99 protein-coding genes, 1 tRNA gene, 2 pseudogenes and 2 riboswitches (1 of these 104 cut by a window edge) are annotated in these 114,049 nt (G+C 66.0%); of the genes and pseudogenes, 51 read left to right on the forward strand and 51 right to left on the reverse strand.

Going from position 1 to position 114,049, the window contains the following annotated elements; all coding sequences use genetic code 11:
* Window positions 1-304 precede the first annotated feature (304 nt).
* The 3 genes from AC6CH3_RS10710 (at window position 305) to AC6CH3_RS10720 (ending at window position 4,899) form a co-directional block, all read left to right on the forward strand.
* Window positions 305-592 (forward strand): HU family DNA-binding protein, encoded by a 288-nt coding sequence (locus AC6CH3_RS10710; protein WP_056625601.1) that lies wholly within the window; start codon window positions 305-307, stop codon window positions 590-592.
* 126 nt (window positions 593-718) lie between these two features.
* Window positions 719-2,893, forward strand: a complete 2,175-nt coding sequence (locus tag AC6CH3_RS10715) for a bifunctional copper resistance protein CopD/cytochrome c oxidase assembly protein (protein WP_498132424.1) — start codon at window positions 719-721, stop codon at window positions 2,891-2,893.
* On the forward strand, window positions 2,893-4,899 hold the full coding sequence (locus AC6CH3_RS10720; RefSeq protein ID WP_498132425.1) for an NHL domain-containing thioredoxin family protein: 2,007 nt from the start codon (window positions 2,893-2,895) through the stop codon (window positions 4,897-4,899). Before AC6CH3_RS10715 ends, AC6CH3_RS10720 begins: the two co-directional genes overlap by 1 nt.
* 254 nt (window positions 4,900-5,153) lie before the next feature.
* On the opposite strand, the gene AC6CH3_RS10725 is transcribed toward AC6CH3_RS10720, so the two are convergent.
* The gene (locus AC6CH3_RS10725) at window positions 5,154-6,146 is read right to left on the reverse strand and encodes a hypothetical protein (RefSeq protein ID WP_498132426.1); all 993 of its coding nucleotides are present in this window, start codon (window positions 6,144-6,146) and stop codon (window positions 5,154-5,156) included.
* Window positions 6,147-6,273: 127 nt separating this feature from the next.
* Entirely contained in the window at window positions 6,274-7,965 is a 1,692-nt protein-coding gene (locus AC6CH3_RS10730) for a helicase HerA-like domain-containing protein (RefSeq protein ID WP_498132427.1), read from the reverse strand.
* A gap of 184 nt (window positions 7,966-8,149) precedes the next feature.
* Between AC6CH3_RS10730 and AC6CH3_RS10735 the strand changes: the two genes are divergently transcribed.
* Window positions 8,150-9,139: an LLM class flavin-dependent oxidoreductase gene (locus AC6CH3_RS10735; RefSeq protein WP_498132428.1), complete on the forward strand. Its 990-nt coding sequence runs from the start codon at window positions 8,150-8,152 to the stop codon at window positions 9,137-9,139.
* Between the two features lie 146 nt (window positions 9,140-9,285).
* Window positions 9,286-11,946 carry a trehalase-like domain-containing protein gene (locus AC6CH3_RS10740; RefSeq protein ID WP_498132429.1) on the forward strand — a complete coding sequence of 887 codons (2,661 nt, stop codon included), beginning with the start codon at window positions 9,286-9,288 and terminating at the stop codon, window positions 11,944-11,946.
* A 43-nt stretch (window positions 11,947-11,989) separates the two neighbouring features.
* Here the strand turns inward: AC6CH3_RS10740 and AC6CH3_RS10745 are convergent, their stop codons facing one another.
* The 4 genes from AC6CH3_RS10745 to AC6CH3_RS10760 form a co-directional block, all read right to left on the reverse strand.
* Window positions 11,990-13,120: an FAD-dependent oxidoreductase gene (locus AC6CH3_RS10745; RefSeq protein WP_498132430.1), complete on the reverse strand. Its 1,131-nt coding sequence runs from the start codon at window positions 13,118-13,120 to the stop codon at window positions 11,990-11,992.
* 49 nt (window positions 13,121-13,169) lie between these two features.
* Entirely contained in the window at window positions 13,170-14,096 is a 927-nt protein-coding gene (locus AC6CH3_RS10750; RefSeq protein ID WP_498132431.1) for an AEC family transporter, read from the reverse strand.
* Window positions 14,097-14,218: 122 nt separating this feature from the next.
* The gene (gene panD / locus AC6CH3_RS10755) at window positions 14,219-14,647 is read right to left on the reverse strand and encodes an aspartate 1-decarboxylase (RefSeq protein WP_498132432.1); all 429 of its coding nucleotides are present in this window, start codon (window positions 14,645-14,647) and stop codon (window positions 14,219-14,221) included.
* A gap of 52 nt (window positions 14,648-14,699) precedes the next feature.
* On the reverse strand, window positions 14,700-15,632 hold the full coding sequence (locus AC6CH3_RS10760; RefSeq protein ID WP_498132433.1) for a LysR family transcriptional regulator: 933 nt from the start codon (window positions 15,630-15,632) through the stop codon (window positions 14,700-14,702).
* 138 nt (window positions 15,633-15,770) lie between these two features.
* Here AC6CH3_RS10760 and AC6CH3_RS10765 point away from each other — a divergent pair, with 138 nt between their 5' ends.
* Both AC6CH3_RS10765 and AC6CH3_RS10770 read left to right on the forward strand, forming a co-directional pair.
* Window positions 15,771-17,231, forward strand: a complete 1,461-nt coding sequence (locus AC6CH3_RS10765) for an amino acid permease (RefSeq protein ID WP_498132434.1) — start codon at window positions 15,771-15,773, stop codon at window positions 17,229-17,231.
* Between the two features lie 275 nt (window positions 17,232-17,506).
* A complete protein-coding gene (locus AC6CH3_RS10770; RefSeq protein WP_498132435.1) occupies window positions 17,507-21,055 on the forward strand; it encodes a proline dehydrogenase family protein in 3,549 nt (1,182 codons plus the stop codon).
* A gap of 170 nt (window positions 21,056-21,225) precedes the next feature.
* Here AC6CH3_RS10770 and AC6CH3_RS10775 read toward each other — a convergent pair whose 3' ends face one another.
* The 3 genes from AC6CH3_RS10775 to AC6CH3_RS10785 all read right to left on the reverse strand — a co-directional run bounded on the left by AC6CH3_RS10775 (window position 21,226) and on the right by AC6CH3_RS10785 (window position 22,060).
* The gene (locus AC6CH3_RS10775) at window positions 21,226-21,480 is read right to left on the reverse strand and encodes a hypothetical protein (protein WP_400580185.1); all 255 of its coding nucleotides are present in this window, start codon (window positions 21,478-21,480) and stop codon (window positions 21,226-21,228) included.
* 248 nt (window positions 21,481-21,728) lie between these two features.
* The gene (locus tag AC6CH3_RS10780; protein ID WP_494035750.1) at window positions 21,729-21,875 is read right to left on the reverse strand and encodes a hypothetical protein; all 147 of its coding nucleotides are present in this window, start codon (window positions 21,873-21,875) and stop codon (window positions 21,729-21,731) included.
* Window positions 21,876-21,986: 111 nt separating this feature from the next.
* Window positions 21,987-22,060 (reverse strand) — tRNA-Gly (locus AC6CH3_RS10785).
* A 90-nt stretch (window positions 22,061-22,150) separates the two neighbouring features.
* Here AC6CH3_RS10785 and dcd point away from each other — a divergent pair.
* The gene (gene dcd / locus AC6CH3_RS10790) at window positions 22,151-22,726 is read left to right on the forward strand and encodes a dCTP deaminase (protein WP_205652723.1); all 576 of its coding nucleotides are present in this window, start codon (window positions 22,151-22,153) and stop codon (window positions 22,724-22,726) included.
* A gap of 9 nt (window positions 22,727-22,735) precedes the next feature.
* Here the strand turns inward: dcd and AC6CH3_RS10795 are convergent, their stop codons facing one another.
* The 3 genes from AC6CH3_RS10795 to AC6CH3_RS10805 form a co-directional block, all read right to left on the reverse strand.
* A complete protein-coding gene (locus AC6CH3_RS10795) occupies window positions 22,736-23,920 on the reverse strand; it encodes a cation:proton antiporter (protein ID WP_498132436.1) in 1,185 nt (394 codons plus the stop codon).
* A 5-nt stretch (window positions 23,921-23,925) separates the two neighbouring features.
* A complete protein-coding gene (locus AC6CH3_RS10800; RefSeq protein WP_494035752.1) occupies window positions 23,926-24,408 on the reverse strand; it encodes a cation:proton antiporter regulatory subunit in 483 nt (160 codons plus the stop codon).
* Window positions 24,409-24,487: 79 nt separating this feature from the next.
* Entirely contained in the window at window positions 24,488-25,903 is a 1,416-nt protein-coding gene (locus AC6CH3_RS10805; protein ID WP_498132437.1) for an MFS transporter, read from the reverse strand.
* Between the two features lie 191 nt (window positions 25,904-26,094).
* On the opposite strand from AC6CH3_RS10805, the gene AC6CH3_RS10810 reads away from it, so the two are divergent.
* The 8 genes from AC6CH3_RS10810 to AC6CH3_RS10845 all read left to right on the forward strand — a co-directional run bounded on the left by AC6CH3_RS10810 (window position 26,095) and on the right by AC6CH3_RS10845 (window position 36,243).
* Window positions 26,095-29,154, forward strand: a complete 3,060-nt coding sequence (locus AC6CH3_RS10810) for a Na+/H+ antiporter subunit A (protein WP_498132438.1) — start codon at window positions 26,095-26,097, stop codon at window positions 29,152-29,154.
* The gene (locus tag AC6CH3_RS10815; protein ID WP_498132439.1) at window positions 29,151-29,726 is read left to right on the forward strand and encodes a Na(+)/H(+) antiporter subunit C; all 576 of its coding nucleotides are present in this window, start codon (window positions 29,151-29,153) and stop codon (window positions 29,724-29,726) included. The genes AC6CH3_RS10810 and AC6CH3_RS10815 overlap by 4 nt, the downstream gene beginning before the upstream one ends.
* Window positions 29,723-31,405, forward strand: coding sequence for a Na+/H+ antiporter subunit D (locus AC6CH3_RS10820; protein ID WP_498132440.1), 1,683 nt, complete (start codon window positions 29,723-29,725; stop codon window positions 31,403-31,405). Before AC6CH3_RS10815 ends, AC6CH3_RS10820 begins: the two co-directional genes overlap by 4 nt.
* Entirely contained in the window at window positions 31,402-31,947 is a 546-nt protein-coding gene (locus tag AC6CH3_RS10825) for a Na+/H+ antiporter subunit E (RefSeq protein ID WP_498132441.1), read from the forward strand. The genes AC6CH3_RS10820 and AC6CH3_RS10825 overlap by 4 nt, the downstream gene beginning before the upstream one ends.
* The gene (locus AC6CH3_RS10830; protein ID WP_498132442.1) at window positions 31,944-32,222 is read left to right on the forward strand and encodes an MrpF/PhaF family protein; all 279 of its coding nucleotides are present in this window, start codon (window positions 31,944-31,946) and stop codon (window positions 32,220-32,222) included. Before AC6CH3_RS10825 ends, AC6CH3_RS10830 begins: the two co-directional genes overlap by 4 nt.
* Window positions 32,212-32,613, forward strand: coding sequence for a monovalent cation/H(+) antiporter subunit G (gene mnhG, locus AC6CH3_RS10835; protein WP_498132443.1), 402 nt, complete (start codon window positions 32,212-32,214; stop codon window positions 32,611-32,613). The genes AC6CH3_RS10830 and mnhG overlap by 11 nt, the downstream gene beginning before the upstream one ends.
* Before the next feature lie 156 nt (window positions 32,614-32,769).
* Complete coding sequence (locus tag AC6CH3_RS10840; RefSeq protein ID WP_498132555.1) at window positions 32,770-33,435, forward strand: DNA alkylation repair protein; 666 nt, start codon at window positions 32,770-32,772, stop codon at window positions 33,433-33,435.
* Window positions 33,436-33,444: 9 nt separating this feature from the next.
* Window positions 33,445-36,243, forward strand: a complete 2,799-nt coding sequence (locus AC6CH3_RS10845) for a PEP/pyruvate-binding domain-containing protein (protein ID WP_498132444.1) — start codon at window positions 33,445-33,447, stop codon at window positions 36,241-36,243.
* 57 nt (window positions 36,244-36,300) lie between these two features.
* On the opposite strand, the gene AC6CH3_RS10850 is transcribed toward AC6CH3_RS10845, so the two are convergent.
* Window positions 36,301-36,549 (reverse strand): hypothetical protein, encoded by a 249-nt coding sequence (locus AC6CH3_RS10850; protein WP_498132445.1) that lies wholly within the window; start codon window positions 36,547-36,549, stop codon window positions 36,301-36,303.
* Window positions 36,546-37,112, reverse strand: coding sequence for an NAD(P)H-binding protein (locus AC6CH3_RS10855; protein WP_498132446.1), 567 nt, complete (start codon window positions 37,110-37,112; stop codon window positions 36,546-36,548). The genes AC6CH3_RS10850 and AC6CH3_RS10855 overlap by 4 nt, the downstream gene beginning before the upstream one ends.
* Before the next feature lie 82 nt (window positions 37,113-37,194).
* Between AC6CH3_RS10855 and AC6CH3_RS10860 the strand changes: the two genes are divergently transcribed.
* Together AC6CH3_RS10860 and AC6CH3_RS10865 are read left to right on the forward strand one after the other, a co-directional pair.
* Complete coding sequence (locus AC6CH3_RS10860) at window positions 37,195-37,608, forward strand: winged helix-turn-helix transcriptional regulator (protein WP_498132447.1); 414 nt, start codon at window positions 37,195-37,197, stop codon at window positions 37,606-37,608.
* Between the two features lie 142 nt (window positions 37,609-37,750).
* Window positions 37,751-38,569 carry a universal stress protein gene (locus AC6CH3_RS10865; protein ID WP_498132448.1) on the forward strand — a complete coding sequence of 273 codons (819 nt, stop codon included), beginning with the start codon at window positions 37,751-37,753 and terminating at the stop codon, window positions 38,567-38,569.
* Between the two features lie 14 nt (window positions 38,570-38,583).
* Here the strand turns inward: AC6CH3_RS10865 and AC6CH3_RS10870 are convergent, their stop codons facing one another.
* The 4 genes from AC6CH3_RS10870 to AC6CH3_RS10885 form a co-directional block, all read right to left on the reverse strand.
* The gene (locus AC6CH3_RS10870; RefSeq protein ID WP_498132449.1) at window positions 38,584-39,807 is read right to left on the reverse strand and encodes a TerC family protein; all 1,224 of its coding nucleotides are present in this window, start codon (window positions 39,805-39,807) and stop codon (window positions 38,584-38,586) included.
* A 179-nt stretch (window positions 39,808-39,986) separates the two neighbouring features.
* A complete protein-coding gene (locus AC6CH3_RS10875) occupies window positions 39,987-40,151 on the reverse strand; it encodes a hypothetical protein (protein WP_400580173.1) in 165 nt (54 codons plus the stop codon).
* Between the two features lie 125 nt (window positions 40,152-40,276).
* Window positions 40,277-40,540 carry a DUF4235 domain-containing protein gene (locus AC6CH3_RS10880; protein ID WP_498132450.1) on the reverse strand — a complete coding sequence of 88 codons (264 nt, stop codon included), beginning with the start codon at window positions 40,538-40,540 and terminating at the stop codon, window positions 40,277-40,279.
* Between the two features lie 36 nt (window positions 40,541-40,576).
* Entirely contained in the window at window positions 40,577-41,128 is a 552-nt protein-coding gene (locus AC6CH3_RS10885; RefSeq protein WP_498132451.1) for a heme-degrading domain-containing protein, read from the reverse strand.
* A gap of 138 nt (window positions 41,129-41,266) precedes the next feature.
* Window positions 41,267-41,408: riboswitch (TPP riboswitch) on the forward strand.
* Between the two features lie 71 nt (window positions 41,409-41,479).
* Between AC6CH3_RS10885 and AC6CH3_RS10890 the strand changes: the two genes are divergently transcribed.
* Genes AC6CH3_RS10890 through AC6CH3_RS10900 form a run of 3 tightly spaced genes read left to right on the forward strand, consistent with a single transcriptional unit; the run spans window position 41,480 to window position 44,519 of the window.
* The gene (locus AC6CH3_RS10890) at window positions 41,480-42,100 is read left to right on the forward strand and encodes an ECF transporter S component (protein WP_498132452.1); all 621 of its coding nucleotides are present in this window, start codon (window positions 41,480-41,482) and stop codon (window positions 42,098-42,100) included.
* Complete coding sequence (locus AC6CH3_RS10895; protein ID WP_498132453.1) at window positions 42,100-43,719, forward strand: ABC transporter ATP-binding protein; 1,620 nt, start codon at window positions 42,100-42,102, stop codon at window positions 43,717-43,719. Before AC6CH3_RS10890 ends, AC6CH3_RS10895 begins: the two co-directional genes overlap by 1 nt.
* The gene (locus AC6CH3_RS10900; protein WP_498132454.1) at window positions 43,716-44,519 is read left to right on the forward strand and encodes an energy-coupling factor transporter transmembrane component T family protein; all 804 of its coding nucleotides are present in this window, start codon (window positions 43,716-43,718) and stop codon (window positions 44,517-44,519) included. Before AC6CH3_RS10895 ends, AC6CH3_RS10900 begins: the two co-directional genes overlap by 4 nt.
* Window positions 44,520-44,556: 37 nt before the next feature.
* On the opposite strand, the gene AC6CH3_RS10905 is transcribed toward AC6CH3_RS10900, so the two are convergent.
* Window positions 44,557-45,318 carry a glycoside hydrolase family 25 domain-containing protein gene (locus AC6CH3_RS10905; RefSeq protein WP_498132556.1) on the reverse strand — a complete coding sequence of 254 codons (762 nt, stop codon included), beginning with the start codon at window positions 45,316-45,318 and terminating at the stop codon, window positions 44,557-44,559.
* Between the two features lie 496 nt (window positions 45,319-45,814).
* Between AC6CH3_RS10905 and AC6CH3_RS10910 the strand changes: the two genes are divergently transcribed.
* From AC6CH3_RS10910 to AC6CH3_RS10930, 5 genes are all read left to right on the forward strand, one after another.
* The gene (locus tag AC6CH3_RS10910) at window positions 45,815-47,338 is read left to right on the forward strand and encodes a UDP-N-acetylglucosamine 1-carboxyvinyltransferase (protein ID WP_498132455.1); all 1,524 of its coding nucleotides are present in this window, start codon (window positions 45,815-45,817) and stop codon (window positions 47,336-47,338) included.
* A gap of 127 nt (window positions 47,339-47,465) precedes the next feature.
* Window positions 47,466-48,701, forward strand: a complete 1,236-nt coding sequence (locus tag AC6CH3_RS10915; protein WP_498132456.1) for a glutamate--cysteine ligase 2 — start codon at window positions 47,466-47,468, stop codon at window positions 48,699-48,701.
* Between the two features lie 136 nt (window positions 48,702-48,837).
* The gene (locus AC6CH3_RS10920) at window positions 48,838-49,491 is read left to right on the forward strand and encodes an aspartate/glutamate racemase family protein (protein ID WP_498132457.1); all 654 of its coding nucleotides are present in this window, start codon (window positions 48,838-48,840) and stop codon (window positions 49,489-49,491) included.
* A 54-nt stretch (window positions 49,492-49,545) separates the two neighbouring features.
* A complete protein-coding gene (locus AC6CH3_RS10925; protein ID WP_498132458.1) occupies window positions 49,546-49,848 on the forward strand; it encodes a DUF1905 domain-containing protein in 303 nt (100 codons plus the stop codon).
* 178 nt (window positions 49,849-50,026) lie between these two features.
* Window positions 50,027-52,228, forward strand: a complete 2,202-nt coding sequence (locus tag AC6CH3_RS10930; protein WP_498132459.1) for a PKD domain-containing protein — start codon at window positions 50,027-50,029, stop codon at window positions 52,226-52,228.
* Between the two features lie 66 nt (window positions 52,229-52,294).
* Here AC6CH3_RS10930 and AC6CH3_RS10935 read toward each other — a convergent pair whose 3' ends face one another.
* From AC6CH3_RS10935 to AC6CH3_RS10945, 3 genes are read right to left on the reverse strand one after another with little or no spacing between them, the layout of a single operon-like run.
* Window positions 52,295-53,503 (reverse strand): O-succinylhomoserine sulfhydrylase, encoded by a 1,209-nt coding sequence (locus AC6CH3_RS10935; protein ID WP_498132460.1) that lies wholly within the window; start codon window positions 53,501-53,503, stop codon window positions 52,295-52,297.
* Complete coding sequence (locus AC6CH3_RS10940) at window positions 53,504-53,914, reverse strand: rhodanese-like domain-containing protein (RefSeq protein WP_498132461.1); 411 nt, start codon at window positions 53,912-53,914, stop codon at window positions 53,504-53,506.
* Complete coding sequence (locus tag AC6CH3_RS10945) at window positions 53,911-54,219, reverse strand: DUF1737 domain-containing protein (protein ID WP_494035777.1); 309 nt, start codon at window positions 54,217-54,219, stop codon at window positions 53,911-53,913. The genes AC6CH3_RS10940 and AC6CH3_RS10945 overlap by 4 nt, the downstream gene beginning before the upstream one ends.
* A gap of 13 nt (window positions 54,220-54,232) precedes the next feature.
* Window positions 54,233-54,346: riboswitch (SAM riboswitch) on the reverse strand.
* Between the two features lie 187 nt (window positions 54,347-54,533).
* On the opposite strand from AC6CH3_RS10945, the gene AC6CH3_RS10950 reads away from it, so the two are divergent.
* The 3 genes from AC6CH3_RS10950 to AC6CH3_RS10960 are packed head-to-tail and all read left to right on the forward strand — an operon-like array spanning window position 54,534 to window position 58,538.
* On the forward strand, window positions 54,534-55,829 hold the full coding sequence (locus tag AC6CH3_RS10950) for an NtaA/DmoA family FMN-dependent monooxygenase (RefSeq protein ID WP_498132557.1): 1,296 nt from the start codon (window positions 54,534-54,536) through the stop codon (window positions 55,827-55,829).
* Between the two features lie 4 nt (window positions 55,830-55,833).
* Window positions 55,834-57,486 (forward strand): aromatic amino acid ammonia-lyase, encoded by a 1,653-nt coding sequence (locus AC6CH3_RS10955; protein ID WP_498132462.1) that lies wholly within the window; start codon window positions 55,834-55,836, stop codon window positions 57,484-57,486.
* Complete coding sequence (locus tag AC6CH3_RS10960; RefSeq protein WP_498132463.1) at window positions 57,483-58,538, forward strand: PLP-dependent cysteine synthase family protein; 1,056 nt, start codon at window positions 57,483-57,485, stop codon at window positions 58,536-58,538. Before AC6CH3_RS10955 ends, AC6CH3_RS10960 begins: the two co-directional genes overlap by 4 nt.
* A 33-nt stretch (window positions 58,539-58,571) precedes the next feature.
* Here the strand turns inward: AC6CH3_RS10960 and AC6CH3_RS10965 are convergent, their stop codons facing one another.
* The 4 genes from AC6CH3_RS10965 to AC6CH3_RS10980 form a co-directional block, all read right to left on the reverse strand.
* A complete protein-coding gene (locus tag AC6CH3_RS10965; RefSeq protein ID WP_498132464.1) occupies window positions 58,572-59,669 on the reverse strand; it encodes an EAL domain-containing protein in 1,098 nt (365 codons plus the stop codon).
* 144 nt (window positions 59,670-59,813) lie between these two features.
* Window positions 59,814-61,325, reverse strand: coding sequence for an FAD-dependent oxidoreductase (locus tag AC6CH3_RS10970; protein WP_498132465.1), 1,512 nt, complete (start codon window positions 61,323-61,325; stop codon window positions 59,814-59,816).
* A 41-nt stretch (window positions 61,326-61,366) separates the two neighbouring features.
* Window positions 61,367-61,489, reverse strand: coding sequence for a hypothetical protein (locus AC6CH3_RS10975; RefSeq protein ID WP_400580152.1), 123 nt, complete (start codon window positions 61,487-61,489; stop codon window positions 61,367-61,369).
* A 160-nt stretch (window positions 61,490-61,649) separates the two neighbouring features.
* Window positions 61,650-62,582 (reverse strand): aminodeoxychorismate lyase, encoded by a 933-nt coding sequence (locus tag AC6CH3_RS10980; protein WP_498132466.1) that lies wholly within the window; start codon window positions 62,580-62,582, stop codon window positions 61,650-61,652.
* A 95-nt stretch (window positions 62,583-62,677) separates the two neighbouring features.
* Here AC6CH3_RS10980 and cls point away from each other — a divergent pair, with 95 nt between their 5' ends.
* A complete protein-coding gene (gene cls, locus AC6CH3_RS10985; protein WP_498132467.1) occupies window positions 62,678-64,165 on the forward strand; it encodes a cardiolipin synthase in 1,488 nt (495 codons plus the stop codon).
* A gap of 74 nt (window positions 64,166-64,239) precedes the next feature.
* Here the strand turns inward: cls and AC6CH3_RS10990 are convergent, their stop codons facing one another.
* The 7 genes and pseudogenes from AC6CH3_RS10990 to AC6CH3_RS11020 all read right to left on the reverse strand — a co-directional run bounded on the left by AC6CH3_RS10990 (window position 64,240) and on the right by AC6CH3_RS11020 (window position 71,495).
* Window positions 64,240-66,372 carry a chorismate-binding protein gene (locus tag AC6CH3_RS10990; RefSeq protein WP_498132468.1) on the reverse strand — a complete coding sequence of 711 codons (2,133 nt, stop codon included), beginning with the start codon at window positions 66,370-66,372 and terminating at the stop codon, window positions 64,240-64,242.
* Window positions 66,369-66,944, reverse strand: coding sequence for a low molecular weight protein-tyrosine-phosphatase (locus AC6CH3_RS10995; protein ID WP_498132469.1), 576 nt, complete (start codon window positions 66,942-66,944; stop codon window positions 66,369-66,371). Before AC6CH3_RS10995 ends, AC6CH3_RS10990 begins: the two co-directional genes overlap by 4 nt.
* A gap of 92 nt (window positions 66,945-67,036) precedes the next feature.
* Entirely contained in the window at window positions 67,037-67,660 is a 624-nt protein-coding gene (locus AC6CH3_RS11000) for a LysE family transporter (RefSeq protein ID WP_498132470.1), read from the reverse strand.
* A gap of 148 nt (window positions 67,661-67,808) precedes the next feature.
* Entirely contained in the window at window positions 67,809-68,624 is an 816-nt protein-coding gene (locus AC6CH3_RS11005) for a class I SAM-dependent methyltransferase (RefSeq protein WP_498132471.1), read from the reverse strand.
* A 62-nt stretch (window positions 68,625-68,686) separates the two neighbouring features.
* A pseudogene (locus tag AC6CH3_RS11010) lies at window positions 68,687-68,942 on the reverse strand (winged helix DNA-binding protein); the annotation flags it as partial.
* A 13-nt stretch (window positions 68,943-68,955) separates the two neighbouring features.
* Entirely contained in the window at window positions 68,956-70,509 is a 1,554-nt protein-coding gene (locus AC6CH3_RS11015; RefSeq protein WP_498132472.1) for an NUDIX hydrolase, read from the reverse strand.
* 23 nt (window positions 70,510-70,532) lie between these two features.
* Window positions 70,533-71,495, reverse strand: a complete 963-nt coding sequence (locus AC6CH3_RS11020) for an NAD-dependent epimerase/dehydratase family protein (protein ID WP_498132473.1) — start codon at window positions 71,493-71,495, stop codon at window positions 70,533-70,535.
* A 129-nt stretch (window positions 71,496-71,624) separates the two neighbouring features.
* Here AC6CH3_RS11020 and AC6CH3_RS11025 point away from each other — a divergent pair, with 129 nt between their 5' ends.
* From AC6CH3_RS11025 to AC6CH3_RS11050, 6 genes are all read left to right on the forward strand, one after another.
* Window positions 71,625-72,395, forward strand: a complete 771-nt coding sequence (locus AC6CH3_RS11025; RefSeq protein WP_498132474.1) for a TetR/AcrR family transcriptional regulator — start codon at window positions 71,625-71,627, stop codon at window positions 72,393-72,395.
* 55 nt (window positions 72,396-72,450) lie between these two features.
* Window positions 72,451-72,738 carry a hypothetical protein gene (locus AC6CH3_RS11030; protein ID WP_498132475.1) on the forward strand — a complete coding sequence of 96 codons (288 nt, stop codon included), beginning with the start codon at window positions 72,451-72,453 and terminating at the stop codon, window positions 72,736-72,738.
* A gap of 318 nt (window positions 72,739-73,056) precedes the next feature.
* The gene (dnaK, locus tag AC6CH3_RS11035; protein ID WP_498132476.1) at window positions 73,057-74,931 is read left to right on the forward strand and encodes a molecular chaperone DnaK; all 1,875 of its coding nucleotides are present in this window, start codon (window positions 73,057-73,059) and stop codon (window positions 74,929-74,931) included.
* A 2-nt stretch (window positions 74,932-74,933) separates the two neighbouring features.
* A complete protein-coding gene (locus AC6CH3_RS11040; RefSeq protein WP_498132477.1) occupies window positions 74,934-75,605 on the forward strand; it encodes a nucleotide exchange factor GrpE in 672 nt (223 codons plus the stop codon).
* Window positions 75,606-75,700: 95 nt separating this feature from the next.
* A complete protein-coding gene (locus AC6CH3_RS11045; protein ID WP_498132478.1) occupies window positions 75,701-76,684 on the forward strand; it encodes a DnaJ C-terminal domain-containing protein in 984 nt (327 codons plus the stop codon).
* A 15-nt stretch (window positions 76,685-76,699) separates the two neighbouring features.
* The gene (locus tag AC6CH3_RS11050; protein ID WP_400580142.1) at window positions 76,700-77,122 is read left to right on the forward strand and encodes a heat shock protein transcriptional repressor HspR; all 423 of its coding nucleotides are present in this window, start codon (window positions 76,700-76,702) and stop codon (window positions 77,120-77,122) included.
* A 63-nt stretch (window positions 77,123-77,185) separates the two neighbouring features.
* Here AC6CH3_RS11050 and AC6CH3_RS11055 read toward each other — a convergent pair whose 3' ends face one another.
* The 10 genes from AC6CH3_RS11055 to AC6CH3_RS11100 all read right to left on the reverse strand — a co-directional run bounded on the left by AC6CH3_RS11055 (window position 77,186) and on the right by AC6CH3_RS11100 (window position 88,953).
* Complete coding sequence (locus AC6CH3_RS11055; RefSeq protein WP_498132479.1) at window positions 77,186-78,772, reverse strand: glycoside hydrolase family 32 protein; 1,587 nt, start codon at window positions 78,770-78,772, stop codon at window positions 77,186-77,188.
* Window positions 78,773-78,841: 69 nt separating this feature from the next.
* The gene (locus AC6CH3_RS11060) at window positions 78,842-79,882 is read right to left on the reverse strand and encodes a LacI family DNA-binding transcriptional regulator (protein ID WP_498132480.1); all 1,041 of its coding nucleotides are present in this window, start codon (window positions 79,880-79,882) and stop codon (window positions 78,842-78,844) included.
* Window positions 79,883-80,009: 127 nt separating this feature from the next.
* A complete protein-coding gene (locus AC6CH3_RS11065) occupies window positions 80,010-81,398 on the reverse strand; it encodes a right-handed parallel beta-helix repeat-containing protein (RefSeq protein ID WP_498132481.1) in 1,389 nt (462 codons plus the stop codon).
* Between the two features lie 27 nt (window positions 81,399-81,425).
* Window positions 81,426-82,454 (reverse strand): carbohydrate ABC transporter permease, encoded by a 1,029-nt coding sequence (locus AC6CH3_RS11070; protein WP_498132482.1) that lies wholly within the window; start codon window positions 82,452-82,454, stop codon window positions 81,426-81,428.
* Window positions 82,454-83,341 carry a carbohydrate ABC transporter permease gene (locus AC6CH3_RS11075; RefSeq protein WP_498132483.1) on the reverse strand — a complete coding sequence of 296 codons (888 nt, stop codon included), beginning with the start codon at window positions 83,339-83,341 and terminating at the stop codon, window positions 82,454-82,456. Before AC6CH3_RS11075 ends, AC6CH3_RS11070 begins: the two co-directional genes overlap by 1 nt.
* A 64-nt stretch (window positions 83,342-83,405) precedes the next feature.
* Window positions 83,406-84,686 carry an ABC transporter substrate-binding protein gene (locus AC6CH3_RS11080; RefSeq protein WP_498132484.1) on the reverse strand — a complete coding sequence of 427 codons (1,281 nt, stop codon included), beginning with the start codon at window positions 84,684-84,686 and terminating at the stop codon, window positions 83,406-83,408.
* A gap of 275 nt (window positions 84,687-84,961) precedes the next feature.
* A complete protein-coding gene (locus AC6CH3_RS11085) occupies window positions 84,962-85,924 on the reverse strand; it encodes a D-2-hydroxyacid dehydrogenase family protein (RefSeq protein ID WP_498132485.1) in 963 nt (320 codons plus the stop codon).
* 149 nt (window positions 85,925-86,073) lie between these two features.
* Window positions 86,074-87,216 (reverse strand): amidohydrolase family protein, encoded by a 1,143-nt coding sequence (locus AC6CH3_RS11090; RefSeq protein WP_498132486.1) that lies wholly within the window; start codon window positions 87,214-87,216, stop codon window positions 86,074-86,076.
* On the reverse strand, window positions 87,216-88,580 hold the full coding sequence (locus AC6CH3_RS11095) for a type I glutamate--ammonia ligase (RefSeq protein WP_498132487.1): 1,365 nt from the start codon (window positions 88,578-88,580) through the stop codon (window positions 87,216-87,218). Before AC6CH3_RS11095 ends, AC6CH3_RS11090 begins: the two co-directional genes overlap by 1 nt.
* A gap of 112 nt (window positions 88,581-88,692) precedes the next feature.
* Complete coding sequence (locus AC6CH3_RS11100) at window positions 88,693-88,953, reverse strand: GlsB/YeaQ/YmgE family stress response membrane protein (RefSeq protein ID WP_498132488.1); 261 nt, start codon at window positions 88,951-88,953, stop codon at window positions 88,693-88,695.
* Window positions 88,954-89,190: 237 nt separating this feature from the next.
* Here AC6CH3_RS11100 and AC6CH3_RS11105 point away from each other — a divergent pair, with 237 nt between their 5' ends.
* The 4 genes and pseudogenes from AC6CH3_RS11105 (at window position 89,191) to AC6CH3_RS11120 (ending at window position 92,541) form a co-directional block, all read left to right on the forward strand.
* Entirely contained in the window at window positions 89,191-90,024 is an 834-nt protein-coding gene (locus tag AC6CH3_RS11105) for a PRC and DUF2382 domain-containing protein (protein WP_498132489.1), read from the forward strand.
* Between the two features lie 183 nt (window positions 90,025-90,207).
* The gene (locus AC6CH3_RS11110; protein WP_498132490.1) at window positions 90,208-91,158 is read left to right on the forward strand and encodes a manganese catalase family protein; all 951 of its coding nucleotides are present in this window, start codon (window positions 90,208-90,210) and stop codon (window positions 91,156-91,158) included.
* A 133-nt stretch (window positions 91,159-91,291) separates the two neighbouring features.
* Window positions 91,292-91,876 (forward strand): annotated as a pseudogene (locus AC6CH3_RS11115) (sensor histidine kinase); the annotation flags it as partial.
* The gene (locus AC6CH3_RS11120; protein ID WP_498132491.1) at window positions 91,873-92,541 is read left to right on the forward strand and encodes a response regulator; all 669 of its coding nucleotides are present in this window, start codon (window positions 91,873-91,875) and stop codon (window positions 92,539-92,541) included. The pseudogene AC6CH3_RS11115 and the gene AC6CH3_RS11120, both read left to right, overlap by 4 nt.
* Before the next feature lie 6 nt (window positions 92,542-92,547).
* Here the strand turns inward: AC6CH3_RS11120 and AC6CH3_RS11125 are convergent, their stop codons facing one another.
* The gene (locus tag AC6CH3_RS11125; RefSeq protein WP_498132492.1) at window positions 92,548-93,135 is read right to left on the reverse strand and encodes an adenylate kinase; all 588 of its coding nucleotides are present in this window, start codon (window positions 93,133-93,135) and stop codon (window positions 92,548-92,550) included.
* A gap of 371 nt (window positions 93,136-93,506) precedes the next feature.
* On the opposite strand from AC6CH3_RS11125, the gene AC6CH3_RS11130 reads away from it, so the two are divergent.
* Window positions 93,507-93,935 (forward strand): hypothetical protein, encoded by a 429-nt coding sequence (locus tag AC6CH3_RS11130; RefSeq protein WP_498132493.1) that lies wholly within the window; start codon window positions 93,507-93,509, stop codon window positions 93,933-93,935.
* Here the strand turns inward: AC6CH3_RS11130 and AC6CH3_RS11135 are convergent.
* Window positions 93,925-97,317, reverse strand: a complete 3,393-nt coding sequence (locus AC6CH3_RS11135) for a DEAD/DEAH box helicase (protein WP_498132494.1) — start codon at window positions 97,315-97,317, stop codon at window positions 93,925-93,927. The two genes, AC6CH3_RS11130 and AC6CH3_RS11135, sit on opposite strands and share 11 nt — an antisense overlap.
* A 175-nt stretch (window positions 97,318-97,492) precedes the next feature.
* Here AC6CH3_RS11135 and AC6CH3_RS11140 point away from each other — a divergent pair, with 175 nt between their 5' ends.
* A complete protein-coding gene (locus AC6CH3_RS11140; RefSeq protein ID WP_498132495.1) occupies window positions 97,493-98,359 on the forward strand; it encodes a DMP19 family protein in 867 nt (288 codons plus the stop codon).
* Between the two features lie 109 nt (window positions 98,360-98,468).
* On the opposite strand, the gene treS is transcribed toward AC6CH3_RS11140, so the two are convergent.
* Entirely contained in the window at window positions 98,469-100,598 is a 2,130-nt protein-coding gene (gene treS, locus AC6CH3_RS11145; RefSeq protein ID WP_498132558.1) for a maltose alpha-D-glucosyltransferase, read from the reverse strand.
* Between the two features lie 419 nt (window positions 100,599-101,017).
* Here treS and AC6CH3_RS11150 point away from each other — a divergent pair, with 419 nt between their 5' ends.
* The 5 genes from AC6CH3_RS11150 (at window position 101,018) to AC6CH3_RS11170 (ending at window position 106,951) form a co-directional block, all read left to right on the forward strand.
* Window positions 101,018-102,040, forward strand: coding sequence for a LacI family DNA-binding transcriptional regulator (locus tag AC6CH3_RS11150; protein ID WP_498132496.1), 1,023 nt, complete (start codon window positions 101,018-101,020; stop codon window positions 102,038-102,040).
* Between the two features lie 139 nt (window positions 102,041-102,179).
* A complete protein-coding gene (locus tag AC6CH3_RS11155; RefSeq protein WP_498132497.1) occupies window positions 102,180-103,475 on the forward strand; it encodes a sugar ABC transporter substrate-binding protein in 1,296 nt (431 codons plus the stop codon).
* An 84-nt stretch (window positions 103,476-103,559) separates the two neighbouring features.
* Window positions 103,560-104,522: a carbohydrate ABC transporter permease gene (locus AC6CH3_RS11160; protein WP_498132498.1), complete on the forward strand. Its 963-nt coding sequence runs from the start codon at window positions 103,560-103,562 to the stop codon at window positions 104,520-104,522.
* A gap of 1 nt (window position 104,523) precedes the next feature.
* The gene (locus AC6CH3_RS11165; protein WP_498132499.1) at window positions 104,524-105,402 is read left to right on the forward strand and encodes a carbohydrate ABC transporter permease; all 879 of its coding nucleotides are present in this window, start codon (window positions 104,524-104,526) and stop codon (window positions 105,400-105,402) included.
* A gap of 34 nt (window positions 105,403-105,436) precedes the next feature.
* A complete protein-coding gene (locus tag AC6CH3_RS11170) occupies window positions 105,437-106,951 on the forward strand; it encodes a glycoside hydrolase family 32 protein (protein ID WP_498132500.1) in 1,515 nt (504 codons plus the stop codon).
* A 111-nt stretch (window positions 106,952-107,062) separates the two neighbouring features.
* On the opposite strand, the gene AC6CH3_RS11175 is transcribed toward AC6CH3_RS11170, so the two are convergent.
* Together AC6CH3_RS11175 and AC6CH3_RS11180 are read right to left on the reverse strand one after the other, a co-directional pair.
* Window positions 107,063-107,233 (reverse strand): hypothetical protein, encoded by a 171-nt coding sequence (locus AC6CH3_RS11175; RefSeq protein WP_498132501.1) that lies wholly within the window; start codon window positions 107,231-107,233, stop codon window positions 107,063-107,065.
* A gap of 32 nt (window positions 107,234-107,265) precedes the next feature.
* Window positions 107,266-107,778 carry a COG4315 family predicted lipoprotein gene (locus AC6CH3_RS11180; protein ID WP_498132502.1) on the reverse strand — a complete coding sequence of 171 codons (513 nt, stop codon included), beginning with the start codon at window positions 107,776-107,778 and terminating at the stop codon, window positions 107,266-107,268.
* Window positions 107,779-107,962: 184 nt separating this feature from the next.
* On the opposite strand from AC6CH3_RS11180, the gene AC6CH3_RS11185 reads away from it, so the two are divergent.
* From AC6CH3_RS11185 to AC6CH3_RS11195, 3 genes are read left to right on the forward strand one after another with little or no spacing between them, the layout of a single operon-like run.
* Complete coding sequence (locus tag AC6CH3_RS11185) at window positions 107,963-108,463, forward strand: sigma-70 family RNA polymerase sigma factor (RefSeq protein ID WP_498132503.1); 501 nt, start codon at window positions 107,963-107,965, stop codon at window positions 108,461-108,463.
* Entirely contained in the window at window positions 108,460-109,134 is a 675-nt protein-coding gene (locus tag AC6CH3_RS11190; protein WP_498132504.1) for an anti-sigma factor, read from the forward strand. The genes AC6CH3_RS11185 and AC6CH3_RS11190 overlap by 4 nt, the downstream gene beginning before the upstream one ends.
* 59 nt (window positions 109,135-109,193) lie before the next feature.
* Complete coding sequence (locus AC6CH3_RS11195; RefSeq protein WP_498132505.1) at window positions 109,194-111,038, forward strand: hypothetical protein; 1,845 nt, start codon at window positions 109,194-109,196, stop codon at window positions 111,036-111,038.
* Here the strand turns inward: AC6CH3_RS11195 and AC6CH3_RS11200 are convergent.
* The 3 genes from AC6CH3_RS11200 to AC6CH3_RS11210 all read right to left on the reverse strand — a co-directional run bounded on the left by AC6CH3_RS11200 (window position 111,035) and on the right by AC6CH3_RS11210 (window position 113,491).
* On the reverse strand, window positions 111,035-111,862 hold the full coding sequence (locus AC6CH3_RS11200) for a DUF1206 domain-containing protein (protein ID WP_498132559.1): 828 nt from the start codon (window positions 111,860-111,862) through the stop codon (window positions 111,035-111,037). The genes AC6CH3_RS11195 and AC6CH3_RS11200 overlap by 4 nt on opposite strands.
* 196 nt (window positions 111,863-112,058) lie before the next feature.
* Window positions 112,059-113,006, reverse strand: a complete 948-nt coding sequence (gene trmB / locus AC6CH3_RS11205; protein ID WP_498132506.1) for a tRNA (guanosine(46)-N7)-methyltransferase TrmB — start codon at window positions 113,004-113,006, stop codon at window positions 112,059-112,061.
* An 83-nt stretch (window positions 113,007-113,089) separates the two neighbouring features.
* On the reverse strand, window positions 113,090-113,491 hold the full coding sequence (locus AC6CH3_RS11210; protein WP_498132507.1) for a hypothetical protein: 402 nt from the start codon (window positions 113,489-113,491) through the stop codon (window positions 113,090-113,092).
* A gap of 216 nt (window positions 113,492-113,707) precedes the next feature.
* Here AC6CH3_RS11210 and AC6CH3_RS11215 point away from each other — a divergent pair, with 216 nt between their 5' ends.
* Window positions 113,708-114,049, forward strand: partial view of an MFS transporter gene (locus AC6CH3_RS11215; RefSeq protein ID WP_498132560.1) — the 5' end (the start) only. It continues 930 nt past the right edge of the window; 342 of the gene's 1,272 nt are visible here — the first part of the coding sequence; the start codon lies at window positions 113,708-113,710; its stop codon lies beyond the right edge, outside the window.

Genomic DNA, 114,049 nt, shown 5'->3' on the forward strand with positions numbered 1-114,049 from the left:
GCCGAGCGGGTGGGGCCAGACACCAACGCCCCTCATCACCCGCTGTCCGGAACCAGACGCCCCTCACCCAGGTGCCGCCGTCGTCCTTTTCTACCGTTATTGGCCTGCGGTGACCCGGAGGCCCGTCCGCTGAAGGCGGAATCCAGTGTCAAAGCCGCCGAATTCCGGTGATTTAGGTCAAAAAGTCGCGGAAACACGGGGAATTTGTCCCCCTCAGCGGTGCAAGCTGGTAAGTTTTCGAACAGTGGCTTGCACGCACGCCGTGTGCAGGCTCCAGAGATCCAAAGCGTCCAGGAGGACATAAATGGCTAAGAACCGTAGTGAACTTGTTGCAGAAGTAGCAGGCAAGGCAGGCACCAGCCAGGCAGCCGTCAACTCCGTGCTCGATGCACTGTTCGAGGTTTTCGAATCTTCCGTCGCCTCCGGCGAGAAGATCACCATCCCGGGCTGGCTCGCAGTTGAGCGCACCGACCGTGCAGCCCGCACTGGCCGCAACCCGCAGACCGGCGAGACCATCCAGATTGCAGCCGGCCACAGCGTCAAGCTGACCGCTGGTTCCAAGCTGAAGGCCGCTGTTTCCAACAAGAAGTAGTCTTTGCACACAGCTCAGCGGGGCGGCAACCATCCGGTTGCCGCCCCGCTTGCGTTTAACCTTCGGCGTGCCCGGATTCACTCCTGCCGATTCGCCGCGCAGGCGGCGTTAGCGGACAATGGATAGGTGCCCTCAGCCGGAGAATCCCGTACCACACAGTCTGCCCCCAAACCGGGCAGCGGGTTGAACCAGGCCAGCGCCGGGCTCGGCATCACACATGCCTGGCAGCTGGCAGGTCTCGCTGCGCTGTTTCTTGGGCTCGTTGCAGCCTTGCTCTTCACGGGCGCGGCCATGGCCCCTGAGGTCTCCGATCCAGGCGCACTGGTGCGCTGGGGCCTTCCCGCCAGCAAGGCGATCCATAACGTCTCGCTGGCAACAGTGATCGGCGGGCTCATCTTCGCCGCAGGCATTCTGCCCCGGACTGTGGACCGCCGCCGCGCCAAGGACGATGACGCCCCTGAGCACCCGGCCTTCTCCCGGGCCTTGGCCATCGCGGCCGCAGCCGGCGTGGCTTGGACGCTGTCGTCCATCGCCGTCCTGGTGCTCACCTATGCTGATGTGGCGGGCCAGGGTGTCTCTGGCGACGCGGAGTTCACCAGGGCACTCGTTTTCTTCATGACCGACATTCCCACCGGACGCGCCTGGCTGACGGTGACCATCATCGCGGCCGTAGTCACCACCGCCCTGTTCGGTGTCCGGTCATTGACTGGCCTGGCACTGACCCTGCTGCTGGCGCTGATCGGGCTGACGCCCACGGCCCTCATCGGCCACTCCGCAAGTTCGAACGACCACGAGGGAGCCATCAGCTCACTTGGACTCCACCTGGTGGGTGTCAGCGTCTGGGTGGGCGGCATCATCGTGCTTGCCCTGCTCTCCGGCCTTGTCTCCGGTACTCGCAGCTCCGCGGGTGGCGCGGTGGTGTCCCGCCCGGGTGGAACCTCGGACATCACCGAACCCACGCTGCGGCGGTTCTCCTCGCTTGCGGGATTCGCCTTTCTGCTGGTCTTTGCCTCCGGCGTGGTCAACTCCACCGTCCGGGTTGCCAGCTGGGCCGATCTGTTCGGCTCCCCCTACGGCCAGCTGATCGTGGCGAAGACCGCCGCCACCGTCGTTCTCGGCGGCATCGGGTTCATGCACCGGCAATGGGTAATACCGCAGCTGAACCGCAAGGGTGCGGGCGTGTCCTCGCGCCGCGTGCTCTGGCAGCTGATTCTCATTGAACTCCTCATCATGGGGGCCACCTCGGGAATCGCCGTGGCACTCGGCCGCTCCGCGCCCCCGGAACCCACCACCTATGCCCCTGACGCCTCGCCGGCATTTATCCTGTCCGGCTACGAACTGCCCCCGGAACTGACTCCGGAACGCTGGCTCACCGAGTGGCGGGTGGACTGGATCTGGGTAGCGGTCGCCGTATTCGGGCTCGCCTCCTACTTCCTGGGCGTGGCCAAGGTCCGCGCCCGCGGGGACAAATGGCCGATCTTCCGCTCCGTGAACTGGGTGGTCGGCCTGCTGGTGCTGACGTACATCACCTCAGGGGCACCGGCGGTCTACGGGCGCGTGCTGTTCTCTGCGCACATGGTGGACCACATGGCCCTCACCATGGTGGCACCGCTCTTCCTGGTCCTCGGTGCACCCGTCACGCTCGCCCTGCGGGCCCTCCCCGCCAGGACCGACGGCTCCCGCGGCCTCCGCGAGTGGCTCCTCGTCTTCGTCCACTCGAAGTTCTCGCAGCTCGTGACGCACCCGCTCTTCGCCGCGGCCAACTTCGCCGGCTCGATCGTGCTGTTCTACTACTCCGACGCGTTTGGCTTCGCAATGCGCGAGCATGTGGGCCACGAGCTGATGATCCTGCACTTCGCACTGACCGGGTACATCTTCGTGCTCAGCATGATCGGCACCGATCCGCTGCCGCGGCGCGCACCGTACCCGCTGCGACTCGTGCTTCTGCTGGCCACCATGGGCTTCCATGCCTTCTTCGGCGTCGCCATCATGGGCGGCACCGGGCTGCTCGCGGCGGATTACTTTGGCAACCTTGGCCGGGAGTGGGGACCATCAGCCATTGTGGACCAGCAACTGGGCGGGGCCGTGGCATGGGGCATCGGCGAAGTGCCCACGCTGCTGGTGGCGATCGGCGTCGCCGTCATGTGGTCCAGGTCCGACGCGAGGGAGACGCGCCGCACCGACCGGGCGGCGGACAGGAATAACGACGCCGATCTCACCGCTTACAACGATATGTTTGCCAAATTGGCGGAACGCGATGCCAAGCTGGCTGAACGCAACTCAAAGCTGGAAGGACGCTGATGAGCGAAACCGTACGCACCCACCACCGGGTCCGCGCCTCCGAACTGGTGGGCCGCAACTGGCTCAACACCGGCGGCAAGACCCTGGACCTGGAGGCCCTGCGCGGCAAGATCGTCCTCCTGGATTTCTGGACCTTCTGCTGCATCAACTGCCTTCACGTCCTCGAAGAGCTCCGCCCGCTTGAGGAAAAATACTCCGACGTCCTGGTGACGGTGGGCGTCCACTCCCCGAAGTTCGAGCATGAGGCCGATCCCGTGGCCCTCGCCGCAGCCGTGGAGCGCTACGAGATCCACCACCCGGTCCTTGACGACCCCGAGCTGGACACCTGGAAGGCCTACACGGCCCGCGCCTGGCCCACGCTGGTGGTCATCGACCCCGAGGGCTACATCGTGGCCCACCTCTCCGGCGAAGGCCACGCCGACGGCCTCGGCGTGCTGATCCCCGAGCTCATCGCCAAGCACGAAGCCCGGGGGACACTCCACCGCGGCAGCGGCCCCTACGTCGCGCCGGAGCCCACGTCGGGCACCCTCCGCTTCCCGGGGAAGGCCCTGTTCCTCCCCGCCGGTCGGGGCTCGGCTCCCGGAAAGCCCGACGACGGCGCCGCCGGCCGGGGTGCCGGCACATGGCTGGTCACGGATACGGGCCACCACCGGGTCGTGGAGCTCGACGCCGACTTCCACACGGTACTCGGCACGTTTGGCACCGGCGCGAAGGGGTACGCCGACGGCGCGGGGAATGCACTGGACTCCCGTGAGCCGGTCGCGGAATTCAACGAACCCCAGGGCCTTGTCCTGCTGCCGGAAGACGTGGCAGCGAAGACGGGCTACGACGTCGTGATTGCCGACTCCGTCAACCACCGCCTCAGGGGGCTGTCCCTCGCCGACGGAACCGTCACCACGCTCGCCGGCAACGGTGTGCAGCGCCTGCTGGAGACCGGTCCCGCCCGCGTGGACGAGGACGCCGCCGGCTTCACCGGACGCCTCAGCGACCACCCGCTCGAGGTCTCCCTCAGCTCACCGTGGGACGTTGTCTGGTCTTCCAAGCTCAACGCCGTGGTGATTGCCATGGCCGGCGTGCACCAGATCTTCAGCTTTGAACCGCTGACCGGGGAAGTGTCCATCATCGCCGGCAACGGCCTTGAAGGACTCCTCGACGGACCCGCCCACGAAGCCTGGTTCGCCCAGCCGTCCGGCCTTGCCGAGGACGCGGACGGCAACATCTGGGTGGCCGACTCAGAGACCTCTGCCCTCCGGAAGCTGGTCATTGGCGACGACGGGACGGTCACTGTTGAATCCGCCGTAGGCAAGGGACTCTTCGACTTCGGGTTCCGCGACGGCGAAGCTGCCGAGGCGCGCATGCAGCACCCGCTCGGCGTCACTGTGCTCCCGGACGGTTCCGTCGCCATTGCCGACACCTACAACGGTGCCGTGCGCCGTTACGACCCCGCGACCAAGACTGTTTCGACCCTCGCCCGCGGGCTCCTGGAACCCTCCGACGTCATCGTCGACCACACCCGGGTGGCAGGCAAGGAACCGCTCCTGGTGGTGGTCGAGGCCAACAAGCATCAGCTGGTCTACGTGCCCATCCCCAAGGAAGCCCAGCAGGTGGACGAAGGCGCGGTCCAGACGCACCGGCCCAAGAGCCCCGTGGCACCGGGCCTGCTGGACCTGACAGTCCGCTTCGAGGCGCCCACCGGCCAGAAGCTCGATGACCGCTGGGGCGACCCCACGCAGCTGAAGATTTCGTCCACCCCTCCGGAGCTGCTCGTGGCGGGCGGCGGCACGTCCGTGGGCCTGCTCCGCACCCTGGAGCTGGCCTCCGACGTACCCGAGGGCGTGCTGCACATTACGGCGCGCGCCGCGGCCTGCGACGGGCCCGAGACTGAGGACGGCGAGATCCCGGACCATGCCGCATGCCACCTGTACCAACAGGACTGGGGCATCCCGGTGGTGCTGCAGGCCGACGGCGACGCAGAACTCGTGCTGGACCTCCGCGGCATGGACTGATCCTGCCGCCTTGTGCTGAACCGGCCCGGTTTTCGACCCTCATGGGTTGAGGACCGGGCCGGTTCTGTTCCTGGCGGGTTCAAAAGTGGGCCAGTGCGTCAGCGGCCCGGCTCTGGCAACTGCGTCCGCCGGCCCAGCCCCATTACTGGCACAGCAACGGGAGGAATGCGGTCCGGTGCGTCAGCCGCCTCAAAGCTGGGCCAGTTGGGCGGCCGGGCTGGAGAGCCGTGCTGGACAGCGTCCTGGAAGGCCGCCTAGAAGCTGAGGAGCGGCGTGACCTTGATGGTGTCGCCGTCGATGTCCAGGCGCGTCGTGAAGCTGAAATCGTGCTCCACGTCCAGGGGCGAGACGCCGCCTGTGAAGAGGTCGACCTGCTCGGCGGTGATCCTGGCCTTGCCGTCCAGGGGCGCAACCACCCACTTGCCCTCGAACGGCTCAATGCTGATCCTCGGGTACTCGGTGATGCTCCACTTGATGGTTCCGTCCACCACCCTGTTGGCAGTGGCATGGTAGAACGGGCAGTCGGGCTGCAGGCGCTGTTGTTTGATGGCGTCTGCGGCACAGCTGTCCAGGAATTCCTTGACCCTGGACGCCACGGCCTGGTTCAGGTCGTCCGTCGCCTGGGTCAGGAGATTCAGCGGCGCGGCGGGGACCTCCCGTGCAGAGACGGTCGCCCGGGTGGGCTTCGCCGAGAAGAACTCCCCGTTCAAGGAGGCCTCGAACTCGCCCGGGTAGAACACGGCGAAGCTGCCGCGGCCGCCGGGCGTGTTTACCGGCACCCCGTTAAGTGTGGCCTCGTTGGAGTTCACCACAGTGACGTCAATCGTGGGCAGGGCGGCGGGAACGAAGGCCCACTTGTTGAAGAAGAGCCACTCCGTCCCGGTGCTTTCCAGCAGGAATTCAGTGTGCAGGCGGCTGCCGTCGATCGTGTACTCCATGGGCACCATCACGCGCTTGCCGCCGCGGGCTACCGCATCGCCGATCTTGACATTCGCGATGCGTGACGCGGAGGTCTGCAGCGCTGAACCGTCGAGCATGGCCGGGTCTGCGTCCGGTACCGAGGCACGGAGGAGGCCCAGTGCCCGCTCGCCCTCACCCTCCTGGAGGGCGTCCAGGTATTCCCGGACGGGCTGCTGCGGGCCGGCTACGGAGCTGTTCACGAGATTGACCGAAACAATGGCTCCGGCCACGGCAAGCATGAGGCCCAGCAGCCACCCGGCCGCCATTTTCACCAACGCTTGACTCATCTGCACGCCCCTTACGTTACCTGCTAGTTATGCGAACTCAGGAGTTGCAGGTTCCGAGCATGACGTACACAGGAAAGGAGAGCGTCCGACGGCGGGGCGTCACCGATGGCGGTGACGCCCCTTGGCACTAGCGGCGGCGCCGGGACGAGGTGCCGAAAACGCCGCGTAACAGTTCGCGGCCCAGCTGGGTTCCCATCGACCGGACCATGCTTTTCAGACCGCTGCCAAGGGCTCCGCCGAGTGCCCCGGTGATGTCCTCCATCATGCCGCCGGCCGGCTGCGCGGAGCGTGGCGCGGGCGCACGTTCGGGTTCCGGGGCGGGCCGGCTGCTCGGCCGTCCAAGGATTTCTTCCTCGATGCGGCGGGCCTCTGCATCCACGGTGTCCGGATTTATGCTGCCGGGGACGAACACCTCGCTGGCCGGAGTCGGAGGCTGGCCCGGTGCAGCGGGCCCCGTCGGAGCAGCGGCCTGGCCGGACAGTTTTTCGTACGCTGACACGCTGTCCACGGCTGTTCCGTACTTGGCCAGCAGCGCCGAGCCTGCCACCGTGCTTTTGACCAGCTCGCTTGTGCTGGGACCCATGACTGACTCCGGGGCCCGCAGGCGGGTTAGCGCAACGGGCGTAGGCGCCCCCTTCTCGTTCATCACCGTGACAACTGCCTCACCGATGCCAGCGGACGTCAGGGTCTCCTCCAGGTCGTAGTCGCTGACAGGGAAGGTCGAGACCGTGGCCTTGAGTGCTTTGGCGTCCTCCGGTGTGAAGGCCCGGAGCGCGTGCTGGACGCGGTTGGCCAATTGGCCGAGCACATCGGCAGGAACGTCCTTCGGCGTCTGCGTCACGAAGAAGATGCCCACACCCTTGGAGCGGATCAGCCGAACCGTGGTGGTAATGGCCTGGAGGAACGCCTTGGAGGCGTCATTGAACAGCAGGTGGGCCTCGTCGAGGAAGAACACCAGCTTCGGTTTGTCGAGATCGCCCGCCTCGGGCAGGTCTTCGAACAGGTCCGCCAGCAGCCACATCAGGAAGGTGGAGAACACCATGGGCTTGGTCTGCAGGGTGGGAAGTTCGAGGCAGGTGATGACCCCGCGGCCGTCGGGGGCAGTCCGGAGGAGCTCGGCGGTGTCGAACTCGGGCTCGCCAAAGAAGCGCTCCATCCCCTGTGCCTCCAACGCCACGAGCTCCCGGAGGATGACTCCGGCCGTCGCCTTCGACAGGCCGCCGAGTTCCTGCAGGGCGTCCTTGCCCTCGTCGGAGGTGAGGTGCTGGATGACAGCCCTGAGGTCCTTCAGGTCGATCAGCTCGAGGTTGTTCTTGTCAGCGAAGTGGAAGACCAACTGGAGGCTGGACTCCTGGGTGTCGTTGAGCTCCATGACGCGCGACAGCAGCAGGGGCCCGAACGACGTGATGGTGGCGCGGACCGGGACGCCGTTGCCGTCGCCGCCGAGGGCCAGGAACTCCACCGGGAACGCCTTGCCCGCCCACTGCTGCCCAATGCTCTCGGTCCGCGCCGCGAGCTTTTCGCTCCCCGTGGCGGCCGTGGCGAGGCCCGACAGGTCGCCCTTGATGTCCGCGAGGAAAACGGGCACACCCGCGGCGGAGAGCTGCTCGGCCATCATGTGGAGCGTGACTGTCTTGCCCGTGCCGGTGGCGCCGGCTACCAGCCCGTGCCGGTTCATCATGGCCAGGGGCAACCTGACCGGCGCGTCTTTGTGGACGTCGCCGTCGACGATGGCGGCCCCCAGCTCGATGGTGGCGCCCTCAAGCGCATAGCCCTTTTGGATCGTGGCGACTTTATCTGCTGTTGATTTGTTGGCCATGCGGCTAGCTTAGTGGCGGATCAATACCCGGCGGCCAGTGGCTGCCTGCAAAACTGTGGACAGCATCACCCGGCCTGTCAGAAATAACCCTCACGCCGCCGTCGTTGTCGAAGGTGTGCCGCGCAACCAACCGCAACCACCCCAGCCGGCCGCCCGTGCTCCGCAACGAAAGGCCGGCTTCCCTGTGACTGTTCCCCTCTCCATCCTTGACCTTGCAACCATCGGCAAGGGCCAGACGGCGGCGGAGAGCTTCGCCGGGAGCGTGGCCATGGCCCAAAGCGCGGAGGAGCTTGGTTACCGGCGGGTCTGGTACGCGGAGCACCACAACATGTCTTCGATTGCGTCCTCGGCCACGAGCGTCCTGATCGCCCATGTGGCTGCCCATACCGAAGGCATCCGGCTGGGAGCGGGCGGCGTGATGCTGCCCAACCATTCGCCGCTCACCATCGCCGAGCAGTTCGGAACGCTGGAAACCCTGCACCCGGGGCGCATCGACCTGGGACTCGGCCGCGCACCGGGCAGCGACCAAAACACCATGCGGGCACTCCGCCGCGATGCCTCGTCGGCGGAGACCTTCCCGCAGGACGTGCTGGAGCTGCAGGGCTACCTGACCGGACCCACACGCATCCAGGGCGTGGAGGCGACGCCGGGCAAGGGAACCAACGTGCCCCTGTTCATCCTGGGATCGTCCCTGTTCGGTGCCCGGCTCGCCGCCCAGCTGGGGCTGCCCTACGCCTTTGCCTCGCATTTTGCGCCGAACGCGCTCCAGGACGCGGTGGCCGTCTACCGCCGGGAATTCAGGCCCTCCGAGCAGCTGGAGGCGCCGCATGTCATTGCCGGTGCCAACGTCATTGCCGCCGACTCGGCGCCTGAAGCCCAGGAGATGCTCCGGGCCACCCTGCGCGCCCGCGTCTCGCTGTTCTTCGGCGGCGGGAGGGAGTTTACCGATGACGAAGCGGACATGATCCTGGACTCTCCGCAGGGCCAGCACGTCTCGCAGATGATGAAATATTCGGCCGTCGGAACGCCGGACGTCGTGCTGGAGTACTTGGACGGCTTCGCCAGGCACGCCGACGCCGATGAACTCATCGTCGCGCACCAGGCGACGGGCACGTCCGCGCGGCTGCGCTCGGTGGAACTGCTGGCGGAGGCTGCGGGGCTGGTCCGCGCCTAGGCAGCTGCCGGTTGCTGTGGGCGCCACGGCAGAAGACGCCGCCGAAGTTACACGATCGCAATGACCGGGATATTCAGGGGAAATGGCCGCGCCTGACACTGAGAGGATCAACGTCCATTTGGGGATGATCCTAAGGAATTCCGAGCATGCCAACTCCGCTCAATCAAACGGTGGCCGATTCCGCACTGTTGACCAAATCCCTGCCGCTGGGCCTGCTGAGGGCGTTCGTCCAGTCGGATGCCGCCGATGACGGGTTGACGCCCCAGCTGCTCGGCGAACTGAAGATCCTGGCACGCACGCCGGGGCTGCTGGTGGCCTGCAACTATGGCGGAACGCTCTGCGCGGCGGAGGGCATTTCCACCGAGACCCTGCCCCTGGGCGGTGCTGCGATTGCACTCCGCGCCTTGGCCGCCCTGCCCAACACGCATGCGGCCGTCATTTCCGGCCGGTCGCTGCGGGACCTGGCAGCGGTGTCACGGCTGCCCGCGGAAGTGCACCTCGTCGGGTCCCACGGTGCAGAGTTCGACATGGGGTTCGCCCACGGCCTGTCCCTTGCCACCGAATCTGTCCTGCAGCAGGCCAACCAGGCCCTCCTCGAATCCATTGGCGCGTACAAGGGCATCACCATCGAGCGGAAGCCGGTGGCGGTCTCGGTGCACACCCGGCCGGCGGCCCCGGAAATCGTAGCCGAGGCGGCGCAGAAGGCCGAGGAAGTGGCCAAGGCCCTGGGCCTGTTCTTCATCGTGGACGGTTCGGTGCTGGACCTGTCGGTGGTGGAGCCCTCCAAAGCCGATGCGCTTGAACACCTGCGGTCCAGGCTCGGCGTGAGCGCGGCGCTGTACGCCGGTGACGCAGTGAGCGATGAATTCGCGATGGCCACGCTCCGCGGCCCCGACATGGGGCTGTGGGTAGGAGAGCTGCCGAGCCTGGCCAAGCACCGGCTGCGGGATCCGGAATCGTTTGCACGGGTCCTGGCGATCCTCTTTGAGCTGCGGCGTGCCTGGCTGTTCGGTGAAGACGCGGTTGGCCTGGAGCGCCACTCCATGATCGGCAACGGCTCGTCAACGGCACTGCTCACGCCCGACGCCAAGATCTGCTGGATGAGCCACCCCCTGCCTGACTCGGGCTCGCTGTTTGCCCACCTCCTGGGCGGTGACGCCGCGGGGCACTTCTCGGTGGAACCGGTCAAGGCCTCGCAGGTGCTGGGCCAGCGCTATGTGGACAGCACGATGATCGTGGAGACCCGGTGGGCGGACGTGACTGTGACCGATTACCTTGAACCGGCCCCCGAGGGGATCACGAGCCTGGTCCGGGTGCTGTCCGGAACGGGAGCGGCCCGGATCGTCTTCGCGCCCCGGCCGGACTACGCCAACGCCCCGTTCAGCATGGAGGCGCGCGGTGGTGAGCTGCACGTCGCCGGCACGTCCGATCCCATCATCCTGCTGGCCCCCGGCGTCAGCTTCTCCATCACCTCGGACGGCCGGCACGCCACGGCCACGGCCGAGGTCAACCTGCGGCAGGGCCCGGTGATCCTCAACCTTCGCTGCGGCGACACCGAGGCCCAACGCCCCCCGGACGGGACGGACGAAGCCGCGACGGACGAAGCGGCGGCGGACGAAGCCGCCCGCCGCTCCGCCGTCGCGCACCATTCCCGCCGCTGGGTGCAGGATCTGACCCTGCCGTCCGTCAAACCGTCCTTGGTGCGCCGTTCGGCCCTCGTGCTGCGGGCGCTCGTCCATGGGCCCACCGGTGCCGTGCTCGCGGCGCCCACCACGTCGCTGCCGGAGGGAATCGGCGGAACCCGCAACTGGGACTACCGCTACTGCTGGCTGCGGGACGGCTCCATGACGGTGAACGCACTCGTGGACCTGGGCTCGACGGAGGAGGCCGACGGCTTCCTCCGCTGGCTGGGCAGGATCCTGGCCAATGCTCCCGGGCCGGAATGGCTGCACCCGCTCTACTCGGTCACCGGTGCACCGCTGTCGACGGAAGCGATTATTGAAAGCCTGCCGGGTTATGCGGGGTCGCGGCCCGTCCGGATCGGCAATGCCGCGGACCACCAGGTCCAGCTGGATGTGTTCGGGCCCATCGCGGAGCTGATCCACGGGCTGAGCGATGCCCGTGGTGCACTGGAGGACCCGCACTGGGAGCTGATGGTGCAGATGGCCCATGCGGTGCTGGCACGGTGGCACGAGCCGGACCACGGGATCTGGGAGGCCCGGCGGGCCCCGCGGCATCACGTCTACACGAAGGTGATGTGCTGGGTGACGCTGGACCGGGCCTTGCGCACGGCCGCCCGCCACGGCCGGGAGCCCGAACCCAGCTGGGCCGGCACCGCCGCCACCATCCGGGATGAGGTGCTCCGCGAGGGATGGGACGGTGCCGCCGCCTCCTACACCGTTGCCTATGACAGCCCGGACCTGGATGCCGCAGTCCTGCACATCGGGCTGTCGGGCCTCCTGGACGTCACCGACCAGCGGTTCCTGGACACCGTGACGGCCGTGGAACGCGAGCTTCGCGTGGGCCCCACCGTTTTCCGCTACAGGTACGACGACGGCCTGCCGGGCCTGGAGGGCGGCTTCCACATCTGCACCACCTGGCTCATCGAGGCGTACGTGGCAGTGGGCCGCATTTCCGAGGCGTGGGACCTGTTCGACCAGTTGGTGAACCTGTTCGGGCCCACGGGGCTGCTGCCGGAGGAATACGACCCCGGCACGGAAACGCACCTGGGCAACCACCCGCAGGCCTATTCGCACCTCGGCTTCATCCGCTGCGCCCGACTCCTGGACCGGCACCAGCGGAGCTAGCTGTACTGCCCAGGGAAGCGCCGTTCCAGCCGGCTGGTTCGCCCTAGCTGAGGCCTGGCCGTGACGCTGAGAAGATTGCGGGAGCGGGGCCGGCGCCGGTGGCGAGGTCTGCCAGCATCCTGCCGACCACCGGCGTGAATTTGAAGCCGTGGCCGGCAAATCCCGCCCCGATCACCACGGGCCCCAGCCGGTCAAGGATGAAGTTGTGGTCCGCAGCGGTGGTGTAGGTGCAGCTGATGTCGGTCATGGAGTCGGCATCCACGCCGGGCAGCCACTGCCTCGCGTAGCGTTGCAGCGCGGCCCGCTGCACCGGTTCGGGCTGGAACGATCTGCGGTCCGGATCCACCACCGGCCCCACTCCGTGCCAGCCGGCCTTGATTCCCTCGCCCGGGGTGTGCATCCCGTACACAGGGGAGTACCAGCCCGCGTAGTCCGGGCCGGTCCCCGGGAAATGGTTGAACCCGGGCCAGGCTGCGCCGTCGTCCGCCATGCCGAAATGCGCGGGCTGCTCCTGCGTGACAGTCAGCCGCGGCGTTCCCGGCATGCCCCCGAGCAGTTTCGAGGTCCAGCCGCCGGCGGTGACCACCGCCTGGCGCGCGGTGAGCACCTCGGCGGCGCCGCCGTCGTCCACGGTGACGCGGACGCCGTCGTCGAGAACCTGCAGGTCCACCACCTTCACATGGTGCCGCACCTCCGCGCCGTGCCGGACCGCCAGCCGCTGGAGGACCGGCAGCGCCAGTTCGGGATTGAGCTGTCCGCCGTCCGGCATGAACAGCACCTGCTGGTCGAAACGGATGCCGCGCCAGCGCTCGCCGGCTTCCGCCGCCGGCAGGAACTTGGCCCGCAGGCCGGCATGGTTCAGCGCGGCGTGCATCGCGCCGAGTGCCGGGTCAGGGCCGTGGTTTACGACGCCGGTGCGCGCCAGCAGCTGCTCGCCGCTCTCCTCCTCGAGCCCGCGCCAGAGGCGGAGCGTTTCCGCCAGCATGGCAACGTAATCCGGCTCGGAATAGGCAAGGCTGAGGTTCCGGGTGGCGCCGTGCGATGCGCCGATGCTGTGCCCGGGCCCAAACTGCTCCAGCAGGGTCACGTCCCGGCCCCGCCGCGCCAACGCCCATGCCGCGGCGGATCCCATGGCGCCGCCGCCAATGACCACAGTGTCCAAACCAGTGTTCACGATTCCTCCAAAGTCGGGCCGTTGTCTGTCACCGTCATCAGCTGCACCGTCATGTCAGCAGCACCGCCACGCCGATCATGGCCGGCACCGCCACGACAGTGGTGATCAGCACCGTGTCCTTGGCGACAGTGAGGCCGGTCCGGTACCGGCTGGCTGCCACGAAAACGTTCTGGGCCGTCGGCAGGGCGGACGTGACCACGGCCGCGAAGAGAGCGTGGCCTTCCATGCCGAGCGCGAAGCGCGCAAAGAGGTAGGCGATACCCGGGTGGACGATGAGCTTGAACGCGCTCGCAACGAGGGCATCCACCCTGCGCGCTGTGGCGGCCTGCAGCGGCCGGGAACCGTTCAGGCTCATGCCGAAGGCCATCAGCATGGCGGGAATGGCGGCGCCGCCGATCAGGTGAATGGGCTGCAGGATCAAGGGCGGGACCTGCCAGCCGGTTCCAGCAACCACGAGCCCAAGCGCAGAACCCACGATCATTGGGTTCTTCAGGATCATCAGGACGAACCGGAGCGGAGTGGTGCGGTGCGCGCTGGTGGTCGAATCCAGCGCCATGAGGAGCAGCGGAGTATAGAACGCGAGCTGGAAGATCAGCAGGGGAGCCACATAGCTGGCGTCGCCCAGGACGTAGACGGCGATCGGAATGCCCAGGTTTGCTGAGTTGGCCAGGGACGCGCTCATCGATGACACCAGGGATTCGGACGTGCTGCGCTTGAGCAGGAACCTGACGATGACGAAGAAAATGGCGGCGGTGGCCAGTGCTCCCACCGCGGCAACCAGCAGCGGGGCGGCAAAAACTTCCTGGAGCCGGGCCTTGCTCAGGGTCTCGAAGAGCAGCGCCGGGCTGGCCACGAAAAAGGTCAGGCCGCTGAGGACCTGGCGGGCGTTATCGCCCAGGATGCCCCGCCGGCCAACGAACATTCCCACCAGGATGATGGACCAGACGACGAAAAAGCCCGCAAGTACGCCTAGCATTCGGCTGTCGCTGCAGGCTCGGATGTACTGGGGGAGGCGTCCACAATCCCAGCCTAATCAGATTTATTCTGAGAGGGATTGGCTTGTGGCAGGGATCTCGTTATCCCGTCAAGTCCGCAGCCTCAGCTGAGGGAGGCGTTGTTCAGCGCGAAGGGCGGGCGCAGGAGCCCGGGGGTGAGGCCTTCGGCGGGATCGTTGCCCAGCTGGATGATCTTGTTGTTCTTGTCGACGTGGACCACTTTGGGATCGTAGGCCCGGGCTTCCTCGGTGGTCATCTCGGCGTACGTGATCAGGATGACGACGTCGTTCTCCTGAACCAGGTGCGCGGCCGGGCCGTTGATGCCGATCACGCCTGAACCGCGTTCCCCGGCGATGGTGTACGTCTCAAGGCGGGCGCCGTTGGTGACGTCCACAATGGCAACGAGCTCGCCGGGAAGAATGTCGGCAGCGTCCAGCAGGTCCAGGTCCACGGTGACGGAACCCACGTAGTGCAGGTCTGCGTGCGTGACGGTGGCGCGGTGGATTTTGGACTTAAACATTGTGCGATTCATAACCTGAACAGTCTAACGCCGGGGTCAACGTTTGGCTGTGAGCCAGGGAACACTATGCCGGGCCCTCCATCTCGTGGTCTTTCGAGGCTGCGATGGAAGCGGCAGTGGTTGCCAGGATCTCGCGGGCCGCCAGAATGGCTGGGCGCTGGGCGCTGGAGCGGCGAACGGAGGTGAACACGGTCCTGCGCGGTTTCTCGGGCAGTTCAATCAGCTCGGCAGTGGTGCCCCGCCCGGTCCATACAAGATCCGGCATGAGGCCCACGGCATTGCCCGACTCGATCAGCCTGATCTGGGCCTGCAGGTCAGCGGTTTCGAAACGGACGTCGGGTTCGAACCCGGCACTCCTGCACGCCTGTTCAGCCCAGTGGCGGGAAGCGGCGCCGCGGGGCTCCATGACCCATGCCAACTCCGCCGTATCCGCAAGGGACGTGATTGGCGGCCGGTCCCCTGAGCCGGGCGGAACGGCCAGCCGGATGGCATCGGTGGTCAGTTTGATCCGGTCCAGCTCCGGATAGCGCGGAGCGGCATGGCCCGGGTACTGCTCGGCGATGACAATGTCGAAGTCCCTGGCCCAGGTCTCGTGGAGCGCCGTTTCGGGTTCCCGCTGGGTCATTTCGATCCTGACCTCGGGGTACGTTCCGGCCATGAGCGTCAGGGTGTCCGGCATGAGGGCCAGCGCCGCCGACTGGAAGACCGCGATCCGGACGGTCCCCGAGACGGTGGTGAGGGAGGCCGCGAGGTCGGCTTCCGCCTGTTCCAGCGTCTCGAGCAGCTGGGCGGTATGGGCCACGAGAACTTCCGCCTGAGGCGTGAGCTGCACTTTCCGTCCGGTTTTCCTCAGCAGCTCCACACCCGCCTCCTTCTCAAGAAGGGCCAGCTGCTGGGAGACTGATGAAGGACTGTACTGCAGGGCTGCGGCCACCTCTGCGAGGGTGCCCCGAATCTTCAGCTCGCGGAGCAGTCTCAGACGGCGAACATCGAGCATAGACTGTTCCTTCGTAAGATCTAATGAATATTGGTCAGTATTAGTCACTTTATCTAATGCAACGTTGATTGCATACTGATCAGAGTTACCCCCATCACAGGGCGGATGATGGGGCCGCACCTACGCAGGAGTCCCCGAATGACAACCAAAGACCCGACCCAGTCCATCCTTCGGCGAAAGCCCATAGATGACATCGAAATCGAGAACAAGCACAGCGGCCTCTTCAAGTCCCTCGGACTGTGGCAGCTCACGGCCATCGGAGTCGGTGGCATTATCGGCGTCGGCATCTTTTCGCTGGCGGGGCTCGTGGCCCATGGCAGTGAGGGCACGCCGGGCGTCGGCCCCGCGGTTCTGTTTTCCTTCCTGATCGCCGGCCTGGCCTCAGCTGCCGCGGCCCTTTCCTACGCCGAGTTTGCGGGCATGATCCCCCGCGCCGGTTCCGCGTACACCTACGGCTACGTTGCCCTCGGCGAAGTGATCGGCTGGTTCATCGGCTGGGACCTGCTGCTCGAATACATTGCCATCGTGGCGGTGGTGGCCATTGGCATCTCCGGCTACTTCGATGCGTTCCTGTCCGGCATCGGCATCGACATGCCCGTCTGGATGACCTCCACGCCGGATGAAGGCAAGGGCGGCATCGTCAACATCCCCGCCATCCTGGTCTGCCTGCTGGTCACCTGGATCCTGTCGCGCGGAACCAAGGCGTTTGGCCGGTTCGAGCTCGTGGCCGTCGCCATCAAGGTGGTCCTCATCCTCTTCATCATCGGACTGGGCGTCTTCTACATCAATGCAGAGAACTTCAACCCGTTCATGCCCAGCGGCATAGGCCCGGTCTTTGCCGGCGCTGCCACGGTCTTCTTTGCCGTGTTCGGCTACGACGCCATGAGTACCGCTGCGGAGGAAGCCACGGACGGCAAGAAGCACATGCCCAAGGCGATCATCCTGTCCCTGATCATCGCGATGCTCCTGTACGTCGCGGCCACCCTTGTCCTCACCGGCATGCAGAACTACCAGGACATTGATCCGGCTGCAGGGTTCGCATCGGCGTTCGCCGGAGTCGGCCTGCCCGTCATCGCCACCATCATCTCCGTCTTTGCCGTGCTGTCCATCCTCACCGTCATGCTGACGTTCCTCCTGGGCGTGACCCGCGTGTGGTTCTCCATGAGCCGCGACGGCCTGCTTCCGGGCTGGTTCTCCAAGACGGACAGCCACGGCACGCCCCAGCGCGTCACCTGGATCGCCGGTGTCGCGTCTGCACTGCTGGCAGGAGTCTTCCCGATCAAGGCCGTGGCAGACCTCACCAACATCGGTATTCTCGCCGCCTTCGTCGTGGTCTGCTTTGCGGTCATTGTGTTCCGCTATAAGAAGCCCGACGCGCCGCGCGAGTTCCGCCTGCCGCTGATGCCCCTGGTCCCGGCCTTCGGCGTCCTGGCCTCGGCCTTCCTCATGTTCCAGCTTCACTGGGAAACGTGGATGCGCTTTGGCGTCTGGCTTCTCATCGGCCTTGTCATCTACTTCGCCTACGGCCGCAGGCACTCGCTGATGAACCCGAACAGCCCGAGGCATGAGGAAGCCGTGGAGATGCACTCGCCCGTGTAGTAGTTCAACGCTCTGCGGCCAATCCCGCAACTCTCCCTCACTTTGGAGCCGCCCCCGCGAACCCTTCCTCACCCCTGGTGAGGGAGGGTTCGTTGTTTGGCGGCGAAAGGTGAGGGAACGTCCCGGTTTCCGGGGAATTTGAGGCGAGAGTGCCGCCCAAAAACGATTGGCTTTTCTAACCTGTATCGCTCAGGAAAGATCGCTTTATCTTACGTGAATTGAAGCCCATACTGATCAATAAGAGCTACTACCCACGGAAAGAACGAGAACTAGCCATGACCCACATCGCAACGGATCACCGTGTTTCTGCAGGCAAGGACGCCGCCGAGACCGGCGCCGTCGCTACCCGCCCGGCGGGTTCCCCCGTCGCCGAAGCGGCGGCCCTGTCAGATGCAGCCATCGCGCTGGTGCGCCGGTGGCTGACCGAAGCCGCCAACATCCCCGCGGACGCTTCAGCCGAACAGCTCGCCGGTGTCCTTAAGGACCCGAACGGCCTGGACTTCACGGTTGGCTTCGTGGACGGCGTGGTCCGTCCCGAGGACCTCAAGGTCGCCGCCCGGAACCTTGCGGCGCTGGCACCAAAGGTTCCTGCCTTCCTGCCCTGGCACATGCGCAGCGCCGTCCGCCTCGGCGGCACCATGGCGCCGGTCCTGCCGAACGTCGTCATCCCGATCGCCCGCCGCGTCCTGCGTGAAATGGTGGGCCACCTGATCGTCGATGCCACGGACGCCAAGCTGGGACCCGCCATCGCGAAAATCCGCAAGGACGGCGTCAAGCTGAACGTCAACCTCCTCGGTGAGGCAGTCCTGGGCGAACACGAGGCATCCCGCCGGCTCGAGGGCACCCACACCCTGCTGGCCCGCCCGGACGTGGACTACGTGTCCATCAAGGTCTCCTCCACCGTTGCCCCGCACTCTCCCTGGGCCTTCGACGAGGCCGTGGAGCACGTCGTCGAGCGGCTCACCCCGCTGTTCGCCCGCGCCGCCTCCTTCGCCGGCGCCGGGCAGAAGGCCAAGTTCATCAACCTGGACATGGAGGAATACAAGGACCTGAACATGACCATCGCGGTCTTCACCAGGATCCTGGACAAGCCCGAGTTCAAGAACCTCGAGGCCGGCATCGTGCTGCAGGCCTACCTCCCGGACGCACTGTCCGCCATGATCCGCCTCCAGGACTGGGCAGCCGCCCGGCGCGCCGACGGCGGCGCCGCCATCAAGGTCCGCGTGGTCAAGGGCGCCAACCTGCCCATGGAACAGGTCGAATCCTCGCTCCACGACTGGCCGCTGGCCACCTGTGGCAGCAAGCAGGAATCGGACACCAACTACAAGCGCGTCATCAACTACTCGCTGCACCCGGACCGCATCAGGAACATCCGGATCGGCGTGGCAGGCCACAACCTCTTCGACATCGCCTTCGCGTGGCTGCTTGCCAAGCAGCGCGGCGTTGAGTCCGGCATTGAATTCGAAATGCTGCTCGGCATGGCCCAGGGCCAGGCCGAAGCCGTGAAGAAGGACGTCGGTTCCCTGCTGCTCTACACACCGGTGGTGCACCCGGCCGAGTTCGACGTCGCCATCGCCTACCTCATCCGCCGCCTCGAAGAGGGCGCCAGCCAGGAAAACTTCATGTCCGCCGTGTTTGAGCTGGGGGGGAACTCCCCAACAAGCACTGCACTGTTCGAGCGCGAGAAGCAGCGCTTCCTCTCCTCCCTGGAAAAGCTCGACGACGAGGTGCCGCCGCCCAGCCGCCGGCAGAACCGCAACCTCCCGGCCGTGCCCAGGCCGCACGACCACTTCGAGAACACGCCGGACACCGATCCTGCCCTTCCCGCCAACCGCGACTGGGGCCGGGCCATCCTGGACCGCGTGCCGTCCTCGACGCTGGGCAACGCTGCGGTCGAGGCCGCGACCATCACGGACGCGGACACCCTCAACACGGTCATCGCGACCGCCGTCGACAAGGGCAAGGCCTGGGGTGCGCTGACCGGCGCCGAACGCGCAGAGATTCTGCACCGGGCCGGCGACGTCCTTGAAGCCCACCGCGCCGACCTGCTGGAGGTCATGGCCAGTGAAACGGGCAAGACCCTCGACCAGGGCGACCCGGAAGTCAGCGAGGCCGTTGACTTCGCGCACTACTACGCTGAATCAGCCCGCAAGCTGGACGACGTCGACGGCGCCACCTTCGTCCCGGCGAAGCTCACCTTGGTGACTCCGCCGTGGAACTTCCCGGTGGCCATTCCCGCCGGTTCAGTACTTGCGGCACTTGCCGCCGGATCCGCCGTCGTGGTCAAGCCCGCCAAGCAGGCCCGCCGCAGCGGCGCCGTCATGATCGAGGCGCTGTGGGAGGCCGGAATTCCCCGCGACGTGCTGACAATGGTGCAGCTGGGCGAGCGTGAGCTCGGCCGGCAGCTGATCTCCCACCCGGCCGTGGACCGCGTGATCCTCACCGGCGGCTACGAAACCGCGGAACTGTTCCGCTCCTTCCGCAAGGACCTGCCGCTGCTGGCAGAGACCAGCGGCAAGAACGCCATCATCGTCACCCCGAGCGCGGACCTCGACCTCGCAGCCAAGGATGTTGCCTACTCGGCCTTCGGCCATGCAGGACAGAAGTGCTCCGCAGCCTCACTGGTGATCCTGGTGGGCTCGGTTGCCAAGTCCAAGCGCTTCCGCAACCAGCTGATCGATGCCGTGACTTCCCTGAACGTCGGCTACCCGGAAGACCCCACGAGCCAGATGGGCCCCATCATCGAGCCCGCCAACGGAAAGCTCCTCAACGCCCTCACGACCCTGGGTGACGGCGAGAACTGGGCCGTGGAACCCCGCAAGCTGGACAACACCGGCCGGTTGTGGAGCCCGGGCGTCCGCTACGGCGTCAAGCGCGGGTCCTACTTCCACCTGACCGAGTTCTTCGGCCCGGTGCTGGGCGTCATGACGGCCGAAACCCTGGAAGACGCCATCGCCATCCAGAACGAAGTGGACTATGGCCTCACTGCGGGCCTGCACTCGCTCGACGCCGAAGAGCTCGGCCTGTGGCTCGACACCATCCAGGCCGGCAACCTCTACGTGAACCGCGGAATCACCGGGGCCATCGTGCAGCGCCAGCCCTTCGGCGGCTGGAAGAAGTCGGCCGTCGGCGCCGGCACCAAGGCCGGCGGACCCAACTACCTGGTCGGCCTCGGTGAGTGGACCAGCAAGGAAAGCTCGCAGGGTGCCACTGCGCGTATCACCCACCCCGGTGTCGGCCGTCTCGTCAACGCGATGCAGGGCGAGCTCGACGCGGCAGAGATCGAGGCGCTGGAGCGTGCACTCGGCTCCGACGCCGTCGCCTGGGCTGACGAATTTGGTACGGCGAAGGATGTCTCCGGCCTGAGCGCCGAGCGCAACATCTTCCGGTACCGCAACCTTCCGGTCACCGTCCGCCTCTCCGACGGCGAGACCCTACGCGCGCTCGTCCGCACAGTAGCCGCCGGCGTCCTGGCCGGTTCGCAGCTGACGGTCTCCACCGCCGTCGCCCTCCCGGCACAGCTCCGCGCGGTGCTGACCGGACTGGACATCCCGGTGACGGTGGAGGACGACGCCGCGTGGCTGGCTTCCGCCGGCCGGCTTGCCTCCGCCGGCAAACTGTCGGGCGCGCGCATCCGCCTGATCGGCGGGTCTGCTGCTGAGTTGGCTGAGGCAATCGGCGGCCGTCCGGATGTAGCCGTCTACCCGCACGAGGTGACCGAAGCCGGCCGCGTTGAGCTGCTGCCCTTCCTGCACGAGCAGGCCGTCAGCATCACGGCGCACCGGTTCGGCACGCCGAACCACCTGTCGGATTCGCTGATCTAGCAATATGCCTGCCGCGGCTTTGGATCCGCGGCAGGCACGGCATGCCACAAAGAACGGGCGGCCACGAAAGAACTGGCGGGCACCATCGGTGCCCGCCAGTTTTGCGATGTTGGTGATGAGACCCTGCGTGGTGGTGAGACCTGCTGGTTTCTCTAGTTAAAGCCCCGGGGCTAGCCCAGGTACCAGCCCGGCGGTGCCCAGGACGAGGGAACGCTGTGGGCGGAAAATTCCTCGCACCTTGTGCAGGTGTAGGCTGCTTCGCCCAGCGTCCTGACGGTGCCGTCCTGGCGGTATCTGGGTGGAACAAAAGACTCAAGGTAGATGAATTCGTCTGTTCCGCATTTGTCGCAGTTCGGCTTGGCGACGTACTCGGTGTCCACTGTCATGGAGTGGTGGGGGAAATGGCGATTTGCGGCTGTGGTCACGGCGTGCCTATCCCGAATATTGCCTGCCTCGTTGCAGGATATTCGTATCGAATGACTGTCATCAGCCGCTGCATGACCTCCAACAGTCACAGCATAGGCGAGCTGCGAACGGTTATCAATGATTTTTTGCCTGTATCCCGGTGCAGGCAGGGTACAAACCCTGCCTCTTCAGGGTCCGTCCCATGATGGCCTGGGTCAACGGGTCGATGAACTCGGCGTTAACCCGGGGGATACGGTCGGTGAACGCGTTACTTCTTTTTTGCCGGCGTCGGCTTCGCGGTGGCCTTGTCCAGCGAGCTGGGCGGCGCAGCGGCGGCCCTCTTATCAGCGCGCTTTTCCTTGATGGATTTGCCGGATTTCTTGGATGCTGCTTGACGGGGGGACTTGTCAGCCATGTTTGCTCCTGTAGCGGAACCGAAGAGGTTCCTGACTTCTGACCATACAGGTAGTGACCTAATGCGGTCTTGCGGCGGGGGCGAAGACAGGGGCGGGCGTACCCTAGCGAATGGAGCGGCTGACGGGAATCGAACCCGCGTATCGAGCTTGGGAAGCTAGCGCTCTACCATTGAGCTACAGCCGCGTGCACCGGATTGCGCCGGGGCAAAACTAGCTTAGCGCAGTTGGCGGGCCAGTCCGCCCACCGACGCGGGTTGATGCTATTTTGGGAGGTGTGCTGATCTCTGACCGCGACATTCGTGCCGAAATTGATTCCGAGCGGATCGTCCTGGACCCGTACGACTCCGCGATGGTGCAGCCCTCCTCGGTTGATGTCCGGATCGACCGTTTTTTCCGGTTGTTCGACAACCACAAGTACGCGCATATCGACCCCGCCGAGGAACAGCCCGAACTGACCCGCCTCGTGGAAGTGGAGGAGGGCGAGCCGTTCATCCTGCACCCGGGAGAGTTCGTCTTGGGCTCCACTTACGAGACTGTCAGCCTCCCGGACGATATCGCGGCCCGTCTTGAAGGCAAGTCCTCCCTGGGCAGGCTCGGCCTGCTGACGCACTCCACCGCGGGCTTCATCGACCCCGGTTTTTCCGGCCACGTGACGCTGGAGCTGTCCAACATGGCCACGCTGCCCATCAAGCTTTGGCCGGGCATGAAGATCGGCCAGCTCTGCTTCTTCCGGCTGACATCTGCCGCGGAATACCCCTACGGATCCGGCGAGTACGGCAACCGCTACCAGGGCCAGCGCGGACCCACCGCGAGCCGCAGCCACTTGAACTTTCACCGCACGGACATTTAGCGGGGTCTGTCAGGCCCGCACTGCTTCGGGGGTTGCCGGGCGGGAAAATTTCGCGAGCACAGGTTCCACGTAGCGGGCAGCGAGCGGGCCCAGGATCGCCATGATCAGGACATAGGCCGTAGCGAGCGCGGCCAGTTCGGTGGAGACTGCTCCTGAGGCCACGGCCAGCCCGGCGATGACGATCGAGAATTCGCCGCGGGCAATGAGGGCAGCTCCTGCGCGGAAGCGGCCGCGCCGAGCAATGCCTGCCCGCCAACCCGCCCACACCCCGGTGATGATCTTCGTGGCGGCGGTGACCACGGCCAGGACGAGCGCCCAGCCCAGCACCGGAGGGATGGACGTCGGGTCAGTGTTCAGGCCGAAGGCGACGAAGAAGATGGCGGCGAACAGGTCACGCAAGGGCTCAAGGATCCGGGTTGCGCTGTCTGCCGTGGCCCCGGAAATGGCAATGCCGAGCAAGAAGGCACCAACCGCGGCCGACACCTGCAGCGCCGACGCCAAACCTGCGACGAGGAGTGCTGCACCGAGCAGGTTGAGCAGGAAGACCTCGGAATTTTCGCTGTGCACCGCCTGGGAGACGCGATGGCCGTGCCGCAGCGCCACCGCCAGGACGATTGTGACGGCGGCCAGCGAAATGCCAACGGTCAGCATGCCTTCGAGGAAGCTGATCCCTGCGAGTGTCGCCGTAAGGATGGGCAGGTACACGGCCATCGCCAGATCCTCGAACACCAGGATGGAGAGAACCACCGGCGTTTCCCTGTTGCCGATGCGGCCAAGGTCGGTGATGACCTTGGCCGCAATGCCGGAGGAGGAGATATAGGTGACCCCGCCCATCACCATGGCTCCCACGGGGCCCCATCCCAGTATCACGGCGAGAGCCGCGCCGGGCAGGAAATTCAGGACAAGGTCCAACACGCCGCCTTGCCAGGAGCGGCGCATGCCATGGACCAGCTCCGATGCGGAATATTCCAGCCCGAGCATCAAGAGCAGCAGGATCACACCGATCTCGCCGGAGAGATGAGCGAAACTTTGGATGCCTTCGAGCTTCATCATGCCGCCGGCGCCGAAGAACAGTCCTCCCACCAGGTACAACGGGATGGGCGACATGCCGATTCGCCCGGCGAGCCGGGCCAGCAGGCCTAAGCAGAACACGACGGCCCCCAGTTCGATGAGGGTCAGTGCCAGCTCGTCCATCGCGGTCAGCCGTTGCGCAGAATATCGGCCGCTGTATCAAGGCCTTCCTGTGTGCCGACTGCGACCAGCAGATCGCCAGAGTGAAGGACGACGTCGGGCCCCGGCGAGGGGACCACCTCACCTTCACGCATGATCGCCACAATCGAGACGCCGCACCGGGTGCGGATGCACGCCTTGCCCATGGGCTGGTTTTGGAACGGCGAGTCCGCAGTGATCGAGAACTGCCTCGTGACGATCCCCGGCACCTCTTTGTGCGCCTCCGTCAGCTTCATGGCCAGATGCTGGCCGCCGAGCAGGTTGCCGAGGGTGGCGGCTTCATCGCCGGTCAGTGGAATGGAGGCCTGGCAGGTGTCGGGATCGTCCCACGTGGAGACGAACAGTTCCGTCTGACCCTCGCGCAGCTCCACCACTCCGATCCGCCGCCCGGAGGCCGTCATGAAGTCCTTGCGCCTGCCGAGGCCGGGGAGGTCCGTCTCTTCCACGTTCATACCATCAGCCTAATCCGCCAGCGGCCAGTTTGGGCGTCGTCGGCGCGGCGAAACGGGTGCTTTAGTGCGTCCCTTCGCGCTACGTGGTCGGGACGACGGCGATCCTGGCTTCGCTCGGCGGTTTGACGGGCAGGAGGACCAGCAGCCCTGCAAGGAGCACCACCATGATGCCCAAAATGCCCCAGCGTTGTGCTTCCCCTTCCGCCACGAGGGGCGTGGCCACGGCGATGCAGAGCGTAAACAGCGTGGGGGCCAGGAAGCTGACGGCCCGGCCGGTGGTTGCGTACAGGCCGAAGAGCTCGCCGGACTCGCCCTGCGGAGCCAGCCGGGCCAGGTACGCGCGGGAGGACGCCTGGGCCGGCCCCACGAACAGACAGAGGAACAGCCCGAACACCCAGAACGTGGCGCTCCCTGCCCAGGCCGTGCCGAAGAAGACGTAATTGCCGTTGCCCAGCACCAGGATCACGGTCCCGGCGACCAGCAGCCCCACCAGGGACCCGAGGATCACGGCCTTGGGGCCCACCCTGTCGTCCAGGAATCCGCCGATGATCGCCCCCACGGCCGCCACGATGTTGCTGAAGATGGCAAAGAAGATCACCTCCGACAGTTCGAAGCCGAAGGTGCCGGCCGCGATGATCCCGCCGAACGTGAACACCGCGGCGAGCCCGTCGCGGAAGATGGCGCTGGCCAGCAGGAAGAAGATGGTGTGCGGGCTGGTCCGGTAGATCGCCTTGATCCGGCGCACCAGCAGCCCGTAGGACGCAACGATGCTGTTCGTGGTTCCGCGTTCAGCAGCCCGCTTGGGCCGGGGCAGCTCAGGCACAGCGAACATCACCGGCAGCGCGAAGATGAAGAACCACAGGGCGGAGAACACAGCCACGAGCCGGATGTTGAGGCTGTCCTGCGTGGAGGCGCCGAACCACTCGAAGCGGGGCTGGACGAAGAGCTGGAGAACGATCAGCAACGCCACGATTCCGCCGAGGTATCCCATTCCCCAGCCGAAACCGCTGACCTTGCCGATGTTCCCGGGCGTGGAAATCTGCGCCAGCATGGCGTTGTAATTGACACCGGCGAACTCGAAGAAGATGTTGGCCAGCGCAATCAGCGAAACCCCAAGCAGCAGGAACTCAGGGCGGGGGAACACGAAAAAGCACAGCGCGGTCAGCACCGCGACGAGCGCCGTGTTGACTCCCAGCCACAGCTTCCGCCGTCCGCCGGTGTCGGAGCGCTGGCCGGTGACCGGCGCCAGCAGCGCAATCGCCGCCCCCGCGATGGCCAGCGCCCCGCCGAGCACGGCCGAGGCCTGGTCTTCGCTGCCGAACGCTCGAGACGTCAGATAGACAGTGAAAACGAACGTGGTCATGACGGCGTTGAACGCCGCCGACCCCCAGTCCCACGCCGCCCATGCGAGCACGCGGCCCTTGTTGGGGACCGTGGTGCCGGCTTCAAGGTCGGACGACGGCTGCATTGCCTCGGGAGCGGCGGCGGAGTTCATAACGCCGATGCTATCCGCCCATGGCGAACATGGAACGGATGTGCCCCCGGAGAACCGCGGAATCTTACGCCATTGGCGTCCCGGAGGGAAAAAGTGTCAGTGCCCCCTTGATAAACTGTCCGGGCCGAACCCGACGATTGACCGCCTGCTCCAACTTTGATAATCGAATTCCTGACTTTGCGGAGATAACAGTGATCACAGTCCTTGCCGTGCACTTTGCGGTTGCTGCTGTGGCGCCCCTCATTTTCAGGAAATTCGGCCGGAGTTCCTTTTACGCACTGGCGGCGGTGCCCGCGGGTTCTTTCGTCTGGCTGCTGCTGCAGCACGGCGCCGTCTATGCGACGGCGGGCCCACACGGCAGCGGAGGCCACGCCAGCGAGGTCACCCCCTGGATCCCCGACCTTGGTATCGAATTCGCCTTCCGCCTGGACGCCCTTGCGTGGGTCATGTCCCTGCTGGTGCTCGGTGTGGGCGCCCTGGTGCTGCTGTATTGCGCCCGTTACTTCAAGGACAAGGACCAGTACCTGGGCGGCTTCGGCGCCCAGCTTCTCGCCTTCGCCGGTGCGATGTTCGGCCTGGTCACGGCGGATGACCTGCTGCTGCTGTTCATCTTCTGGGAACTCACCACAGTCCTGTCCTACCTCCTCATCGGCTATGCCCGCACCCGCCTTGCGGCACGGCGCTCGGCCCTGCAGGCGCTCATGGTCACCACGGCCGGCGGACTGGCGATGCTCGTTGGCCTGATCATGCTCGGCTCCGCCGCCGAAACGTACCGCATCTCGGCCATCCTGCAGCAGGCACCGGACCTGGTCGCCGGGCAGGCAGCGGGAGCCGTGGGCGCCGCCGTCGTCCTGATTCTCATCGGTGCGGTGACCAAATCCGCCCTGGTCCCGTTCCACTTCTGGCTGCCCGGCGCCATGGCGGCACCCACCCCCGTGAGTGCGTACCTGCATGCGGCGGCAATGGTGAAGGCCGGCGTGTATATCGTGGCGCGCCTGGCACCGGGATTCACGGAGACGGATTACTGGCTGCCGCTGGTTCTGGGTCTGGGCCTCGCCACCATGCTGGTCGGTGGCTACCGGGCCCTGCGGCAGACCGACATCAAGCTCATTCTGGCCTACGGCACGGTCAGCCAGCTCGGCTTCCTCACCATGGTGGTGGGCCTGGGCAGGCCTGATGCTGCGCTCGCGGGCCTCGCCATGCTGCTGGCCCACGGCCTGTTCAAGGCAACACTCTTCCTCGTGGTGGGCATCATCGACCACCAGGCCGGCACCCGCGATATCGGCAAGCTGTCGGGCGTCTTCCAGTCCTCCCGCGCACTGGCAATCGTGGCCGGCATCGGTGCCGCTTCCATGGCCGGGGTCCCGCTGCTCGGCGGCTTCGTGGCCAAGGAGTCGGTGCTTGAAGCATTCGTCCATTTCGCGGGCGAGCCGGGCCACGCGCCGTGGGGCGCGGTGGTCCTGGCCGGTGTGGTGCTCGGATCGGTGCTGACCTTCGCCTACAGCGCCCGGTTTTTCTGGGGCGCCTTCGCGGTGAAGCCAGGTGTGGACCGCACCCCGTTCAAAGCGATTAAGCCGTCCTTCCTCGCGGCCCCGGCGGTCCTGAGCGTCCTCACCATCGTCTACGGCCTGTGGCCGGCGCCCGTTGACGGGTGGATCCAGCCGTACGCCGCCCTGTTCACGGAAGCAGCCTCCGACGCCGGCACGGAGATAGGTGCAGCCGGCCACCTTGCGCTGTGGCACGGGCTGACCCCCGCGCTCGGCCTGACCGCCCTCACCTTTATCCTCGGCCTGGCCATATTCTTCGCCCGCGGGGCGGTGGGGCGCGCCCAGGGCCTGGTCCCGGACTGGATCGACGCCGACCGCGGCTATCGGCTGACCATCGGCGCCCTCGATGACGTCGCCGTCTGGCTGACGGGCCGCACGCAGCGCGGTTCGCTGTACTTCTACCTGGCCGTCATCCTGACCGCGGCCTTCGTGCTTCCCCTGGCTGCACTGGTCTCCGCGCGGAAACCGCTGCCGGAGGGGCTGTATTTCATCGATCCGAATTCACCGCTGCAGATCGTCGCGGGCGCAGGCATCGTGATCGGGGCGCTGGCGGCCGTCCGCGCCAACAAGCGCTTCCTGGCCGTGCTCATGGTGTCGGTGACCGGCTACGGCATTGCCCTGATGTTCGCCCTGCAAGGAGCGCCGGATCTCGCCCTCACCCAGATGCTGGTGGAAACCATCATCCTGGTGGCGTTCGTGCTGGCCATGCGGAGCCTGCCGGCCGAACTCCGGGACCGCACAGGCGGCAAGTACCGGGTGGTCCGCGTGATCATCGGGCTGGCGTTCGGAGCCACCATGGTCTTCGCGGCGATCCACGCCATGGGCGCACGGGTGGCCACCCCTGTTTCCCTGGAATTTCCCAAGCTGGCGTACGAGGGCGGCGGCGGGCTGAACATCGTCAACGTCACGCTCGTGGACATCCGCGCCTGGGACACGTTCGGTGAGATCTCGGTGCTCGCCCTCGCAGCGACAGGAGTGGCCAGCCTGATTTTCCTCCGCGGCCGCGGCGACGGCATCCGTGCGTCGTCCACTGTGGAGGAGGGCACCGTGGGCCGGCGCCGCGGGGTGGACAAGTTCTCGCGTGACGGCGCCGCCCTGGCGCTGACCCGCAAGTTCGCCGCCTCCACGCGGGACGCCTGGCTGGTGGCTGGCCGGACGCTGGCTCCGGAGCGGCGTTCCATCATTTTCGAAGTGGTCACGCGGCTCATGTTCCACTCGATGATCATTTTCTCGCTCTACCTGCTGCTGGCCGGGCATAACCTGCCCGGCGGCGGATTCGCGGGAGGGCTCATGGCCGGCATGGCCCTCACGCTGCGCTATCTGGCCGGCGGCCGCTACGAGCTTCGTGAAGCCACGCCCGTCAGTGCCGGAACGCTGCTGGGCCTCGGACTCGCGACGGCCGCGGCATCCGGTGTCGCCCCGCTCCTGCTGGGCGGCCAGGTGTTCCAGAGCGCCATCATCGAGTTGTGGCTGCCGGTCTTTGGGGACATCAAATTTGTCACGTCCACCATCTTCGACACCGGCGTGTACATCGTGGTGGTCGGGCTGGTGCTGGATGTGCTGCGCAGCCTGGGGGCCGAGATCGACGAACACTTCGAGGAAGAACCCGCGGCCATCCGGCGCGAACGGGCGGAAGCGGTCCACCCCGCCGCCGAGCGGGAGTCCGCTCCCGTCCCCGCGGACACGGGGAGGGGAGAGGCATGAGCGTCAACCTCACCCTGCTGACCGTCATGGGGGCCCTCTATGCGTGCGGCATCTACCTCATTCTCGAGCGCAGTCTCACACGCGTTCTTCTGGGGCTGATGCTCCTGGCGAACGCCACCAACCTGCTGATCCTTGCCACCGGCGGGTATGCCGGCCTGGCCCCGTTCTTCAGCAAGGACACGGAACCCGGCACCTACAACGACCCCCTGCCCCAGGCGCTGATCCTGACGTCCATCGTGATCTCCTTCGCCGTCACCGCCTTTATGCTGGGCATCATTTACCGGACCTGGGTGCTGGCGCGCCAGGATGAGATCCAGGACGACGTCGAGGACCGCCGCGTGGCGGCGACCCCCAGCTTCGATGCCGAGGACGACGCCGTCATCCCGGTGGAAACGTCGGAGTTTCCGCTCACCATGCTCGGCGCCGATGGCGGGGGAGTGTCGGACTCACCCATGCCGGATGCCGCAACCATCCCGGCGGGTGGCCGCGCCATCTCCGGGGAGGCCGCCGCGCACGAAGAGAAACCAGGTTCCGCCACCATCGACAACAACCCGGAAGGAGACGGAAAGTGAGCCTGACAAGCCTGGCCCCGCTCGCCGTCGTTCTTCCCATCCTGGGCGCGGCGCTGACGTTCGTGCTGATCCGGCATTCGCGTGCGCAGCGGGTGGTGAGCATCGCGCTGCTGGCGCTCACCCTGCTGCTCGAGTGCCTGCTGCTGGCCTCGGTCTGGAACGGGGGAACCGAGGCGGTGAACATCGGCGGATGGCTGCCGCCGTGGGGAATCGTCCTGGTGGTAGATCAGTTCTCGTCCCTGATGCTGGTGGTGTCGTCCGCGGTGAGCCTCGCCGTCCTCGTGTACGCCACCGGCCAGGGCATGGCCGACGGCGACGAGGACGCGCCCCTGTCGATCTTCCACCCCACGTACCTGATCCTCGTGGCCGGCGTATCCAACGCGTTCCTGTCGGGCGATCTGTTCAATCTCTATGTCGGATTCGAGATCCTGCTGACGGCCAGCTACGTGCTGATGACCCTGGGCGGAACCGGCCCGCGCATACGTGCCGGTGTCACCTACGTGGTGGTTTCGGTGGTGTCCTCCGTGCTGTTCCTCATCGCCATTGCCATGATCTACGGGGCCACCGGCACCATCAACATGGCGGACCTGGCCATCAAGCTCGCAGAGCTGGACCAGGGAACCAAGACGCTCCTGCACGTCATGCTGCTGGTGGCCTTCGGCATCAAGGCCGCCGTGTTCCCGCTGTCGTTCTGGCTGCCTGACTCCTACCCGACGGCACCGGCCCCCGTAACGGCCGTGTTCGCAGGCCTGCTGACCAAGGTGGGCGTGTATGCGATGGTGCGGACCGAAACTCTGTTGTTCCCGGGCGACACCCTGAACACTCCACTGATGATCGCCGCGTTGCTGACCATGGTGGTGGGGATCCTCGGCGCCATCGCCCAGAGCGACATCAAGCGTCTCCTGTCGTTCACCCTCGTCAGCCACATCGGTTACATGGTGTTCGGGCTGGCCATGTCCTCCGTGGCCGGCCTCGCCGCCGCCGTGTTCTACGTGGCACACCACATCACCATCCAGACCAGCCTCTTCCTCGTGACGGGGCTGATCGAGCGCCGCGGCGGAAGCTCGTCGGTTGACCGCCTCGCCGGGCTCGCGAAGCTGTCCCCGATTCTTGCACTGCTGTTCTTCGTTCCCGCCATGAACCTCGCAGGCATCCCGCCGTTTTCCGGTTTCCTTGGCAAGCTCGGCCTCATGCAGGCGGGCATCCAGCTTGGAACACCCCTGGCGTACACTCTGGTCATCGGCGGTGTCGTGACGAGCCTCCTGACGCTGCTGGCCGTCGCACGAGTATGGAACCGTGCGTTCTGGCGGAAGCCCGAAGACGCCGAACATCCCGATCCCGTGCTGCTTGCCGACGCCAAGGATTCGCCTGCGGGCCTGCGGACGGGAAAACGCGGCCTGATCCTTCTGCCTCGCACCATGGTGGGCTCCACCATGGGACTGGTGGTGCTCGGCGTGGCGCTCACGATCTTCGCCGGCCCGCTGTTCCAGGTGGCCGGCCAGTCCGCCGACGCCATGCTGGACAGGTCGGCGTATATCCAGGCGGTGCTGGGTCAGCAGGCGCCGCTGCCGAACCTTGCGCTCAACGGCGGCACGTCCCCCAGCGGCAGCACCCTGAACGGCAGCACCCCCAACGGCGACAGCCTGAGCGGCAGCACCCTGAGCGGCGGTGGGAAATGAGCCGGCGGCGGGTCTCCCTGCGGCAGGAACTGCCGCTGCTTGTATGGCTCGTCATCGTCTGGGGCGCCCTGTGGCAGGATTTCAGCCCGGGCAATTTGCTGTTTGGCGCCCTGCTCGCCGTCGCGGTGGCGCGGCTGTTCTACCTGCCGCCGGTGGAGCTGAGCGGACGCTTCAGCGTTCTCCGCGCCATTCCGTTCGCCGTGGCGTTCCTTGGCAGGGTGGTGGCCGCGAGCTTCCAGGTCTTCTATCTTGCAGTAGCGCAGGGTCCCAACGTGACCAACGCCGTCGTCGCCGTTCCGCTCCGGAGCCACTCGGACCTGATGGTGACCGCCACAGGCCACGTGATCTCCCTGGTCCCGGGATCGCTCGTGGTGGAAGTGGACAGGTCAACCTCCACGCTCTACATCCACGGACTGAATGTCCGGAACGCCGAGGACGTGCGGAAGCTCCGCAAGGGCGTGCGGGACACGGAAGCGGGCCTGATCCGCGTCATGGGAACTAAAGAGGAACTTGCAGCACTGAACCTGGAGGCCGGCACGTGATGGAACTCGTCCTTACCGTCACCGCTGTGGTGCTGTCGCTCGCCGCCGCGGGCGCGATCGTGCGGATCGCCCGTGGCCCGTCCCTGCTGGACCGGGTGCTGGCGGCCGACGTGCTGCTTGCCATCCTGGGTGCGGCGCTGTGCGTCGACATGGCCGTCAACCGGCACCTGAACAACCTGATGCTGCTCGTTGCCGTGTCGGTCATCGGGTTTATCGGTTCGGTGACCGTGGCGCGCTTCGTCGCCGACCGGCGGGAGCAGCTCAATGAATCCTGATGCCAGCGCCGTGAATACCGTCATCGATGTGGTGTCCACCGTCTTCATGATCGTGGGGGCGTTCATGTCCCTGGCCGCTGCGATTGGCCTGCTGCGGTTCCCGGATCTGATGAGCCGCATGCACGCCGCCACCAAGCCGCAGGTGCTTGGCCTGTTCCTGCTGCTGGCCGCCGTGGGACTGCAGCTGCGCACATGGTGGGTGTGGCCGGTACTGCTGGTGGCCTGGATCTTCCAGCTGCTTACCGTGCCGGTGTCCGCGCACATGGTGGGCCGGGCCGGCTACCGAACCAAGCACCTCCACAAGGAACTGCTGAGCACGGATGAACTTGAGGCCGTGGTGCTGAAGGCCGCCGAGGCGGCCAGGGAACAGGATTCCGACGGCGGCCGCTGACTGATTGCGCTGACCGGGTGCAGGCCGGGTTGGGCAGGCCGCGCCACATTTATGCGACCGCAGCCCGGCTCGGCGTCGTAGGCTGGTCCCACATGCGACGGACAGGAGGCTGAGGTGGCCCAGACCACGGTGACCGGGGCGACGGTTCTTGAGGTGATGACCGAACTGGCCGGGCTCGAGGACCCGAGGATCCGCGAGGTGAACGCCAGGCACAGCGACGACCACGGCGTGAACCTCAGCAAGCTGCGCGCGTTGGCCAAGCGGCTGAAGATCCAGCAGGAGCTTGCACGCGAGCTGTGGGAGACCGGCGACGCCGCGGCGCGACTGTTGGCCATTCTCATCTGCCGTCCCAAGGCGTTCGAGCGCGGTGAGCTGGACGCCATGTTGCGCCAGACGGGCACACCCAAGGTGCAGGACTGGCTCGTGAACTACGTGGTGAAGAAGACCCCGCACTCCGAAGAGCTGCGCCTGGCCTGGTTCGCCGATCCGGATCCGGTGGTCGCCAGTGCCGGATGGGCGCTGACCACCGAACGCGTGGCGAAAAAGCCAGAGGGGCTCGACCTCCCAGGGCTGCTCGACATCATCGAGGCGGAGATGACAGACGCCCCGGATCGCCTGCAGTGGGCGATGAACCACTGCCTGGCGCAGATCGGGATTGGGCACGCCAGGCATCGTGCCCGCGCCATGGACATCGGTGAGCGCCTGGAGGTCCTCAAGGATTACCCGACACCCCCAGGCTGCACCTCTCCGTTCGCGCCCATCTGGATCACCGAGATGGTGAACCGGCAGCACGGCATCGGTGAGCTGGCGGACACTTCATAGGAGCACACAATGGGCCACCCAAGCCAGGATTCCGCACCCCACAATTCCGCACCCCACAATTCCCAGGACAGGCTCGTGGTGGCGTTGCCCGATCTCGGGTTGCAGGCGCCCGCTCTCGTGGGCGGGAAGGCACTGAATCTCGGCAGGATGGCTGCTGCCGGGCTTCCGGTGCCCTCCGGATTCTGCCTGACCACCTCCGCGTACCGCTCTGCTGTGCCCGCGGAACTGGAGGTCCTCGCTGCCGGTCTTGCCGACCTCGGCCCCGGGGATGCCGAGCATCTGTACAGGCTTGCCGGGGAGGCCAGGGAACTCGTGAACGCAGCGCCGGTGCCGCCGGAGGTGGATGCCGCCGTGCGCACCGCTTACGCCGCTATGGGCATGGCGGGGCGGAAGCAGGGGACGAGCGGCGAACCGGCAGTTGCCGTGCGGTCCTCCGCCACAGCCGAGGACCTGCCGTTCACCAGCTTCGCCGGACAGTATGACACCTTCGTGGGCGTCACCGGGGCCGACGGGGTACTGGAAGCGATCCGCCGCTGTTGGGCCTCGCTCTGGACCGACCGGGCTGTGGTGTACCGGGCAGCTAACGGGATCAGCCACCGCGAGGTGAGGCTCGCCGTCGTCGTTCAGCATTTTGTGGAGGCCGCGACGGCGGGCGTCCTGTTCACCGCCAATCCTGTGACCGGAACCCGCGGCGAGACGGTGATAGACGGCCACCATGGAGCCGGACAGGACGTGGTCTCCGGTGCGGTCAATCCCGCTCATTTCGTGATCCAAACGGCCACCGGCCGGCTGGTGGACAGTACCCACCCGGACGGCATCCGGCACGACGGCGGTGCGCACCGGCCGGTTCTGAACGCCCAGCAGCTCCGCGAACTCACGGCGCTCGGCGCGGCCGCCCAGCGCGTCCTGGGGGCGCCCCAGGACGTCGAGTGGGTCATTGATCGCGGCGGGACGGCCTGGCTGACCCAGTCACGCCCCATCACCACGCTGTATCCGCGGCCCGTGCCGCTGCCGGTAGGCCTTTCCTCCACCGGATTTGACCTTGGATCTGAGGACTTCGCGGATACGGAAGCGCCGGCCGAAGAGGACACCCGCGTCTACCTGTGCGCCAGTCTCCTGCAGGGCCTGACCCGGCCCATCACGCCCATGGGGCTCACCGCGCTGAACCTGATGCGGGGCGACAGGGGGCCGTGGCAGCAGTACGCCACCCCCGGCCGGCGGCTCTACGTGGACCTGACCCCGGCCTTCCACAGCAACGGCGGCAGGCGCTCCTTGCTCAAGATGCTTCCCCTGGCGGATGGGAGATCCGCTTCCCTGCTCGCGGCCCTGATGGAGGATCCCCGCTTCGCCGTGAAGTTGTCCGCTGTCCGGAAGGAGAAGCCTAAGGGAAACCGCAACTCCCCGCCAAAGGACCAACGGAAGCGAAATGCCCGCGACGTGCAGAACCTGGCCACAATGGCCAAGATGCTGCCCTCGATGGTCCGGGCCGTGGTGCGGCCCGACGCCGAGTTGCGCCGGGCGCATGCCTACGGCAGACGGCTCCGGGCCGACCTGGCAAGAAACCAAGGCGCACTGACGAGCGAAAAGCGGCTCGATCATGTCGAAGGCATCATGCGCGGGACTGTCGAGGAGCTGATCGGCGCAACCCTGCCCGCCCCCGCCGTCGGCTACCTGCTGCTGGGCGCCGCCCGCCGGCTGCTTCGCGGCATCGTGGAGCCCAGGGAGCTGGAATCGGTTCTTCGCGGGCTGCCGCACAATGTGACCACCGAAATGGACCTGGAACTGTGGCACCTGGCCGCGTCGCTCGGCCGGGATCCCGGTTCCCGGACGGCCTTCCTCGGAAAGAGCCCGGAGGAACTGGCCCGGGATTACGGTGGGGGCACCCTTCCCCCGCCGGCACAAACCGGTGTTGGCGGGTTCCTGGAAAAGTACGGTCACCGGGCGGTGGCGGAAATCGACCTTGGCATGCCGCGGTGGTCTGAGCGCCCGGACCACATTCTGGGCGTGATCGCCAACTACCTTCGGGTGGAGGATCCGGAGCAGGCCCCGGACCGGCAGTTCGCCCGCGCCGCCGAACAGGCGGAGTCCGCAATCCGCGGCATGGTCGAAAAAGCACAGGCGAAGGGGAAGGTGCGGAGCCGGCTGGTGGGTTTCTGCCTGCACCGGACCAGACAGCTGGCTGGCCTGCGGGAGCTGCCGAAGTTCAACATCGTGGTGGTCCTGGGTGAGATGCACCGGCAACTCGCCGAGGTGGGCAAGGACCTTGCCGGGGCGGGGCGAATTGCGGGCCCCGAGGACGTTTTCTTCCTCACCTTCGACGAACTTCGTGTGGGGCTGCGGGGTGCCGGTCTGTCCGGCATCGTGGACAGCCGCCGGCGGCACTACGATCTGGAACTGCGCCGCCGGCACATTCCCCGGTTACTGCTTTCCGACGGGACAGACGTCGAGGCTGCCTTCGCGCCTACGGCGGGGCCCCCGGCAGAGGGAATCCTGGCAGGCACGCCCGCCTCCGCCGGCACCGCCACCGGCAAAGTGCGAGTCATCCTGGACCCCGTCGGCGCGCATCTGGAACCCGGGGAAATCCTGGTGGCGCCCTCCACGGATCCGGGCTGGACCCCGCTCTTCCTGACAGCCGGCGCCCTGGTCATGGAGATGGGCGGAGTGATCTCGCACGGGGCAGTCGTGGCCCGCGAGTACGGCATTCCTGCCGTGGTCGGTGTCCCGGACGCCACCGCCCGCCTCCGCACCGGCGACACCGTGACAGTGGACGGGGCGGCAGGAACGGTCGGGCCTGCCATCCCGCGCTGACAGTTGGGCGGCACCCCCTGGGGGCACGCCATCAACGGGCACCTTCTCGATTTCGTATCAGATGCATACGGCTCCTGCCGATGCTGCTGCAACAGCCAGTGGATCCACCGGTTCCCTTCCGAGAAGATGGATGAGGTCGGTGGCGGTTCCGGCGAGGAATCCGTGAGCTGCAGCGGTGTGGATGGACAACAGCATTGGGGGCTGGAACGGCAACAGCCCCGCCGTGTTGAGGGCGTCCCTAAGATCCTCCAATGTGCCCGGCTGGTACGCCCACCCCAGCCGGTCCGCGACGTTCTGGCCGGTCACCACCCGTTCCCCCACGAGGTTGTAGCTCTGGCCGCTGTGTGGCCCGGGGTTTTGGCGACGATCGAGGCCGCTTCTGCCAGGTCCTGCCGAGCGACCGCCGCTACGCCGCCGCGGCCAAACGGAGCTCTAATCACTCCATCTCGCGTGGTCAGGAGTTGACCGATCAGTTCGGCGTACAAGCCGTTCCTCATCACAGTCCACGGAAGCTCTCCGTTCCTGAGACGGCGTTCGGTCCAGCGGTGGGCCAAGGCAAATCCGAGGTGATCGCCCTCCTCGGCGAGACTGGTGTACACGATGTGCCGTACTCCGTCGCGTTCCGCGGCCGTGATGGCGTTCTGGTGCCGGTTGATGACGACGTCGTCCTCGGCGGTCCCGGCCGAGATGAGGACCAGCGTGTGCACGCCGGCGAAGTCGAGCGTTCGGGGATCGTCGAAGTCCACCTTGCGGAGCTGGCCGTTGGCGGCAGGGTCGCGGGTGCCCCCCACAGCCGGCGCGCCGGATATTGTGAGGTGTTCGAGGACTGCTGTGGCGAGGTGGCCGGAGGCCCCGGTAACGAGAATCATGCATGCGCTCTTTTCGCTGGTACTTTTCGGTAACTAGACTCATCGTCGGTAACCGGATGAAGTCGCACAAGGAGGCACTCTCGTGTCAGATAGTCACACGGAAGTAACCGCACTGCTTGAACCGTGTGGTGATGCTGATCATCCGGACTGCGGGATCCGCGACGTACTGGACCGGATCGGCGACAAATGGTCGGTGCTTGTCATTGTGGAGCTGGCCTCAGGTGCGAGGCGTTTCAGGGAACTCCAGCGCGCGATCGACGGAATCTCCCAGCGCATGCTGACCCTCACCGTCAGGCGGCTCGAACGCGATGGCCTGGTCTCCCGGACCGTCTACCCCACGGTTCCCGCGCAGGTGACCTATGAACTCACTCAGCGCGGAAGCAGTCTTACCCATCTGCTCAAACAGCTCGCGGACTGGTCACTGGAGCACAAGGATTCCATTGGGCAATCACGGGAACTGTACGATCAGGAACACCCCGACCATGCGATCCGATAACCTCCCCGGGGACCCGCCGCCGCCCTCACGCCGGGAAGATCCGGGGGCAACGGGGCGTTAAATTCAGTAGGACCAGCGATTGGGACCGAGGCATTCCGTGGGTCCGGGTGAGCTGGCGTGGGTAGTCAGGGGGCCGGTAACAATGGGCAAGACAGTGGCAGTTGGCTATGACGGGTCGGACCAGTCCAAGCTGGCCCTGCGCTGGGCCGCGGAGTACGCGATGGCATCACAGGCCATCCTGCGGATAGTGCACGCGTGGATTTGGCCCATGTTCACTCACGACGTGGGGCCGGTGAAGGGAGTTGCCGATAGCGGGTTACGGCACGCAGCCGAGGCGATTCTTTCCGAGGGCGTGGAACTGGCCCGCGGCATCTCGCCCGATCTGCACATAGAACCACGGATGGTTGCAGGCCTGCCCACGGATGTCCTGCGCCAGGAATCCCCGGCTGCGGGCCTGCTGGTGGTCGGTAGCCGCGGGCTGGGCGGCTTCCTTGGAAAGCTCGTGGGCTCCGTGTCCGTCGGCTTGGCCGGCACGTGTCCCGGCCCTGTGATGGTGGTCCGCGCCGAGCGTGCGGAAGGAAAACCGGTGATCGCCTGCGTGGACGGGCATCTGAGGAGCAGCAAGGTCCTTGAGCAGGCAGTCAGTGTGGCACAGACCTTGCAGACGAAGCTGCGGATCGTCCACGTGGATCCACCAATGCCGGCCTGGGGACGCCATGCCCCCTCGCAGTTTCACGGCAGGGACGTTCTGCGCAATGCCATGCTCCACGTGCAGGGGCTCGATCCCGGCCTGGCTGTGTCGGAGGAACTTCTCTCCGGGCACTCCGTGGCCGCTGTGCTGGTCGATGCGGGGACTGATGCGGAACTGCTGGTGTTGGGGGCGCCCAGGCGTGAAGGCCATCCCGGAACCCTGGCCACCGTTCTGACGCACGCACATTGCAACGTCATGATCGCAAGGTAGCAAGGACCCAGGGCTCAACCGCCGCCCTCGTCGGAACCGTCGGAACCGTCGGAGCGGCCCTCCTTCCCATCATGTTGTCGGTGGGCCCGGGCTATCAGGTCCATCAGTTCCTTCTCGTCCTTTACCTGCCGCCGGTGTTTGGGGCCGAACCTGCGTATCTGTTGTTCTTCCGCGACCAGCTTCGCGAAGATCCGCCTCCGTTCCCCGAGATCATTGGTGTAACCGGGGTCGAGGTAGTTGATGACATCGCGGCGGGCGGCGGACACGACCGCTCGAGCCTTTCCCCGGGGACTGAGCAGCGATGCGAGAACTGTGACGCCCAGCACGGCAATGATCACTGTGAGCGAGAGCGCCGTATCGAACTCGACTACCGGCACCGGATCGCCGTCATTGATGAACGGCACGTTGTTTTCGTGGAGGGCATGGAGCAAAAGTTTCACGCCAATGAACCCCAGGATCAGCGCCAGGCCGTAGGAAAGGAAAATGAGGCGGTTCAGGAGCCCGTCGATCAGGAAGTACAGCTGGCGAAGGCCCAGGAGCGCGAACGCGTTTGCCGTGAACACGATGAAGACGTCCTCGGTCAGGCCAAAAATGGCCGGGATCGAGTCCAGCGCGAAGAGAATGTCGGTGCCGGCGATGGCCACCATCACGAGCAGCATCGGTGTCAGCGTCCGTTTGCCGTCCTGCAGCGTGAGCAGCTTGTCGCGGTCGTAGTAGTCCACGGTGTGAAACAGCCGTTGGGTCATCCGGATCATGATGTTGTCCGCGGACTTTTCCTCCGGGCGGTCGGGTCTCAGCATGTTGCCTGCGGTAATCAGCAGGATCAGTGCGAAGAGGTAAAAGACCCAGGCGAAGGTGTTAATCAGCGCCGCCCCCAGAAGAATGAAGACAGTGCGTGCGGCCAAGGCGAACGCTATGCCGAACAGCAGCACTTTTTGCTGGTCTTCGCGCGGCACCCCAAAGCTGCTCATGATCACCAGGAAGACAAACAGGTTGTCCACCGACAAAGCTTTCTCGGTCAGGTAGCCTGCGAAATATTCTGCCCCGGGGGAGGCCCCTCCGAAGACGAAAATTCCGAACCCGAAGCACAGCGCGATCCCCACATACACGGATGACCAGATGACCGCTTCCTGCAGGGTGGGAATGTGTGCCCGGCGGACGTGGACAAAGAAGTCAAAGGCCAGCAGCGCAACGATGCCCGCGGCGGTCAGCACCCATATCAGTGGAGGAACGTCCATCATTCCTGCTCCCGGTAGCCGATGAAGGCACGGCAGGAGGATGCAGCGCACGGGAGCTGCACCGCTTCCCGCCTTGCGGTCAGGCTACTCCCTATTGCCGCTTCCGGCGTACCCTCCGCTGGACCTGGTTCAGCGGAGGAACAGCTGACGGACCAAGGCCGGCGGCCAAGGCAGCTTCGCTAGAGAGCAAGCTCGCTGCTGCCGCTGATCGAAAAGCAACCATCTCCGTCGCCATCATCACGTGAGATGTAGGTGGTGAAGTCAGCAAGCGACATGAAGCAGTAGAAGTCGCTGTAGCGGTAGTTCGCTTTTTCTGCCTTCGTCGCCACTTTGATCATCATCACTTTCGCAGTCGAGGTTTTCGTTGCCGTTGAGTCAACGATGCGCGGCCACGATCAAGGTTTGCAGCGATTGGATGCAGTGTTCGGGCAAGACTGGGGAAGAATTGGCGAAGCAAGCGCAGTGTGGGCTAGACGATGTCCTGGGTCTTGGCGAAGCGGGTGATGGCGCGCTGCGTGCCGCGGTTTGCCAGCACCTGGATTACCGCGCTCACGGACGCGGAAATGAGGGCGAACGTCAGGGCCGTTCGCAGTGTGGTGGGGACGTCGTCCTTGTCGCCCTTGGGAGGCTTCCGCCCGGTGGCCTTTTCCCAGATGGTATCCACGGCCTTGGTGCCGGCGTACCCTGCCAGCAGGCTGATGCCAGTGCCAAGCAACTTGATGAAGAAACTCATTCCGGGACTCCCTGCGTCATGAATACTGGTCTTTCCCTAGCCTAGCCGTATGGAGCCGTGGATTTCCCGCAGCGCCTGGACCACGAGATCGTGGTCCTCCATCTGTGGCAGCCCGGAAACCGTGACGACTGCTACGGCTCCCACCCCGCGCACGTACACGGGGAAGGCCCCGCCGTGGGCAGCGTACGTTGACTGGTCGAACCACGCATTGTCCTCGATCCGGCCCCCGCCAAGCCGGCCGCGCAGGCCCACCAGCAAAGACGGCTCCTCGTAGCGTGCCGCGGTCCGCTGCTTCGCCCGCACCCAGCCCTCGTTGTCCGGTGTGGCGCCCTCGAGCGCCACGTGGAAGAGGACCTGGTCCCCCTTGGTGATGTCGATGGCTATTGGGAGATTGTTTTGCTTCCCCATTTCCACCAGCTGGAGTCCCAGCGTCAGCGCGTCATCCTTGCTGAACCTGGGCAACTGCAGCTCGGCTATTTCCCCCTCAATCCGCTCAATCAGGGCCTCCAGGGCGCCTGCCGGCTGCTCATCCGGAGAGTCAGGGTCGAAGGCGGGCACGGCGCTGTTGCCGGAATCCTCATGCGTCATGGCCCCAATGTACTCCGGTACGGGAACGGCTCACCTCCCGGCCGCTGGCGGCCGCCGTCGTACTTCCCGGAATGTGACTGCAGCCCCGGGCTGCGGGGGCTGTCCCGGTGTAAACTGGATCAGCCCATAAGGGCAGATTTATTACGACAGGGGAGCGCCGCCGTCGGACCTCACTGGCATTGCCAGGGAACCGCGGAAGGGCGCTGAGAGTGCGGACAGCCGCAGACCCTCGAACCTGATCCGGCTAGTACCGGCGCAAGGGAGTCGAGTTCTCAGAGTGTCCGGCAGCAGGCAACCCCACCGCCCGCAGCCGGGGAGCGCTTTCCCCTCCTGATCCTCAGGAGGACCATCATGACAACTGCAGCAACCAAGAAGGCCGGTTACAACTGGCGCGTGGCCGACATCGTCGTGGCGGCACTGATCGCCGTCGCCGGCGGCGTGATTTTCTGGGCCTGGTCCCAGGGCGCCAACCTCATCTCCGCTCCCATCAACGCGGTCTACCCGCCGCTCACCGGCTTCTACGCCGGCGGCTGGATGATCCCGGCGGTGCTCGGCATGCTCATCATCCGCAAGCCCGGCGCGGCACTGTTCTGCGAAGCCGTGGCCGCCACCGGTGAACTGATCATGGGATCCCAGTACGGCACCACGGTGCTGATTTCCGGCCTCCTGCAGGGCCTCGGTGCGGAACTCGTGTTCGCAGCGTTCCGGTACAAGAAGTTCAACCTGCCCGTTTCGCTGCTGGCCGGCGCGGGTGCGGGGCTGTTCTGCGGCCTGAACGATTCCTTCGCTCCGTGGGGCTGGAACATCGCCTACGCGGCCGGGGACAAGCTGGCCTACGTCATCTTCACCGCCATCTCGGGTGCCATCATCGCCGGTGCGCTGTCCTGGGTCGCTACCCGCGGCCTGGCCAAGACCGGCGTGCTGAGCTCGTTCGCGTCCCGCAAGGCAGCCACGGAGCCCGTCTTCAGCTGATGCCCGCCCATCATCACGGGGGCGTCCGCCCCGCCGCGGTCACCGCCCGCGGCTGGGGCTGGCGCCACGCCGGCCGCACGAAACCTGCCGTCAACGCACTGGACCTGGACATCCGTCCGGGGGAGCGGGTGCTGCTCCTGGGGCCCTCGGGCGCCGGCAAGTCCACGCTGCTCCACGCCCTCGCCGGCGTGCTCGGTGACAGCACGGCGGGAAGCAGCACAGCGGACGACGGCGGTTCCGCCGGCAGCGACGACGCGGACGAAAGCGGCAGCCTCCTGATCGACGGCGAACCGCCGCGCGCCCAGCGCGGCCGCGCCGGGCTCGTGCAGCAGGACCCCGAAACGCAGGTGGTCCTCTCCCGCCTCGGTGACGATGTCGCCTTCGGCGCCGAAAACCTCTCGGTGCCCCGCGACGCCATCTGGAGCCGCGTGCACGAGGCGCTGGACGACGTCGGGCTCGCGCACCTTCCGCTGGACCACCCGACGTCGGCCCTGTCCGGGGGACAGAAGCAGCGCCTCGCGCTGGCGGGCATCCTGGCGATGCGCCCCGGGCTCATCCTGCTGGACGAGCCCACCGCCAACCTGGATCCGGCCGGCGTCCTGGAAGTCCGCGACGCCGTGGGCCGCTGCCTCGACAAGACCGGCGCGACGCTGGTGGTGGTGGAGCACAGGGTCGCGGTGTGGAAAGACCTCGTGGACCGGATCATCGTGCTGCAGCCGGGATCCGCCACGCAGCCCGCCGTGCTCATCGACGGCGCCCCCGACCAGGTCCTGGTACAGGCGCGCGAGATGCTGATCGCCGCCGGGGTCTGGGTGCCGGGGTACGTTCCGCCCACCCGGCGCCGGTTGCATAGCTTTCCAGGCGGCAAGGTCCAGCCGGAGCTGGTGCCCGGTCAACTGCTCCTTGCGGCCGAAGGCGTCGGTGTCTCCCGTGAGCGGCCGCGGAGACGCGGCTTCAAGTCTGTTCCGCCGCTGCCAATCCAGCGGGACATCACAGCGCAGGTTCGCGCCGGTGAGGCCTTGACCATTACGGGGGCCAACGGCGCCGGTAAATCCACATTCGCGCTGACGCTCGCCGGCCTGATCCCTCCCGTCGAGGGCAAGGTGTCGGCCACCGTGGAGCTGAGCCGGGGAACAGGGATCGATCCCTACAAATGGCGGGCCGAGCAGCTGATCGCCAGGATCGGCACGGTCTTCCAGGAACCCGAGCACCAGTTCGTCACCGGCAGGGTCTTGGACGAGCTGCAGTTTGGCCCGCGGCACATGGGCCACGGGGAAGAACGGGTGGACGAACTCCTCGAAAGGCTGCGCCTCACGGGCCTTGTGGACGCCAACCCGTACACGCTCTCGGGCGGGGAGAAGCGGCGGCTCTCGGTGGCCACCGTCCTGGCGGCCCATCCGCAGGTCCTGGTCCTCGACGAGCCGACGTTCGGGCAGGATGCCAACACCTGGGCGGAACTCGCCTCCTTCCTCTCCGAACTGCTCGACGCTGGAACGGCCGTGGTCTCCGTGACGCACGACCAGGAATTCACCCAGGTGCTGGGCGGCACCGAGCTCAAACTGGGCGCACCGGAACTCCGGGTGCCCGGCGTCGGGACACCGAAGGCGGCCACATCATGAGGGCCGCCCTGATGATCGCCGGGAACCGCGCCCTGCTGACCCGAGCCAACCCGCTGGCCAAACTCGTGGCCGTTTTCCTCATCACCCTGGTGCTCGCGCTGTCCATCGACTGGATGTCGGCCTCCGTTGCGCTGGCCTGCGAACTGCTGTTGTTCCCGCTGGCCGGGCTGACCTTCACGCTGCTCTGGCAACGCGGCTGGCCGCTGATCCTCGCGGCCGCAGTCGGCGGCTGGAGCACTTCCATCCTCGCGCCGGACAGCGGAAGGATACTGCTCGACGTCGGCATCTGGTCCATGAGCGAAGGCTCCCTCGAGCTGGGGCTGGGTTTCCTGCTCCGCGGCTTGGCGATTGCGCTGCCGGCGGTACTGCTCATGAGCTGCACCGACCCCACCGACCTCGCCGATGCCCTGGCGCAGAAGGCCCGCCTGCCGCACCGCTTCGTCCTGGGAACGCTGGCAGCCATGCGGCTCGTGGGACTCATGGCGGAGGAATGGCAGACCATCGGCATGGCCCGGCGGGCCCGCGGCGTGGGATCCCGCGGCACCCCGTGGCAGCGGCTACACGCCACCCTGGGGCAAAGTTTCGGTCTGCTGGTTCAGGCCATCCGCCGCGCGACCCGTCTCGCCGTCACCATGGAAGCGCGCGGCTTCGGCGGTGCTGACAGGACCTGGGCCCGCGAATCAACCTACAGCCGCCTGGACATCTGGGTGCTGCTCGGGGGAATGGCAATCGCGGCCGGCGCCGTGGTGGCCGCGGTATGGGCCGGCACGTGGAACATGGTGTGGCTGGAGGGGCAGTAGCGCTTCTCTTGCCGCTCCTCGCCGTTTTGTGGCGTTCCTAGATGCAGGAATAGTTGTAGTCGAAGCCCTTCGAGACGAACTGCGTGAGTGTGACTTGTCCGCCGGAGGTCAGGGGAGGAAGGGCGCAGTTGTTCTTGGCTCCATTCACCGTCTGGGCACCGGCGAGCCAACTGGGCAGGCTGTAGAGGCTGCTGTCTTCACTGACTGCGCCGACGATCTGCCACCACTGCAGGCTGGTGGAGTAGATGCCCACGTCCGCGCCGATGCTGTGGAAGAAGTCCGTCATGCCTTCGAGGTCTGCCCTGTTGGCGTTCTTGTCGCCGGACCACGTGTTTTCGGTCTCCACGTCGAGCCACCACAGGTAGTCCTCCGGGTCCGGGACCGTACGGAGATAGGCGTCGTCGAACGCCTTGGCATAGCCGTACATGTAGGCGCAGGCGGCGTCTTCCGCTCCAGTGCATGTGCCGTAGGGGTTGGCCACATCCTTGCCACCGTAGTCGTTGCTGTTCGGCCACCAGGATCCGGCGTGGCCGGGGTTGGCGGTGTTGACGTATAGGGCGACCGTGGGCTGGGCAGTCCCGCCCGGGGCGGCCTCAGCCCACTCCAGTTGCTCGTGCAGGCAGGGATTGGTGGTGTTGGCCAGGCCGTTGTTGACGCCGACGATGGCGAAGGCGGGAATTTCAGGGAGCGCCTTATTGCATTGCGGCCAGGACACGTCGTTGCCCAGCAACGTTATGCCGACGCCCGGAGGGGTACTCGGCTTCGCCTGCGTGGTCGGGGCAGGGGGCGGGACCGACACTGAGGACGTGGGATCGGGGGTTGCCGCAGGAGATGGGCCGGAAACTGGGGACGGCCCGGTGGGGGAGGGGGACGGCCGGGTCACGGATGACGGGGGGGCCGGCGGCGAGCCGTCATCCAGGCGGGGGCCGGGAACGAATCCCACTGCGGTCGCGACCACGAAGGACAGCAGGGCGGTGGCCTGCTGCCTGGTCGGGCGCTTGTTGCCGAGCACCCCGGAACTGAAAATGGACACGGCGGCCTCCCATTCCTCACTATTGGCCGCAACCGCTAGCAGCTAGCTTGCGCCCGCGTCGTTTCCCGGTCAAGGCCCTCGCGCGAGCCCGGCAGAGTATTACTCAGGGCGGGCGGCAAAAACGGGCAGGGTGGAGGACCGGTATCGCCGTCGGTAAGCGGGCGTGCTGGAATTTATCGCATGAGGCGGGTAGCGCGCGGTCTCTGCGACCCGCTAGCGTGCGTCCTTCACCGAAATACCTCATTTGTGATATTTTTTAGGTATGACTCAAGAGACTGCTGAACAGGTTGGCATGATGCTCCGCGACGCCCGCGGGCAGAAAGGGTGGACCCAGGAACAGCTCGCCGCCGAACTTGGAACCAGCCAAAGCGCGGTGGCCAGAATGGAGCAGGGCAAGCAGAATCTGAGCCTGAAAATGATCCAGCGCCTGGAGGCGATTTTCGGCCAGAGCATCGTCCAGCTCGGCAAGTCCCAGATGACCCACCTCCGCGTGGAAGGCGGCCGGACACTCTCCGGCTCCGTTGACGTGAACACCAGCAAGAATGCCGGCGTCGCGCTCCTTTGCGCCAGCCTTATCAACCGTGGCACCACCACGCTGCGCCGCCTGGCCCGCATCGAGGAAGTCAACCGGATCGTGGAGGTGCTCACCAGCATCGGCGTCGAGTGCACCTGGCTCAATGACAACGATCTCCGGCTCCGCCGGCCCGCAGACCTGGACCTGGACTCCATGGATGTCGAGGCCGCACGGCGCACCCGCAGCGTGATCATGCTCCTGGGGCCGCTGCTGGACGAGGCGGATGAATACCGGCTGCCCTATGCGGGCGGCTGCGACCTCGGCACCCGGACCGTGGAGCCGCACATGCAGGCGCTGCGCCAGTTCGGGCTCTCGGTGGAGGCCACCGCAGGCTTCTACACGGTGCAGGCACCTGCTTCCGACGACCTTGACCGCTCCTTCGTTCTGACCGAACGCGGCGACACCGTCACCGAAAACGCCATCATGGCGGCGGCCCACCGCCGCGGCACCACGGTTATCCGCAACGCGAGCCCCAACTATATGGTGCAGGACCTCTGCTTCTACCTGCAGCGCCTGGGCGTGACGATCGACGGCGTCGGCACCACTACCCTGAAGATCACCGGCCTGCCGTCCATCGACGTCGACATCGAATACTTCCCCTCGGAGGACCCGATCGAGGCAATGAGCCTCATCACCGCCGGCATCGTCACCGACTCCGAGGTGACCATCCGCCGGGTGCCCATCGAGTTCATGGAGATCGAGCTGGCCACGCTGGAGCAGATGGGCCAGCAACTGGAGGTGTCCGGTGAGTACATGGCCCGCAACGGGCGCACACGGCTGGTGGATGTGACCACCAAGCCCTCCGAGCTGCGCGCGCCGGAGGACAAGATCCACCCCATGCCGTTCCCCGGCCTGAACATCGACAACCTGCCGTTCTTCGCCGTTATCGCCGCGAACGCCGAGGGCCAGACCATGATCCACGACTGGGTCTACGAGAACCGGGCCATCTACCTCACCGAGCTGAACAAGCTCGGGGCGCGCGTGCAGCTGCTGGATCCGCACCGGATCTATGTGAACGGCCCCACCCGGTGGCGCGCCGCGGAGGTCGGCTGCCCGCCGGCCCTGCGCCCGGCCGCCTGCCTGCTGCTGGCCATGCTCGCGGCGCGGGGTGTCTCCGAGCTGCGCAACATCTACGTCATCGAGCGCGGCTATGAGGACTTGGCCGAGCGCCTTAATACCATCGGCGCCAGCATCGAGTACTTCCAGGACTGAAACCCAGGGCCAACACAGCGCGAACTGGCAGCTAACGCCCTCAAACGAGAAATTTGAGGGCGTCACGTGCCAGTTCGCGCTTCGTCATGTCCGGGACGTTTTCGCTGGTCTGACGGACAATGTACGCATGCGGACGTTTGGGGTCGAGGAAGAGCTGCTGATTGTGGATCCGAAGACCGGGGAGCCACTGGCACTCGCCGATGCGCTGCTGGCTGGCCGGAAGCTGGCAGCCGATGATGCCCCGGACAAGCCGCGTCTGTTTGAACCGCACGGGGAAACCGAGTTCGACGACAGCGGGATGGGCCTGAGCTTTGAGCTCAAGCTTGAGCAGATCGAGACCCAGACGCGCCCGTGCCTGGACCATGTGGAACTCCTCCGCCAGATCCGGGCCGGCCGGGCCATGGCGGACGAGGCGGCCCGAAAACAGGGCGCCCGCGTCGCCGCGCTGGCCACGTCGCCGCTCGCCCTGGCCAGCCACACCACCCCGGACCCGCGGTACGCCCGCATGCTCGAACGGTTTGGCCTGACCGCCCAGGAGCAGCTGACCTGCGGATTCCACGTCCACACCTATATCGAATCCCAGGAGGAAGGCGTGGGAATCCTGGACCGGATCCGGGACAAAATGGCGGTGCTGACGGCACTCAGCGCCAACTCGCCCTTCTGGAACGGGCTGGAAACCGGTTTTGCGAGCTACCGGACCCAGGCCTGGAACCGGTGGCCGACGGCCGGGCCGTCGGGCATTTTCGGCAGCCTCCCTGCCTACCGCCGGGTGGTGATCCGGCTGCTGGAGACCGGCGTCATGCTGGACGAAGGCATGATCTATTTCGACGCCCGGCTGTCCCGCAACCATCCCACAGTGGAGGTCAGGGTTGCCGACGTCTGCCTCCACGCAGAGGATGCCGCGCTCATCGCTGTGCTGGTCCGGGCACTCGTGGAATCGGCGGGGCGGGAGTGGCGCGAAGGCGTCGAGCCCGCGCCTGTCCCCACAGTGCTGTTGCGGATGGCGTCCTGGCAGGCGAGCAATTTCGGCGTTCGCGGCGACCTGCTGGACTTTGGCAGCTTCCGCCCGGCGCCGGCCGCGGACGTCGTGGCCTCCCTGGTGGACTACCTGGAACCTGTGCTGGCCGAGCAGGGCGAACTCGAGTTCGTGCGGAATGGCGTCGCCACGATTCTTGAACGCGGCACCGGGGCTGAGGAGCAGCGCAGCGTGCGGCAGACAGTGATTGCAAAAGCAGCGCCCGACGACGGCGGGCTGGGTGCCGTCGTCGCTCACGCCGTGCGTGCCACCACGCGGGGAATGTCGGGCAACTCCGATCCCCGGACGGAACCCGCGCCCGAGCTGCTCCGCGTCCGCCAGCCCTGACCCTCCCGGTCCGATGTGGTCCCGCCGCCCGGGCGGCGTGCCGCCGGTGTTTCCGATGGTCATTTTTCCGTAAACCACAGGAAATATCGGCTGGCTACGCTGGAACCACAGAATCCATTCGGGGGAAGGCGCAATCATGCGTGTAGGTGTCATCCGGGCTTTGACGACGTCAGACCGGCGTCTGCTCAATTCACACGGAAAGCTGCTGCAGGAATCCTTCGGCTTCGATGTGACATCGCGTTGCATCCCGGGCCAGCCGTCCGGTGTCTACAACGAGGAGTCGCTTCGGGCGGCGGTTCCGAAGGTTGTGGACCTGGCCCTCGACATGGCCGATGACGTTGACGCCCTGATCGTCAGCTGCGCTGCGGATCCCGGCCTGGCCGAGGTGCGCTCCGTAGTGGGCATTCCTGTGATCGGGGCTGGGTCCGCTGCCGCTGCGGCCGCGCTCTCGTTTGGTGGGCGCGTGGGCGTGCTGGGCCTCAAGCAGTCGGTGCCGGGTCCGATTTCCGAGGCCCTCGGCGACCGCATGCTGCTGATCGACGGACCTGAGAGTGTGGAGACGCCCGAGGGGTTCCTGATGCCGACAGGCATTTTTGATTCCCTTGCCGCGGCCCACATGCTGGTTGATGCAGGGGCGGATGTCATCGTCGAGGCAAGCACCGGGCTGACCAGCATCGGCATGGCAGACGTTCTGCGGCGCAGGCTGGGCATACCGGTGATTGACCCCGTCATGGCCGCCGGCTCCATGCTGATCTCAGCTGTGGCCGCACGGGAACTGCACGCGGTCTGAGCCTACCTAATTTCAATCCATTCTCTGTTGTGACTAAGGTGCGATACCCGGACCGTGACCACGTCGTACACGTTCCGCTCCGAACTATGGCTCTACCCCGGGGAAGCGGGATGGCACTTCATCACGCTGCCCGTGGATGTGGGCGAGGAGGTCCGTGAGGCGACGGCGTTGCTCCGCAAGGGGTTCGGTTCGGTCAGGGTGACTGCCGACGTCGGTGGCCAGACGTGGCAGACCTCCCTCTTCCCCGACACGCAGAGCGGGTCGTACCTGCTCCCCGTGAAGAAGGCCGTGCGGACCGCCGCACGCATCAGCGCCGGGGACGAGGTGGAGGTCCGGCTCACTGTCGAGGATGGCTGACGGGGGCGCCTGACAGCGTTTGCGGAACATAAACCGGTCCGGCTTAGGAGCGGAAATAACCCCCAAACCGGGTGGGCATGCGGTCGGCACGCCCGTCCGCTCCAAGGTTTTCCAAGGTTTTTCAAGACGGCACCGGCGCATGATGGGGCAGCCTACCCCCAGAGAAACGGCGCCAAAGATGAAAAGAACCCGCTGGCTTAGCAAACTGCTCGCCTTGCCCATGGTCGCCTGCATCATCGCCGCAGGGGGCCTCGTGGCCGCCAGCGGGGCCCAGGCGGCCACCGTGGGCACGCCGAGCATCGCGTACTCCGGTGTGCTCAACCCGCCGACGGCAGACAAACCGCAGAGCAAACTGTGGTGGAACGACGGTTCCTGGTGGGCAAATATGTGGAAGACCGGCAGCGGCTGGAGCATCTACCGGCTGGACCGGGACACGGATACGTGGGTGGACACCGGGGTGCGCAGCGACAGCCGGGCCAGCACATCTTCGGACACCTTGTGGGACGGCACGCACCTGTACATCGCCTCCAACGTGGTCACAGCAGGTGCCTCAGCCGCCGGACAGCCGGCCCGCCTCTACAGGTACAGCTACTCCAACGGGACCTACACGCGCAGCACCGGGTTTCCCACCACCATCTCGAACAACAGCAGTGAGTCGCTGACCATCGCCAAGGACTCCACCGGTGCGGTCTGGGCCAGCTGGACCCAGGTCTCCGGCACAACCAGCACGGTTTATGTCAACAACTCCGCCCCCGGCGGAACGAGCTGGGGAGCGCCCTTCGTGGTGCCCGGGGCGGCGGATCCAAGGCCGACCCCCGATGACCTGTCCGCCATCGTCGCCTTCGACGGTGATGAAATCGGGATCATGTGGACGGACCAGGCCACCGGAACCGCATGGTGGGCCACCCACAACGATGGCGAAAGCGCGAGGGCGGCGTCATCGTGGAAGGTGAAGGAAGCCATCAAAGGCAACAAGAAGGTTGATGATCACCTGAACATCAAGACGCTGCAGACAGATCCTTCCGGCCGCGTCTACGCGGCAGTGAAAACCAGCCTCAACGACGGTTCGAACGACCCGAACCTGGCCCAGCTGGTGCTGGTGGTGTTCAAGCCAGGCACGGGCGCGTTCTCCCAGACCACGATCGCCCGGACCGGGGACTGCGTGTCGCGTCCGCAGATCATGCTCGATACCGAGAACAACCTGGTCCGCGCCTTCCACACCGCGCCCTCGACCTCGGTCAGCGGCTGCCCGTTCTCCGGCGTCGCCGGCAGCATCTACGAAAAAACCGCCTCGATGGACAACCCCGTCTTCGGGGCAGGCCGCGGCACGCCGATCATCGAGGACGCCAGCTCGGCCAACATGAACGACGTGACCAGCACCAAGCAGAGCGTCAACGCCGCCACCGGGATCGTCGTCATGGCCAGCAACAACGTCACCAAGCGCTACTGGTTCTCCGACCGCAGCCTCGGCACCCCGCCCGGGAACACCGCCCCGGTCGCGTCGTTCACGGCCACGCCAACCACCGGCACGGTTCCCCTGACGGTGAGCTTCACCGATACATCCGTGGGGTTGCCGACGTCATGGGCCTGGAATTTCGGTGACGGCAGCACCTCAACCACACGGAACCCGTCCCACACCTACAGCGCATCCGGCACCTATACGGCACGGCTGACGGCCACGAACGCGGCAGGCTCGTCGTCGACCACCAGGACGATCACGGTCAACCCGTCCGACGGCACCAGCTTGGGGATCTCCGTCCGCAGCTCAACCACGGCCAACGCGACAACGGCAACCAGCACGGTCTCCCTCGCCGCGCCTGCAGGCCGAACGGCCGGGGATGTCCTGGTCGCCTCGTTTACCGCGGACCTGAACCCCACGGCGGCGGTGCCGGCCGGCTGGACCGCCATCGTCAACGGGCTGGGAATCAACAGCACCACCACATCGGGCGCACGGGTCTTCGCCTACTACCGCGTCGTGGGGTCCGCGGATCCGGCAACGTACACCTGGACGTTGAGCAAGGCCGTGAAGTGGGGCGGCGGCATTACGGCCTACGACGGCGTCAGCAATACAACGCCCCTGGACAGCGCGGTGGCCACGGCGGTCAACGCGACGTATACCGCCACGAGCATCACTGTCCCCAGCGTCACGACCTCCAGGGATGGTGCCCGGCTGATTGGCGGCGTCGGCTTCGACGCGGCAACGCCGGGTGCGACGGCGCCCACGGGGTGGACGGAGCGGTGGGAGGCGGCCAACGGCCAGATCGCCGAGCAGGCCGACCGGGCACAGACTACGGCGGGCGCCAGCGGCACCGCGACTTGGACATTCAGCGCGGCCAAGGCGGCCGGAGCGTGGCGGACTGCCCTGAGGCCGGAAAGCTGACCGCGGGACTGGACCAAGGACCGGACCAGGGGACCGCCCAACCGGCGGTCCTGCCAACCCAGGACCTCAGATTTGCTTGAGCGCCTGCTCCAGGTCGCCGATCAGGTCCTCGGGATCCTCCAGGCCTACGGACAGCCGCACCACGCCGTCGCTGAGCCCGATGGCTGCGCGACCTTCCGGCCCCATGGCACGATGCGTGGTGGTGGCGGGGTGGGTGATGAGGGTCTTGGCGTCGCCGAGGTTGTTGGAGATGTCGATGATCTTCAGGGCGTCCAGCAGCGCAAAGGCGGCCTCCTTGGCCGACTGGCCCGCCGTCGTCGCGAGTTCCAGGGTGAGCACGGTGCCGCCGGCCTTCATCTGCTTGGCGGCAAGCTCGTACTGCGGGTGGGACTTCAGCAGCGGGTACTTGACCCAGCTGATGGCCGGCTGGTCCTCAAGCCATTCGGCGAGGCGCAGCGCGGTGGCCGATGAATGGTTCACCCGCAGCGCCATGGTTTCCAGCCCCTTAGTGAGCACCCAGGCGTTGAACGCGGACAGGTTAGGCCCGGTGTGGCGCATCAGCTGCTTGACGGGTCCGTCGATGAATTCCTTGGTGCCCAGGATGGCGCCGCCCAGCACGCGGCCCTGGCCGTCGATGTGCTTGGTGCCCGAATAGACGATCACGTCGGCGCCGAGGTCGCCGCAGCGCTGCAGCAGGGGAGTGGCGAACACGTTATCGACGACGACGGTCGCGCCGGCCGCGTGGGCGAGCTCGCTGACGGCGGCGATGTCCACAATCTCCTGCATGGGATTGGACGGTGACTCGAAAAAGACGGCAGTGGTGGGCACCGAGAGGGCCGTGCGCCACTGCTCAAGGTCCGGACCGTCCACGAAGATCGTCTCCACGCCCCAGCGCGGCAGGATTTCGTTGAGGATCACGAAGCAGGAGCCGAACAGCGAGCGGGCGGCCACCACGCGGTCCCCGGTGGCCAGCAGGGCGCCCAGGGCAGTGAAAACGGCGGACATGCCGGACGCCGCGGCGAAGCATGCTTCCGTGCCTTCGAGCAGGCGGAGGCGCTCCTGGAAGGTGGCCACGGACGGGTTGCCGTAGCGGGAATAGACGAAGCGTTCGTCCTCACCGGTGAAGGCGCGCTCGGCAGCGGCCGCGGACTCGTAGACGAAGCCGGAGTTCAGGAAGATCGGCTCAGTGGTCTCCTGGAAATTGGTGCGGTCCAGCCCGCCGCGGACGGCTTGGGTCTCGGGACTCCAGCCGGCGGCATCTTGATTGAAGGTCACTTAGTTCTTTCCCAGGTTTGTCGGCAGACCGCGGTTTTTCCAGCCGTTGACGGTGCGCTCACCGTACCGGTCGGGCTCTCCCTCGAAGCCTTCGAGGACGTTGTACGAGGTGAAGCCGGCCTGGGTCGCCGCGATGGCGGCGGCAATGGAGCGCTGGCCGGAGCGGCACAGGAAGACGAGCTCGGCGCCGCCGTCCTCCGGAGCCTGCTGCTTGAGCTCGTCGATGAAGGCCCGGTTGGGGATGCCGCCCGGGAAGGTCCACTGGATGAACAGCGGGTCATTCTCGGTGGCCTTGGTGTCGGGGATGCCGATGTGTGCCCATTCGCCCTCGGTGCGGACGTCCACCAGGACGGCGCCCTCCTCCAGCTTGGTCCATGCTTCGTGCGGGGTGAGGTCTCCGGCGTAGCTCATGCGTGCCCCTCGAAGGCTTCGGCGTCGAGGTTCTCGTCCGAGTCCAGCCGGTCCACGGCGGTGGCCACGGCGGCATCAGCTGTTGCGACGGCGAGGGGCAGGATGACCGCCTGCGCCACGATCACGTCCCTGCCGTTGAACGCGGCTGCCGGGTTGCCGTGCAGCACATACCCTTCGGCCAGGGCGTCCGAAATGCGTTCGCAGAAGGCACGGTTGTCCGGTCCGGTGATCAGGCGGTAGGCCAGTTTTTCCTCAGGTTTGTCCTGCGGGGCCGGCAGGGTGGCGCCGGCGGGCGCGTCCGTCATGACGGATCTCCTTCTCTCACGCTTGCAGCTCGAGTGGTCGATTGCCGAGTATTCACCTGAGGCACCCCGCCGCGAAAGGGAGGGTTGCCGACCGGCCAGTCAGGGCTTGGCGCCGGTTCTCATTACTCCTCAAAAAAGTAACACCGACGACGCCGGCGCGCACCGCCGCCGTCGTCATGTTCCGTAACGCTGGAGGCCTGCAGCGTCGGTTACAAAGATCACGACCGGGTGCATAATGACGGGAGATGAACCGCCGCAACGCCGGATGAAACCAGGCACCAGTGAACGAATCGAATGCCAATACAGTCGACCCCATGCTGCACTTTGGGTGGTTTGTGGGCCACGGGTTCGGGGTCCAGGGCTGGGGGACACCCGGTTACGGGATCGGCTATGACTGGAAAAAACCCGGCCTGTACCAGCATGCCGTACGCGAGTTCGAGCGGGCCGGACTGGACCTGTTCATCATCGAGGACTCCCTCACCGTCCCCGACACCTATGGCGGGAGCGCCGAAGTCTCGCTGGCACAGGCCTCCTTCGCGCCCAAGCACGATCCGCTGGCCCTTGTCCCGTACCTGCTCTCCGCCACGGAGCACCTCGGCATCGTCCCCACCGTCAGCGCCTCCTTTTATCCGCCGTTCACGGCGGCCCGGCTGCTGGCCACGCTGCAGCACTTCTCCAACGGCCAGCTCGGCTGGAACGTGGTGACCTCCGGCAGCGACCTCGCCGCACAGAACTACGGGCTGGACCAGCAAATCGAGCACGACCTCCGCTACGAGAAGGCGGAGGAATTCGTGGACGTGGTGCGGAAGCTCTGGCGCAGCTGGGACCAGGACGCCATCGTGGAGGACGCCGGGGCCGGGGTCTTCGCCGACCACACGAAGGTGCGGCCCATCCACCACGAGGGCGAATTCTTCCGGGTCCGCGGCCCGCTGAACACGGCTCCCCTGCCGGAGGAGCCAGTACTGGTGCAGGCCGGGGCATCGCCGCGCGGCAAGGCCTTCGCGGGAGGCAACGCGGACGTTGCCATAGCGCTGGCCCGCGGCTCCGAGGGCATGAAGGCCTACCGCGACTCCATCCGGGCCGAAGCCGCCAAGGCGGGCAGGAACCCCGACGACGTCAAGGTCCTGTTCGTCCTCAAGCCCACTGTGGTGGGCTCCAAAGCCGAGGCGGAGGAGCTGCGGGCCGCGCGGCGGGAGCTGTCGCAGCGGGACGTGGACAGCCAGCTTAATTCGATCTCATATCTGTCCGTCATCGACTTCAAACAGTTCGACCTGGACGAGCCGCTGCCGGAACTGAGCACCAACAGCAACCAGGGCACGCTGGAACACTTCTCCAAGGCTGCCCCGCCGGGCTCGACGCTGCGGGAGATCCTGCAGGCCCGCAGCGGTGGGGCCGGGGACAGCATCATCGGCACCGCGGAGGAAATCGCCGACCACCTCGAGGAAACAGGCGCCGCTGTTGGCGGGGACGGCTTCCTCTTCTCCGGCTTCGTGGACCCGGCCACCGTGCACGGCGTGCTGGACAAACTGGCACCGGTGCTCCGGCGCCGCGGACTGCTGCGGACAAGCTACAGCGACGGCGGCCTCCGCCGGAACCTGCTGGACTTCTAGTGCCATGGCCGGGACACGGAGGCCGGACAGCCTGCTGCCGGACGCAAAACGTGCCACCTTCCTGATCGGCACGGCACACCTTGTAGCCGCCGACGTGGCGCGGGTCGCCTCCGATCCGACGGTCGAAGTCGTCCTGAGCGCTGACGCAATGGAGCTGATGGGCCTCTCCAGGGATGTGGTCCAGTCGGCCATCGACTCCGGCCGCAGGGTTTACGGGCTGAACACCCTGCTGGGCTCCGGCCGGGACACGGCTGTGGTGGAAGAATCCATCCTCGACTATCAGGTGCAGGTGGTCCGCTACCACCACAGCGGGATCGGCGCCGTACTCGCTCCGGAGGAAATCCGGGCCGTGATCCTCGCGAGGCTGATCGGCTTCACCCGCGGCGGCTCCGGCGTCCGCCCTGAAGCAGCCCGGTTCTATGCAGAACTGCTCAACCGGGGTGTGCTTCCCGCCATCCCCCGCGACGGTTCCGTCGGCTCCTCAGACCTGACGCAGCTGGCCGCGGTGGCCGCCGTCGCCATCGGTGAAGGACAGGCACTGGCACCCGACGGGAGCATCATTTCCGGCGCGGCGGCGCTCGCCGCGGCTGGCCTTGAGCCGCTCGTGCTGGCCGCGGGCGAGGCCCTGGCGCTGGTCAGCGCCAACTCATACTCGATCGGGGCAGGCACCCTGGCGCTGGCCCGGCTGCTGCATCTGGCCGACCTGGCGGACACCGCTCTCGCTCTGTCGCTGGAGGCTACCGGACGGTACGACGGCGGCGGGAACCTCAGCCCGTTTTCGCCGGCCGTGCAGGCGGCCAAGGCGGTGGACGGTCAGCGGATCTCGGCCGCGAACGTCCGGCGTCTGGTGCGCGGCGGCTGGCTGGAGGACCCGAGGCGTGAGGTGTCGGTGCAGGACGCCCTCTCCTTCCGCGCCGCGCCGCAGACGCACGGCGCGTTCCGTGCCCAGGTCACTGCCCTGGCCGGCGCCCTGGAAGTGGAGCTGAACGGCCGCGGCGACAACCCGCTGACGGAGCTGGCCACCGGCCGGATGGTGTCCGGCGGCAACTTCCAGCCCATGCAGCTGGCCCTCGCCTTCGAAGCGCTGCGGCTGGGGCTGGCGCACCTGGGCATCAGCAGCGAGCGGCGCATCGCCAAGCTGTACCCGCCCCAGCGGCTCATCCGGCAGCTGAACCTGGAGGCAGCCCGAAGCGGCACCCCGCTGGCTTCCGAGGAACTGCCGGGCCTCCTCTGGTATTCGGCAGCAGGCCTGTTGGCTGAACTGAAATTTCTCGCGGCGCCGGCAACGCTGGGGGCACCCACGCTCTCCGCCGACGTGGAGGACCACTCCACGCTGGCACCCCTCGCGCTCCAGCAGCTGCAGCAATCGGTGGAGGCCGCCTCGAAGCTGCTCACCATTGAGGCGCTGACGGCCGCCTATCTGCTGTCGGAAGCGCAGGCCGCGGAGGTCGGCGGCAGGGAGTCTGCGGCGGAGTCGCGGCCGCTCGGCAAGGGGACCGGCACCGTCGTCGACCGTCTTTTCCGGCTCCTGTCCGAGCAGTTGCCGGCATCAGCCCTGGTGGAGCGGGGCCGCGCAGCACTGCGGGACCTGCTGCCCGGCCTGGCGGAACTCCGGCTGCCGCCGGAGGAGACGGACGATACAGGAGGCGAAGCATGAGCACGGTGACAGGCAGGCCCGAACCGCGGCACGCGGCGGCCGTGGTGGACCTCGGGGCCGACGCCGGAGCCGTCCTGGCGCGCGTCGGCCACACGCCGCTCGTTCCCCTGGCAGCGCTCAGCCGGGGCCTGGGCAGCACGGTATTCGTCAAGCTGGAATCGGAAAACCCCGGCGGCTCCATCAAGGACCGCACGGCGCTGAGCATGGTGCGCGCGGCCGAACGCAGCGGGGAGCTGCGGCCCGGCGGCACGATCGTGGAGAGCACCTCCGGGAACACCGGGATCGGGCTGGCGCTGATCGGGGCGCTCACCGGGCATCCTGTGGTGGTGGTGACCGGTGATTCCATTTCCTCGGAAAAGCTGGAGGCGCTGAGGCGGTACGGGGCGCAGGTGGTGTTCACGGACTGGAGTGCGCCGTCGGACTCTCCGTCGAATGCCAGGGCGGTGGCAGCCCGCATCACGCAGGAAATTCCGGGCGCGTGGCGGCCCCTCCAGTTCGACAATCCGGCCAACCCGATGGCCCACTACGAGGGCACCGCGCCCGAAATCTGGGAGCAGACGGCGGGGAGGATCACGCACTTCGTGGCGGGGGTCGGCACCGGCGGGACGATCACCGGGAACGGGCGGTACTTCAAGGAAAAGTCAGCGGGGCACGTCGAGGTGATCGGCGCCGATCCGTACGGCTCCGTGTACAGCGGAGGGCATCCGGGCCAGATCCTGGTGGACGGCGTGGGCAACTCCTGGCCCAAACCGGACTGGCCGAAGGTCTTTGACCGCGGCTTGCTGGACCGGTTCCTCCGCATCCCGAACGACGAGGTGTACACCACCGCCCATCGGCTGCTCAACGAGGAGGGGCTGTCCCTCGGCCCGTCGTCGGGGCTGACGGTGGCGGCAGGCCTCCGCGTGGCACGGGCCGCCCCGCGCGGGTCCGTGGTGGTGGCCATCGCCCCGGACACCGGACGCAACTACCTGAGCAAGGCCTTCAACCCCGAGTGGCTGGCGGACAACCACATCCGCCTGGCCGCGGACCTGGCGGAGGACTACGTCAGCTGACGCGCTTCTCCGGTCAGGACGTAGCCTTCCCGGTCAGAAAGAAGGGCCGCTCGCCGCGGTTTCGCTTTCGGACCGGATCCAGGAGTTCCAGTCGAGCGGATGAACGGACGGCCGGCCCAAAAGGTACCCCTGGGCCGCAGTCAGCCCAAGCTCCGTCACCGCGCTCAGTTCCGCTACGGTTTCAATGCCTTCCGCCGTGAGCTCCGCGCCGATGTAACGCGCGAGCTCCGCCATGGCAGCGCCACGGAGCCGTTGTCCTTCGGAATGGTCGATGTTCTCGATGAAGCGGCGGTCCAGCTTGATGACATCCGGGCTCAGCTCGAGAATCTGGTCCATCGACGTGAAGCCCGCGCCGGCGCCGTCGACGGCAATCCGGAGCCCGCGCCTGCGCAGCGGTGCCAGGGCAGCGCCCAGCGTCGGATACTGGTCAGGGGCCACCTGGCCTGTGAGCTCGATGATGATCCGGTCCATCGGAAGCTGGGAGTGCTCCAGTAATCCATAAATGCGCGCATCCAGGCATGTGGCGGTCGTGAGGTTCAGGGCGATGAACAGGGGCTCGGGGACGGAATGTGCCGCAGTGAGTGCCCGGAGAAGCGCGGCGATTTCGAGGTCTGCGCCCAGGCCCACCGATTCCGCCTCGTTGAACCAGTGGTCGGCGCTGGCGCCGTCATCGCTCACGAAGCGCGTCAGGGCCTCGACACCGATGACCTGCCCGTCCGGAAGCTTCCGGACCGGCTGGAAGGCTGTCATCAGCATCTTGTCACCGAGGACGGCCTCGATCTTGTTCCTGCTGCGTCTGGTGAAGGGAACCGGCGCGGGCAATTCCGCTGCTTGGGCCGGCTCGACCGTCAAGGGTACGGCACCTTCGTGATTGGCGAGTGACGTGGTCACTTTGAGGTGCTCAAGGAGTGCGAGCTCGGGATGGTCCGGATGCGCCGCGACCAGGTCGCGGAGCCTCTTCCGGGTCCTGTCACTGGCAGGATCGGACTCCGCCAGCAGCACGTCAATAATTTCCTGGGCTTGCCAGCGCACAGTTATTTCGCCCACATCCCCTGGCAACGCTGCCTGGGCCCCCAAGCCCTCGGGTAGTGAGTTTGTCAATGCGGGAACGGAGGATTCATCCCTGGACATCGGCTATTCCTTTATGGCTCCTGGTTCCGGCTGAGCCCGGAACCCCGGGCTGACCTGCCCATCCCCTCGGATTAGGCGGTCAGACCGTTCTAGAAGAGTACAACGGCTGCATCTGAATTGTCTGTTTTTTTCGGAACCCACCTTTCACGTACCAGTTTTCGCGGATCCGGGCACCAGCTTTGACTGGAGGTTTGCCGTGGCCGGGCCCTGGATAACGGTGCCGTCCGTGGCGAACCGGGACCCGTGACAGGGGCAGTCCCAGGTAGCGTCCTCCGCGTTGAATCCCACGGTGCAGCCGAGGTGGGTGCAGACGGCGGAGACAGCCTGCAGCTTCCCGTCGGGGTGGGCGTAGACAGCCACCGGCTCCCCGTCCGCGTCAACAACCGTCCCTTCACCCGGAGCCGGAAGCCCGGGAGCTGGCGTCCTGGCCTCCTGCGGCTTGGCCTGCAGCAGGGCGGGGATCTCCGCGCCCGGCGGCATGGGCCGGTTGCTGTCGAACACCGCGGCCCACGGGTTGCGCCTTCCGCCGAGGGTGTCGGCGAGGATCAGCGCGGCGGCGGTGCCGTTCGTCAGGCCCCACTTGCGCAGTCCGGTGATCACGTGCACATGTTGGCCCCCGGAGGACATGAGCCCCACGTAGGGCAGCCCGTCCACGGTCATGATGTCCTGCGTGGACCAGCGGAATTCGGCATTCCCGGCGCCGAGGCGGTCCCGGGAGAATGCCGCCAGCCGGGCATACCGTTCGGCGGAGTCGCCGCCGTCGGTCACGCGGTGCCCTTCCCCTCCGGTGAGTACATAGCTGGTGCCCTCCACGTCGATGGTCAGGATGGAGCGCAGCGGCTCGTCCGCGCTGATGAAGGTGGCGTCCATGGCTGGCAGCTGTGCGCGGGAAGCCACGATGTAGGAGCGGTGCGGGTAACACCGTGTCTCGAACGATCCTTCGTCCCCGAACGGGACATTGGTGGCGACGATGATGTCGTGCGCCCGGACGGATCCCCCTTCGGTGTCCACCACGCCCGGTGCTCCGTCCCGTAGGCCCGAGACACGGCTTGCCTCGAACACGAAGCTGCCATCCCCGTCCACGGCCGCAGCCAGTCCCTGCAGGTATTTCAGCGCGTGCAGCTGCGCCTGGCCGTCGAAGCGAACGGCAGCCCGCACAGGAAAAGGCAAGGGCACGTCTGTCGTGAAAGAGGAGGGCAGCCCGAGCCGTGCGGCGAGGTCTGCTTCGGCACGGACCTGGTCCGCAGCGTCCTGCGATTCCGCGTACGTGTAGTTGGACACCCTCCGGAAGCCGCAGTCGATGTTCTCCTCGGACACGGTGCGTGCGATGTGTTCAAGGGCGGCCTGGTTGGCCTCGCCGTAGGTGCGGGCCGTGGAGGCGCCGTGGCGCTCTGCCAGTTCGGCGTAGGCGAGCCGGTGCAGGGAGGTGACCTTCCCGGTGGTGTGTCCCGTGACTCCGGTGCCGACGCGGGATGCCTCAAGGACGGCCACCGTCAGGCCTCCCCGTTTGAGGGCCAGTGCCGCCGTCAGTCCGGCGACGCCGCCGCCGATCACCGCAACGTCCACCTCGACGTCGGTGGCCAGGGACGGATAACCGGTCTGCCCGGCGGTGGCCAACCACAGGGAGATGGGTCTGCCCCCGATGGGCTCAGCCATGGTGTAGCCGTTCGCCGGCCCGGCTGGCAGGCGCGGGACGCTCACGTAAAGGACATGTCCGGTTCATTGCCGCTGTCATCCTGGACCCACGCAGTAAAGTCCGCCAGTGACATGAAGCAGTAGTAGTCGCAGTACCGCAGGTTCTTTTTTTCTGCCTTGCTCATGCCGGTTATTCGTCACCCGTACGGCGTTGGATGGCAGGCATCCACGCAGCGGCGAATCCGATCGTTCCAGCGTCCAGTCCATGTGCACGCCTCCTGAGGCAGACCATACCCCTATCGCGTCATGGAAGAAACGGCCACGCAGTTACAGGATCCCGCGCAGTTACTCGATCCCGGCGAACAGCTCTGCCAGCTCAGCCGTCAGCTGCTTCCGAAGCGCCGGCGTGCCAATCTCTTTCCCGTCGATGTGGTTCACCGGCGCCAGCAGCCGGATGCTGGAAATCAGCCACACGGCATCGGCGTCGAACAAGTCCTGAGGTTCCAGCGGGCCGTAACCCAGTTCCCAGCCGGCAGCCTTCGCGGCGGCGAACAGCGCACCCTGCGAGGTGCCCGGAAGGATGCCGCTGTCCAGCTGGGGCGTGATGAGCCGCCTGACCGTTGCGCCGCCGTCGGCCTCTTCGACCTGCGCCAGCAGGACGGTCGACGTCGGCCCCTCCAGCACGCGGCCGTCGGAGGACGTGAAGATGACGTCGTCGGCGCCCTGTTTGCGGGCGTGGCGCAGGGCGGCCATATTGACCGCGTAGGAGAGTGTCTTGGCGCCGAGCAGGAGCCAGGGTGCTCGCTCGGCGGCATCGCTGTCGTAGCCGCGGTCCAGCAGGATGACGTCGATGCCCGCTTCGCGCTGGCGCCGGCCTGCCGCCCCGACGGGGGACACCTGAACCCAGCAGGTGGGCCCCGCGGCGCCCTCGACGCCCCTCGTCACCAGGAGCTTGACCACGGCCTCGTCCTCTTCGCGTGAGGCAGCCGGGTTATCGGAACGGAAGGCCGCAACGCCCGTTTCGATGGCGCGCCGCCAGGTGTCCTGGTCCGGTATGTCCAGGTCGAGTGCTCGGGCAGAACCGGCCAGCCGGTCCAGGTGCGCCTGGACCTTCCGGGTCCGGCCGGCCACGGCGAGCATGGACTCGAATACGCCATCGCCCCGCGTGGCGCCCAAATCGGTGGCCATCAGCTGGGGCTGGGTGGGGTCGGCGATCCGACCGAATTCATAGTCCGGGTCGAGAAACACCAGCACGGTGGCTGAAGCAGGAGAAGTCATGCCTCAAGCTTAGTGCGGCCGGTCCCGGATAGGCTGTGCAGGAGCGTCCCTTCCGGAATGGCTCCGAGGGCAAGAAACAACGGGGGGTTTCACCAGTGTTGTGGCCATTTCCGCTCGCCGGAACCCTGCCGGCCTGGCTGGTTTTCGTGCTCAGCGCGGTGGACTTCATCATCAGGGTGCTCGCCCTGGGCATCATCCCCGGCAACCGCCGGCCCACTACCGCCATGGCCTGGCTGCTGGGCATCTTCTTCGTACCCGCCCTCGGCCTGATCCTTTTCCTGCTGTTCGGCAACTTCCGGCTCTCCAGGCGGCGCGTGGAGCAGCAGCAGCAGGTCAGCGAAAGGGTGCGTGCCCGCACGTCCGTGCTGTCCGACGTCGGAAGCGAATATCTTGGCCCCGAATGGGTCAAGTCCGCGGCCGAACTCAACCGCCGCCTGGGCTCCATCCCGATGGTGGACGGCAATTCGGTCGAGCTCATCCCGGGCTACCCGGACTCCATCCGGGCGATGACCGAGGCCGTCCGGAACGCCAAACGGTTCATCAACGCCGAGTTCTACATCATGAGCACGGACCACGTGACGGACGAGCTGTTCACGGCGCTGGAGGAGGCCGCCGACCGCGGCGTCGAGGTCCGCGTGCTGTTCGACCACATCGGAACCCTCCGGGTCAAGGGCTACGCCAGGCTCCTCAAACGTCTCAAAGCCAGCCGGATCCAGTGGCGGCGGATGCTCCCGCTGCTGCCCATCCATGGCCAGTGGCGCCGGCCGGACCTCCGGAACCACCGCAAGATCATGGTGATCGACGGCGAGGTGGCGTTCACCGGGTCCCAGAACCTGATCGAGCCGTCCTACAACAACCCCCGGCACCGGAAGGTGGGGCGTGAGTGGGTGGAGCTGATGGCGCGGCTGCGCGGCCCCATCGTCCCCACGCTCAACGTGGTTTTCGCCACCGACTGGCTCAGCGAAACCGACGAGTCGCTCGAGGCCCAGCTCGAGGAGCAGCTCGAACTGCCCGATGAAACCGCTCCCGGCAATGTCACGGCGCAGGTGGTTCCCAGCGGCCCCGGCTTCAGCACCGAGAACAACCTCCGGCTGTTCAATACGCTCATCTACTCCGCCCAGCACCGGATTTCCATCTGCAGCCCGTACTTCGTGCCGGACGATTCACTGCTCTACGCGATCACCACGGCGGCGCAGCGGGGCGTCGACGTCGAGCTCTTCGTCTCCGAAAAGGGCGACCAGTTCCTGGTCCACCACGCCCAGCAGTCCTACTACCAGGCGCTGCTGGAGGCCGGCGTGCGGATCTACCTGTACAAGGCGCCGTTCGTCCTGCATGCCAAGCACTTCACCATCGACGACGAGGTGGCTGTCCTCGGCTCCAGCAACATGGACATGCGCTCCTTCTCCCTGAACATGGAGGTGTCGGTGATGTTGCTCGGCACCCAGACTGTGAACAGCATGCGCGAGGTGGAGGACACCTACCGGGACATCTCCCACGAGCTCAGGCTGGAGGACTGGATGCGGCGGCCCCTCGCGGCGAGATACGTGGACAACGTGGCGCGCCTCACCGCCACGGTCCAGTAGCCCCAGCCAGCGCGCCGGTAGCCCGGCCAGCGTGAACAAGCAGCTAATGCCCTCAAACGGCGAATTTGCGGGCGTTATCTGCCAGTTCGCGCCGGGAATTCCGAGCCCAGGGTGGACAGCACGCCGAACGCCTTGGTGCGGATCTCCTCGTATTCCTCCTGGGGCGCTGAATCGGCCGTGATGGCGCCGCCGACGCCCAGACTCAGCGTCGACGTCGGCCCGCCCCCTGCGCGGTCTCCGGCAGTGCGGTCCTCGTCCGCCGACTGGACAACGAGCGTACGGATGGCGACCGCCAGATCCGTGGCGCCGTTCAGCGAGAAGTAGCCGATCGCACCCGAATAGACCCCCCGGGGCGCTTCCTCGAGCCGGTCCAGGATGGCCATGGTGCTGATCTTCGGCGCCCCGGTCATCGAGCCGGCAGGGAAACACGCCGCCACGGCTTCGGCCCGCGGCGAACCGGGCAGGAGCTGGGCGTCGATGGTGCTCACGAGCTGGTGGACGGTGGCGTAGCTTTCGATCTCGCACAGCCGGCTGACCGTGACCGAGCCAGGCTCCGCAAAGTGGCTGAGGTCGTTCCGGAGCAGATCGACAATCATGATGTTCTCGGCCCGGTCCTTCAGGGAGGTGGCCAGATCGTGCCGCAGCCCCGCATCCGCTTCCGGGTCGGCGCCACGGGGGCGGGTGCCTTTGATCGGTTCGGCGCGCATGCCGCCGTCGGGCGTGATCCGCAGGAACCGCTCAGGGGACGTGCTGGCAACCGTGAGGCCGCCGAACCGCAAATAGCTCGCGAAGGGCGCCGGATTCCTGTTCCGCAGCGCCAGGTACGTGGGCCAGAGGTCCAGCCCGTCCGCGGGCACCTCCGCGGTGAGGGACGTGGTGAGGCAGACCTCGTACGAGTTTCCCTCGGCGATCTCTTTCTGGGCGTCGGCGATCTTGCGCTTGTAGCTGAGCTCGGTATCGCGGCTCGTGAACACCGGAGACGGGAACGGCGCGACGGCGACGCTGCCGCCGGTTTGGGGGGCCGGGGTACCTCCGGCTTCGGCCGGCCCTGCCACGGCGTGCCGGGCGTCGGCAAGCCAGTCCTGGGCGTCGGGGGCGTCGATGGCCAGAAGCCAGGCCGTACCCTCGGCGTGGTCCAGGACCACCGCCCGCCCGGCGAAGATCAGGGCAGCGTCCGGAGTGTCGGAGGGGACGTCAGAGCCGCCGGTTTCACGCTTGAGCTCATACCCCATGTAGCCCAGCCAGCCCAGCGTGAAATCGCACGCATAGCCCTCGGGACCACGGACCGCCTTTTGTCCCCATGCCGTCTCCAGCCAGCGGAAGAAAGGCCCGGGCACTTCGGCAGTGGCGCATCCCGCGGTGATCCGGTTGGTCCCGGAATGGTGCCGCACCGACTGGCCGAAGGTGCCGCCGTCGTCCGCCAGAATGCTGAAGCGGCTGCGTTCCGCGGCGGCCGCAGCATCCCGGTCTTGTCCGCTGTGCCTGCCCTGCGGCCGGGGCGGGACCAGCGAGGAATCCAGCCAGACGGCATTCGCGGAGGTCCCGAACAGCTGCTCGAACAGGGCGGCGGGGTCCGGGCGGGCCTCGATCCGCTCGGTCAGCAACCGCAGGCCCCGGCGCGCGGAGAGCTCGGGAACCAGTACAGTGGCAAGGCCCGGGAGGTAGGTGAGCGCCTGCAGCACGTCCGCCGGGGCGGTGCCATCGGCGCGGTTGCGGACCCGGACATCCGCGTGGCTGCCCACATCGTCCCAGGCGAGGAGCTCGGCTTCCTGGGCGGCCCACTGGTTCCAGTAGGGTTCGTAAGTCTGGCCGTCACGCTCCAGCGCGCGGGCGCGGCGTTCGTCCTCCGGCGCGTCGGCCCAGATAACGGCGTCCAGCAGGGGCCGGGCGGCGGCCGCGGCGGCCCCCACACCTTCGACGATGACAATCTCCGCGGGCAGCGTGACCCGGGCATCGCCGTCGTAATGCTTTTCCCAGTCCCAGCTCACCCACGTGGCCGGTTCGCCCCGCCGAAGCGGCGACAGCACGGTGCTGACGTAGCGCTCGATGCCGGCAGCGAGCCCGTTCCAGCCGGGGTAGATGTCCTCGAGATGGAAGAGCGCCACCTTGTGGTGGGTCCGCAGCCGGGCCGCGAGTTCAATGGCCAGCGTGGTTTTGCCTGCGCCCGACCGCCCGTCGATGGCGATGATCACAGGTGCGGGGGTCATGAAATAGAGCGTACCTGCTGGCTGTTCTGAAGCTTTAGCCGGGCCTCTTCATCTGGGAGTTCTTCCGCGATCGCCGACCGGACAAACTCGACGATGCCGGGTACGGCTGCCTGGATCTGGTTCCACACAGTCGCGAAGTCGCTGTGGTCCCCGTACCAGGGATCCTCGATGCCCTGGTCGAGCGGGTCCTGAGATGCGAGCGCGGGATCGAAACTGCGGAGCATCCGGACCCTCGCCCTGGTTTCATTGTCGGGGGCGGACGCCCGGAGCCAGCCATAGTGGTCCACGTCCAGGGCCAGGATCAGGTGGCGTTCCGTGTACCACTCAGGCTGCCATTCCCGTGCGACGTGCCGGTCCGAGGCGAGGTTGTGTGCGGTCAGCTTCCGGGCAGCGCGGGCGTCTATGGGCCGTCCCGCCTCGTAGGAGGTGGTTCCGGCGGAATCCACGACGACGGCGTCGGCGAGCCCCGCCGCTGCGAAGGCTTCCGCCAACATCAGCTCCGCCATCGGGGACCGGCAGATGTTGCCGGTGCAAACCGCGATGATCCGGTAGGGGCTCGACATTGAGGACATGTTGCTAAGCATGTCGGACGCTAACACTGCTTGGCTAGTAAGCGGTCTTATTGTTCTTAACATTTCGCCGGTCTTTCAGTGGAAGCGGTCTTTTAGTGGATCAGGGCCAGCAGGATGCCCACCGCTACGAACAGGATGCCGAAGACCCTGTTCAGGATGGTCTGTCCGCGGGCATTGTGGGTGAAGCGCTGGAACGACTTCGCCGCCGCGGCGAAGAAGAACCACATGACCAGGATGTCGATCACCACCACGGTGGCGGTGAGAACCAGATACTGCGGCAACAGCGGGTGTTCGGGCCGGATGAACTGCGGCATGAACGCCAGGAAGAACACGATGGCCTTGGGGTTGAGCAGGTTCACCCAGAGGCCCCGCCGGAACATGGACCATGCCGGCTCGTTCCGGAGTGCGGCCGCCTTCTCCTGGTCCAGGTCCGGCTTGTGCAGGAACTGCCGGATGCCCAGATAGACGAGGTAGGCGGCGCCGGCGTAGCGGATGACGTTGAACGCGACGGGCGAACCCGACACCAGGACGCCGACGCCGAGTGCCACAATGACCACATGGGCCATCAGGGCCGCCTGCTGCCCGAGGATTCCCCAGATGGACCGCCGGAACCCCGAAGTCAGCGAGTTGCTCATGGTGTTGATGGCGCCCGCGCCGGGAGTGAAGCTGATGAGGACGCCGGCACCCGCGAGGGCCAGCCATAGGGAGAACTGCACCAATCAAGCTTAGTGCGGGGACGGGTGCTGCGCGCACACAGCAGGCCCGGTGCGCTCATTTGCCAAAAAGGGCCGCCCCGCAGACCTGCAGGCGGCCATTTTTGGCGAACGGAGGGGGCGTGCCCCGCAGCAGACCCCTCCGCAGATCTCAGGCGCGGGCGACGACCTCGCCGTTCGGGATCAGGAACCAGCCGTCCTCCGTGGAACCCCAGCGATGCCAGCCGGCAGAGATGCGCGTCAGGTCCGCCTCCTGCGCGAAGCCGTACTCGAGGGCCTGCTCAGCGAAGGCAGAGTGCAGCACCCGCTCGCCCCATACGCGTGCCTGCCAGCGCCGTTGCTGGCCCGTGGCGTAGAGCCAGTTGCTGCTTGTGGGTGCCACGTCGGTGAAGCCGGCGGCCTGGGCCCAGGACACCAGGCGGCGTCCGGCGTCGGGTTCGGCCCCGTTCCGGCGGGCGATCCGCTGGTAGAGGTCCATCCACTCATCGAGTTCAGGAATGGCGGGATACCAGCTCATGCCATGGAAATCGGCGTCGCGGACGGCCACGATGCCGCCGGGCTTGGCGACCCTCCGCATCTCCCGCAGGGCCTCCACCGGGTCGGTCAGATGCTGGAGTACCTGGTGCGCGTGGACGACGTCGAAGGTATCGTCCTCAAAGTCGAGATCGTAGATGTTGCCGGCCACAAACTCGACGTTTTCCACGCCCCGGTCACTGGCGAGCTCCTTGGCATGGGTGATCACGTCGGGGGAACGGTCCAGGCCGGTCACGCTTCCGGGTGCCACCAGCACGGCAAAGTCACACGTGATGCTTCCCGGCCCGCATCCCACATCCAGCACAGTGACCCCGGGCGTGAGGTGGGGAATCACGAACGCCGCGGAGTTCTCCGCCGTCCGCGACGCATGGGCCCGGACCACCGACTCGTGGTGGCCGTGGGTGTATACGTCGTCTGGCTGCTGCGCACTCATAGGAAAACGCTACTCCTCCTTCGCCGAATGGAAGCGGAATACGCACGAATACCCCGTCCCCTTTATGGGGCTTTCCCGGAGGCTTCCTGACCGGCGCGGTCGGTGGCGTCGATCATCGAGTTCATGAACCGGGTCACGGTCTCGAGCTCGTCGGCGCTGAACCCGGCCATTGCCGCGCCCATGCGCCGGGCGAGCGGAAGGAACATGGCGCTCGCGGACCAGATGCCCCGACCCGCACAGCCGGTCGATCAGCGCGGTGGTGGCGGGGGAGCTGAGGTTGAGTTCCTTCCGCAGCGTCCCGGGAGTGACCACGAGGCCCAAGAGGCCGGCGTCAGAAGTTGATCTGTATCCGACGAGGAGCATAGGTCCGCTCCCAGGGTGCGCCCGCCAGGCGCATCAACTGATCGTGCCCTACGGGGAAGTATCGGGCCACTACGGCGATTCCGGACAGGGTTGCATGCGGAGTTAGCTCAGGATTGTGCAGCAGCCACGACAGCAACTGCTCCACCCCGTGTGCATCCTGCGGCAGGGGCGCTGCCAGGATTTCGCCGCCCAGTTCCCACCGGCCCTCCATCGGATCGGCATTGCGGACGCCGGCCACAATATCCTCCGCGCTCAGGTCAGGGTGGGCCACCGACAGGAGCACGTGCGTGCCGTTCTCCTTGGCAACGCTGAACTTTCCTATTCCGAGGACCTGGACCTGCCGAGGATCCAGGACGAGGCCCAGCTCCTCGCCTGCTTCCCGGGCCAAAGCGAGTATGGGATCCGGGACCCCAGACTGGCCGCTGTCCGGCACTATTCCGTTGCGAGCCCGCAGCTCCAGATTTCCGTTCACTGCAGGGCCGAATTGTTCCTGATGTGAGCCGGCATTGCGGGACCTGCCCGCAAAGAGCATCATTCGATCGGAGCTGACAAGAACTGTGGAAAGAGTCAGGAGCCGCGCCTGCTCTCCGTTGACGTTCCGCTGGGCGCACTGCTCGGTCCGGTGCAAGCCGCTGACCTCAGGGTAGTGGTCAATGAGTACCGCGGCATAGGTCGTTTCCGCCATCGCCAAGTGGAGCCGTAGCCGTCCGTTGCCGTCATCGCGCTCAGTCCGCCAGCCGATCAGCCGTGGCAGAACTCCGTCAAAAGAATGCTGGGAGTCGAACTTGTGCCTCAGGGCTCGATCTTCGGCCGGAGTGGTGCGCAAGAGCTCGGTCTCCATACCAGCAGCTTCCCGGGGCGCCGGTGCCGATGCACCACCGGAAGTCGGGAACTCGGGCCTCAGGCGGTGCCGTCGATAACTGACGTAAAGGTCGTAGGCGAGAGTGCCACGATTGACGTCGGGCAACTGCCAAATATCAAGCGTGCGCGCGGGGTGATGCAGTTCCAGCCGGACGTGCCTGCTTTCGAGTGCAGCGTCGGAGCCTCCTCCCGAAGCTGCTTCCGAGAGGAGCGCCGACGTTTGGAGAGCCATCGCGGCGTCATGTTCAACGACGGGTACCGATGTTGTCCCAAGGAAGGAGCCCCGGCGGATGTCGGCCGCATAGGAGGCGTAGGCTTCGGACAGCCGGTTCAGGGCCTTGGCCGGGAGGGCAAAGGTCAGGGGCATGGGTTTGCCCCGACCGAAGGCAGGGACTGATCCGTTGGCAGGGTATGCGGTGGCGAGCCAATTCAGTTCATCTGCAGCTGTCCTCGGACCGCCTGCGATTATCTGACGGACTCGATGCTTTGTCGCCCTTTTGGGGATTCCCACGTGCTTCATCGCGTGGTGGCGCCTGCGCTCCATGAGCCACCTCGGCTGGGCGCGCCAGGCGCTGTAGCCGGCGTAGATGGCTAGTGCGGACGGAGCGAGCGAGACCAGGTCTGCGGCATGCATCCCCCAAAGACTTACAGACTCAAGCATGCCTCTCAGTCAACCATCGACAGTCAATGCAACGCGGGTGATGACACGCCCCGGTCCGACTCCGACTTCCACCACTCCACGGTCAGCCGGGCCGCTCCGTCCAGCGGCGTGGGACGCAGGTCCAGTGCCGCCTCGCTGGCTCTGGAGTCCATCACGAACGGCCTCTCGAACTGGTAGAGCATCTCGGCGAGCTCGCGGACGTCAGCCGAGAGCAGGCCGGCCATGCGCAGCAGCCAGCCCGGCAGGACGCCTATCCGCGGCTGCGGCACGCCTGCGGCCTCTGCGAATGAGGCAGCGAGTTGCCGCTGCGTGAGGGCGGGATTGGTGGGGGCGTGCAGCACACGGTTCCACAGCGCAGGGGTCTGAGCGGCCGCGATCATCGCCGCCGCCAGGTCTGGAACGAACGTGAACGAATGCGGCTGGTCCGCGCCGCCCATCACTCGCAGAGTCCGCCGCGCCAGAATCTCCGGAACCATGCGTTCGCCCGCGTGCGCCATCCGGACCCGGGGGCCGAAAAAGTCCCCCGCAACCACGCTTACCGTGTTTGTGGCGCTCGCGTCCCGTGCGCCCAGGAGTGACGTCCGCACACCGCGCTTGCCGCCCCGGGCCGAGCGGGGACTCTCCTCCGTCATCACGCGGTCCGGCTCGCTGTACGAGTAGAGACTCTCGGGAAAGACGACGACGGCGCCCGCCTCGCCTGCCGCCGCCAGCACGGCCTGTTCTGCCCGCGGAAGTTCCCTCTCCCATGCCTTGGCGCTGTAGGCCGAGCCGTGGATGCAATGGTAGACAGCACTGGCGCCGCGGAACGACTCCGCCACCGGCGCATGGTCTAAAACATCCACGGAGCGCCTTTCCACGAGGGCGTGCTCGGGGCCGCTGCCGGACCTCGTCAGGACGCGGACGCTGTGGCCCTGGGCGGCGAGTTGCTCGGCGACCGTCCAGCCCACCGGGCCGGCTCCGGTGACGACGAAGAGTTTCTCCTGCATGGTGCGCCCGCTTTCGGTAAGAGTAATGAGAGCAGTGCTCTCTCAGTCAGGATGCGCGCTGGCCACCTTCCTGTCAAGAGCGGTGCTCACAATTGCGTTCGCTGCTCTGCTCTAGGCCATCCTTGGAGAATGGACGTCCCGCAGAAGCCACAAAAGCCCCAGCCCCAAAAGCCCCGGACGCCCCGCGAGCGGGCCCGCGTCCGGACCATCGAACAGATTGTCCATCTGGGACGGGAGCATTTGGCCCTCCACGGAGCGGCGGCGCTCTCACTTCGGGCCGTTGCCCGCGACCTCGGCGTGGTGTCCTCGGCCGTGTACCGCTACGTGGAGAGCCGCGATGAGCTCCTGACGCTTCTGCTGATAGACGCTTACGGTGACCTGGGGGATGCGGTGGACGCCGCCGTCGGACCCCTCCCCGCTGACGACTTCAGGGGCCGGTTCGCCGCACTGGCCCACGCCGTCAGGAAATGGGCGCTCGGTGAGCCGTCCCGCTATGCCCTACTGTTCGGGAGCCCGGTGCCCGGATATCAGGCGCCGGCAGAGCGGACCACCGGTCCCGGCACGCGGGTAATCACCTGCCTTATAGGGATCCTGGATTCCGCCTACCGGGCCGGCGCCTTGGGAGCGCCGGGTGCCGCCGAGGTGGTTCCCGCGTTGGCTGCGGACCTTGAAGCCATCCGCGGTGAACTGGACCTGGCGGTGCCGGACGCTTTGCTGGCGCGCGGTGCGCTGGTGTGGACGTCGATCTTCGGCGCCGTCAGTTTCGAAGTCTTTGGGCAGTACGGCGCCGACACGTTTTCCGCCCGCGACGAACTCTTCCAGCATCACGTTGACATTCTGGCCGGCGTCGCCGGATTGGCTGGCCGCGGCACCCTGTCGCAGCCTGCCCCGGCTGAGTAGACTGCCAGTGCGTCCGGCCGGGCGCGGCCCAATCCTCCGAAGGAGTGATCAAGCGATGACCGAAAACAGCGAGCCGAGCACCACGGGAAAGGCCCACGCCAGCTCGAGGAACCCGGCACTCGAAGGCGACAGCGGGCAGTACGTTGAAGGCGACTACGGCGACGCCGGCACGGTGGCCGACGTACCTGCCGACGAGAAAGAGGGTGGATACCCCGAAGGCGACTATGGCACCGCCGGAACCACGCCGGAGCGGGGTCCGGCCGATGACCTGAAGGATGAGCTCATCGAGGGCCAGGTCAATGATCCTAAGAACAACGACGGCGGCAGCTCCTCCGGCGGCTAGGCGCCACGCCCGCGCAGCCCAGCCTCAGGTTCACGCAGGGCGAAACACAGCCCAGCTGCCGCCATGGCCTCCGGCTTTCCGCCAACTTCCGCGGAAAGCCGGGGGCCATTCCTATGGGCGAGTGCACGTCAGCATGCAAAGTTGAGCGCATCTGACTCAACTTTGGATTGACTTAAAAGTCGGGTTGAGTAAAGTTGAGTGTAGATCGCTCAAGGAGTGGGCGAGCCCGGATCCCGACAAGCCTGATCGGCCGTCAAAAGCCGATCAGTGAAGTGGAATCCCGGCCATCCAGTTTCCAAGGAAAGAAGGAAGCAACACATGTCACGTGCAGTAGGTATCGACCTCGGAACCACCAACTCCGTCGTCTCCGTTCTCGAAGGTGGCGAGCCCACCGTTATTGCCAACGCCGAGGGCGGCCGCACCACGCCGTCCGTCGTTGCGTTCTCCAAGTCCGGCGAGGTCCTGGTCGGCGAGATCGCCAAGCGCCAGGCCGTCAACAACATCGAGCGCACCATCGCCTCCGTCAAGCGCCACATGGGCACCGACTGGAGCGTCGCGATCGACGACAAGAAGTACACGGCGCAGGAAATCTCCGCACGCGTGCTGATGAAGCTGAAGAACGACGCCGAGTCCTACCTCGGTGAAAAGGTCACCGACGCCGTGATCACCGTTCCGGCCTACTTCAACGACGCCGAGCGCCAGGCCACCAAGGAAGCAGGCGAAATCGCAGGCCTGAACGTCCTGCGAATCGTCAACGAGCCCACCGCGGCCGCCCTGGCCTACGGCCTGGACAAGGGCAAGGAAGACGAACTCATCCTGGTCTTCGACCTCGGCGGCGGCACGTTCGACGTCTCCCTGCTGGAAGTCGGCAAGGACGAAGACGACTTCTCCACCATCCAGGTGCGCGCCACCGCCGGCGACAACCGCCTCGGCGGCGACGACTGGGACAACCGCGTCGTGGAGTACCTGCTGAACCAGCTCAAGGTCAAGGGCATCGATCTCTCCAAGGACAAGATCGCCCTGCAGCGCCTGCGTGAGGCGGCTGAGCAGGCCAAGAAGGAACTCTCCTCCTCCTCCAGCACCAACGTCTCCCTCCAGTACCTCTCTGTCACCCCCGACGGCCCGGTCCACCTGGACGAGCAGCTGACCCGTGCCAAGTTCCAGGACCTCACCAAGGACCTGCTGGACCGGACCAAGAAGCCGTTCCACGACGTCATCAAGGAAGCCGGCATCAAGCTGTCCGACATCGACCACATCGTGCTCGTGGGCGGTTCCACCCGCATGCCCGCCGTTTACGAACTGGTCAAGGAACTCGCCGGCGGCAAGGAGCCCAACAAGGGCGTCAACCCGGACGAGGTCGTGGCTGTTGGTGCAGCCCTGCAGGCAGGCGTGCTGAAGGGTGAGCGCAAGGACGTCCTCCTGATCGACGTCACCCCGCTGTCCCTGGGCATCGAGACCAAGGGCGGTGTCATGACGCACCTGATTGAGCGCAACACGGCCATCCCCACCAAGCGGTCCGAAACCTTCACCACGGCTGATGACAACCAGCCCTCGGTGGCCATCCAGGTCTTCCAGGGCGAACGCGAATTCACCCGCGACAACAAGCCGCTGGGCACGTTCGAACTGACCGGCATCGCTCCGGCCCCCCGCGGCGTCCCGCAGATCGAGGTCACCTTCGACATCGATGCCAACGGCATTGTGCACGTCTCCGCGAAGGACAAGGGCACCGGCAAGGAACAGTCCATGACCATCACCGGCGGCACCGCGCTCTCCAAGGAAGACATCGAGCGCATGGTCCGCGACGCCGAGGAGCATGCAGCCGAGGACAAGGCCCGCCGCGAGGCGACCGACACCCGCAACACCGCGGAGCAGCTCGCCTACTCCGTGGACAAGCTGATCGCGGACAACAAGGACAAGCTGCCCGAAGAGGTCAAGACCGAGGTCCAGGCCGACGTCGACGCACTCAAGAAGGCGCTCGAAGGTACCGACGACGCCGCCGTGAAGACCGCGTTTGAGAAGCTGCAGGCTTCCCAGACCAAGCTCGGCGAAGCCATCTACGCCCAGGCCGGGTCGCCGAACGGTGAAACGGGTGCTGCCGGTGCTGAGGGCGGTCCTGCAGGTGAGAAGGCGGGTGCTTCCAGCGATGAAGACATCGTCGACGCCGAGATCGTTGACGAAGAAGAGAAGAAGTAACCATGCCCCATCACGGTAACGAAGAGGAGCACAGCTCTTCCCGCGACCAGGGAAGCAAGCGCGACGAGCCGGTCATCCGGGATCACCGCAAGGTGGATCCGGTGACCGGGGAGGCCCGCCACCCCGAAGGTGAGAAGCGTGCCGAACCGGCAGTTGACGCCTCGGCGGATTCCGACGGCGACGCCCTCGCCCAGGCTGAGGAGATCCTCAACCAGGTGGAGGTGCCGGCCGAGGAATCTGTGGCACAGGGAACCGAGGCGGCCGCTGCGGCGGAGCTGAAGAACGACCTGCTGCGCCTGCAGGCGGAGTACGTCAACTACCGCAAGCGCGTTGAACGCGACCGCGCTGTGGCAGGGGAGATGGCTGTCATCGGCGTCCTGAACTCCCTGCTTCCGGTGCTGGATGACGTGGACGCCGCCCGCCAGCACGGTGACCTCACGGACGGCCCGTTCGCCGCGATCGCCGCCAAGCTGGAGAACGCGTTGAAGACGTACGGCCTGGTGCGCATCGATGAGACCGGTGTGGAGTTCGATCCCACGATCCACGAGGCCCTCATCCAGCAGCCCGGCGAGGACATCGAGGTTGACACCGTCAGCCAGGTGCTCCGCTCCGGCTACAAGTCAGGTGAGCGCGTCCTCCGCGCAGCACAGGTGATTGTCGCCGTACCGGCCTAGCATTACCCCTAACGAGATGGCAGTTCGCGGCAGTGATTCGAAAGAACATTGGCGCGAACTGTCATCTCGGCACACAGAGTTGAAAGGAAACGCCATTGGCTAGCCAGGACTGGGTGGACAAGGACTTCTACAAGATCCTTGGTATTGCCAAGGACGCTTCCGACGCTGACATCAAGAAGGCCTACCGGAAGCTCGCACGGCAGTACCACCCGGACACGAATTCAGGTGACGCTGCCTCGGAGAAGAAGTTCAAGGACATCTCCGAGGCGTACTCCGTGCTCTCGGACCCTGAGGAGCGTCAGCAGTATGACGCCATCCGGGCCATGGGCGGGGGAGCGCGCTTCGCGCCGCACGGTGCCGGGAGCACCGCCAACGGCGGCTTCGAGGACCTCTTCGGCGGGCTGTTCACCGGCGGGGGCGGACGCCATTCCGGTGGCTTCAGCACGGCCGGCGGCATTCCGCCTGAATTTGCCGACCTGTTCGGCGGCGGCTTCGGCGGGGCCGGCGGGCCTGCCGGTTACCAGCGTGCGCCGCAAAAGGGCGCCGACCGCACGGCGACCACCAGCATCTCCTTTGCCGGATCCATCCGCGGCACCACCATCGGCCTGCGCGAGCCGGACGGCGAAGTCATTGACGTCCGTGTTCCCGCCGGCATCAAGGACGGCCAGAAGGTCCGTGTCCGCGGCAAGGGCCAGTACGGTCCGGCGGGCAACGGCGACCTCATGGTGACGGTCAACGTCAAGCCGCACAGTTTTTACACCCGCGACGGCGACAACCTCCGCATTCACGTGCCCGTAAGCTTCCCCGAAGCTGCCCTGGGTGCCGACATCGAGGTCCCCACCATCGACGGCGAGCAAGTCCGCGTCCGCGTCCCCGCTGGAACGCCTTCCGGGCGCACCCTCCGGGTGAAAGGCCGCGGCGTCAAAACGTCGAAGGGCGAGGGCGACCTGCTGGTGACGATCGACGTCGCCGTTCCGAAGAACCTGAGCAAGGAAGCCGAGGAGGCCGTGAAGGCGTTTGCCGCCGCCACCGCCGGCGCGGATGTCCGCGAGGGCCTGGCAGCCAAGGCCCGGCTTTAGAATCGGGCGTCAGCCGTGGACATCAACTTCGACCAGCCGATCTTCGTCATCTCGGTGGCGGCAGAGCTGGCAGACATGCATCCGCAGACGCTGCGGCAGTACGACCGGCTGGGCATCGTCAAGCCCAGCCGGGCGCCGGGCAAGTCCCGCAGGTACTCCCAGCGTGATGTGACCATGCTCCGCGAGGTGCAGCGCCTCTCGCACGAAGGCGTCTCGCTCGAAGGCATCAAGCGCATCCTCGACCTGGAAAACCAGGTGGCAGCACTGCAGCGCCGGGTCAGCGAACTGACCGAGGAACTGGGCCGGCGCCGTGATTCGCTCGACTCCCGGATCTTTGCCGCCGGAGCGGCCGGCGACGTCGTCAGCCTGGCCCGTGGACAGCGCCCCCGGCCGCGCTCGCAGGCCGTGGTGGTCTGGCGGCCCCGCAGCGGGCAGTAAGACGGCGGCAGCGGACAGTAGGCGGCGGCCTGCGTTCATGTCCCATATCAGTGCCCCTTCGCCTCAGCCGATGGTCCTGACCGCCAACGTCAGGAGCGTCGCTGTGCCGTTCTCCGCGAAGACCGCCAGGGCGCTGTCCCGGGGATCCGGAAAGATCAGGTCGGTAATGATGGCTTCGCCGTGCTGCGCGAACACCTCGACCGATGACCGGTCCACGATGATCTCCAGCGTGAGCACCCCGTCCCTCAGCCGCACCGGGCAGGACTCCACCGAGGCAAAGAGCGGATGGAACCCCGTGTCGCCGGAGTGCATGCGGTCCAGGACGAGCTCCCCGCTTGGTATGTCGTAGGCGAGCACCGCACCGCGCGTGCGGCCACGCCCGGACCGCTCCTCTCCTTCCGCGGGGGCGGACCCCCGGAGGACAAAGCCGATCCGCTGCGCCGATCCGGGGCGGAACTGTGCCTGGATGATCTGGGCGCAACCGGGCGGAGCGTCCGGCAACTCCAGGCGGTCATCCGTAAGATCCACATTGTCCAGCTGGAAAAGCGGCTCCTGCGGCGGCAGCGGGGGGAGGACAGGCCGCTGCACGAGGGTGGGTTTGCCCTCGATGGTCACCAGGCTGACGTCCCTGGCCAGGGTCATGGCCGAGCGCCACGGTGCAGTGGGGATCTGGTTGGCGTAGTCCCAGTTGTTCATCCAGCCGATCATGACCCGACGGTTGTCCGGGACATTGCTAAATGAAACCGCGGCATAGTAGTCCCGGCCCCAATCCATCCACTGATAGCGGCGAAGCGGATTGGCGTGGCCCTGGCTCCCCGTCCCTTCGTCATCCCCGGGCTCAGGGTCCACGGCATCCGGACGGAAGCGGACGCCGTCGAAGTCTCCAATGAAGTACTGGCCGCCCGATCCTCCGGCGACTGCGCCGGGGTTGATGTTGACCGTCAGAACCCACTTTGCCCTGGACGGGTCGTTGTCCACCGGCAACGAGAAGAGGTCCGGGCATTCCCATTCACCCCCGCGGGCATGGGCGGGCCCGAACTCGCTGAGCAGCGTCCACTCCCGAAGATTGCCCGAGCCATAGAAAACGACCACATTCTGGCGCGCCTCGACAGCGGCCATCACCCAGTAGGAGCCGGTGGGTCCCGAATACCAAAAGACCTTCGGGTCCCGGAAGTCGGCCGAATGCCGGGTCAAAACGGGGTTGCCGGCGTACTTGGTCCAGGTCATGCCGCGGTCCAGGCTGTAGGCCAGGGACTGGGCCTGGGTTCCGCGGTGAACGGATGGTTCCTTGAAGGCGCTCGTGTAAACGGCCACCCACGGCGGGCATTCTGTGGATCCGAAACCGGAGGTGTTGAGGTGGTCCACCACGATGCTGCCCGAGAACACGTCCTCGCTGTCGTCGCAGGCGATCGCTACCGGGTGCTCGGTCCAGGCCAGCAGGTCGGTGGACGTGGCGTGGCCCCAGGACATGTTGCCCCACACATTGGCACAGGGGTTGTTCTGGTAGAAGAGGTGGTAGGTGCCGTCGTCGTAGACGAGGCCGTTGGGATCGTTCAGCCAGGTGTCGGCTGCCGTGTAGTGCAGGACCGGCCGGTAGTCCGGGCCTTGGTCGGTGGCTCCGGGGGAGGGCAGCCTCGTGGTCTCGGTCATGGCAGTTCCGGGCATGCGGTAGCTGGGTATAGGTGCATCGAAGTGTTCCTTAGGTCTTGGAGGAAGGTCTTAACGTTTTGGGGAGGCGACGGAATCCCGCACAACCAGTGGGCAATCCAGGACCGTGGCGTGGGCTGCGAACAGGCCCAGGTCGGTCTTGCCTTCAATGGCATCGATCAGGTTTTCCGTGGCCCAGGCGCCCATCTCGTAGTGGGGCAAGGCCACGGTGGTGAGGGCAGGGTAGAGGTTCTCGGCGATGAGTTCCTGATTGTCGAAGCCGACCACCGAGAGTTCGTCCGGAATCCTGAGGCCCAGTTCGCCGGCGGCCCGGTACAGGCCCATGGCCATGCGGTCGTTGTAGCAGAACACGGCCGTTGGCCGGTCCTCCGGCTGCAGCAGGCGCAGGGCCGCCTGGTAGCCGCCGGGTACCTCGGAGTGTTCGGACTGGACCAGTTCGGGGTGGAACTTCAGGCCGGCATCCGCCAGGATCTCCCTGAAGGCCCGTAGCCGCGAGTGCGTGGCGGGCACGTCGTCGGTGTTGTTGATCATTCCGATCCTGGTGTGGCCGGCGTCGATCAGGGTCTGGACCGCCGCGCGGGCGCCGCCCTCTTCGTCCGGTATCACCGATACGATGCTCTGACCGACGTCCTCGGAGTCCACCAGTACGGCAGGAAGACCGGCCAGGTTCCTGGGTACCGTGAAGCGGCGGTGGTACATCGTGGCGTAGAGGACCCCGTCCACCTGGCGGTCCAGCAACGCGGCCACATCGCTTTCGCGGGAAGCCTCCGACCCGGTGCTGGTGGAGTTGATGATCATGATGTTGTACCCGCGGGCCTTGGCTGTTTCCTCGGCACCCAGGATGATCCTGCCCGCGTGCGGCGTGGTGGCAATCTCCTCGCTGATGAACCCGATCATGCCCGAGCGCTGCGTCCGCAGAGCCTGCGCCAGGCGATTCGGGCCGTAGCCGAGCCGGTGTGCCGCTTCCTGGACCCGCTCCCGGGTTTCAGCCCCCACCCTGGCGTAGGCAACATCGTTGAGGACGTGGGAGACGGTGGTGACGGACACGCCTGCCGCAGCTGCTACGTCCTTGATTCCCACTGACTTGTTCATGTGCGTCTCCCACGTCCTTATGTTGATGCTGATTCTACGTTCGGCTTATTCGTCCCAGAGCCAGTGCTCCGGCCAGCGGCGCGGCGGGCGCCCAGGGATCGCGGCGGGCCTGAGCGGGTCGCTGCGCCTAAGCGCGTCGCTGCGCCACAAGTGCATGTGCGGCCTGGAAACCGACCGTGGGTGTGGCCCTAAAGGCGTTAACAGCCCTGTCTGCGATAACTTGGGCGTCACTTCCGGAATCAAGGATCGTGTTCCGGGCTGATTCGGAATCGACCATGACGGCCGTAACGGCGAGGCGGTCCGAAGCCCCGGTCGTCAACAGAGCGTCCACCTGAGCCGAGAAGCAGGAGTCACTTGACTTGGACTGAACGTCCATCGCCACCACGTGGTTGTTGGAGACGAAGTTGCCAGCCCCCGCCAGCAGCCGGATGATGACAGGCGTCGCACCTGCCGGCCGGATGCTCTGTGAGTCTATGACCTCGGAGAAGTGGTTGCCGACGACAGAGTTGTTGCTGCCGCTGACACAGAGAAGCCCGTAGAGGTCGTCCAGTCCGTTGTCGACTCCCAGGAAGGGCGTCCAGGGCTCATGGTCACGCAGGAAGTGATTCGTGGCCACGAGGTTCTCCGAACTGTTCGCTGCGAGAATCAGCATCCCGGGGTAGAACGAATGCAAACGGTTGTTGGTGACGCTTGAACGCGTGACGCCGTCGAGATGGACGCTGCTCGCACCACGTGGGAAGACGTTGTTCGCGGTTATCAGGAGCCCGCCATGGTTCTGGGCGTAGATCGAGTGACCCTTGAAGCCTGCTCCGACCAGGTTGTCGGTGACTTTCGATGCCTGCCCCCACCCGCGCAGCTCGATGCAGCTTCCGCATTCAGCGATGAAGTTGTCGTGAACTGAAAGCGCGTCCGCGTTGTAGATAGTGAGAGCGTTCTCCAGGTACACGAACCCCATGCCGGTTACGCGGAATGAGTCATTGGCACCCGCGACATAGATACCGGTCTTGCCGTTGACGTAGGTGTTCTCCGGATGCATCCCGGAGCCATCCGAGGTGAAGTGCAACCCGTCGATGCAGAAGTTGGCGAACTCGACCGAGCTGATCCGCGGGCTCCCGCTTCGCTCAACGTAGAAGGCGGCTCCCTTGGATTCCTCCCCGTCTCCGCCTTCGTCTCCATCGAGGGGGATGTCGACGAGTATGCGGCTCCCTCCGGGCCACCGCTCATGCAGGTCGGGCCATTCGTCTTCAGGAACGTTGAACCGGATGCTGGACGACGTAAAGCCGTGTCCCGAGCCATGGATCCTGAGGAAGCTGACGTCGATCACCACCTGCGTACGAAGGTGGTAGTCCCCGGGAGGAATGTAGATTACTGCGCCCGGCTTTCCTCCATTGTTCGCATCGGTGACTGTCTGCCGGTCCTTGATGTCGGCGATGATGCTGTTGATTACTTCACCGACGTCCTCGGACGGATTGCCAACGGGCCACGTGGTCACGTCGTAGCAGTTGTTGCTGGACATAGGATCTTCCCTTTGTGTTGTGGTTTCTCAGCCCTTGACGGCGCCGAGCGTCATGCCTGCGACGATCTTGCGCTGCAAGAGGAGCGTGAGAAGAATGACCGGGATTGAGTACACGGCGGCCAGGGCGGTCATGGATCCCCAGTCCAGCCCGAACTGGGTCTGGAAGTTTGCGATGACCACGGGGGTGGTCTGGGAACGGATGGCCGTCATGAGCAGGGCGAACAGGAACTCGTTCCAGGAGGCGAGGAAGGCGAAGATCGCGGTGACCGCCATGCCTCCTGACACCACCGGGATGACGACCCGCCACAGGGCCCCCAGCCGGCTGCAGCCGTCCACGGTCGCTGCCTCTTCCAGGTCCTGCGGCACGGCTTCGAAGAAGCTGGCCATGAGCCAGATGGACAGCGGCAGCGAAATGGTGGTGTGCGCGATCGCCAGGGCGATGGGCGTGTCCGCCAGGCCTGCAGAAGTCATCATGGAAGCCAGCGGGATGCCGATCGCAACCGGTGGAACCATCCTTGTCACGAGTGCCGCCATGATGAACACCCTGCCGCTGGGCGTCTTGTACCGCGTGATGCCGTAAGCCGCCGGGACGGCGAGGACCAGGGACAGGACCGTGCTAATGACGGCGGTCTGTGCGCTGTTGATGAACGAGGCCAGCACGCCGCTCCGGCCGAGGGCGTTGGCGTAGTTCTCCAGCGTCCATTCCCGGGGAAGGATGGTGGGCGGCACCGCGATGGTGTCGATCGGGGTCTTGAAGGAGGTGAACAGCAGGTACAGGAAGGGGAAGCCGTAGAGCACCATGGCGGCTGCCAGCAGGATCCACAGGAGGGTCCGGGTGCTGCGCTTTCCGGCTTCGAGGCCTTCGGCGTGGTGCCGGCGCGGGCGGCGGTTGTTGCCGGCCGCCGTCGTCGGAGCTGCCAGCGTCGGAGTTGTCAGGTCAGCGGTGTTGTCCGGACCGGAAGGCACGACGCCGGCGTGCCGGGGGCGGTTGGCCACCTCACCGGCGGACTTCCCGCCGGTTGTTCCTCCGGTGGTGCGCGTTTCGCCGATGCTCATCAGTTGTCCTTTCCTGGCCGCCAGATGGTTGCCACTGCGAAGAAGGCGACACCCAGCATGGCCAGCAGGTAAATCGTGCCCATGGCGCTGGCCAGTCCCGGATCGCCGAAGCGGATCATTGTCCGGTAGATCAGCAGGCTCATGGTTTCGGAGGCGGACTGGGGGCCGCCGTTGGTCTGGATCAGGATGGTGTCGAAGGCCCTGGCGGCATCGATTCCGCGCACCACGAGTGCCACGGCGATGACCGGTCGCAGCAGCGGCAGGATGATCCGGAACAGCAGCGTGGGGGCCTTGGCGCCGTCCAGCCGGGCGGCCTCTATCAGGTCGCCGGGGATGTTCTGGAGTCCGGCGAAGAGCACGAGGCACATGAACGATGTGGTGAGCCAGATGTCCGGCACGGCCACCGAGTAGAGGACGATTCCGGGGTCGGAAAGCCAGCCGATCTGGTTCGGGTTTTGCAGGATGCCCGCCTGGTGCAGGAGGGTTCCGATCAGGCCGAAGTTGTCGATCATGAGGAATTTCCACAACAGGCCTGCGACGATCGGAGCGATCATCAGAGGGTAGAGGAACACGGTCCGCAGGATCTGGGACCGGCGTCCGAGGGTGGTGAACAGCAGGGCCATACCGAGTCCCAGTGCAAATTCCAGGGTGACCACGACCAGGGTGTAGGCCAGCGTGCGCCATCCGGCGCCCGTGAAGGCCTCGGAGGCGAAGGCCCGGAAGTAGTTGTCCAGGCCGACGAAGTCGCGGGGTCCGCCGGCAATCGGCGAGATCTTGAAGAAGCTGTCCGCCACGAGGCGGAACAGGGGAAAGGCCACGAACACTGCCAGGAACAGGGCCGCCGGAGTCATGAGGTACAGGGCGAAGCGGCGATCGGAGATGCGCACGGTTTTCTCTTCCGCTGGTTGGGGCCGCGGCCGGCACCTCTAGGCAGGTGCCGGCCGCGGAGTCTTACTTGAGGAGGTCCTGGATCTGCTTCTTCGCATCGGCCAGGAGGGCGGCGGAGTCGCCGCCGGCGACGGCCTTCTGCAGCAACGGAACCAGGACGGTGTCAACGATCTGCTGCCACTTGGCAGTTGCAGGCCGCGTGGCGGTGGCCTTCCCGTTGAGTGTTTCGATCAGCGGCTTGAAGCTCTCGTAGCCCGGCTTGTCCTGGTACTTCTCGAATGCCGAGATGCGTGACGCCAGGCCGAGGCTGGACTCGATTCCCATGCTGTTGTGGTCGTAGGCGCACTTGATGAACTTCTTGGCGTTGTCCGTGTTCTTGGTCGCCTTCGGGACGGACAGGTACCACGGTCCGGGGACGCCGGCCACACCTGCGGAGCCGCCGATCATGGCAGCGGCGCCGACCTTGCCGGCCACCGGGGAGTCCGCGGGGATCTGGCGGTAGGCGTGGGCCCAGAACCGGGTCATGGCTGTCTTGCCCTGGTTGAACAGGTTTTGGGCCGCAGCCCAGTCCACCTGTGCCGCCCCCGGGGGAGCAGACTTGGTCATGCTGACATAGAAGTCGAGGGCTTCCTTGTGGGCGGCGTTGTCCACGATCACGTTGTTGTTCTCGTTCAGGACCATGGCTGATCCCGCCTGCAGCACGTGGGCAAGCCATTCCGTTTCGACGCCGCCTTTGACGTCCGTGCCGTACATGCCGTCCTTGGTGAAGAACTCGGAAATGTCCTGGTACTGCTTCCACGTGGTGGGGGCTGCCAGGGCGTAGCCGTACCGGGCCTGGAAATCGGTCTTGTTCTTGGCGTCCTCGAAGAGGTCCTTGCGGTAAAGAATGATCTCGGCGTTGGTCCAGGCGGGCATGCCGATGAAGTGCCCGTCCACGTTCGCTTCCTTGACGAGCGCGGGGAAGATGTCCTTCTTCGCTTCGTCGGTGAAGAGCTCGTCTATGGGCTGCACTGCGTCCTTGAAACTCGGCAGCCAGACGGAGTCCAGGGCTGCAACGTCAAAGGAGACATTTCCGGAGGAAAATTCGCTGGAGAGCCGGTTGAACATGCCGTCGTAGGGCAGCTCAACGAAGTTGACACTGATGCCGGTGTCCTTTTTGCACTGTTCGGCGACGCCCGTCAGTTCGGCATGGCCGCCGGCCTCGACGAGGACGTTCACTGTGCCGGCGGCGCTACCCGACGTTGGCGCCGGGCCCCCTGCGCCGCAGGCGGTTGCTGCCAGAAGGACCGCGGTGGACAGGCCGCCGATGGCGGCGATCCGGGAGATCGTGGTTCGAGAGGACATCGCTGTCGACTCCCTTTCTTTTTGAAGGGAAAATACAGGTTGCTGGGGCTTGGACATCTGTAGACCGGTGAAAAACCGTTTTGCCAAATCGTTATGGCACGACATTAGGGCAGCCTCGGGACATGTGTCAAGAGTCACAGTCAAAGAAAAACAGTGATTGACCGGCCGGGTTCCCCATGGCTAGGGTCGACACTGTGCCGCCCGAAGAATCGTATTGGCTCTCTCTGGAAGGAACTGCCCCGGGCCGTCAGGAAAGGAGGCGCGTCTGCCGGGTGTTAGGGCGCCAGCGTCCGGACCGGAGTACCGTCCAGGAAGGCTGTCACGTCCTCGAACGCGCCGCCGAAGAATGCCCGGTAGCTTTCCTGCGTGACATAACCAAGGTGGGGCGTCAGGAGTGTCCTTGGGGTCTCCAGGAGCGAGTGCCCGGAGGGCAGCGGCTCCTGGTCGAAAACGTCCAGCGCGGCGCCGCGGATCCAGCCCTCATGGAGTGCGGTAACGAGTGCCTGCTGGTTCACGAGGGGCCCGCGTGCCGTGTTCACCAGAACGCCCTCCGGTCCAAGGAGCCGCAGCTCCCGTTCGCCGACTGTCCCCTCCGAACGCGCCGAGAGGCGCAGGTGCAGGGACACGACGTCGGACTTCTGGAAGAGCTCATCCTTGGTGACTTTACGCGCGCCGGCAGCGGCTGCCGTCTCGTCCGTCAGGTTCTGGCTCCAGGCCAGCACGTCCATGCCGAAGGCGCGGCCGTACGCGGCGATGCGCTGGCCGATTTTGCCCAGGCCGACAATCCCGAGCGTCTTGCCTGACAGCTCGAAGCCGACTGTCCGCTGCCACCCTCCTGCGCGCAGGTTGGTCTCCTCCGCGGTGATGTGCCGGGCGAAAGCCAGCAGCAAAGCCCAGGTCAATTCGGGAGCCGCTGTCGGTGAGCCGGCGGTGCCGCACACGGTGACGCCATGGTCGGCGGCGGCCTGCAGATCGATCGAGGCGTTGGCGGCGCCCGTGGTCACCAGCAGTTTCAGCCGAGGCAGCTGCTCGATGACAGAGCGGGGAAAGGGCGTGCGTTCCCGCATCGCGATAATAATGTCAAAGTCCGCCAAGGCCGCCACCACTTCGGATTCCGGGCGCAGATGGCGGCGCAGCACGGTGACGGCGACCCCACGCTGCTCCAGGGAGCTCCACGGGGCGTAATCCTCCGCTACCCCTTGGTAGTCGTCCAGAATGGCGAGGCGGTGCTGATTCATGGCTCTAAGCTACCGGACGCTTTAAGTCACCGGACCGCGCGCGGTCAGGCCCTGCGCGGCTGGCTGGAAACCAGGGACGGCCCGGCGCAACTGCTGCTACCCGCAAAGCACTGAATCCTCGCATGTTGCCTCAGGGAAGGGCCGGCGCCTCAGGGGAGCGCGTACACGCGGCGCGCATTCTCGTGTGCGATGAGTCGCACGATTCTGCGGGCGTCCGCCTCTGACCAGTCGTCGTCGTCGATCCATCCGCCGACAATCTGGATGACTGCGTTGCGCCACAGCCTCGCTCCGAGGTAATGAAGTTCGGCCGGGCCGAAAGCGTCGGAGGAGTAAAGGACTTTGGTGAACGGAGCGAGTTCGAGTGAGCGGGCCACCAGATCCCGGCTCCGTGCTCCGGTGAAGTTCACGGCAAGGCCCACGTCGATGTAGACGTTTTCAAAGGCGTGGGCCAAATATCCAGCCTCACGTTCGAACGGATAGCAGTGGAGCAGCATGATCGGTGTGTCCCGGACTTCGGCGGACCTGAGGAAGTCCAGGAGGTACAGGGGATTGGTTTTGTGGAGGTCCAGGTCGCGGTCGCCGAATCCGACATGGAATTGCAGCGGAAGCTTCATCGACACCGCGGCATGGATCCCATGGGCGATGAGTGTCATGTCCGTGAGCTTCGCAGTCGGCCCGGCGCACGGGTTCTCCTGCCAGCGGCGGGCTGCTTCAGTGACCGCAGCCGGGGTCGGTCGGCTCAGATTCTGGTCGAATCCTGCGCGGTAGGCGAGAACTGTTTTGAAGCCCACGGCGCTGAGGGCGAGGTTGTGCAGCCGTTGGCCGAACTCTTCGGCGTAGTCTGCCGGGTTGGCAATCTTCTGGATCAGCTGCTCGGCGACAACTTCCAGTCGAACGATCTCGTGGGTTCGGCCACCGGAGACGTGGGCCATGGACGCCAGGCCGAGGTGGTCGGCGCTGTCCAATCCTGTATCGACCAGCCAGTCGCTCACCCCGGCAGCGCGGGTCATGCGCCGGCTGATCTCGAGTTCTGAAAGCTCGGAGCGCCTGTGCCAGTATTCCGCCGCTGAGGCGTGCCGTGGCAAGTCAAGAATCCCGCTGCACCAGCGCCGGATGGCGAGCCCGAGCTGCGTGTTGTAGCTGTCCCCTGGGGTGATCAGGAGTTCGGTGTTCCCCTCGTTGAGTGAGTTCTGAAAGCGTGCCTCGCTGCCGTCGGCGCGAAACGCGCCATGCACGTGGTGATCGATAAGCCTGACTTGTTCCACGAAGTCCGGGAAGGCATTGCCCGCCATTAGATCGACCAGGCCAGGCGGAAGCGCTCGGCAAGCTCGTCAGACGTAAGGTCCGCGGAAGCCCGCTGTTCGTAACGCCGGACGGCCACCGTGGCGTCGACGATGGCGTCTCCGAGCAGCCTGCGTGCGAGACGTGACTGGTCCAGTGTGTCGATGATGGCGGCGGGGGAACCGGAGAGCAGGCGGACGTTGGCCCGCTGCCGTTCGTCTTCCGAAAGCTTTCCCGGGTCGCCCGGGATCTCTGCCGGAAGTTGGCACCCGCTGCGAATGCCGTCAAGGGCGAGTGCAAGGATGGCTGCGGAGGCCACGTACACGTTTGCCGACGGGTCGACGATTTTCACCTCGACGTTGGCTCCGTGCGGGTTGCTCTGGCCCTCGTTCAGGAAGCGCACTGAGGCTTCCCGGTTTTCCAGGCCCCAGCATAGGTAGGCGCCCGACCACGTGCCGGGTGCCAATCGGCTTCCGGACAAAATGGATCCCGTGAGGAAACCCTGGATATCGGGGAGTCCTGCGATGATTCCTCCGATGGCCGAGCCTCCCTCGCCGGAGATGCCGTGCGGCCCGCTGCCGCCGGAGAACAGCGGCAGGCCGTTCTTTTGGAGCGAAAAGTGCTGGTGGGCACCGTTTCCGACGGTGCCCGGAAAGGGCGAGGGGGAGAAGGAAGCCTGCATGCTGTGGGCCCTGGCCACGATGCCAACGATGATCCTGGCAAGAACCACGCGGTCCGCGGCCTGAACGGGCGGGGCAGGGGGAAGGGAAAGCTCGAACTGGTTTCTGCCGTACTCGGCGTGGATCTGCTCCACGGGAATGCCGGCCTGGTTCATCGCTGTCAGCAGATCATCGAGAAATTCCGACCGGTCCAGAAGGCCGGTTGCCCCGTACGGAACCCAGTGGGTGCCTTGCAGTGCCGAGCCATCCGGCGAGATGAGGAAGAATTCCAGCTCGTGGCCCACGAGTGCCTGGTATCCGGCTGCGTCGAGACGGCCGTCGATGTCGGCCAGAAGGCCGCGCGCGCAGGCCGGAGAGGGGGCTCCATCCTGTTCGAAAAGGCTGGCCGGTGCCCATGCCCGGCCGCCCTGCAGGACCCGGAGTCCCGCAACATCGATCTTGAGGCGCATATCGCCAACGGTGGTGATGCTGTCGGTGAACGCTATCCCGCCGTCAATCGTGAAGACATGCCAGACAGGGGCAGCGCCCATCCCGGATTGCTGGAAGGTTCCCAGCCTGGCTAATGGAACGCTCTTGGCCAGCGTGATGCCCGAAGCGTTCACCACCGTGCCGATCACACTGCGGACGCCGGCCGCCTGGAGTTCGCGCTGGGCCCTGGCTGCGGCGGATTCGTCAGCCGATGTGGGGTGAGTCATGCGCCTATCATGCGGCCCCTTCCCCGTCCAATGAAAGGTTCACGAATGTGCCAAGGCGTGCTGATGGCGCGCATCGGCCAGCCAAGGCGTGAAGCGCCCTACCCCGACCGGATCAGCGCGTGACCCTCCGCCTTCCGGCCAGGCTTTCGGCGGTACCGATCAGCAGGACCGCGGCTATTACGGCAACGATGAAGCCGAGGACGTTTAGCTCGAAGATGTTTCCCGTGCCCAGCAGGCTCGCGATGACGCCCCCAATAACAGAGCCCGCAAGTCCCAGCAGCAAGGTGGCGAGCAGCCCCAGGTTCTGCTTCCCGGGCTTGATCAGGCGCGCCAGGGCGCCAATGACGAGTCCTGCGATGATGAATCCAATCATGGCTAATGCTCCTTACCTCGGGTTGAAACCACTCCATGAGAACAGTAAGCAGGATTACTACTAGATAGTACGCGGGCTTGTTGGCTGCTGCGCGCAAGCCGCGGGCCAGGAAAATCGGGCGGCCAGAAAAATACTAAGTATGCTTGCCAAATAGTTACTAAGCATGCTTATGGTAGTGCAGCGCCATGTCCTGCAGGGAGGCATCGCTACCCCAAATACCCCATCCAAGGAGACATTATGCTCGCCAAGGAACACATCGACGATCTGCTCAACCGCAATGGAAACGTCCTGTCCGCCGACGGTGACAAGATCGGATCCGTTGGCCAGGTCTACGCGGACGACGCCGACGGCCAGCCCACGTGGGTCACGGTCAAGACAGGCCTTTTTGGGACGTCCGAATCCTTCGTCCCGCTCGAAGGTGCCCGTCTCGAAGGCGATGACGTCGTGGTCCCGTACACCAAGGACCAGGTCAAGGACGCACCCAGGGTGGACACCAATGGCCATCTGGAACCCTCCGAGGAGGACCGTCTTTACGACCACTACGGTCTCGGCGGCGCCGGCCGGGCCTACACCGATAGGGCCGGGGATGGCGACTTTGACCGGACGCAGACGGACAGCGGATTCGCCGCCACCGGCGGTTTCAGCGCCGCTGATGCAAACGACACCGTGGGCCGTGACACGTCGGGACCGACCACGGATGACGCCATGACGCGGTCCGAGGAGCGCCTGAACGTCGGCACCGAAAAGCAGGCGACGGGACGGGCGCGGCTGCGGAAGTACGTCACCACCGAGAACGTCACCCAGACCGTCCCGGTACAGCGTGAAGAAGTGCGCATCGAACGTGAACCCATCACGGAAGCCAACCGCGGGGCAGCCCTGTCCGGGCCGGACCTCAGCGACGAGGAACACGAGGTAACCCTCCATGAGGAGCGGCCCGTCGTGGACAAGGAGACCGTCCCGGTCGAACGGGTCCGGCTCGATACAGAAACTGTCACTGACGAGGTGACGGTCGATGAGGAAGTCCGCAAGGAACGTATTGAAGCCGACGGTGTAGACGGCACCCGCCGGTGATGGTGTGACAAGTGGATGGGTCAGGGCCAGGGCATTGCCTTGGCCCTGACCCCTCGGCCCCGCCTTTGGGTGGCCGGGTAACAAGCCCAGGCACGGCTGCCCTTGCCGCCTCCCGCGGCTTCATCAACAGATCGAACCAGCACAGTTCAGCAGAGTTTTCAGATCCAAAGTGAGGAATTGACCATGTATCTGCACACCCAGCTTCTGATCAACGAAATTGCCGCCGACGAGCCCGATCCCGCCGCCGCGAACGCCCTGCAGGAGGGCCTCGGCGGGCAGTTCGGCGAGATGCGCACCATGATGCAGTACCTGTTCCAGAGCATGAACTTCCGCGGCGACGCAACCGCTAAGCCCTACAAGGACCTTCTTCAGGGTGTGGGCACTGAAGAGATCAGCCATGTGGAGCTTATCGGAACCACGATTTCCCAGCTCCTGGACGGCTCGCCGCGGTATCAGGGCAAGAAAACCGATCCTGTGGATGAGCCGGGCGCGAAGGGAGCCACCCCACTGAAAATCGCGTTGGATACCAGCAACATCCATCATTACCTCGTGGGTGCCCAAGGTGCCCTGCCCGTGGATGCTGCCGGCAACCCGTGGAGCGGATCGTACGTGTACAACAGCGGCAACCTCGTCCTGGACTTGCTCTACAACCTGATGCTGGAGTCCACAGGACGGCTGCAGAAATGCCGGATCTACGAGATGACGGAGAACAAGACCGCCCGCTCCACCATCGCGTACCTGATCGTCCGAGACCAGGCTCATGAGAACGCCTTTGCGAAGGCGCTTGAGAGCCTCGGTGTGAACTGGGGCAAGGTCCTGCCCATCCCCAAAACCAACGCAGAGCAGTTTCCGGAGGTGAAGAAGTTGCTCGACAAGGGGCTCCAGAGCATCCAGTACACGTTCAGCGCGGACAATCTCAGCGAAGCGGGGAAGCTCTACCGTGGGGCTTCACCATCCAACGATGGAACCGAGCTGAGCACCGACTTCATGCCTGAGGGCTTCCCCATGGCTGTCTCGCCTGAACGCCGTGAAGAGTTCGCGCCAGGGCTGGATCCGGAACTGCTCGCACTCATTCAGGCCACAGCGGAAGCTGAGCTCGTGGACGCGGACAACCCGAAAGTAGCCAAGGGGTAGGGGGCACCTGACCGACCCCGGGGAGGGGCAGCCTGGAAGTCCGCATCTGGCCTGGAAGTGGATGTCGTCCTTTCCGCGCCTGTTCCGTGCCCGCCACCGGCGCTCTCCGGGGGGCTTTGGAGCCGCGGAATCAGTCGCCGCACTGATCCAGATCGGCGAGTATGACGCCGTCGTGCAGTTCGTCAACGGCGCCACCTCCAACCGCACGCGCCTCAACGACGAGGTGACCAGCAGGATCGCGGACCCGGCGCTGGCCGCGCTGCTTATCGCCAAGTCGAGCCTGGCCGCCGAGCGCGGCGTGTCGCTGGAACTCGCGCCGGAGTCCCGGCTGGACCGCGTGGATGAGGAGCTGTCCCGGGACCTGACGACGGTGGTGGGGAACCTCGTGGACAACGCGCTCGACGCCGTCACCAACACGGCCGGGGCCGAGGTGGAGGTGCTGATCGAGGACGACGACGGCGGCATCACTGTTGTTGTGCACGATTCCGGGCCGGGGGTCCCGGCAGAGGTCATGGACGACATTTTCCGGCAGGGCTTCAGTACCAAGACGACGTCCGAGGGCGGGCGGGGGTACGGCCTGGCCTTGGCCCGCGTGGTGTGCCGGCGCCATGGCGGCCGCCTGACGGTGCACAATGACGCCGGGGCAGTGTTCACGGCGGAACTGTTCCGCGCGGGATCGGCGGGAAGAGACAAGCCAGGCAAAGCGAGGCGGCCATGATCAACGTTCTGATTGTCGATGACGACTTTATGGTGGCCAAGGTGCACGCCGGTTTCATCCAGCGCACGCCCGGCTTTCAGGTTGTGGGGGTGGCCCACACCGGCGCCCAGGCGGTGCTGGAAACACAGAGGCTCCAGCCGGACCTGGTCCTGCTGGATATCCACCTGCCCGACATCAACGGCCTCGACCTGATGCACCAGCTGCGGGAAGTGGCGCCGGAGCTGGACGTGCTGGTGATCAGCGCGGCCAGGGAAGTCGAAACCGTCCGCCGGGCGCTCCGCGGCGGGATTGTGCATTACCTGATCAAGCCGTTTTCCCAGACGGACCTGCAGGAGCGCCTGGAGCACTACCGGAACACCTACCAGAGCCTGGATTCCTCCAAGGACGTCGCCGAGCAGGCCGACGTCAACCGGGTCTTCGGACTGGAACGCGGGGAGCGTCCGCTGCCCAAGGGTTGCAGCGCTGAGACCCTTCAGGTGGTGGAGCGGGCGCTGCGCGAGGCCGTGGGCGACGTTTCCGCTGCTGAGCTGGCCGGCTTGGTAGGCACTTCCCGTGTGAGCGCACGGCGCTACCTTGAGTACCTCAATGACGCGGGGATGGTGGAAGTCACCCTGAAGTACGGCGTCGGACGCCCCGAGCGGCGGTACGAGTGGAAGGCGGGGTAAGGGGGCTCAGGTGGCCGTCCGTGCCGTGACGGTTTCGATCCCCTTCCGCGCGCTGGCGGTGACCTGGTCGATGTCGGCGGCCCCGTCGACGCGGCACACTATGCCGCGTTCGGCATAGTGTGCGATGACGGGTTCGGTTTCTTCACGGTAGAGCCTCAGACGGTGGCGGATGACGTCCTCGGTGTCATCGGTTCGTCCTTCAATGCCGGCGCGGAGCAGCAGCCGCCGGACGATCTCCTCGTCACCGACCGTGACTTCCAGAACGGCCTCCAGTGCATTTCCCGTGCCCTTCAGGATGGCGTCCAGGTCATTCATCTGGGCAACGGTGCGGGGGTAGCCGTCAAGGAGGAAACCGTTCGAGACGTCCTGCCGGGACAGCCGTTCGCGGACCATGGCGGTGGTGACATGGTCCGGGACGAGGTTGCCGGAATCCAAGTACTTTTCCGCCTGAATCCCCAAGGGAGTATGGGCGGCCAGGTGGGCCCGGAACATATCGCCCGTGGAGATCTCCACGATGCCCAGCTGTTCGCTGAGGCGGTGCGCCTGGGTACCTTTGCCCGAGCCGGGAGGGCCGATGATCAGCAGTCTCGTCATGCGTCTGTCCGTTCTGCGCGATGCGATGAGAGGTGGGATGCAGCGGGGTGGTTTCACGGGACTGCCACTCGGTTCGCCGGATTTCCGGCCGCAAGTTTGTCCGATTCTACCGGCGTGGGCCCGGCCAGGCGAGGCCCGCAGGCCCGGCTGCCCTACCCGGCCAGCCCGCGTACTGCCGGAAGATTCCGGGTAGTTCCCGCGCTAAAAACGGGTAGTCGCCTCGCGTGACGCCAGGCCGGGGCGCGCCGTTGAATGGGTTGTCACAGGGCAGGAGTCAACATCAGCGGGGGGAACAGCATGATATTTTCGCGGAAGCCGGCCACGCACCGGCACAGATCCGGGGCGGCACACATAGCCTGCGGGGGCAAGCCATGAGCTCCGGGCTGGCCTCGGCCGTGCAGTTGGCCGGCTCGCTGCCAGGCTCGATCGTGCTGACGCTGGGGCAGACCCTGGTGGTCGTGTGCGCCTGTTCCGACATGGTCCGCATGATGTCCGTGCCGCGCTCCCACGGACGGTACGTGGCCAACACCGTTTTCCGGACCCTCGCGCCGCTGGCGGTCCTGACCGTGGCCCTCCGGGTGCTGCTCGATGCGGCCTCCGGCGTCTGGCCGAACGTTACCGCCGGGATGTTCGTGCTGGTGGTTCTGACCTACCGGTGGCGCACCGACACCGACGAGGACAGCTGGTGGAAGGGCAAAGGCAAGGCGCTGGGCAAATGGCTCCGGAAGCAGGCCGGGTCACGGACCCTGGTTGCCCCGGCTGCCGGCCTGGCACGCGCCGCCCAGACCGTCAGTCGTTAAAGAGCCCGGCCAGGTCCTCGGCTGTCAGCGCGCCGCCGGAGAGCGCGTCGCCCTCCATCACGTCGGCGAACAGCTGCGACTTCTTCGCCTTGAGCGCCATGACCTTTTCCTCGATGGTGTCCTTGGCCACCAGCCGGTACACCATGACGTTCCTGGCCTGGCCGATGCGGTGTGTGCGGTCCACGGCCTGCGCCTCCGACGCCGGGTTCCACCATGGGTCCAGCAGGAACACGTAGTCGGCTTCGGTGAGGTTCAGGCCGAAGCCGCCGGCCTTGAGGCTGATCAGGAACACCGGGGCCGCGCCGTTCTTGAACTCGTTCACCACATCCGTGCGGTTCCGGGTGCCGCCGTCGAGATAGCAGAATTCGATGTTCTCTTCGATGAGGCGCTCGCGGACCTTCCCGAGGAAGCCCGTGAACTGGCTGAAGATCAGGGCCCGGTGGCCTTCGGCCACCAGGTCCTCGAGTTGTTCGAAGAGCACGTCCAGCTTGCTGGATCGCACGCCCGACAGTGAGGCATCCACGAGTGAGGCATCCAGGCTCAGCTGCCTCAGCAGTGTCAGCGACTGGAAGATCGTGAAGCGGTTTTTGTTCACATCGTCGATCAGGCCCAGGATCTTCTGCCGCTCGCGCTGCAGGTGCGTCTGGTACACCTTCTGGTGCCGCGGGTTGAGGACCACCTCCAGGATTTGCTCCTGCTTGGGCGGCAGGTCCTTGATGACCTGCTCTTTGGTGCGGCGCATCATGAGCGGACGGACCCGACGGCGGAGCTTGTCCAGCTGCCCCTTGTCACCGTTTTTCTCCACGGGCTTCTGGTAATACTCGGCGAACCGCGACGGGCTCGCGAACAGCCCGGGAGCCACAATCGAGGTCAGCGCCCAGAACTCCATGAGATTGTTCTCCAGCGGCGTGCCGGTGATGGCCAGCTTGAAGGCCGCCGGAAGCTTGCGGGCGCACTGGTAGGCCTTGGACTGGTGGTTCTTCACAAACTGGGCCTCGTCCAGCACCAGTCCGGACCACCGCCGCCCCGCGTAAGCCTCGTAGTCGATCCGGAACAGGGCGTAGGACGTGATGACAATGTCGGCCCCGGCCATGGCCTCGGCCGGGTCGGCCCCGCTCTTGGCAAACGTCTCGCCGATCGCGCGCACCGTGAGCCCCGGGGCGAAGCGCCCGGCCTCCGCCTGCCAGTTGCCCACGACGCTCGTGGGGGCCACCACCAAAAAGGGCGCACCGCCGTCGGACGGGCTGTCTTCATGCTCCTTCGCGGCGCACATCAGGGCCAGTGCCTGCACGGTCTTGCCGAGCCCCATGTCGTCGGCCAGCACACCGCCGAGCCTTTGCCGGTACAGGAAACTCAGCCAGTTGTAGCCCTCCAGCTGGTACGGGCGCAGCTCCGCGTTCAGGGTGGGAGGGAGCGGCAGGCCCCGGATGTCGCCCTCCAGCAGACCGCCCACGGACTGGCGCCAGGCGGCGGCCTGTTCGTCGACGATCCCCAGCTGCGCCAGCTCGTCCCACAGCCCGGCCTGGAAACGGCTGATCTGCAGCGTGCCGTCTTTGTTGTCGGGGTTGTCCTGAAGGGAACGGGCTTCGTCAATCAGCGCCCGCAGCTGGTGCAGCTCCGGCAGGTCCAGCGAGAAGTAGGCGCCACTGGGCAGCAGCATGCGCGTCTGACCGGCAGCAAGCGCAGAAAACAGCGCGGCAAAGGACACGGGCTGCCCTTCCAGGGTGATCACGATGCCCAGGTCGAACCAGTCGCGCTGGTCCGTGGCCTTGGTGGAGATCGCCACCACCGGGGCTTCCTCGGCCTCGCGGTAGTCGGCCATGTCGCCCGATGTTTCCACGGACACCTCGGGGGCATCCCGCAACCGGGGGAGGACCTCCTCCGTGAACGCCAGGGTGTCCAGGCCGCTGAGTTCTGCCGTCGCAGCGAGCCGCGGCGTACCCCAGCCGCCCGTGGCGGACTCACCGAGCTTCGGCACCACATCCCACGGCTGGCCGAGCGATTCCAGGATCCGGGCCTCGACGGCGTCGTCACGGTAGCCGTGGTCGCCAGGATGGCGCCACAGCGGCTGCGCGGTGACGAGGTTTCCGGATGTGTAGTGCCATTCCCAGTGCAGCCGGACCCGGTGGTCGGCGCCGTAGTTCGCCAGCAGGGACAGGGTGGGGACGGCCAGTTCGGGCAGTTCCACCGACTCGTCCGACGCCGTCACCCGTGCCGCCTGCTTGAGCTTGGGATAGAAGCCCGTGAGGAAGCGGCTCTCATCCCGCGCCGGGATATGGAGGGTGCTCCCGGCCGTCACGAACGTCAGGAGCTCCTCGCTGAGCCCGCTTTCCAGCGGGGCGAGGGTGATGGTGCTGTCCCCCACGACGCCGGGAAGCGCGCCCTCGCCGGACATGACAAAAATGCCGTGCGCCGGACGGCCGATGGTCCCTACCGCCGCCGGATCCGCCTCGACCCCCTCAACGGTGATGGTGGGGGCAAGCTCCAGGCCGCCGTCGTCGGATGCCGGGCTGCCGTAGCGGCTCAGATTAAGGCCGACGGCGGCGGGCGCCTCAGCGACCCTGACGGGCTCCTGCCCGCGGCTGTGGACCAGGGCAACACCGATCTTTTTGGCCTCGTCCAGCAGGCTCCACAGGTTCTTGCCGGCGAACGTGTTCATCCCCAGCCACAGGGCGGCCGACGAGTGCACCCGGCTTGCGGCCGACGTGTGGGCGGCGAGGAAGGACTGCATCCATTCCACGTGGGCCTCGTTGCATTCCCGCTTGAAATTCAGGTAGCTGAGCGTGTTCCACGAGACGTCACCGCGGATCCACTTGCCCTTGGCGCCCATGATCACCGGGCGGGCCTTCAGCTGGCGGACGCTGCGCAACGGGTCCCGGCGGCCGGTGTAGGAGAAGTGCGGGGCCGGCTCCTCCACCTCGAACTGGAGCGCCAGCGGGATGCCGCCCGCGGACGGCGTGATGCCGGGCTGCGAAATCAGCGGGCTGAGGGCCTGTTCCCAGTCTGCGAGTTTGGGCGCGGTGTCCTCCCTGGAGAGCCGGGAAATGTCCGCCGGGGCCAGCAGCTTCACCCTGATGGCCGGATTGTCCTCGGCGGCGAAGAGCAGGGCAGCCACATGCTTGCAGTCCTTGCGGACCGGGCAACTGCAGACGCCGACGGTACAGCTCCAGCCTCCCCCTCGCCGGATCAGTTTGGCGGTTGTTGAGTATGGCGCGTCGGCACCGCCGCGCACCTTGCCCAGCATCAGGCCGGTGGCGGCGTCGAACGAAATTCCGGCGACGCGGCTGCCCATGGCATAGGCGAGTCCGGCCGCGAGGGAGCGGTCGTTGATCGCCGGGGTCTGGATTGCCAGTGCCGCACTCTCGTCCGGTTTGGATGGCATGGTGCGCGCTACTTTCGGCAGGTCAAAATTCTGCAGGTTATCTGATCCATCTTAGTCAGCCGGCAGAGGCCCCGAAACTTCGCCTGCCGTTCACCTGCGCCTCAACCCGCGGCAGGCGGCGGCGCGTACGTTGAGAATGTTCCGAGCAACACCGGCTTCTGCAGTGAGGATCCCCATGACTTCCAACGAGTACCCCGTCGTATTGATGCTTGAAGGCGCCGACGCCGCGAACGACGAGGTGGTTGACGCCAACGTCGCCGTGGTCAACGCCATGTTCCGGGAGCTGCTCAATGCCGGGGAAATCGCCCCCAACGCCCTGCGCAGCTACTTTGTGGACTTTTACGTCACCCAGGCGCTGGGCGGCGGATTCGCGCAGTACGTTTTCACGGCCGCGGACCGCGACGAGCTGGACACGTACATCCGCGAGGGCCTCCAGGCCATGGGTGCCACCGCCCACCTGGCGCTGTTCGACCGCACGGCCGAGGCCTTCGACGCCCTCTCCGAGGAGGAAGCGGAGATCTACCTGGACGGCGAATGGGACGCAGAGACGGACGGTGAACTGCCGGACGGTGTCCAGATCCTCGAAGACCTCGACGCCGAATTCGAGGCGCTGTTGGAAACCGAGGACATCACCGGGCTCAACGCCGCGTGGCTCCGCGGGCAGGACGGGCTCCTGGTCCTGGTGGGGGAGGAGCTCGCCGCCCACATCGCCTCGCGCGTGGCGCGGGTTCCGGACCTTGAAGAGCGCCGGGCCGAAGCCGAGCAGGCCGCTCTCGAGACAGCACCCGAGTTTGAACTGATCATCCGGGAACTGTGCGACATCGCGGGCTACACGCTGCAGAAGATCATCATGGGCGACCCCAACTTCGAGCACAACGGCGAGACCGTCCTGGCGTGGCAGTTCAGCACGGACCACGGCGACTTCCTCATGATCGAGGACGACGACGAGGCCTTCATGATCCATCCCGAGACCAGGGAAATCGTCGCGGCCGTGGAGTTCGAGGACGCTGACGAGGCGCTCGTGGACGCGCGGCACCTCTAGCTCCAGTCCGGCACCGGCACCGGCACCGGCACGCCCATTTCGATGGTTCCCTGCGCACTCGATGCTTCGCAGCACCGAGCGTGCAGGGAACCGTCGAATCGGCGCTTAACTAGGCCTCGTCCCCGGCGTCCTCTTCCTTCAGCAGCAGTGCTGTGCCTTGATAGGCGGAGAGTTCGAGGAAGAAACTGTGCAGGTCATCCACGTGTCCGACCGTCTCCCCGCTGAACAGATCCTGCACGGCGGCGCCGGGCGGCAGGTGCGCGGACTGGATGCTGCCGGCGATGTCCTGGCCGGAGAAGTTGAGCACGGTGACCTGCAGCGTCCCGTCCCCCAGCTGGTTGACCATCACGAGCAGTCCCCGGTGCGAAACGTCCGGCACATCCAACAAAGTGGCTGTGGCTATGCCGTTCTCCTCCCGCACAGCCAGGATCCGCTGGAGCCGACGTGCAAAGGAGGCGGAATTCTGGAGCTGCTCGGGAAGCGGCCCGTATAGGCTGCGGGCGCGGGGCATGCCCGCCGAGGAGGTCTCCGCGTCCGGACTGGTGCCCATGATGTCGTGGGCTCCGCGGTTGATCCAGCGGGTGTCGCCTTGGGAGGTGAGCTCGTGGACATGCTCGCGGTCCAGGGCCGATATGCCGGCGAGGTCCCACCCGGAAAGGGCGAAAACTCCGGGTTGCAGGGCGTTATACATCGACAGCAGGATGTGGGCATCCAGCACCTGTGCCTCCTGCTCGCGGGTTATCGCTTCAGGGTCCTGGATGCCGAGCGCGGCCATGATGAAGCTCACCGTTGTGCAGGCGATGCCGTTGGTCGTGAACACAGCGTTGTACGGCGCGTTCTCCCCCGTCAGACGCTCCCTCATGGTTTGTTGCACCTGTTCGGCGAGTTGGGCCCCGGTGAGTTCCTGCCCGTTGAACTCGAACACCTCATCTCTGTGTCCGGAGGCGAAGTGCATCAGTTCATAGGTGAGTTCGTCGTGGTTCTGCAGGGCGTGGACCAGCGAGGCCTGGTCGACGCCGATTTCCATCGACAGGCGGAGCGTCAGCCGCAACAGCTCGGTGTCGGCGGTGACCAGCGCGTAGTGATAGGCGGGCCGGGTGATGAAGTCGTAGGAAAGGTCCGGGCCGGACTCGGACGTCGCCTTGATGTCGTCGATTGTCAGGTTCAGCTCCTGGAAGGAGAACCCGCCAACCTTTCGGATCATGGATCCAATGAGCTGGTTGGCTGCCTCGGAGAGCGGATGTCCCTCAGACCAGCCCGGCTGTTCCTCCGCGCTTTTTTCCACTCCAAGGAAGCCGTTGGCATCGAGGCGGAGCGCGCCGGTGCCCAGATCGACCAGTGAATGCAAAGCGTCCCCGACGACCAGGCGCATGCCGGCGAAGGTGGGATCCAGCCAGTTGATGGACGGCTGGCCCGCCTTGAAGTAGTGAAGGTAGACCCAGCGGCGGGTTTTTCCGGTGGTGTCAACGACCGGCCGCGTTGCGCTCCAGTTGGTTTCCTTGACGCCGGGTTCGTAGAAGATGACCCGCTGGAGCCGGCCAATAATGTATCCGGCCTTTTGCAGCGCCTGTTCAGAGTCGGGACTCAGATTGGCGGAATCCTGCCCTTCGGGCACGTCCGGCAGCAGGTGCCAGTCCTCCTCGGGGATGTCGATCATGTGATAAATGCCCGGGTAGTCCCGAAAGTTCATTTCGGCAAGGCGGAAGTCCGCTCCCTTGCCGGTGTGGCCCGGAACGATGTCATCGATGACTGTTCCGCCGTGATCGGTGGCGACGTCGCACATCTGCCGGAATTCGTCCTCCGTTCCAAACACGGGGTCGATCGCCATGCTGATCCGGTCAAAGTGCCCGTCGACGCTGGGAGTCTGGGTCCAGCCGCTGATGCCTCCTGCCAGTTTGACGGGGCCGGTGTGGAGTGCCCTGATCCCGATCTCCCGAAAGGCTTCCCACATGTCCGGATCACCCAGGGCAGAAAGGAAGGACTGGCCAGGCCGGGTAATGAAGGACAGAGGGTAGGCGGTGAACCATACCGGAGCGCGCTCGACGGCGGCCCGGGGGTTGGGATGCGCGTAGGAGTTCTGCCACATGCTGGCCTGCCCGGAGAGCTGCCGGGCCAGCGTGTTGGCGTCTCCCAGCATGGCCTGGTTCCGGAGCCACTCGACATACGCCGCGTTGCGCCCGTCAAACTCAAGGGACGGCCGGGCAGCCAGGTACTGGCGCCTGCGGGCGATCGGTCTCAGAGCTTTCGGGCGGGCCGGATAAAACTGCTCATCGTAAGTGATGTCCGCCGGCTCGGCAGGAGAGTCGGCCGTGGCCGAATCTGTTCCTTCAGCCGCTGTTTCTTCCGCCGCGTTTTCTTCAGCCTCGGCGGCTGCGGCCTCCGGTCCTGCGCTTCTCTCGTCGGTACTTGATTTCCGCACTGATTGCTCCCTTCCACAGGTTCTTCCTCGGCGCCGTGGATGCCTCCAAGACCTTTGCCCAGAGTTCACGTACCCCGGCCCGCCGGGGGTATTCACGTTTTTATGAGCCAAAGCCACCCTATGCCGATTGGCCCCGGCCCGCATCGAAGCGCGGCTGTCAACCAGCACGTTGACATTTGCAAAACGTTTTGTGTACTCTGGATCACACACAGTACAAAACGTTTTGCAAAGGACAGTCGATGGTGACAAGGGTTGGAATACGCGAGGTGGCAAAAGCCGCCGGGGTTTCGGTAACCACGGTCTCGCACGCGCTCAATGACGCCACCAGCTTCCGGGTCAAAGCGGAAACCCAGCAGCACATCCGGGATGTTGCCAAGGATCTTGGCTACGCACCCAACAGGCTTGCCAGCGGACTGCGCAACCAGCGGTCCCAGATTCTTGGGCTTGTCAGTGATGAGATCACCACCACGCCCTTTGCCGGTGCCATGATCCGGGGGGCGCAGGACGCCGCCTACGAACGCGGCTACGTGGTCATGGTGGTCAACTCCGGCCTGGACAACGAATTGGAGGCCCGGGAAATCCGCATGCTCCAGCAGCATCAGGTGGACGGTGTTGTGTACGCCAGGCTGTACCACCAGGGCGTGCAGGTGCCGGGCGAGCTGGCGGGCCTGCCCACCGTGCTGCTGGACGCCGTTACCGCTGACGGCTCCATCTCGTCCGTGGTTCCGGACGAGGTCAGCGCCGCCGAAACCGCCGTCGAAGCTCTCATCCGGGCGGGCCACACCAGGATCGGGATGATCAACAACCTGGACGACATTCCCGCCACGCACGGCCGGCTGGAGGGCTTCCGCAGTGCTTTGGCACGGCACGGGCTGGAGCATAATCCCCGGCACCTCATCGCAGGCGTGGCGGACACGCCGGGAGGCCGCCGGTCAGCTCTGGCCCTGCTCGGCCAGGAGGAACCGCCGACGGCGTTGTTCTGCTTCAGTGACAGGGTGGCGATGGGCGCCTACCAAGCAGCAACGGCACTGTCGCTGCGCATTCCCGAAGACGTCTCCATCGTGGGGATCGACAATCTGGAGATCATCGCGGACGCCCTCTGGCCCGGGCTCACGACGGTCGCCCTTCCCCACTACGACATGGGGCGCTGGGCCGTTGACCGCATCCTTGACGACATCGAGAATCCAGGGGCTCCGCCGGTCCAGACACAGCTGGACTGCCCGTTGATCGAGCGGGGCTCGGTGGGTCCGCCCCCGGCATAACCGGCCAGCAACCACCACCACAACATTTTCACTCCGAAACCCGGACCCGTAAAAAGGGACGCAGCCGTTGCAGCGGCCGCGTCCCGACGGACCCGGGGGCAATCAACCACGCACAAATTCAGCAGAAGGATTGACCATCATGAACAAGCGATTCACTCGGATCCTGGCCACCAGCATAGCCGCGGCGGCGCTCATGGGCACCCTGGGCGCCTGCGGCAAGGGCAGCGCCTCGGCAACAACCGAGGGCAGCAACGAAATCACCATGTGGACCCACAACGCCGGCAACCCGGATGAGCTCAAGGCCATCCAGGGCATCGTGGACTCGTACAACAAGAGCGGCGCAGCCAAGGCCCAGATCAAGGTCCAGGCATTCCCGCAGGAATCCTACAACGACTCCGTGGTAGCGGCAGCGGCCTCCGGGAAACTCCCCTGCCTCGTGGACATCGATGGCCCGAACGTCCCCAACTGGGCATGGGCCAAGTACCTGACGCCACTGAAGCTATCCGCGGACCTTTCCAAGAACCTGCCCAGCACCGTGGCCAAGTGGGAGGGCGAGACCTATGCAGTTGGGTACGGCGACGTCGCTTTGTCCATGTTTGCCCGCAAATCTGATCTCGCTGCGGCGGGCGTCCGCGTCGCCACCATTGAGAAGCCATGGACCAAGGAAGAGTTCCAGGACGCGCTGACCAAGCTCAAGGCCCTGGGCAAGTGGCAATACCCCTTGGACATGGGCACGGCCGGGGCCGGCGAATGGCTGCCCTACGCCTACTCGCCTCTCCTGCAGTCCTTCGGCGGCGACCTGGTCAACCGCGACGGATTCCAGTCCGCCGACGGCGCCCTCAACGGTGACAAAGCCGTTGAATGGGCTGAGTGGTTCCGCGGCCTCGCCGACCAGGGCTTCATGGCCAAGAAGAGCGGGAAAGATTCTACCCAGGACTTCCTCAACAACAAGAGCGGCATCCTCTACACCGGTTCCTGGGCAGGGGACAAGGCCCGGGCCGCCCTGGGAGATGAGCTGGTGGTCATGCCCTCGGTGGACCTGGGCAACGGTCCCAAGATCGGCGGAGCTTCCTGGCAGTGGGGCGTCACCAGCGGCTGCAACAATACGGATGCCGCGATGGACTACCTGTCCTATTCCCTGAAGCCGGAAAACGTGGCTGCCGTCATCAAGGCAACGGGAGGCATCCCCGCCACTGATGAAGCCGCGGCCCTGATTCCCGCGTTCGCCGAGGGTGGTCCCAACCGTATCTTCATGGAGTTCTCCCGCGAGTTCGCAGTCATGCGTCCGGAGACACCGGCCTACCCCTTCATCGCCACGGAATACGGCAAGGCCGTCCAGGACATCCTGGCCGGGGCCGACGCGAAGACCGTCCTGGACAAGGCGGTCAAGGCGATTGACGCCAACATCAAGTCCAACGGCGGCTACAAGAGCTAGCCGGCTGCCGAAAGGGGGGACGACGGCGGTACTCAACTGCCGCCGTCGTCCTCCCGCCGGCACTGACCGTCAACGGAGACTCCCATGACAACCACCCAGCTTCCCACGCGCCGCTCCGGCGCCCCCGCCCCGGCGGCCCCGGCCGCCCCGGCCACTCCGCGCGGCCGCCGTCCCGGCCGGCTGCGCGAACAGCTCAGCGGTTGGGGGATGATCGCTCCTGCAGCGGTCCTCCTGCTCGCCTTCGTGTTCCTTCCCGCCATCCTCGGTTTCGGCCTCGCATTCACCAACGCCCGGCTCATTTCGCCCCGGCCCGTGGAGTTCGTGGGAACGGACAACTTCGCCCGGCTGTTCACCGATCCCACCTTCTGGCGGGCACTGCTGAACGTCAGCTACTTCGCCGTGGTGGTCGTGCCCGTCCAGTCAGCGCTGGCCCTGGCCATGGCACTGCTGATCAACAAGAAGTTCCGCGGCGTGAATTTCTTCCGCACCATCTACTTCCTGCCCGTGGTCACCTCGATGGTGGTGGTGTCCCTGCTGTGGCTGTTCATGTACCGCAAGGACGGCCTGATCAACGAGATCCTGTCCACGGTGAGCTTCGGCCTCATTCCGGGCGCGGACTGGCTCAACGACCCCGCCACCGCCATGCCGGCCATCATCGCGCTGTCCATTTGGCAGGCCGCCGGCTTCCACATGATCATCTGGCTCGCCGGCCTGCAGAGCATCTCCGGCGAGCTGTACGAGGCGGCGCAGCTCGACGGCGCCAGCCGCTGGCACCAGTTCCGCTACGTGACCTGGCCGGGCCTGAAGCACACCCGCAGCCTGGTCCTGGTGACTATCACCATCCAGGCGCTCGGGCTCTTCGACCAGGTCAGCGTCATGACCCAGGGCGGGCCGCTCGACTCCACCACCACCATCATCTACGAGGCAGTCCGCTCCGGCTTCAAGCAGCAGGAAACCTCCTACGCCTCGGCCATCTCGCTCGTATTCTTCGTCCTCGTGCTGCTGATCTCAGCAGTGCAGCGCTACCTGACCCGAGAGAAGGACTGACGTGAAAAACGCCCTCCGCCTCAACTCCATCGGCGCCATGGCCGTGCGCATCCTGTTCGCCGCCGTCGCCGCGTTCCCCATCGTGTTCATGCTGGTGTCCTCGCTCAAGCCGGACCAGCAGATCTTCGGCGACATGTCCTCGGTGGCCGCATTCCTGCCCATCGGCAACATTTCGTTCGACAACTACGGAGCCGTGTTTGACCGCGTGCCGGCGGCCCGCTTCCTCATCAACTCCATCGGCATCTCCGCGGTCACGGTGGTGCTCGGCATATTCATCAACAGCCTCTGCGCCTTCGCTCTGTCCCGCATGGAGGTCCGCGGCAAGCGCGTGGTGTTCACCGCCATCCTGGCCACCCTGATCGTGCCCTTCCAGACCCTGGCGCTGCCCCTCGTGTGGTGGGTCAACCAGCTGCCGTACTTCGAGCTGAACGGCTTCAGCCTGGAGATCTCGAAGGGCTGGCTGGACACCTACCAGGTCCAGATCATCCCGTTCATCGCCAACGCCTTCTCCATCTATCTCTACCACCAGTACTTCGAATCCATTCCGAAGGAACTGGACGAGGCCGCCAGGATTGACGGCGCAGGCTGGTTCAAGATCTACCGCCAGGTGGTCATGCCCCTCGCCGGGCCCGCCACAGCCACCGTGGCCATCCTGACCTTCCTTCCGGCCTGGAACTCCTACCTGTGGCCGCTCATGGTGGTCCAGTCCGAGGAGCTGCGGCCAGTGATGATCGGCATCCAGTACTTCTTCCAGCTGAACGTCTCCTGGGGCGAAGTGATGGCGTACGCCTCCCTCATCACTGTTCCCGTGGTGATCCTGTTCATCGCGTTCCAGCGCTCCTTCATCAACAGCATCGCCTCCAGCGGCGTCAAGGGCTGACCGGCTTTTCCTAGTTCGAAAGACAACCACTTCCATGAATCCCACCGCCGATCTCGACTGCCGGTACCGGCCCACATGGCACTACGCCGCGGAACGCAACTGGCTCAACGACCCCAACGGCCTGGTCTACTCCAACGGCGTCTACCACCTCTTCTATCAGCACAACCCGCACGGCGATGTCTGGGGCAACATGTCCTGGGGCCACGCCACCTCCGCGGACCTGCTGCATTGGGACGAGCAGCCCGTGGCCATTCCCTGCGACGGGCAGGAAGCCGTCTTCTCCGGCTCGGCCGTGGTGGACACCCTCAACACCAGCGGTTTCGGTGTTGGGGGAGTCCCGCCGCTTGTGGCGATCTATACGAGCGCCTACGCCCCCGGCTCGCTGCTCGCCGGCCGGCAGGCGCAGTCCCTCGCCTACAGCACGGACGACGGCGCCACCTGGACCAAGTACGCCGGAAATCCGGTGCTGGACCGGGCGTCCTCGGACTTCCGCGACCCCAAGGTCTTCTGGTACGACGGCGACGCCGGCAGCTACTGGGTGATGGCCGCCGTCGAAGCCCTCACCCATGAAGTGGTTCTCTACAAGTCGGCGGACCTGAAAACCTGGGAGTACCTGAGCACCTTTGGCCCGGCGAACGCCACGGACGGCGTCTGGGAATGCCCGGACCTGTTCGAACTGCCCGTGGACGGTGACGCCGGAAACACCCGGTGGGTGCTCGTGGTTAACCTCAGCCCGGGTGGCGTCGCCGGCGGCTCCGGCGGCCAGTACTTCATTGGAACGTTCGACGGCGTGACCTTCCGCTCCGAAACGACAGTCACCGAGGGCGAGCAGACGGACGGGACCCGGATGGCCGACTACGGCTGGCTGGACTGGGGCCGGGACTACTACGCGGCCGTGTCCTTCAGCAACGCCCCGGACGGTCGGCGGCTCATGATCGCCTGGATGAACAACTGGCAGTACGCCGCGTCCACGCCTTCGGAGGGCTGGCGCAGCGCCATGTCCCTGGTCCGGGAGGTCCGGCTGGAATCCCGAGGCGGACGTCCCGTGCTGATCCAGGAAGCGGTGGATCCCTTCGCGGCCTCCGGAACCGGGCTGTTCATGCTTGGCAGTCAGGAACTGGAGAGCGGCATCACCTGGCTTCCGGCCGAGGCCTCCGGGGACGTGCTCCGGATCGATGCGGAGTTTGAGCCCGGGGCCGCCGGCAGAGTTGGCCTGGTGCTCCGTGCCGGAAGCGGCGCCTCCGCCGGTCTCGAGCGCACCGTGCTCGCTTACGATTCCGTAGCGGGGGAGCTGAGCCTGGACCGGACCGCGTCCGGCGACGTCGGCTTCCACGAGGATTTCCCGTCTGTGGAGCGGGTGGCCATTCCGATGATCGACGGCAGGCTGCGGCTCCGGGTCTTCCTGGACCGCTGCTCCGTGGAGGTCTTCGCCCAGGACGGACTGGCCACGATCACGGACCAGGTGTTCCCCTCGGACTCCAGCACCGCCGTCGGCCTCCTGGCAGAAGGCGACGGCGGCACCCTGGTGGGCCTCACCGTCACGGGCTGAGCCCGCGGCGTCATCGGCCGCGTTATCGGCCCGCCGTTTCGACGGTTCCCTGCCGGCTCGACGCTTCGCAGCATCGAGTGTGCACGGAACCGTCGAATCGGCGGCACGGTCTCAGCCGCCGCGGACGCGGACCGGTTCGAGACGTCCCCCAAAAGTCATCTCGATCCGCAGCGCCACGTCCACGGCCGTCTTCTTGGCCCGCGTCACCCGGGCGAACTTCCGCCGGGGGCTGTGCAGCGAGATGATGGCAGTGCCGGTGTCCGAGGGCGTGGGCTCCGGCACTACCGCTTGTGATGCCTTACTTGATCGACGCCTTACTTGATCATGGCGCCGTCGGGGGCCACGAGGTACCACACATTGCCTACGCCCTGGCCGGTGATGTCGCCGGGGGCCTTGTCCTTCTCCCACAGGTAGACGGGCATGCCTTCGATGGTCACCTGCTTCTTGCCGTCAGGGGTGTCGATGGTTCCGACCTTTCCGGTGACGCCCTCAACGGTGGGGGTGTCATTGGTGGTGAGGACCGGCGGCCAGGCAACGAGGCAGTCACCAGTGCAGTTGCTCTTGCCGGAGTCCTTCACATCCTTGGTGAAGTAGTAGACGCTCATTCCCTTGCCGTCCACCACGATTTCGCCCTCGGCCGACGATGCGGTCTTCAGGTCAACTGCAGCCGTTTCAGTAGCTGTGGACATGGGGGTTTCGGTGGGCGACTCGGCGGCAGTGGTGGCGGGGGCGGCCGTGGTAGGAGTTGTGCCGGTTCCGCCGCCACAGGCGGTCAGCGACGCGGCAAGGGCCAAAACTGCAAGGCCAACGCTCAATTGCTTGTTCATGTGCTGCTCCTTGGCTCAGGCCGGCATCCAGGATCCGGCGCTATTTGGAATGACGCATGAAGGTGAAGAATGGTTCAAGGCGCAGACGACGGACCTGAATGAACTTTTCTGGGCCGGTCCGCGTCTTACATGCCAGAATGCCGGGCCGCAGGGACCGGCATCGAGTCACCTCCGGGAGGTCCTGGTGCCGCTGGACGAAGATGTGGTTGCCGCAATCTACCGCGAGCATGGGATGGCCCTGCGCCGGTTTGTGATCAGTGCCACCCACGACCCGATACTGGCCGATGACATCGTCCAGGAGACAGTGCTGCGCGTCTGGCAGCAGGCGCCGACAATCACGGGAAGCATGCGCAGTTACCTGTTCCGGACGGCCCGGAACATCATGATCGACAATTACCGGAAATCCCAGCGCAGGCCACAGGAGGCCGAGGAGCGCGAGCTCGCCGATCCGGCGGAAGTCATCGGGAAGGTCGACGAACTGCTCACCAGGGTGCTGATGGAAGAGGCCCTGCTTCGGTTGAGCACGGAGCATCGGGACGTACTTGTGGCGCTGCATTACCGGCGCTTCACGGTGAATGAGGCCGCCGTCCAGCTGAACATTCCAAGCGGCACGGTGAAATCCAGGGCGTTCTACGCGGTGAAGGCTCTGCGGACAATTCTTGATGAAATGGGTGTGGAACGGTGAACGGCAAGGAACTCCATGAGTTGCTGGGGGCATACATTCTGGGCGGCCTCGACGACGCGGACAAGGCGCGCTTCGCGGACCACCTGAAGCAGTGTGCAATCTGCCGGGATGAACTCGCAGACCTGGAGACGCTTCCCGGCCTGCTGAACGCCGTGCCGGTGCCCGACGCCGTGGCGCTCGCCGTTCCGGCTCCGCGGGCGCCGCGCACCCGGGAGCCTTCTGCCGACGTCCCGCAACCTGTCCTTGACGAATTGGCGGCCCGCCGTCGTCATTCCCGACGGCGGCTGACCGCGTTCGTCGGGGCTGTCGCCGCCGCATGCCTCGCCCTGGGCTTCGCCGCGGGGCCGCTTCTGGACCCGGCTAACAGGCCTGATGCCAGCTATTCGGTGGAAGCCGACACCGGCATCCAAGTGACCGTGGGCATGGTCAAGAAGACGTGGGGTACCGAACTGGCGGTGGACGGCAAGAGCCTGCCGAACAAAGGGAAGCTCTCACTGTGGGTCAAGGACCGGGCGGGAGCGGAAGACCGCGCCTGCGCCTGGATGGCGACCCCCAGCGGCCGGGCCAAGGTCACCAGCGCAACCCCGCTGCAGTACTCGAGCATTGCCAGCGTCGAGGTGCGGAATGAACAGCAGCAGACAATTGCGGTGATCACCGTGCCGGGCGCCTGAAATAGCCCGTTTTTGTCTCAGCCAGGTGTTCTACTGGAGTCCAGGGTGAAGGGGACTCAATGGAGCAGCGGGGCGGGGATCACGGCCACAGCAGCCGGGAGCACAGGAACCGCGCCGCCGTGGGCCGGCGGCCAGGGAACCGCGGCCATCCCAAGCGCGATCATTCCGGCGGCTCCTACGAACTTGTGGCCTCCGGGGAGCAGCTCGCCCGGACTCTGATGTCGGCGGGCCGCCTGCGGCCGGCTGCGGTAATTGCCTGGCATCCCGGCCAGCCCCGGAACAGGATTGACGTCGAGCATATCGCCCGTGAAGTGGGGGACCTCGCCGATGTCTATTACCTCGAAAACGGTCCCGAGACCTTCAGGCTCGGTGACGCGCTGCCTCCGGGTGCCAATGTTTACGGGAACGCCGCCCGGGTCTATTCTGCGGACCTCGACTGGATGCAGGATGTGTACAGAAGCCCGCTCCGGATGGCACAGAGTCCGGATGCTGCCGCGCGCGCAGCGGAACAGATCATTGACGACGTGCTGGGACGGCTTACGTCATCGCCGCCACCAGCGGTCGTGCCGCAACGCGCGGAAAAGATGGACGGCGTGGTCAAGGCCTTTGCCAGCGGTGGCTCCCGTGCCATCGTGGAGTTGTCAGACGGCCGGCGCTGCACTATCCAGCGCGAGCAACTCCTGCCGGCCGTGCGCCTGGACTGGATGCTGGCTGAAGGGCAAGCGGTGTCCGGGCTGTACGACGCCGACGCCAGGACCCTGGACATCAGTGCCCTGAAAGTGGTCCCCCGGCTCGCAGATCTCTATTCCTCGGGTGACCTGGTGCTTGCGCTGGTGGAGGAGGTGACCGGCAAGGCGGCGACGCTCAACCTTTTCCCCGGCTGCAGGTGGCCAGTTCCCCTGGAGCGGATGTCGTCGAACCCTCTGGACACGGCTGACACTTTGGTGACGGAGGGGGAAGTGGTGGTTGTCCGGTTCCTCAGGGTCAAGGGCGCCGTTGTTCTTTCCCTCATCGACGTTGATGATGATGGGGAGGTCCGGGCATCCCCCGAACTGCTGCTGGGCGGGACTCCCTGGCTGCAGGCAGGAAGACACCTGCTGGAACGCGTGGCCACTGGGATCGATGAAATTCCGGTGGCTGCCGGGGAACCGGCTCCGCCGGCCTCGGCAGGACGCGCCACCGACAGTCCTTCACCCGCTCTGATCACGGTGCAGCTTTCCCTTGCCACCGAGAAGGCTGAGGTGGCCCGGCTGCAGGAGTTGGTCAAGGCGGGGAGCAGCGCCGGGCCGGAGCTTCTTCGGCTGGAGCGCGAGGTGGCGGCCCTGCGGGCGGAGCTGGAGCTCGAGCGACGGAAAGCGGCGGCCAGTGACGGGCTGAGGGCCGGATTGGCCGCAAGGAACGCCAAACAAATGGAGGACCTGCGCACGCTTCGCGCCCGCAACCGTGAAATGCAGCAGGCTCTGAAGCGGTCCCGTGAAGACGCAACAGAGGCCTTCGAAACAGCGGATGACCGCGTCCGGCACGATATCTATCTGGCGTGGGTACGCAACGTTCCCGGCGAAGACAAGTCCAGGTTTCCACTTCCAGGGGGATACCGCGTAGGTCCCGACTTCGCCGCCTCACTGTATTCACGGACGGAACAGGGCGCCGTGCCCAAGGCATTGAAAGCGGTGGTGGAAGTGTTGACCGGTCTCGCGGAGCGGAGCTCGGCCCGGGAGGTGCATCCCCTACGCGCCACAGGTGGCGGTGATGCGGCCCAGATTCAGCGCGAGGACGGTGCCAGGTGCTTTCGCGCATCCATCGAACGAAGCGTGGCGTCGGCGCGGCGGCTGCACTACTGGAAGACTCCGCGTGGCGACGTGGAGCTTTCGCGCATCGTGCTGCACGATGACTTCAAGCCTTAGGTCCCTTGGCGCTGGGATTCCATGCGGCCGAGCCTGGCCCGAACCACCATAAAAACGCCGTAGCAGATGAGCCCTGCGCCCACGGCGGCGAGCAGATAGATGCCAAAGGGCTGTTCGCGCAGCGCCCGCAGGCCGCCGTCGAGTCCCGTCGACTGTTCGGGGCGGAGCGTGGCTGCGGCGGTGATGACGAGCAGGCCAGTCAGGAAGAGGGCGACGCCTTTGGCCGCGTAGCCGGCGATACCCAGGCCCGTAACACCCTTGCGTGCCGAGGGCGATGCAGGCATGCGGATGTGCCGTTCGAACTTCTTCTGGAATCCGCGGACCACATAGACGATTCCGGTGACAGCTACTGCCGCCCCGACAACAATCAGGAGCAGGAGGCCGCCCGGTGCCTTCAGGAGACCCACGGTCATGTCACTCGCGGATTCCCGGTTGTCACTGCCGCTGCCTCGCGCGAACGCGGCGAGTGAAACAGCCATTGCGGCGTAGACCACCGCCTGGCCGGCGGCCTTGAGCTTCTTGACTATTTTGTCCTTGGACCGAAGGTGCTGGTAGGCAAAGATGGCGTCACTGGCCTGCCACAGCGCCAGGGCCACGCAGGCGGCGAAGCTGGCCCACAGCAGCAGGGGCCCGAAGGGCTGGCTGCCCAATTCTGCGACAGCCCCGCTGACGTCAGCCCTGCCGCCCTTTCCCACTGCCAGCCCGATGGCGATCGTCCCCACCAAAAAATGGAGCACGCCGCTGACGGCAAACCCTGCCCGGGCCAGCAGCTCGAGTGCGCGGGAGTTAGTGACCTCTTCGGCTTTGTCTGCCGCGCCCTGCAGTTCTCGTTTGATGGTCGTTCCTTCGCGCCGGCATGGCTCATGCGTCTCCCGCGGCTACCCGCTACATGCCCCATCGTGCCACGGGCGGAGGCTGCGCAAAAGATGGCAGCTGCGCGCAACCAAGCTCCGCAAGTGTGCCCCGCGACTGCGCCCCGCCCAGGGCCCGCAGATGTGCCCCGGCCCGGCTCCGGCGGCGTCAGACCCGCCGGTAGCAGAGGTCGAAGATCATGCGGCCGGCCTCATGGGCCTTGTTCTCAAAGCTCGTGCGGATGCGGCCCTCAAACCGAGGCGCCCAGCCACCGGTTTCATCTATGCCCTCGTTGGGTCCCGTGTGCTCGGTGCTGACCGGCGCCCGGCCTTCCCTCACCGGGGCGCCGCCCACGACCGACTCGACGCCGGTCTGCCAGACGTGGGTGAGCGGGCTCTCGGGCCCCCTGCGTTCACCGTCGTGCATATTGACGAACGCCGTGGAACCGGCGAGCACATCGCGCACGTGCACGGCGTAATTGGACCAGTCGGTCGCGATCCGCCAGAGTCCGCCCGGCTTCACGGCCCTGGCGGCCAGCTCGGCGAACTCGGGCTGAATGAGCCGCCGTTTGTGATGGCGCGACTTGTGCCAGGGGTCGGGGAAGAAGATCCACAGCTCGCTCACCGATTCAGGCGGAAGCATGGTGGCGAGTACTTCAGGCGCGTTGGCCTCCACCACACGGACGTTGGTGAGGCCCCTGCTGTTGATCTTGATCATGGTGTTGGCCAACCCGGGGGTGTAGACCTCGACCGCGAGGAAGTCCGTGTCCGGATTCTGCTCGGCGGCGTGGCAGACGGCATCGCCAAGTCCCGATCCGATCTCAACGATCAGCGGCGCTTTCCGGCCGAACTCTGCCTCCGCGTCGAAAATGTAGTCCGGGTGGACCGAGGTGTTGGCCACGTGGCGCGGGACGTCCACTGCCCAGCGGTCCGAGTGCTCTTCCCAGGCGGCTTGCCGGCGGCCCTGGAGGCGTGTTCCGCGGCGGACGAAACTGACGGGCCGTCCTCCGTACGTGCCGAACGAGGCCTGGCTGCCGGGCGTGACGGGCCTCGGCGTCCTGAGATTCTCAGGCGTCTGGTTCTCCGGCGGCCGGGGGGAATCTGGGGTTTCACTCATCACCTCCAGAATAGTGGAGTTCGCGGGGCAGCACGCCGCCGGCATCGGCAGTGGGGGCGCCCCCGGGTGCGCAGGGAAGGCGTTCAGGGCAGGGCTGTGACAACGACGTGGATGGCCCCTGGGAGAAGGACGAAGGCAGCTTCCGTCCCCACGAGCCAGAGTCCTGCCACGCCGGCGCTCCACGCCGAGGTGTCGCGCTGATGCCGCCTCACGGCAAGAATGCCGAAAAGCGCTGCCAGCAGCCCGAAAAATGTGGGCAGGCTCCAGAAGACTGCCGCCGCCACCCACTCCAGGCCGTTGCTGCCGGTGTCGGGGCGGGTGAACAGCATGGCGAACATGGTGGGCACAATAGTCAGGAGCATGCTGGGCAGGACCAGCGCACCAAACACGACGCTCGCCCCGCCTTCGCCGGTGCCTTCCGACGCCGCCCGGCCCCGTGACGGACCGGGATGGTCGGGGACCTTGGGCGCAAACGGAATACTCATGGTTCTCCCGGTGGTAGTCGGTGCGCGGTGCCGCGGACCGCTATTTGGAGCCAGACTAATTCCGGGCCGTGGACAGCCGTAACCGGTGTTCTTTCGTATGTGGATAACGCGCCCCTGCAAGAATGGCCGGATGACCGGTGGGAAGAGCGGGACGGTGGGAAGAGCGGGACGGTGGAGAACGGGACAGGGAAGAACGGGACAGTGAAGAACAGGGCACTGAAGAACGGCGCGACCCGGCCCGTCCTGGGCGCCGTATCCGGATCGCTCGTGGACGCCGAGGTAGACGAGGTTCCGTCCGCTGAGCCCACGCATGTCGGCGGCCGCCGGGGGCTGGCGTACCTTGGCCTGTGCCTGGTGCTGATCGGGCTGAACCTGCGCACTGTGTTCTCCAGTTTTTCTGCGGTGCTCCCCGAAATAACCTCCGGCGCCGGCCTGCCGGGCTGGGCAGTGGTGGTGCTGACCACCGTCCCGGTGACTCTGCTGGGCGTGTTCGCACCGCTGGCTCCCGTCCTGGCGAGAAGATTCGGTGCCGAGCGCGTCCTGCTGGGGGCCCTGGCG

The sequence above is a fragment of the Arthrobacter sp. GQ119 genome (genome assembly GCF_059759125.1).

Bases quoted from the DNA above. Each gene is read 5' to 3' on its own strand.
- AC6CH3_RS11195 (WP_498132505.1), top strand. From the start codon at position 109,194: ATGGAGCAGCGGGGCGGGGATCACGGCCACAGCAGCCGGGAGCACAGG.
- AC6CH3_RS10975 (WP_400580152.1), bottom strand. From the start codon at position 61,489: ATGAGCAAGGCAGAAAAAAAGAACCTGCGGTACTGCGACTACTACTGC.
- AC6CH3_RS11110 (WP_498132490.1), top strand. From the start codon at position 90,208: ATGTATCTGCACACCCAGCTTCTGATCAACGAAATTGCCGCCGACGAG.
- AC6CH3_RS11120 (WP_498132491.1), top strand. From the start codon at position 91,873: ATGATCAACGTTCTGATTGTCGATGACGACTTTATGGTGGCCAAGGTG.
- AC6CH3_RS10780 (WP_494035750.1), bottom strand. From the start codon at position 21,875: ATGGCTGACAAGTCCCCCCGTCAAGCAGCATCCAAGAAATCCGGCAAA.
- AC6CH3_RS11105 (WP_498132489.1), top strand. From the start codon at position 89,191: ATGCTCGCCAAGGAACACATCGACGATCTGCTCAACCGCAATGGAAAC.
- AC6CH3_RS10770 (WP_498132435.1), top strand. From the start codon at position 17,507: ATGACCCACATCGCAACGGATCACCGTGTTTCTGCAGGCAAGGACGCC.
- AC6CH3_RS11155 (WP_498132497.1), top strand. From the start codon at position 102,180: ATGAACAAGCGATTCACTCGGATCCTGGCCACCAGCATAGCCGCGGCG.
- AC6CH3_RS10840 (WP_498132555.1), top strand. From the start codon at position 32,770: ATGACCGAACTGGCCGGGCTCGAGGACCCGAGGATCCGCGAGGTGAAC.
- AC6CH3_RS10880 (WP_498132450.1), bottom strand. From the start codon at position 40,540: ATGAGTTTCTTCATCAAGTTGCTTGGCACTGGCATCAGCCTGCTGGCA.
- AC6CH3_RS11135 (WP_498132494.1), bottom strand. From the start codon at position 97,317: ATGCCATCCAAACCGGACGAGAGTGCGGCACTGGCAATCCAGACCCCG.
- AC6CH3_RS10945 (WP_494035777.1), bottom strand. From the start codon at position 54,219: ATGACGGACGCGCCCGCCGGCGCCACCCTGCCGGCCCCGCAGGACAAA.
- AC6CH3_RS11055 (WP_498132479.1), bottom strand. From the start codon at position 78,772: ATGACCGAGACCACGAGGCTGCCCTCCCCCGGAGCCACCGACCAAGGC.
- AC6CH3_RS10720 (WP_498132425.1), top strand. From the start codon at position 2,893: ATGAGCGAAACCGTACGCACCCACCACCGGGTCCGCGCCTCCGAACTG.
- AC6CH3_RS10955 (WP_498132462.1), top strand. From the start codon at position 55,834: ATGGCCGGGACACGGAGGCCGGACAGCCTGCTGCCGGACGCAAAACGT.
- AC6CH3_RS10825 (WP_498132441.1), top strand. From the start codon at position 31,402: ATGAGCCGGCGGCGGGTCTCCCTGCGGCAGGAACTGCCGCTGCTTGTA.
- AC6CH3_RS11025 (WP_498132474.1), top strand. From the start codon at position 71,625: ATGGACGTCCCGCAGAAGCCACAAAAGCCCCAGCCCCAAAAGCCCCGG.
- mnhG (WP_498132443.1), top strand. From the start codon at position 32,212: ATGAATCCTGATGCCAGCGCCGTGAATACCGTCATCGATGTGGTGTCC.
- AC6CH3_RS11210 (WP_498132507.1), bottom strand. From the start codon at position 113,491: ATGAGTATTCCGTTTGCGCCCAAGGTCCCCGACCATCCCGGTCCGTCA.
- AC6CH3_RS10805 (WP_498132437.1), bottom strand. From the start codon at position 25,903: ATGAACTCCGCCGCCGCTCCCGAGGCAATGCAGCCGTCGTCCGACCTT.
- AC6CH3_RS10725 (WP_498132426.1), bottom strand. From the start codon at position 6,146: ATGAGTCAAGCGTTGGTGAAAATGGCGGCCGGGTGGCTGCTGGGCCTC.
- AC6CH3_RS11125 (WP_498132492.1), bottom strand. From the start codon at position 93,135: ATGACGAGACTGCTGATCATCGGCCCTCCCGGCTCGGGCAAAGGTACC.
- AC6CH3_RS10965 (WP_498132464.1), bottom strand. From the start codon at position 59,669: ATGTCCAGGGATGAATCCTCCGTTCCCGCATTGACAAACTCACTACCC.
- AC6CH3_RS10940 (WP_498132461.1), bottom strand. From the start codon at position 53,914: ATGAGCTACGCCGGAGACCTCACCCCGCACGAAGCATGGACCAAGCTG.
- AC6CH3_RS10845 (WP_498132444.1), top strand. From the start codon at position 33,445: ATGGGCCACCCAAGCCAGGATTCCGCACCCCACAATTCCGCACCCCAC.
- AC6CH3_RS11085 (WP_498132485.1), bottom strand. From the start codon at position 85,924: ATGAATCAGCACCGCCTCGCCATTCTGGACGACTACCAAGGGGTAGCG.
- trmB (WP_498132506.1), bottom strand. From the start codon at position 113,006: ATGAGTGAAACCCCAGATTCCCCCCGGCCGCCGGAGAACCAGACGCCT.
- AC6CH3_RS10895 (WP_498132453.1), top strand. From the start codon at position 42,100: ATGCCCGCCCATCATCACGGGGGCGTCCGCCCCGCCGCGGTCACCGCC.
- AC6CH3_RS11020 (WP_498132473.1), bottom strand. From the start codon at position 71,495: ATGCAGGAGAAACTCTTCGTCGTCACCGGAGCCGGCCCGGTGGGCTGG.
- AC6CH3_RS11170 (WP_498132500.1), top strand. From the start codon at position 105,437: ATGAATCCCACCGCCGATCTCGACTGCCGGTACCGGCCCACATGGCAC.
- AC6CH3_RS10900 (WP_498132454.1), top strand. From the start codon at position 43,716: ATGAGGGCCGCCCTGATGATCGCCGGGAACCGCGCCCTGCTGACCCGA.
- AC6CH3_RS10980 (WP_498132466.1), bottom strand. From the start codon at position 62,582: ATGACTTCTCCTGCTTCAGCCACCGTGCTGGTGTTTCTCGACCCGGAC.
- AC6CH3_RS11090 (WP_498132486.1), bottom strand. From the start codon at position 87,216: ATGGCGGGCAATGCCTTCCCGGACTTCGTGGAACAAGTCAGGCTTATC.
- AC6CH3_RS10855 (WP_498132446.1), bottom strand. From the start codon at position 37,112: ATGATTCTCGTTACCGGGGCCTCCGGCCACCTCGCCACAGCAGTCCTC.
- AC6CH3_RS10910 (WP_498132455.1), top strand. From the start codon at position 45,815: ATGACTCAAGAGACTGCTGAACAGGTTGGCATGATGCTCCGCGACGCC.
- panD (WP_498132432.1), bottom strand. From the start codon at position 14,647: ATGAATCGCACAATGTTTAAGTCCAAAATCCACCGCGCCACCGTCACG.
- AC6CH3_RS10710 (WP_056625601.1), top strand. From the start codon at position 305: ATGGCTAAGAACCGTAGTGAACTTGTTGCAGAAGTAGCAGGCAAGGCA.
- AC6CH3_RS10730 (WP_498132427.1), bottom strand. From the start codon at position 7,965: ATGGCCAACAAATCAACAGCAGATAAAGTCGCCACGATCCAAAAGGGC.
- AC6CH3_RS10950 (WP_498132557.1), top strand. From the start codon at position 54,534: ATGCTGCACTTTGGGTGGTTTGTGGGCCACGGGTTCGGGGTCCAGGGC.
- AC6CH3_RS10915 (WP_498132456.1), top strand. From the start codon at position 47,466: ATGCGGACGTTTGGGGTCGAGGAAGAGCTGCTGATTGTGGATCCGAAG.
- AC6CH3_RS10765 (WP_498132434.1), top strand. From the start codon at position 15,771: ATGACAACCAAAGACCCGACCCAGTCCATCCTTCGGCGAAAGCCCATA.
- AC6CH3_RS11040 (WP_498132477.1), top strand. From the start codon at position 74,934: ATGCCCCATCACGGTAACGAAGAGGAGCACAGCTCTTCCCGCGACCAG.
- AC6CH3_RS11080 (WP_498132484.1), bottom strand. From the start codon at position 84,686: ATGTCCTCTCGAACCACGATCTCCCGGATCGCCGCCATCGGCGGCCTG.
- AC6CH3_RS11150 (WP_498132496.1), top strand. From the start codon at position 101,018: ATGGTGACAAGGGTTGGAATACGCGAGGTGGCAAAAGCCGCCGGGGTT.
- AC6CH3_RS11005 (WP_498132471.1), bottom strand. From the start codon at position 68,624: ATGAGTGCGCAGCAGCCAGACGACGTATACACCCACGGCCACCACGAG.
- AC6CH3_RS10970 (WP_498132465.1), bottom strand. From the start codon at position 61,325: ATGGCTGAGCCCATCGGGGGCAGACCCATCTCCCTGTGGTTGGCCACC.
- AC6CH3_RS11065 (WP_498132481.1), bottom strand. From the start codon at position 81,398: ATGTCCAGCAACAACTGCTACGACGTGACCACGTGGCCCGTTGGCAAT.
- AC6CH3_RS11070 (WP_498132482.1), bottom strand. From the start codon at position 82,454: ATGAGCATCGGCGAAACGCGCACCACCGGAGGAACAACCGGCGGGAAG.
- AC6CH3_RS11060 (WP_498132480.1), bottom strand. From the start codon at position 79,882: ATGAACAAGTCAGTGGGAATCAAGGACGTAGCAGCTGCGGCAGGCGTG.
- AC6CH3_RS10990 (WP_498132468.1), bottom strand. From the start codon at position 66,372: ATGACCCCCGCACCTGTGATCATCGCCATCGACGGGCGGTCGGGCGCA.
- AC6CH3_RS10995 (WP_498132469.1), bottom strand. From the start codon at position 66,944: ATGTCCTCAATGTCGAGCCCCTACCGGATCATCGCGGTTTGCACCGGC.
- AC6CH3_RS11030 (WP_498132475.1), top strand. From the start codon at position 72,451: ATGACCGAAAACAGCGAGCCGAGCACCACGGGAAAGGCCCACGCCAGC.
- AC6CH3_RS11095 (WP_498132487.1), bottom strand. From the start codon at position 88,580: ATGACTCACCCCACATCGGCTGACGAATCCGCCGCAGCCAGGGCCCAG.
- AC6CH3_RS11130 (WP_498132493.1), top strand. From the start codon at position 93,507: ATGAGCTCCGGGCTGGCCTCGGCCGTGCAGTTGGCCGGCTCGCTGCCA.
- AC6CH3_RS11100 (WP_498132488.1), bottom strand. From the start codon at position 88,953: ATGATTGGATTCATCATCGCAGGACTCGTCATTGGCGCCCTGGCGCGC.
- AC6CH3_RS10890 (WP_498132452.1), top strand. From the start codon at position 41,480: ATGACAACTGCAGCAACCAAGAAGGCCGGTTACAACTGGCGCGTGGCC.
- AC6CH3_RS11180 (WP_498132502.1), bottom strand. From the start codon at position 107,778: ATGAACAAGCAATTGAGCGTTGGCCTTGCAGTTTTGGCCCTTGCCGCG.
- AC6CH3_RS10930 (WP_498132459.1), top strand. From the start codon at position 50,027: ATGAAAAGAACCCGCTGGCTTAGCAAACTGCTCGCCTTGCCCATGGTC.
- AC6CH3_RS10885 (WP_498132451.1), bottom strand. From the start codon at position 41,128: ATGACGCATGAGGATTCCGGCAACAGCGCCGTGCCCGCCTTCGACCCT.
- AC6CH3_RS11140 (WP_498132495.1), top strand. From the start codon at position 97,493: ATGACTTCCAACGAGTACCCCGTCGTATTGATGCTTGAAGGCGCCGAC.
- AC6CH3_RS10795 (WP_498132436.1), bottom strand. From the start codon at position 23,920: ATGGACGAGCTGGCACTGACCCTCATCGAACTGGGGGCCGTCGTGTTC.
- AC6CH3_RS11160 (WP_498132498.1), top strand. From the start codon at position 103,560: ATGACAACCACCCAGCTTCCCACGCGCCGCTCCGGCGCCCCCGCCCCG.
- AC6CH3_RS10920 (WP_498132457.1), top strand. From the start codon at position 48,838: ATGCGTGTAGGTGTCATCCGGGCTTTGACGACGTCAGACCGGCGTCTG.
- AC6CH3_RS10800 (WP_494035752.1), bottom strand. From the start codon at position 24,408: ATGAACGTGGAAGAGACGGACCTCCCCGGCCTCGGCAGGCGCAAGGAC.
- AC6CH3_RS10750 (WP_498132431.1), bottom strand. From the start codon at position 14,096: ATGCTAGGCGTACTTGCGGGCTTTTTCGTCGTCTGGTCCATCATCCTG.
- AC6CH3_RS10760 (WP_498132433.1), bottom strand. From the start codon at position 15,632: ATGCTCGATGTTCGCCGTCTGAGACTGCTCCGCGAGCTGAAGATTCGG.
- AC6CH3_RS10815 (WP_498132439.1), top strand. From the start codon at position 29,151: ATGAGCGTCAACCTCACCCTGCTGACCGTCATGGGGGCCCTCTATGCG.
- AC6CH3_RS10960 (WP_498132463.1), top strand. From the start codon at position 57,483: ATGAGCACGGTGACAGGCAGGCCCGAACCGCGGCACGCGGCGGCCGTG.
- dnaK (WP_498132476.1), top strand. From the start codon at position 73,057: ATGTCACGTGCAGTAGGTATCGACCTCGGAACCACCAACTCCGTCGTC.
- AC6CH3_RS10865 (WP_498132448.1), top strand. From the start codon at position 37,751: ATGGGCAAGACAGTGGCAGTTGGCTATGACGGGTCGGACCAGTCCAAG.
- AC6CH3_RS10870 (WP_498132449.1), bottom strand. From the start codon at position 39,807: ATGGACGTTCCTCCACTGATATGGGTGCTGACCGCCGCGGGCATCGTT.
- AC6CH3_RS11015 (WP_498132472.1), bottom strand. From the start codon at position 70,509: ATGCTTGAGTCTGTAAGTCTTTGGGGGATGCATGCCGCAGACCTGGTC.
- AC6CH3_RS10740 (WP_498132429.1), top strand. From the start codon at position 9,286: ATGCCAACTCCGCTCAATCAAACGGTGGCCGATTCCGCACTGTTGACC.